The 114711-nt window shown below is 61.1% G+C and carries 108 protein-coding genes, 2 tRNA genes, 2 rRNA genes, 1 pseudogene and 1 riboswitch (2 of these 114 cut by a window edge); of the genes and pseudogenes, 59 read left to right on the top strand and 54 right to left on the bottom strand.

Annotated features, from left to right (window positions below; translation table 11 throughout):
- Nucleotides 1-1324, top strand: partial view of an amidase gene (locus HB780_RS27040; protein ID WP_183690725.1) — the 3' portion only. The gene continues 68 nt to the left of window position 1, outside the view; 1324 of the gene's 1392 nt are visible here — the last part of the coding sequence; its start codon lies off the left edge, out of view; the stop codon is at nucleotides 1322-1324.
- An 8-nt stretch (nucleotides 1325-1332) separates the two neighbouring features.
- On the opposite strand, the gene HB780_RS27035 is transcribed toward HB780_RS27040, so the two are convergent.
- The 4 genes from HB780_RS27035 to HB780_RS27020 form a co-directional block, all read right to left on the bottom strand.
- Nucleotides 1333-1572, bottom strand: coding sequence for a hypothetical protein (locus HB780_RS27035; protein ID WP_183690723.1), 240 nt, complete (start codon nucleotides 1570-1572; stop codon nucleotides 1333-1335).
- Nucleotides 1573-1649: 77 nt separating this feature from the next.
- Entirely contained in the window at nucleotides 1650-2504 is an 855-nt protein-coding gene (locus HB780_RS27030; RefSeq protein WP_183690721.1) for a C40 family peptidase, read from the bottom strand.
- Between the two features lie 11 nt (nucleotides 2505-2515).
- Nucleotides 2516-2866: a MarR family transcriptional regulator gene (locus tag HB780_RS27025; RefSeq protein ID WP_007701799.1), complete on the bottom strand. Its 351-nt coding sequence runs from the start codon at nucleotides 2864-2866 to the stop codon at nucleotides 2516-2518.
- 373 nt (nucleotides 2867-3239) lie between these two features.
- Complete coding sequence (locus HB780_RS27020; protein WP_183690719.1) at nucleotides 3240-4631, bottom strand: leucyl aminopeptidase family protein; 1392 nt, start codon at nucleotides 4629-4631, stop codon at nucleotides 3240-3242.
- A gap of 147 nt (nucleotides 4632-4778) precedes the next feature.
- Between HB780_RS27020 and HB780_RS27015 the strand changes: the two genes are divergently transcribed.
- Nucleotides 4779-5606, top strand: a complete 828-nt coding sequence (locus HB780_RS27015) for a tetratricopeptide repeat protein (RefSeq protein ID WP_183690717.1) — start codon at nucleotides 4779-4781, stop codon at nucleotides 5604-5606.
- Between the two features lie 4 nt (nucleotides 5607-5610).
- Here HB780_RS27015 and HB780_RS27010 read toward each other — a convergent pair whose 3' ends face one another.
- The 10 genes from HB780_RS27010 to HB780_RS26965 form a co-directional block, all read right to left on the bottom strand.
- Nucleotides 5611-6255 carry a LysE family translocator gene (locus HB780_RS27010; RefSeq protein ID WP_183690716.1) on the bottom strand — a complete coding sequence of 215 codons (645 nt, stop codon included), beginning with the start codon at nucleotides 6253-6255 and terminating at the stop codon, nucleotides 5611-5613.
- A gap of 20 nt (nucleotides 6256-6275) precedes the next feature.
- A riboswitch (ZMP/ZTP riboswitch) is annotated at nucleotides 6276-6358 on the bottom strand.
- A gap of 39 nt (nucleotides 6359-6397) precedes the next feature.
- Nucleotides 6398-7375, bottom strand: coding sequence for a type II secretion system F family protein (locus HB780_RS27005; protein WP_183690714.1), 978 nt, complete (start codon nucleotides 7373-7375; stop codon nucleotides 6398-6400).
- Between the two features lie 21 nt (nucleotides 7376-7396).
- Complete coding sequence (locus HB780_RS27000; protein WP_183690712.1) at nucleotides 7397-8404, bottom strand: type II secretion system F family protein; 1008 nt, start codon at nucleotides 8402-8404, stop codon at nucleotides 7397-7399.
- Between the two features lie 10 nt (nucleotides 8405-8414).
- Nucleotides 8415-9896, bottom strand: a complete 1482-nt coding sequence (locus tag HB780_RS26995) for a TadA family conjugal transfer-associated ATPase (protein WP_183690710.1) — start codon at nucleotides 9894-9896, stop codon at nucleotides 8415-8417.
- A gap of 82 nt (nucleotides 9897-9978) precedes the next feature.
- Nucleotides 9979-11250: a CpaE/TadZ family protein gene (locus HB780_RS26990; RefSeq protein ID WP_183690708.1), complete on the bottom strand. Its 1272-nt coding sequence runs from the start codon at nucleotides 11248-11250 to the stop codon at nucleotides 9979-9981.
- A 37-nt stretch (nucleotides 11251-11287) separates the two neighbouring features.
- Nucleotides 11288-11995 (bottom strand): CpaD family pilus assembly protein, encoded by a 708-nt coding sequence (locus HB780_RS26985; protein ID WP_183690706.1) that lies wholly within the window; start codon nucleotides 11993-11995, stop codon nucleotides 11288-11290.
- 53 nt (nucleotides 11996-12048) lie between these two features.
- Nucleotides 12049-13548, bottom strand: coding sequence for a type II and III secretion system protein family protein (locus HB780_RS26980; protein ID WP_183690704.1), 1500 nt, complete (start codon nucleotides 13546-13548; stop codon nucleotides 12049-12051).
- A gap of 14 nt (nucleotides 13549-13562) precedes the next feature.
- Complete coding sequence (cpaB, locus tag HB780_RS26975; RefSeq protein ID WP_183690702.1) at nucleotides 13563-14372, bottom strand: Flp pilus assembly protein CpaB; 810 nt, start codon at nucleotides 14370-14372, stop codon at nucleotides 13563-13565.
- Nucleotides 14373-14537: 165 nt separating this feature from the next.
- Entirely contained in the window at nucleotides 14538-15050 is a 513-nt protein-coding gene (locus HB780_RS26970) for an A24 family peptidase (protein WP_183690700.1), read from the bottom strand.
- Between the two features lie 125 nt (nucleotides 15051-15175).
- Nucleotides 15176-15367, bottom strand: coding sequence for a Flp family type IVb pilin (locus HB780_RS26965; protein ID WP_183690698.1), 192 nt, complete (start codon nucleotides 15365-15367; stop codon nucleotides 15176-15178).
- 404 nt (nucleotides 15368-15771) lie between these two features.
- Between HB780_RS26965 and HB780_RS26960 the strand changes: the two genes are divergently transcribed.
- From HB780_RS26960 to HB780_RS26930, 7 genes and pseudogenes are all read left to right on the top strand, one after another.
- Nucleotides 15772-16191 carry a pilus assembly protein N-terminal domain-containing protein gene (locus HB780_RS26960; RefSeq protein WP_183690696.1) on the top strand — a complete coding sequence of 140 codons (420 nt, stop codon included), beginning with the start codon at nucleotides 15772-15774 and terminating at the stop codon, nucleotides 16189-16191.
- Between the two features lie 158 nt (nucleotides 16192-16349).
- The gene (locus HB780_RS26955; protein ID WP_183690694.1) at nucleotides 16350-16967 is read left to right on the top strand and encodes a TadE/TadG family type IV pilus assembly protein; all 618 of its coding nucleotides are present in this window, start codon (nucleotides 16350-16352) and stop codon (nucleotides 16965-16967) included.
- A 14-nt stretch (nucleotides 16968-16981) separates the two neighbouring features.
- On the top strand, nucleotides 16982-17560 hold the full coding sequence (locus HB780_RS26950) for a TadE/TadG family type IV pilus assembly protein (protein WP_183690692.1): 579 nt from the start codon (nucleotides 16982-16984) through the stop codon (nucleotides 17558-17560).
- Between the two features lie 135 nt (nucleotides 17561-17695).
- Nucleotides 17696-18917, top strand: a pseudogene (locus HB780_RS26945) (phosphopentomutase).
- Entirely contained in the window at nucleotides 18914-19882 is a 969-nt protein-coding gene (locus tag HB780_RS26940; protein ID WP_183690690.1) for an adenosine deaminase, read from the top strand. The pseudogene HB780_RS26945 and the gene HB780_RS26940 overlap by 4 nt, the downstream one beginning before the upstream one ends.
- A 121-nt stretch (nucleotides 19883-20003) precedes the next feature.
- Nucleotides 20004-20633 carry a uracil phosphoribosyltransferase gene (gene upp / locus HB780_RS26935; RefSeq protein ID WP_183690689.1) on the top strand — a complete coding sequence of 210 codons (630 nt, stop codon included), beginning with the start codon at nucleotides 20004-20006 and terminating at the stop codon, nucleotides 20631-20633.
- A 148-nt stretch (nucleotides 20634-20781) separates the two neighbouring features.
- Nucleotides 20782-21303 carry a TIGR02281 family clan AA aspartic protease gene (locus tag HB780_RS26930; protein ID WP_183690687.1) on the top strand — a complete coding sequence of 174 codons (522 nt, stop codon included), beginning with the start codon at nucleotides 20782-20784 and terminating at the stop codon, nucleotides 21301-21303.
- Nucleotides 21304-21308: 5 nt separating this feature from the next.
- Here the strand turns inward: HB780_RS26930 and deoA are convergent, their stop codons facing one another.
- The 8 genes from deoA to HB780_RS26890 form a co-directional block, all read right to left on the bottom strand.
- Nucleotides 21309-22616 carry a thymidine phosphorylase gene (gene deoA / locus HB780_RS26925; protein WP_183690685.1) on the bottom strand — a complete coding sequence of 436 codons (1308 nt, stop codon included), beginning with the start codon at nucleotides 22614-22616 and terminating at the stop codon, nucleotides 21309-21311.
- Nucleotides 22617-22620: 4 nt separating this feature from the next.
- Nucleotides 22621-23394 (bottom strand): deoxyribose-phosphate aldolase, encoded by a 774-nt coding sequence (deoC, locus tag HB780_RS26920; RefSeq protein WP_183690683.1) that lies wholly within the window; start codon nucleotides 23392-23394, stop codon nucleotides 22621-22623.
- 2 nt (nucleotides 23395-23396) lie between these two features.
- Entirely contained in the window at nucleotides 23397-24194 is a 798-nt protein-coding gene (locus HB780_RS26915; RefSeq protein ID WP_183690681.1) for a purine-nucleoside phosphorylase, read from the bottom strand.
- The gene (locus tag HB780_RS26910) at nucleotides 24191-24583 is read right to left on the bottom strand and encodes a cytidine deaminase (protein WP_183690679.1); all 393 of its coding nucleotides are present in this window, start codon (nucleotides 24581-24583) and stop codon (nucleotides 24191-24193) included. The genes HB780_RS26915 and HB780_RS26910 overlap by 4 nt, the downstream gene beginning before the upstream one ends.
- Before the next feature lie 3 nt (nucleotides 24584-24586).
- Nucleotides 24587-25558 (bottom strand): ABC transporter permease, encoded by a 972-nt coding sequence (locus tag HB780_RS26905; RefSeq protein WP_183690677.1) that lies wholly within the window; start codon nucleotides 25556-25558, stop codon nucleotides 24587-24589.
- 9 nt (nucleotides 25559-25567) lie between these two features.
- Entirely contained in the window at nucleotides 25568-26671 is a 1104-nt protein-coding gene (locus tag HB780_RS26900; RefSeq protein WP_183690675.1) for an ABC transporter permease, read from the bottom strand.
- 7 nt (nucleotides 26672-26678) lie between these two features.
- A complete protein-coding gene (locus HB780_RS26895) occupies nucleotides 26679-28190 on the bottom strand; it encodes an ABC transporter ATP-binding protein (RefSeq protein ID WP_183690673.1) in 1512 nt (503 codons plus the stop codon).
- A gap of 80 nt (nucleotides 28191-28270) precedes the next feature.
- Nucleotides 28271-29266, bottom strand: coding sequence for a BMP family lipoprotein (locus HB780_RS26890; protein ID WP_183690671.1), 996 nt, complete (start codon nucleotides 29264-29266; stop codon nucleotides 28271-28273).
- A 59-nt stretch (nucleotides 29267-29325) separates the two neighbouring features.
- On the opposite strand from HB780_RS26890, the gene HB780_RS26885 reads away from it, so the two are divergent.
- Entirely contained in the window at nucleotides 29326-29625 is a 300-nt protein-coding gene (locus HB780_RS26885; RefSeq protein ID WP_183690669.1) for a hypothetical protein, read from the top strand.
- Here the strand turns inward: HB780_RS26885 and HB780_RS26880 are convergent.
- On the bottom strand, nucleotides 29615-29932 hold the full coding sequence (locus tag HB780_RS26880; RefSeq protein WP_183690667.1) for a hypothetical protein: 318 nt from the start codon (nucleotides 29930-29932) through the stop codon (nucleotides 29615-29617). The genes HB780_RS26885 and HB780_RS26880 overlap by 11 nt on opposite strands.
- A 232-nt stretch (nucleotides 29933-30164) precedes the next feature.
- Here HB780_RS26880 and HB780_RS26875 point away from each other — a divergent pair.
- Nucleotides 30165-30254: transfer RNA gene (locus HB780_RS26875), tRNA-Ser, on the top strand.
- A gap of 58 nt (nucleotides 30255-30312) precedes the next feature.
- Here the strand turns inward: HB780_RS26875 and HB780_RS26870 are convergent.
- The gene (locus tag HB780_RS26870; protein ID WP_183690665.1) at nucleotides 30313-31215 is read right to left on the bottom strand and encodes a LysR family transcriptional regulator; all 903 of its coding nucleotides are present in this window, start codon (nucleotides 31213-31215) and stop codon (nucleotides 30313-30315) included.
- Nucleotides 31216-31351: 136 nt separating this feature from the next.
- On the opposite strand from HB780_RS26870, the gene HB780_RS26865 reads away from it, so the two are divergent.
- Nucleotides 31352-32458, top strand: a complete 1107-nt coding sequence (locus HB780_RS26865; RefSeq protein ID WP_183690663.1) for an aldo/keto reductase — start codon at nucleotides 31352-31354, stop codon at nucleotides 32456-32458.
- Between the two features lie 84 nt (nucleotides 32459-32542).
- Here the strand turns inward: HB780_RS26865 and HB780_RS26860 are convergent, their stop codons facing one another.
- Nucleotides 32543-33001: a winged helix-turn-helix transcriptional regulator gene (locus HB780_RS26860; protein ID WP_183690661.1), complete on the bottom strand. Its 459-nt coding sequence runs from the start codon at nucleotides 32999-33001 to the stop codon at nucleotides 32543-32545.
- Nucleotides 33002-33096: 95 nt separating this feature from the next.
- On the opposite strand from HB780_RS26860, the gene HB780_RS26855 reads away from it, so the two are divergent.
- Nucleotides 33097-34371, top strand: a complete 1275-nt coding sequence (locus HB780_RS26855; RefSeq protein WP_183690659.1) for an MFS transporter — start codon at nucleotides 33097-33099, stop codon at nucleotides 34369-34371.
- Nucleotides 34372-34391: 20 nt separating this feature from the next.
- Here the strand turns inward: HB780_RS26855 and HB780_RS26850 are convergent, their stop codons facing one another.
- On the bottom strand, nucleotides 34392-35141 hold the full coding sequence (locus HB780_RS26850) for a sulfite exporter TauE/SafE family protein (RefSeq protein ID WP_183697517.1): 750 nt from the start codon (nucleotides 35139-35141) through the stop codon (nucleotides 34392-34394).
- Nucleotides 35142-35239: 98 nt separating this feature from the next.
- Here HB780_RS26850 and HB780_RS26845 point away from each other — a divergent pair, with 98 nt between their 5' ends.
- A complete protein-coding gene (locus HB780_RS26845; RefSeq protein WP_183697515.1) occupies nucleotides 35240-36130 on the top strand; it encodes a LysR family transcriptional regulator in 891 nt (296 codons plus the stop codon).
- Nucleotides 36131-36206: 76 nt separating this feature from the next.
- Here HB780_RS26845 and HB780_RS26840 read toward each other — a convergent pair whose 3' ends face one another.
- Nucleotides 36207-36548, bottom strand: coding sequence for an antibiotic biosynthesis monooxygenase (locus HB780_RS26840; protein WP_183690657.1), 342 nt, complete (start codon nucleotides 36546-36548; stop codon nucleotides 36207-36209).
- A gap of 96 nt (nucleotides 36549-36644) precedes the next feature.
- On the opposite strand from HB780_RS26840, the gene HB780_RS26835 reads away from it, so the two are divergent.
- From HB780_RS26835 to HB780_RS26810, 6 genes are all read left to right on the top strand, one after another.
- Nucleotides 36645-37076: a MarR family winged helix-turn-helix transcriptional regulator gene (locus tag HB780_RS26835; protein WP_183690655.1), complete on the top strand. Its 432-nt coding sequence runs from the start codon at nucleotides 36645-36647 to the stop codon at nucleotides 37074-37076.
- A 76-nt stretch (nucleotides 37077-37152) separates the two neighbouring features.
- Nucleotides 37153-38031, top strand: coding sequence for an AraC family transcriptional regulator (locus HB780_RS26830; RefSeq protein WP_183690653.1), 879 nt, complete (start codon nucleotides 37153-37155; stop codon nucleotides 38029-38031).
- Between the two features lie 97 nt (nucleotides 38032-38128).
- Nucleotides 38129-39001: an NmrA family NAD(P)-binding protein gene (locus tag HB780_RS26825; protein ID WP_183690652.1), complete on the top strand. Its 873-nt coding sequence runs from the start codon at nucleotides 38129-38131 to the stop codon at nucleotides 38999-39001.
- A 116-nt stretch (nucleotides 39002-39117) separates the two neighbouring features.
- Nucleotides 39118-39924, top strand: a complete 807-nt coding sequence (locus tag HB780_RS26820; RefSeq protein ID WP_183690650.1) for an alpha/beta fold hydrolase — start codon at nucleotides 39118-39120, stop codon at nucleotides 39922-39924.
- Nucleotides 39925-40129: 205 nt separating this feature from the next.
- A complete protein-coding gene (locus tag HB780_RS26815; RefSeq protein ID WP_183690648.1) occupies nucleotides 40130-41251 on the top strand; it encodes an alkene reductase in 1122 nt (373 codons plus the stop codon).
- Nucleotides 41248-41976 carry an SDR family NAD(P)-dependent oxidoreductase gene (locus HB780_RS26810; protein ID WP_183690646.1) on the top strand — a complete coding sequence of 243 codons (729 nt, stop codon included), beginning with the start codon at nucleotides 41248-41250 and terminating at the stop codon, nucleotides 41974-41976. Before HB780_RS26815 ends, HB780_RS26810 begins: the two co-directional genes overlap by 4 nt.
- Nucleotides 41977-41986: 10 nt before the next feature.
- Here HB780_RS26810 and HB780_RS26805 read toward each other — a convergent pair whose 3' ends face one another.
- The 8 genes from HB780_RS26805 to HB780_RS26770 form a co-directional block, all read right to left on the bottom strand.
- Nucleotides 41987-44161 carry a mechanosensitive ion channel family protein gene (locus HB780_RS26805; protein ID WP_183697512.1) on the bottom strand — a complete coding sequence of 725 codons (2175 nt, stop codon included), beginning with the start codon at nucleotides 44159-44161 and terminating at the stop codon, nucleotides 41987-41989.
- Nucleotides 44162-44330: 169 nt separating this feature from the next.
- Nucleotides 44331-45635 carry a nicotinate phosphoribosyltransferase gene (gene pncB / locus HB780_RS26800; protein ID WP_047460651.1) on the bottom strand — a complete coding sequence of 435 codons (1305 nt, stop codon included), beginning with the start codon at nucleotides 45633-45635 and terminating at the stop codon, nucleotides 44331-44333.
- 196 nt (nucleotides 45636-45831) lie between these two features.
- On the bottom strand, nucleotides 45832-46791 hold the full coding sequence (locus HB780_RS26795) for a 2-hydroxyacid dehydrogenase (protein ID WP_183690644.1): 960 nt from the start codon (nucleotides 46789-46791) through the stop codon (nucleotides 45832-45834).
- Between the two features lie 11 nt (nucleotides 46792-46802).
- Entirely contained in the window at nucleotides 46803-48440 is a 1638-nt protein-coding gene (locus HB780_RS26790) for an ABC transporter ATP-binding protein (RefSeq protein WP_183690642.1), read from the bottom strand.
- On the bottom strand, nucleotides 48437-49591 hold the full coding sequence (locus HB780_RS26785) for an ABC transporter permease (RefSeq protein ID WP_183690640.1): 1155 nt from the start codon (nucleotides 49589-49591) through the stop codon (nucleotides 48437-48439). Before HB780_RS26785 ends, HB780_RS26790 begins: the two co-directional genes overlap by 4 nt.
- Entirely contained in the window at nucleotides 49591-50682 is a 1092-nt protein-coding gene (locus HB780_RS26780) for a microcin C ABC transporter permease YejB (protein ID WP_183690638.1), read from the bottom strand. Before HB780_RS26780 ends, HB780_RS26785 begins: the two co-directional genes overlap by 1 nt.
- A gap of 175 nt (nucleotides 50683-50857) precedes the next feature.
- Nucleotides 50858-52696 carry an extracellular solute-binding protein gene (locus tag HB780_RS26775; RefSeq protein ID WP_183690636.1) on the bottom strand — a complete coding sequence of 613 codons (1839 nt, stop codon included), beginning with the start codon at nucleotides 52694-52696 and terminating at the stop codon, nucleotides 50858-50860.
- A gap of 110 nt (nucleotides 52697-52806) precedes the next feature.
- Nucleotides 52807-53445, bottom strand: a complete 639-nt coding sequence (locus HB780_RS26770; RefSeq protein ID WP_183690634.1) for a TetR/AcrR family transcriptional regulator — start codon at nucleotides 53443-53445, stop codon at nucleotides 52807-52809.
- A gap of 381 nt (nucleotides 53446-53826) precedes the next feature.
- On the opposite strand from HB780_RS26770, the gene mepA reads away from it, so the two are divergent.
- The 6 genes from mepA to HB780_RS26740 all read left to right on the top strand — a co-directional run bounded on the left by mepA (nucleotide 53827) and on the right by HB780_RS26740 (nucleotide 59926).
- Nucleotides 53827-54873, top strand: a complete 1047-nt coding sequence (mepA, locus tag HB780_RS26765) for a penicillin-insensitive murein endopeptidase (RefSeq protein WP_183697510.1) — start codon at nucleotides 53827-53829, stop codon at nucleotides 54871-54873.
- A gap of 105 nt (nucleotides 54874-54978) precedes the next feature.
- Nucleotides 54979-55359: a methylglyoxal synthase gene (locus tag HB780_RS26760; protein WP_183690632.1), complete on the top strand. Its 381-nt coding sequence runs from the start codon at nucleotides 54979-54981 to the stop codon at nucleotides 55357-55359.
- 32 nt (nucleotides 55360-55391) lie between these two features.
- Nucleotides 55392-56414 (top strand): glucokinase, encoded by a 1023-nt coding sequence (locus HB780_RS26755; RefSeq protein WP_183690630.1) that lies wholly within the window; start codon nucleotides 55392-55394, stop codon nucleotides 56412-56414.
- A 215-nt stretch (nucleotides 56415-56629) separates the two neighbouring features.
- The gene (locus HB780_RS26750) at nucleotides 56630-58423 is read left to right on the top strand and encodes an ABC transporter ATP-binding protein (RefSeq protein ID WP_183690628.1); all 1794 of its coding nucleotides are present in this window, start codon (nucleotides 56630-56632) and stop codon (nucleotides 58421-58423) included.
- Between the two features lie 15 nt (nucleotides 58424-58438).
- Nucleotides 58439-59263, top strand: a complete 825-nt coding sequence (dapB, locus tag HB780_RS26745) for a 4-hydroxy-tetrahydrodipicolinate reductase (RefSeq protein WP_183690627.1) — start codon at nucleotides 58439-58441, stop codon at nucleotides 59261-59263.
- Between the two features lie 27 nt (nucleotides 59264-59290).
- Nucleotides 59291-59926 (top strand): 2,3-bisphosphoglycerate-dependent phosphoglycerate mutase, encoded by a 636-nt coding sequence (locus HB780_RS26740; protein WP_183690625.1) that lies wholly within the window; start codon nucleotides 59291-59293, stop codon nucleotides 59924-59926.
- 196 nt (nucleotides 59927-60122) lie between these two features.
- Here the strand turns inward: HB780_RS26740 and phnF are convergent, their stop codons facing one another.
- A complete protein-coding gene (phnF, locus tag HB780_RS26735; protein WP_183690623.1) occupies nucleotides 60123-60857 on the bottom strand; it encodes a phosphonate metabolism transcriptional regulator PhnF in 735 nt (244 codons plus the stop codon).
- Between the two features lie 102 nt (nucleotides 60858-60959).
- Between phnF and phnG the strand changes: the two genes are divergently transcribed.
- From phnG to phnN, 15 genes are all read left to right on the top strand, one after another.
- On the top strand, nucleotides 60960-61436 hold the full coding sequence (phnG, locus tag HB780_RS26730; RefSeq protein WP_183690621.1) for a phosphonate C-P lyase system protein PhnG: 477 nt from the start codon (nucleotides 60960-60962) through the stop codon (nucleotides 61434-61436).
- Nucleotides 61436-62065 (top strand): phosphonate C-P lyase system protein PhnH, encoded by a 630-nt coding sequence (gene phnH / locus HB780_RS26725; RefSeq protein WP_183690619.1) that lies wholly within the window; start codon nucleotides 61436-61438, stop codon nucleotides 62063-62065. The genes phnG and phnH overlap by 1 nt, the downstream gene beginning before the upstream one ends.
- Nucleotides 62066-62068: 3 nt before the next feature.
- Nucleotides 62069-63178, top strand: a complete 1110-nt coding sequence (locus HB780_RS26720) for a carbon-phosphorus lyase complex subunit (protein ID WP_183690617.1) — start codon at nucleotides 62069-62071, stop codon at nucleotides 63176-63178.
- Nucleotides 63175-64071: an alpha-D-ribose 1-methylphosphonate 5-phosphate C-P-lyase PhnJ gene (locus HB780_RS26715; RefSeq protein ID WP_183690615.1), complete on the top strand. Its 897-nt coding sequence runs from the start codon at nucleotides 63175-63177 to the stop codon at nucleotides 64069-64071. The genes HB780_RS26720 and HB780_RS26715 overlap by 4 nt, the downstream gene beginning before the upstream one ends.
- Nucleotides 64068-64844, top strand: a complete 777-nt coding sequence (gene phnK / locus HB780_RS26710) for a phosphonate C-P lyase system protein PhnK (RefSeq protein WP_047460602.1) — start codon at nucleotides 64068-64070, stop codon at nucleotides 64842-64844. The genes HB780_RS26715 and phnK overlap by 4 nt, the downstream gene beginning before the upstream one ends.
- Before the next feature lie 9 nt (nucleotides 64845-64853).
- Nucleotides 64854-65561 carry a phosphonate C-P lyase system protein PhnL gene (phnL, locus tag HB780_RS26705; RefSeq protein WP_183690613.1) on the top strand — a complete coding sequence of 236 codons (708 nt, stop codon included), beginning with the start codon at nucleotides 64854-64856 and terminating at the stop codon, nucleotides 65559-65561.
- Nucleotides 65558-66175 carry a DapH/DapD/GlmU-related protein gene (locus HB780_RS26700; protein ID WP_183690611.1) on the top strand — a complete coding sequence of 206 codons (618 nt, stop codon included), beginning with the start codon at nucleotides 65558-65560 and terminating at the stop codon, nucleotides 66173-66175. The genes phnL and HB780_RS26700 overlap by 4 nt, the downstream gene beginning before the upstream one ends.
- Nucleotides 66176-66269: 94 nt before the next feature.
- Complete coding sequence (locus HB780_RS26695; protein WP_183690609.1) at nucleotides 66270-66833, top strand: pyridoxamine 5'-phosphate oxidase family protein; 564 nt, start codon at nucleotides 66270-66272, stop codon at nucleotides 66831-66833.
- Nucleotides 66834-67058: 225 nt separating this feature from the next.
- Nucleotides 67059-67913, top strand: coding sequence for a phosphonate ABC transporter ATP-binding protein (gene phnC / locus HB780_RS26690; protein ID WP_183690607.1), 855 nt, complete (start codon nucleotides 67059-67061; stop codon nucleotides 67911-67913).
- A gap of 96 nt (nucleotides 67914-68009) precedes the next feature.
- Nucleotides 68010-68915 carry a phosphonate ABC transporter substrate-binding protein gene (phnD, locus tag HB780_RS26685; RefSeq protein ID WP_047460589.1) on the top strand — a complete coding sequence of 302 codons (906 nt, stop codon included), beginning with the start codon at nucleotides 68010-68012 and terminating at the stop codon, nucleotides 68913-68915.
- 68 nt (nucleotides 68916-68983) lie between these two features.
- Nucleotides 68984-69964: a phosphonate ABC transporter, permease protein PhnE gene (gene phnE / locus HB780_RS26680; RefSeq protein WP_183690605.1), complete on the top strand. Its 981-nt coding sequence runs from the start codon at nucleotides 68984-68986 to the stop codon at nucleotides 69962-69964.
- A gap of 8 nt (nucleotides 69965-69972) precedes the next feature.
- Complete coding sequence (gene phnE, locus HB780_RS26675; protein WP_183690603.1) at nucleotides 69973-71319, top strand: phosphonate ABC transporter, permease protein PhnE; 1347 nt, start codon at nucleotides 69973-69975, stop codon at nucleotides 71317-71319.
- 190 nt (nucleotides 71320-71509) lie between these two features.
- Nucleotides 71510-72202, top strand: a complete 693-nt coding sequence (locus tag HB780_RS26670; protein WP_183690601.1) for a DUF1045 domain-containing protein — start codon at nucleotides 71510-71512, stop codon at nucleotides 72200-72202.
- 10 nt (nucleotides 72203-72212) lie between these two features.
- Nucleotides 72213-73352 (top strand): alpha-D-ribose 1-methylphosphonate 5-triphosphate diphosphatase, encoded by a 1140-nt coding sequence (locus tag HB780_RS26665; protein ID WP_183690599.1) that lies wholly within the window; start codon nucleotides 72213-72215, stop codon nucleotides 73350-73352.
- Nucleotides 73349-73951, top strand: coding sequence for a phosphonate metabolism protein/1,5-bisphosphokinase (PRPP-forming) PhnN (gene phnN, locus HB780_RS26660; protein ID WP_183690597.1), 603 nt, complete (start codon nucleotides 73349-73351; stop codon nucleotides 73949-73951). The genes HB780_RS26665 and phnN overlap by 4 nt, the downstream gene beginning before the upstream one ends.
- Nucleotides 73952-73973: 22 nt before the next feature.
- Here the strand turns inward: phnN and polA are convergent, their stop codons facing one another.
- On the bottom strand, nucleotides 73974-76976 hold the full coding sequence (polA, locus tag HB780_RS26655; RefSeq protein ID WP_183690595.1) for a DNA polymerase I: 3003 nt from the start codon (nucleotides 76974-76976) through the stop codon (nucleotides 73974-73976).
- A gap of 430 nt (nucleotides 76977-77406) precedes the next feature.
- Between polA and HB780_RS26650 the strand changes: the two genes are divergently transcribed.
- The 4 genes from HB780_RS26650 (at nucleotide 77407) to HB780_RS26635 (ending at nucleotide 82127) form a co-directional block, all read left to right on the top strand.
- Nucleotides 77407-77838, top strand: a complete 432-nt coding sequence (locus HB780_RS26650) for a MarR family winged helix-turn-helix transcriptional regulator (protein WP_183690593.1) — start codon at nucleotides 77407-77409, stop codon at nucleotides 77836-77838.
- Between the two features lie 109 nt (nucleotides 77839-77947).
- Nucleotides 77948-79333 carry a M20/M25/M40 family metallo-hydrolase gene (locus HB780_RS26645; protein ID WP_183690591.1) on the top strand — a complete coding sequence of 462 codons (1386 nt, stop codon included), beginning with the start codon at nucleotides 77948-77950 and terminating at the stop codon, nucleotides 79331-79333.
- Between the two features lie 89 nt (nucleotides 79334-79422).
- Nucleotides 79423-80346, top strand: coding sequence for a nucleoside hydrolase (locus HB780_RS26640; protein WP_183690589.1), 924 nt, complete (start codon nucleotides 79423-79425; stop codon nucleotides 80344-80346).
- On the top strand, nucleotides 80343-82127 hold the full coding sequence (locus HB780_RS26635) for an adenine deaminase (RefSeq protein WP_183690587.1): 1785 nt from the start codon (nucleotides 80343-80345) through the stop codon (nucleotides 82125-82127). The genes HB780_RS26640 and HB780_RS26635 overlap by 4 nt, the downstream gene beginning before the upstream one ends.
- Nucleotides 82128-82408: 281 nt before the next feature.
- Here the strand turns inward: HB780_RS26635 and HB780_RS26630 are convergent, their stop codons facing one another.
- The 5 genes from HB780_RS26630 to HB780_RS26610 form a co-directional block, all read right to left on the bottom strand.
- Nucleotides 82409-83575 carry a M20 aminoacylase family protein gene (locus HB780_RS26630; protein ID WP_183690585.1) on the bottom strand — a complete coding sequence of 389 codons (1167 nt, stop codon included), beginning with the start codon at nucleotides 83573-83575 and terminating at the stop codon, nucleotides 82409-82411.
- Between the two features lie 81 nt (nucleotides 83576-83656).
- On the bottom strand, nucleotides 83657-84718 hold the full coding sequence (locus tag HB780_RS26625) for an ABC transporter ATP-binding protein (protein ID WP_183690583.1): 1062 nt from the start codon (nucleotides 84716-84718) through the stop codon (nucleotides 83657-83659).
- Nucleotides 84715-86268, bottom strand: a complete 1554-nt coding sequence (locus HB780_RS26620) for an ABC transporter permease (protein ID WP_183697507.1) — start codon at nucleotides 86266-86268, stop codon at nucleotides 84715-84717. The genes HB780_RS26625 and HB780_RS26620 overlap by 4 nt, the downstream gene beginning before the upstream one ends.
- Before the next feature lie 173 nt (nucleotides 86269-86441).
- Nucleotides 86442-87458: an iron ABC transporter substrate-binding protein gene (locus tag HB780_RS26615; protein ID WP_183690581.1), complete on the bottom strand. Its 1017-nt coding sequence runs from the start codon at nucleotides 87456-87458 to the stop codon at nucleotides 86442-86444.
- A 233-nt stretch (nucleotides 87459-87691) separates the two neighbouring features.
- The gene (locus HB780_RS26610) at nucleotides 87692-89029 is read right to left on the bottom strand and encodes an MFS transporter (protein ID WP_183690579.1); all 1338 of its coding nucleotides are present in this window, start codon (nucleotides 89027-89029) and stop codon (nucleotides 87692-87694) included.
- Nucleotides 89030-89419: 390 nt separating this feature from the next.
- On the opposite strand from HB780_RS26610, the gene cyoA reads away from it, so the two are divergent.
- The 5 genes from cyoA (at nucleotide 89420) to HB780_RS26585 (ending at nucleotide 94496) form a co-directional block, all read left to right on the top strand.
- Nucleotides 89420-90547, top strand: a complete 1128-nt coding sequence (gene cyoA, locus HB780_RS26605; protein WP_183690577.1) for a ubiquinol oxidase subunit II — start codon at nucleotides 89420-89422, stop codon at nucleotides 90545-90547.
- Between the two features lie 47 nt (nucleotides 90548-90594).
- Nucleotides 90595-92598, top strand: a complete 2004-nt coding sequence (cyoB, locus tag HB780_RS26600) for a cytochrome o ubiquinol oxidase subunit I (protein WP_183690575.1) — start codon at nucleotides 90595-90597, stop codon at nucleotides 92596-92598.
- 5 nt (nucleotides 92599-92603) lie between these two features.
- A complete protein-coding gene (gene cyoC / locus HB780_RS26595; protein ID WP_183690573.1) occupies nucleotides 92604-93233 on the top strand; it encodes a cytochrome o ubiquinol oxidase subunit III in 630 nt (209 codons plus the stop codon).
- Nucleotides 93230-93637 carry a cytochrome o ubiquinol oxidase subunit IV gene (gene cyoD / locus HB780_RS26590; RefSeq protein WP_183690571.1) on the top strand — a complete coding sequence of 136 codons (408 nt, stop codon included), beginning with the start codon at nucleotides 93230-93232 and terminating at the stop codon, nucleotides 93635-93637. The genes cyoC and cyoD overlap by 4 nt, the downstream gene beginning before the upstream one ends.
- A gap of 79 nt (nucleotides 93638-93716) precedes the next feature.
- Complete coding sequence (locus tag HB780_RS26585) at nucleotides 93717-94496, top strand: SURF1 family protein (protein ID WP_183690569.1); 780 nt, start codon at nucleotides 93717-93719, stop codon at nucleotides 94494-94496.
- An 86-nt stretch (nucleotides 94497-94582) separates the two neighbouring features.
- Here HB780_RS26585 and HB780_RS26580 read toward each other — a convergent pair whose 3' ends face one another.
- Entirely contained in the window at nucleotides 94583-95149 is a 567-nt protein-coding gene (locus tag HB780_RS26580; RefSeq protein WP_183690566.1) for a histidine phosphatase family protein, read from the bottom strand.
- A gap of 239 nt (nucleotides 95150-95388) precedes the next feature.
- Here HB780_RS26580 and HB780_RS26575 point away from each other — a divergent pair, with 239 nt between their 5' ends.
- From HB780_RS26575 to HB780_RS26565, 3 genes are read left to right on the top strand one after another with little or no spacing between them, the layout of a single operon-like run.
- Complete coding sequence (locus tag HB780_RS26575; protein WP_042473599.1) at nucleotides 95389-95598, top strand: CbtB domain-containing protein; 210 nt, start codon at nucleotides 95389-95391, stop codon at nucleotides 95596-95598.
- A 12-nt stretch (nucleotides 95599-95610) separates the two neighbouring features.
- Nucleotides 95611-96351: a CbtA family protein gene (locus HB780_RS26570; protein ID WP_183690564.1), complete on the top strand. Its 741-nt coding sequence runs from the start codon at nucleotides 95611-95613 to the stop codon at nucleotides 96349-96351.
- 1 nt (nucleotide 96352) lies between these two features.
- The gene (locus HB780_RS26565; RefSeq protein ID WP_183690562.1) at nucleotides 96353-97018 is read left to right on the top strand and encodes a hypothetical protein; all 666 of its coding nucleotides are present in this window, start codon (nucleotides 96353-96355) and stop codon (nucleotides 97016-97018) included.
- A 41-nt stretch (nucleotides 97019-97059) separates the two neighbouring features.
- Here HB780_RS26565 and HB780_RS26560 read toward each other — a convergent pair whose 3' ends face one another.
- Nucleotides 97060-97383 (bottom strand): GCG_CRPN prefix-to-repeats domain-containing protein, encoded by a 324-nt coding sequence (locus tag HB780_RS26560; RefSeq protein ID WP_183690561.1) that lies wholly within the window; start codon nucleotides 97381-97383, stop codon nucleotides 97060-97062.
- 281 nt (nucleotides 97384-97664) lie between these two features.
- Between HB780_RS26560 and HB780_RS26555 the strand changes: the two genes are divergently transcribed.
- Nucleotides 97665-99272 (top strand): inorganic phosphate transporter, encoded by a 1608-nt coding sequence (locus tag HB780_RS26555; RefSeq protein ID WP_183690559.1) that lies wholly within the window; start codon nucleotides 97665-97667, stop codon nucleotides 99270-99272.
- A 159-nt stretch (nucleotides 99273-99431) separates the two neighbouring features.
- Here the strand turns inward: HB780_RS26555 and HB780_RS26550 are convergent, their stop codons facing one another.
- From HB780_RS26550 to HB780_RS26530, 6 genes are all read right to left on the bottom strand, one after another.
- Nucleotides 99432-99881 carry a Ros/MucR family transcriptional regulator gene (locus tag HB780_RS26550; protein WP_286203077.1) on the bottom strand — a complete coding sequence of 150 codons (450 nt, stop codon included), beginning with the start codon at nucleotides 99879-99881 and terminating at the stop codon, nucleotides 99432-99434.
- A 118-nt stretch (nucleotides 99882-99999) separates the two neighbouring features.
- Entirely contained in the window at nucleotides 100000-100599 is a 600-nt protein-coding gene (locus HB780_RS33540; RefSeq protein ID WP_286203076.1) for a helix-turn-helix domain-containing protein, read from the bottom strand.
- Nucleotides 100596-101015, bottom strand: a complete 420-nt coding sequence (locus tag HB780_RS33255; RefSeq protein WP_286203075.1) for an EAL domain-containing protein — start codon at nucleotides 101013-101015, stop codon at nucleotides 100596-100598. The genes HB780_RS33540 and HB780_RS33255 overlap by 4 nt, the downstream gene beginning before the upstream one ends.
- On the bottom strand, nucleotides 101012-101464 hold the full coding sequence (locus HB780_RS33250) for a hypothetical protein (RefSeq protein ID WP_286203074.1): 453 nt from the start codon (nucleotides 101462-101464) through the stop codon (nucleotides 101012-101014). The genes HB780_RS33255 and HB780_RS33250 overlap by 4 nt, the downstream gene beginning before the upstream one ends.
- Nucleotides 101465-101725: 261 nt before the next feature.
- Entirely contained in the window at nucleotides 101726-102592 is an 867-nt protein-coding gene (locus HB780_RS26535; protein WP_286203073.1) for a sugar phosphate isomerase/epimerase family protein, read from the bottom strand.
- Between the two features lie 230 nt (nucleotides 102593-102822).
- Complete coding sequence (locus HB780_RS26530; RefSeq protein WP_183697499.1) at nucleotides 102823-104700, bottom strand: adenine deaminase; 1878 nt, start codon at nucleotides 104698-104700, stop codon at nucleotides 102823-102825.
- Between the two features lie 273 nt (nucleotides 104701-104973).
- Between HB780_RS26530 and HB780_RS26525 the strand changes: the two genes are divergently transcribed.
- The 4 genes from HB780_RS26525 to HB780_RS26510 are packed head-to-tail and all read left to right on the top strand — an operon-like array spanning nucleotide 104974 to nucleotide 108720.
- On the top strand, nucleotides 104974-106014 hold the full coding sequence (locus HB780_RS26525; protein ID WP_183690555.1) for an ABC transporter substrate-binding protein: 1041 nt from the start codon (nucleotides 104974-104976) through the stop codon (nucleotides 106012-106014).
- A 25-nt stretch (nucleotides 106015-106039) separates the two neighbouring features.
- Entirely contained in the window at nucleotides 106040-106864 is an 825-nt protein-coding gene (locus HB780_RS26520; protein ID WP_183690553.1) for an ABC transporter permease, read from the top strand.
- Nucleotides 106864-107655 (top strand): ABC transporter permease, encoded by a 792-nt coding sequence (locus tag HB780_RS26515; RefSeq protein ID WP_183697497.1) that lies wholly within the window; start codon nucleotides 106864-106866, stop codon nucleotides 107653-107655. The genes HB780_RS26520 and HB780_RS26515 overlap by 1 nt, the downstream gene beginning before the upstream one ends.
- A 6-nt stretch (nucleotides 107656-107661) precedes the next feature.
- A complete protein-coding gene (locus HB780_RS26510) occupies nucleotides 107662-108720 on the top strand; it encodes an ABC transporter ATP-binding protein (protein WP_183690551.1) in 1059 nt (352 codons plus the stop codon).
- A gap of 170 nt (nucleotides 108721-108890) precedes the next feature.
- Here HB780_RS26510 and HB780_RS26505 read toward each other — a convergent pair whose 3' ends face one another.
- The gene (locus HB780_RS26505; protein ID WP_183690549.1) at nucleotides 108891-110834 is read right to left on the bottom strand and encodes a methyl-accepting chemotaxis protein; all 1944 of its coding nucleotides are present in this window, start codon (nucleotides 110832-110834) and stop codon (nucleotides 108891-108893) included.
- Between the two features lie 232 nt (nucleotides 110835-111066).
- Here HB780_RS26505 and HB780_RS26500 point away from each other — a divergent pair, with 232 nt between their 5' ends.
- Nucleotides 111067-111321 carry a hypothetical protein gene (locus HB780_RS26500; protein WP_183690547.1) on the top strand — a complete coding sequence of 85 codons (255 nt, stop codon included), beginning with the start codon at nucleotides 111067-111069 and terminating at the stop codon, nucleotides 111319-111321.
- A 107-nt stretch (nucleotides 111322-111428) separates the two neighbouring features.
- Here the strand turns inward: HB780_RS26500 and HB780_RS26495 are convergent.
- The 3 genes from HB780_RS26495 to HB780_RS26485 all read right to left on the bottom strand — a co-directional run.
- Nucleotides 111429-111505: transfer RNA gene (locus HB780_RS26495), tRNA-Met, on the bottom strand.
- Between the two features lie 241 nt (nucleotides 111506-111746).
- Nucleotides 111747-111861, bottom strand: a 5S ribosomal RNA gene (rrf, locus tag HB780_RS26490).
- Between the two features lie 124 nt (nucleotides 111862-111985).
- Nucleotides 111986-114711: ribosomal RNA gene (locus tag HB780_RS26485) — 23S ribosomal RNA — on the bottom strand; it runs 212 nt beyond the window's last position.

The following is a 114711-nucleotide window of genomic DNA, read 5'->3' as shown; positions in this document are numbered from 1 at the left end:
GAGCGAATACTGGCTGGCGCTGGAAACGCATATCGCGGCCTGGGAGCCGACCATAGCAGCCCTCTACGCCTATGATCCGGAAGACGCGCGCAAGCAGGCCTCCGCCTCTACCGAGCGCTGGGCAAAAGGCGCACCGCTCGGGCCGCTGGATGGCATTCCCGTCACACTCAAGGAATTGATCGCGACCAAGGGCCAGCCGGTGCCACTCGGCACGGCCGCCGTAGAGCTCGTTCCCGCTGCTGAAGACGCGCCGATCGCTGCCCGCATGCGCGAGGATGGCGCAGTGATCTTTGCCAAGACCACTTGCCCGGACTACGGCATGCTGTCTTCCGGCCTTTCCAGCTTCCACAAGCTCAGCCGCAATCCGTGGGACCCCTCGCAGAACCCCGGCGGCTCCAGCGCCGGTGCTTCGGCAGCAGCGGCTGCCGGCTACGGCCCGCTGCATATCGGTACGGATATTGGCGGCTCGGTGCGTCTGCCCGCCGGCTGGACCGGCATTTTCGGCTTCAAGCCGAGCCATGGCCGCATTCCGGTCGACCCCTATTATGTCGGCCGCTGCGCCGGGCCGATGACCCGCACGGTCGAGGACGCCGCCTTTTCCATGGCGACGCTCTCGCGTCCCGACTGGCGCGACGGCACCAGCCTGCCACCCACTGACGTCGACTGGATGGATCTCGATATCGACGTGCGTGGGCTGAAGATCGGCCTGATGCTTGATGCCGGCTGCGGCCTGCCTGTCGATGAAGAAGTGCGCGATGCAGTCGTTGCCGCCGCCAAGCGTTTCGAAGAGGCCGGCGCCATCATCGTCGATGTCGCGCCGGTGCTAACCCGGCAGATGCTGGATGGGTTGGATGTCTTCTGGCGGGCGCGTTTCTGGGGCGATATCGTCAATCTGAGCGAAGAGCGCCGCGAGATGATCCTGCCCTATATCCACAGCTGGGCAAAGAGCGGTGCCGATATCAGCGGCGTCGATGCCGTGCGCGGCTTCAACCAGACGATCGAGATGTGCAAGAGTTGCGGCAGGCTCTTCACGCAGGTCGACGCGGTGCTGTCGCCGACCAATCCGATCGTCTCTTATCCGGCCGAATGGGCCTCACCCACCAACGATCCGGCCCTGCCCTTCGAACACATCGGCTTCACCGTTCCCTGGAACATGTCGGAGCAGCCGGCCTCCTCGATCAATTGCGGCTTCTCCCGCTCCGGCATGCCGATCGGCCTGCAGATCGTCGGTCCGCGTTTTGGTGACATGCTGGTTCTGAAACTTTCGAAAGCCTTCGAGACATGGACCGGTGGCGTGACAAACTGGCCGAAAGCGCCGGCCTAGTATCCCCGCTACAACGTCGCCGCACCCTTTTCCTCGACATCGGCGCCAAGCTCCTGCAACGCCTTTTCGATCACGCGCAGATCATCCTGAAGGCCGTCGTCAGCACTCATCGCACTTTCGCTGCCGGCGCGCTGGATGCCGCGCGCTTCGCTCTGCAGCTCGAGCAACCGGTCGATCTTGCGGTTGCGCCTGAGATGGCTGTCGCCGAGAATATCCCTGATCGCCTGTTCCATCGCGGTAATCGGCATGATGCTTCTCCTCTCGAACAAAACGATGTTCAATCGAGAGAGTAACGGCCCAGATCAGCGACGGTTCCGATCAGGGTTCAATCGCTGAGGCGGCGGTAACCGGTCGGATACTCATAAAGCCAGCCGATGCGCTCCACGGCGGCCGCGAAATTCTCGCGTGCGACCGTCATGGTATGGCCGTTGGCATGGATGATGGTTTCAAGATCTTCCATCACCGCCGCGTGGCCCTTCCAGAAAACAAAGTCTCCGCGCTTCAGTTCTTCGCGGGCGATCGGCTCGCCAAGCCCGGCCGCCTGCATGTCGGAATCGCGCGGCGCGGCGCGGCCTGTCATCAGGAGCGCAAGCTGGATCAGGCTGGAGCAGTCGATACCGAGACCGGAGCGGCCGCCCCAGAGATAGGGCGTTTCCATGAATTTCGCGGCGACATCGACATAATCGCCACCGTCATTATAGCCGATAGGCTGCACATGCTTGGCGAAGACAGCGGTGCCGTCTTCCAGCACGACATAATGATTGCCTCGCGCCTCTGCCGTGCCTGCGACCCTCAGACGACTGCCCATGGAGAGCACGTCGGTATAGGGCTTGCGTAGTTCCGGCTCCGAATAAAGGAAAGTCCGCTGCGGCACGACGATATGGGTCGGTGCGGTCAGCCCCTCCTTGATCGCATCTTCGGGAAGATAGCCGACATAACCGTCCGAAACGGCCTTCACCCAAGCCCAACCATCCTTGCGCTCGAAGACCATGACATCCTCACCGAGCAACAGCTCCGTATCGATGCCGCGTGCCAGATCCGGCTGAGGACGAAGCGCGATGACGGGGACGACCACCTGCGCGCTCACACCCTCGACGAAACGCTCGGCCTCGACCTTGCCCCGAAGAGAGGCTTCGGCGAGATCGGGCCGGTAGGCATGAAGGCGGCGGTCGAGCGTCATGACGATTGTCCCTAGACTGATAGTTTGCGGCCTTGCGCGATGACGAGATCACCTAGCTTTTCGAGATAGAGCGCGCCGGTTACCGTGCGCTTGATAATGACATTGCGACGATCGCGGTCGTCGCGCACGCGGTCGACCAGCCCCATCTCGCCCATGGTGTCAAGCGCGCGGGTGATAACCGGCTTGGTGACGCCAAGCGTCGCGGCAAGCCCGCGCACCGTATGCGGCGGCGGCACGAGATAGATCTGCAGGAGGATTGTTGTCTGCCGCAGGGTCAAATCATGATCCTCGCGGCGCACTTGTTCGAGCGCCACGCCATGCCAGAGGCCAAGAGCCTGCGAGGCAGAGAGTTCAAGCGGCAAAGGCAACCCCGAAGATCGTTACGCTACCGTTTCAGTTTCGGCCAAGATCGTGGCGGATTCAAGGGGTCTTTCAGCACTACCTCTACGAAGAAGTGTGAGTGACGATATGGGCTACAGCGTAGGCTGAGAGTGCACACCCCCCCTCTGTCACTAACGTGACATCTCCCCCACAAGGGGGAGATTGGTAACTCGCGACACGCTCTTGCCCTAAACAAACATCGAACCTGCTGAAACGGCACTTTGCTGCTTTACGGAGGGCACGCGGCAAACTCCCAACAATCTCCCCCCTTGTGGGGGAGATGTCACGGAGTGACAGAGGGGGGTATCACAGGCTCGGCATATCAAAGAGCCGACCCGTCGTACCGATCAGCCCCTACCGCACACTCTCACGGATGTGATGATACAGCGCCCGGATCGCCTGCGCCTCGCCGCCGCCCGGCGAATGCGGACGTTCGTTCTGGGCCCAGCCGTAGATATCGAAATGCACCCAGCTCGGGGTCTTCGTCACGAAGCGTCGCAGGAACAGTGCTGCGGTGATCGAGCCGGCCATGCCGCCGGAAGGGGCGTTGGTGATATCGGCGAATTTGGCGCGGATATCCTTGTCGTAGCCATTATAGAGCGGCAGGCGCCAGAGTGGATCGTCGGTCTCCAGGCTCGCCTCGGTGAGATCGCGGGCGAGATCGTTGTCGTCGGTGAAGAAGGGTGGCAGGTCCGGGCCCAGGGCAACACGGGCAGCACCCGTCAATGTCGCCATGTCGATCATCAGGTCCGGCGCGTCTTCATCGGCATAGGCGAGTGCATCGGCGAGGATCAACCGGCCCTCTGCATCGGTGTTGTCGATCTGCACGGTCAGGCCCTTGCGGCTCCGATAGATGTCGCCTGGGCGGAAGGCATTGGCGGAAATCGAGTTTTCGACGACAGGCACAATGACGCGCAGATCGACCTTCAGCTTGGCGTCCATGATCATCAATGCGAGGCCCATGACATTGGCCGCACCACCCATGTCCTTCTTCATCAGCAGCATCGAGGAGGCCGGCTTGATGTCGAGGCCGCCGGTATCGAAGCAGACGCCCTTGCCGACCAGTGTGATACGGCGATGGCCCTTCTTGCCCCAGCGCAGTTCCAGGAGGCGCGGCGCATCGGCGCTGGCGCGGCCGACGGTGTGCACCAGCGGGAAATTCTCCTTCAGGAGATCATCGCCGATGATGACGGACATCTCCGCCTTGTAGTGCTCGGCAAGCGCCCGGAAAGCAGCTTCGAGCTGTTCCGGCCCCATGTCGTTGGTCGGCGTATTGATGAGGTCGCGGGCGAGGAAGACGCCGGCAAGCTGCCGCTTGATATCGGCGGCGTCGGCGTCGCGCGGGATCATCAGCGTGGGTCCGGCCGCCTTTTCCGACTTATAGCGGTCGAAGCGGTAGCTGCCGAGGCCGAAGCCGAGCGAGAGACGGTTCGCCGTCAGCGGCGCGGTCTCGATATGCCACTCGCCGGCCGGCAGGCTGCGCGCCAGCTTGCCGGTCAGGAAAGGCTGTTCCGAGGGGTTGGAGCCGAGGCCGAACAGCGCGCCACCGAGCTGGCCATCGGCTGTCGGGATCAGCAACAGCGAGCCGCTTTCCGCCCTGTAGCCGGCCTTATGTGCCCAATCGAGCGCGATGGGATCGATGGTGCCGGTCTCGATATGCGCCGGGGTGACGGCGAAGATAGGCAGCGTCGCGCCACCCTTCGAATTGAACGGCGTCGCGCGCTCGATGTACTGATAGGGGGCCATGACTATCCTTTGGCGGTCATTTCAGGGAATCATCAGTTAACTGTCTGTTAGGGTTAACAGATTATTGCTGGAGCGAACATTGCGTCAAACCTTTCCCTGTTCCGATTTGAGGCCAGACGCAGGACTCTGACATTCAGGGATAGGGACATGTCCGCCGCCTCAACCACGTCTTCACTCAAGACTTTCCTTTTCCGTGGCGCATCGGCTGCCCTTCTGGCGCTTGCGCTGGCAGGCTGCTCGACGACGGGCAAGGACAAGATGACGACCGGTTCGATCCCGACGGTGTCGAAGCCGGTCGACCAGATGGACAGCGCCGACCTTGCCCGAGCAACCCTCACCCTCGGCAAAGCCTACGACACCAATCCGAAGGACCGCGACACCGGCGTCAACTACGCCAACGTGCTGCGCATGACCGGCCGCAACGAACAGGCTCTCGCCGTCATGCAGCAGGTGGCGATCACCCATCCGAGCGACCGCGGCGTTCTCGCGGCCTACGGCAAGGCGCAGGCGGCGGCAGGCCAACTGCAAGAGGCGCTGGCAACCATCGACCGCGCGCAGATGCCGGACCGCCCGGACTGGCGGCTGGTTTCGGCCGAAGGCGCTATCCTCGACCAACTCGGCCGCTCGAACGAGGCCCGCGGCAAATATCGCGACGCGCTGGTGCTGGCCCCGAATGAACCGTCCATCCTTTCCAATCTCGGCATGTCCTATGTGCTGACCGGCGACCTCAAGTCCGCCGAAAGCTATCTTCGCTCCGCCGCCGGCCAGCCGACAGCTGACAGCCGCGTGCGCCAGAACCTGGCCCTCGTCGTCGGCCTGGAGGGCCGCTTTCCCGAGGCAGAGCAGATCGCCCGGCAGGAACTGACGCAGCAGCAGGCCGATGCCAATGTGGCCTATCTGCGCGGCATGCTGGCGCAACAGAATTCCTGGCAGAAACTCGCCGCCAGCGACAATACCAAGAAAGCGGTCAATTAGGCCTTCAGCGCCAGATATGCCGTGGTAGGCTTTCAGTCACCAGCCGGGCGCCGAGCGCACCCATAACGGCGCCCGCGGTCCTATCGATCCAGAGCTTGGATTTCAGATGGAACGCGCGCGGACGGTCTGACGAAAAGGCGAGCGCCACAACCGTATACCAGCCCGCCTCGATCACGAAGATCGCCGGCGGCATTGCGAGTATCAACCAGCAAGCGGGATCGGCCGGGAGAAGCGCCGCAAAGATGCTGCCATAGAAAATAGCGGTCTTCGGATTGCTGAGCTGCGTTCCAAGCCCGAACCAGAAATTGCGACCGACGCTCATGCTGGACGGGGCAGCGGGAGCGTCGACGACGAGATCCTCAGCCGCGCCGCGCCAGATTCCAATCCCGAGATAAATCAGATAGAGGCCACCGGCGATCTTCAGGGCGAGATACAGCCATTCGACCTGCATCAGCAGGGCATTCAACCCGGCCAACGCCAATGTCGCAAAAATAACCGCGCCCACACCCATGCCGAGGGCTGCAGCAAGACCGGCCTTGCGCGAGCGGGAAACGGCGATACGGGAAACGAGAACGAAACTCGGACCAGGACTGGCCGCCCCGATGGAGATGGCAGCTAAAATGCTGAAAAAGACAGCGATGGACGACATATAGCAACTCCCGTTCGATTGGAATTTGCCCAGGTGAGCGGCACTATCTTGCCCGCGCTCCCCGATGGTCGCCCATCTCATATCGCCAGTTGCGCAGGGGGGCAGACTAGCTGCCTCCAAGCCCTGCGGCAAGATCCGCGTATCAGAACTTATCCATCACCTGGATGATGGCCGGGCCGAGGATGACGGCCATCAGGACAGGCAGGAAGAAGACGATCATCGGCACGGTCAGTTTCGGCGGAAGGGCGGACGCTTTCTTTTCCGCCTCGTTCATGCGCTCGTCGCGGCCTTCCTGCGCCAGCACGCGCAGCGCCTGCGAGACAGGCGTGCCGTAGCGTTCCGCCTGGATCAGGGCCTGCGTCACCGACTTGACGATTTCGATCTGGGTGCGGGCGGCGAGATTGTCGAAGGCGGTGCGACGCTCCTGCAGGAACGAGAGCTCGGCCGTGGTCAACACCATTTCCTCGGCAAGTGCCGGCGATTGCTCCGCCATCTCTTCGGAGACGCGGCGCATGCCGGCCTCGATGGAGATGCCCGATTCCACGCAGATCAGCATCAGGTCGAGTGCATCCGGCCAGGCGCGCTTGATGGATTTCTGCCGCTTGGCGACCCGGTTGGAGATATAGATATTCGGTGAGTAGAAACCGACATAGCTGTGTCCGATGACACCGAGAAGACGGAGGGGAAACGGCTTGGCGGCGAAATAGCCGAGGCCGAAAACCAAGAAGACGGCCACGGCCAGGAACAGAAAGGGTAGCAGGAAGCGCGCCACCAGGAACATGTTCAGCGCGTTTTCCGAGCGCAGGCCGGCGGCGCGCAGGCGATTGACGGTGTTGGTATCGACCAGCGCGTTGCGGAGATTGAAGCGCTCGACGATCTGGCGGACGTTTTTGTTGTTCTGGCTGCGCAGGGACGCCTTGCCGCCGTCCGTGTTCATCCGGGCGCGTTCACGGGCGCGGATCTGCTCGCGCTCGGTGGAGACCGCCTTCATGCGCTTGTTGAGATCGCCGCGCTCGAGGAAGGGCACGGCTATCGTGTAGAATGTGGCAAAGACAGCAATCGCCACGAAAACGGCGAGGATCATACTCGGATCGGTCAACTTGGCGGCAATATCGGCCATGGGCTGTGTCTTTCCTTCCGATCAGATGTCGAAATTGACCATTTGGCGCATGATGATGATGCCGAATGCCATCCAGATGCCGGCAAGCAACATGATCAGATGACCGCGCGGATCGGTGAAAAGGATCATCATGTATTGCGGCGAGGTCAGGTAGACGAGCAGCATGACGATGAAGGGCAGCGCACCGATGATGACGGCCGAGGCCTTGGCTTCCATCGACAGCGCGATCACCTTCGCCTTCATTTTCTTGCGCTCGCGCAGCACCTTCGCAAGATTGCCCAGCGCTTCGGAGAGATTGCCGCCCGCCTGCGCCTGGATAGCGATGACGATCGAGAAGAAATTCACCTCCTGTAGCGGCATGTGATTGTTCATGCGCGCACAGGCATCGGTCATGCTGAGGCCGACTTGCTGTGTTTCGACCACCCTGCGGAACTCGGACTTGACCGGCTCGCGCGCTTCGCTCGCCACAAGGCGCACGGCGTCGTTGAGCGGCAGGCCAGAGCGGATCGAGCGGGTGATGAGATCGAGCGCGTTCGGAAACTCCTCCAGAAACTTGTTCTGCCGGCGCTTGATGAGGAAGCCGACGACCCAGCGCGGCAGTCCGAAGGCGGCGGCGAAGGGCAGGCCGGCGATGACGGGGAGCGGCGCGCCGAAAAGGAAGGCGACGACCATGACGAAAAGGCCAAACAGGACGCTGAAGAGATAGAAGCGCGCCGGCGTCAGCGACAGACCGGCCTGCACGAGGCGCGCCTTCAGCGACTGCTTCTTCTTGGTGTTCTCGACCTGGCGCTTCTCCAGATCCTTGAGCGTGTCCTGCACCGATTTGCGGCGCTTCGACATTTCCTGCACGCGGTCGCGCGCCGCCTTGACCTTGTTGCGATCACTCTCGGCCGCCTTGACCCGGCTAACGCGGCTGTCCGTCTTCTTCTGCGCCTCGATCCGGGAATAAAGAACGCCATAGCAGACCGCCGCCGCCGAAACGGCTGCGAGCAGGACAATCAAAAGCACCACTGGATCGACACCGAACATCGGGAAAGTCCTATTTCGAATTGTTTTCCATCTCGTCGAGGGCCGCCGCCAGGCGCTTTTCCTCGTTGTAGTAGCGGGCACGATCCCAGAAATGCGGCTTGCCGACGCCGGTCGACATGTGCCGGCCGATGATGCGGCCGTTGGCGTCCTCGCCTTCCATTTCGTAGCGCATCAGGTCCTGGGTAATGATCACGTCGCCTTCCATGCCGATCACCTCGGTGATCTGGGTGATACGGCGCGAACCATCACGCAGGCGGGCAGCCTGGATGATCACGTCGACGGAGGTGGAGATGATCTCGCGGACCGTCTTTGCCGGCAGGCTGTAGCCGCCCATCGCGATCATCGATTCGATACGGCTGAGGCATTCGCGCGGCGTGTTGGCGTGGAGCGTACCCATGGAGCCGTCATGACCGGTGTTCATCGCCTGCAACAGGTCGAAGACCTCCGGTCCGCGCACTTCGCCGACGATGATGCGCTCAGGACGCATGCGCAGGCAGTTCTTGACGAGGTCGCGCATGGTGATCTCGCCCTCGCCTTCGATGTTCGGAGGGCGGGTTTCAAGACGGACGACATGCGGCTGCTGCAGCTGCAGTTCGGCCGTATCTTCGCAAGTGATGACGCGCTCATGGCGGTCGATATAGTTGGTGAGGCAATTCAGCAACGTCGTCTTGCCCGAGCCGGTACCGCCGGAAATGACGATATTGCAGCGAACGCGGCCGATGATCTGCAGAAGCGTCGCGCCCTCGGGCGTGATGGCGCCGAAGCGGACGAGCTGATCGAGCGTCAGCTTGTCCTTCTTGAATTTACGAATGGTGAGCACCGGGCCATCGATCGACAGCGGCGGCGCGATGACGTTGACGCGCGATCCGTCCGGCAGGCGGGCGTCGCAAATGGGGCTGGATTCATCGACGCGGCGGCCGACCTGGCTGACGATGCGCTGGCAGATGGAAAGAAGCTGGGCATTGTCGCGGAAACGGATCTCCGATTCGATGGTCTTGCCGCCAACTTCGATGAAGGTCTGGCCGGCGCCATTGACCATGATGTCGGCGATATCGTCGCGCGCCAGCAATGGCTCCAGCGGGCCGTAGCCGAGCACGTCGTTGCAGATATCCTCGAGCAGTTCCTCCTGCTCGGAGATCGACATCGCGAAATTCTTGATGGTGATGATGTCGTTGACGATGTCGCGGATTTCCTCGCGCGCGGCCTCGGCATCGAGCTTGGAAAGCTGGGACAGGTCGATCGTGTCGATCAGTGCGGCAAAGACCTGCGACTTGGTGTCGTAATATTCCTCGGTGCGGGCTGGCCGGCGGCGTGTCGGCGTCTGCATCGACGGCGGAGGCACCTGCTGGCGCTGCGGCGATGCCTCCCGCGCCGGCTCGACCAATATGGTCGATGTTGCGGGTGGCGCGGCGGACGGAGCGCGCGTCGGCGCTGGCGGAGGGGCTATGCCGCCGCTCTTTGCAGGACCTTCATTTCCGCGTCTGCCAAACATGCCGTCGATCCAATTCTACGCTGGAGCATGACCCCGAAAAATGCGAACCGCCTTTCCAATCCGATCATGCGAAATCAAACAATTACTTCCGTTTCAGGAGACCGAGCAGGCCACCTTTCTTTGCTTTCTTCAGCGCCACGCGCCCGGTAACGATGTGCGATATCTGCGAGAAGGTTTCCGCGATCGGCGACTTCGGATCGGTTTCCGAAATCATGCGGCCGCTATTGGCTGCATTGCCGAACAGGTTGATGTCGAAGGGAATGATGGCGATCGGGTCGGTTTCCAACGGCTCGCAGAATTCCGAGGGGCCGATTTCGGGGCGCTTCGGCATGCCGACCTGATTGAGGATGAGATGCGGCGTCTTGTCGTTGGGACGCAGCTTGCGCAGAGCGTCCAGCATGTTCTTGGCGTTGCGCAGATTGGCAAGATCGGGCGCGGCACAGATCACGACCTCATCGACCGCCGAAAGCACGGAGCGGGTCCATTCGGTCCACATATGCGGCATGTCGAGGACGGTCACCGGCGCGCTGCGCTGCAGGACGTCGAGTACGGGCTGAAAGGCTTGGCCTTCGAAATCATAAGCGCGATCGAGCATGGAGGGCGCGGCGAGCAGCGACAGGTGCTGCGAGCACTTGGTCAGCAGGCGGTCGAGGAAAACCTCGTCGAGACGCTCCGGCGCATAGACAGCCTCGGCGATGCCCTGGGCCGGATCCTGGTCGAAATCGATATTGGCGGTGCCGTAGGGCAGGTCGAGATCGGCGAGAATGGTCTCGACCGAGAACAGGTTGGAAATGCCGAAGGCGCAGTTGTGCGCGATGGTGGACGCCCCTACCCCGCCCTTGGCACCGATGAAGGCGACGCTGCGGCCAATCGGCTCGGCATCGGGATCGACAAAAATCGTCGCCATCGCCGCCATGATGTCGGTCATGGTCACCGGCTGGACGATATATTCGGAAATGCCGTTGCGGATGAGCTCGCGATAGAGACTGATATCATTGTGATGACCGACGATCACCACCTTGGTGGTCGGATCGCAGACGGCAGCCAGCGGCGCGAGCTCGGCCAGGAGATTCTGCGGACTGGCGCGGGTTTCCAGAATGATCAGATTGGGCGTCGGCGCCGAGGCGAACATGTTTGCCGCCGCCGCCGTGCCGCCGCCGGTAATCCTGAAATTGACCTTGGCCATGCGCCGATCGTTGGCGCATCGGTCCATGACTTGGTGCAACTGCTCGCTTTCGCAGAAGGCATGCACGGAAATGCGTGGCAACGGCCGCATGTTCTCGATATCGCCCGTACGCGGCGCATCCTCGGCGTCCGCCGCAGTTGGCCTGATATCGTAATCGATGGCGCTCATGACTTTATCCTGTTCCGGCGACGGCTGGCTCTCATGGTCAGAAACTGCTGACTGACGCGGTGCTGGTTGCGGTCGAGCCGCTGCGATAATTGTCGATCACCTTGCTGCGCTGGTCGGCATCGATCGGCGTCATGGCGCGCGGCGCGATGAGATCGGTCGGATTGGCGACCTGTGCGGCGAGGTTGTTCTGGGTGGCACAGCCGAAATTGTAATAATTCTGATTGTCGAAGGCATTGTCGGCGAGATCCGCCGGCCATTGTCCGCAGGCATTGGTGACCGCCGTCGTCGCAATGAAGCGCAGGCGGATCGGGGCGGCGTCACTGGGACCGCCGGCCGGATAATAATTATCGGCGATGCGCGCCGACGGGATGCCGCTCGCCACCAGTTCCTGGCGGATCTGCCGGCGCAGGGCGGAAGCGGCCGGCGAATTCGCCGATTCCCGCGGGGTCATGATTTCCACCGTGCCGGTAGCATGCGCGCGATAATCCTGAACGAAGCCTCGCACGGTATCGCGCATGCCGGAGGTCAAACGGCGATCGCTGACGGAAACGGGAATGTCGACGCGGTGTTCCTTGTCGGTCAGCACGATCGGATGGCGCTGACGATAGTCGTCAGTGATGGCGCTGGTGGCCATACCGTCCTTGGAGCCGGCGCAACCGCTGACGGCGGTGGCCATCACGATCATAGCGAGCGCGGCAAACCGCTGCCTGCCGGTGCGGGGCGCATTACGATCGAGGCTGGCCATCGTTTGGTCTCTCGTTGATCCGGTTGAAAAGGGGTGCATCACGATCGTTCCCCTCATTTGTAGATGAAGCCGACCGTGCCGTGGAAATCGGCATCGGCGACCGGCGGCGCATCCTTGCGGCCGTAGATCTTGTTGACACGGTTCATGAAAAAGACACCGGCATCGCCCGGCGGCGAGAAATTGTCGTCCGGACGGGCTATCTGGTTGCGGGCCACCGGCCGCACGAGATAGGGCGTCGCAATGATCACCAGTTCGCTCTCGTCGCGCTGAAAGGTCTTCTGGCGGAACAGCGCGCCGAGAATCGGGATCTTCGAAGCGCCGGGTGTTCCGGTGGTGGATTGCTGCACATTGTCGCTCAGAAGGCCAGCAAGAGCGATCGAGCCGCCCGACGGCAGTTCGACCGAGGTATCGGCCGCACGCCGATTGTAGGTCGCGGCACCCGTGGTGCCGGTCGGTTCAGAGACCTGGGTCTGGACATGCAGGCTGATGCGGCCGGCGGAGAGAACGACAGGCGTGAAGGCAAGGCTGATGCCATAAGTATATGGCGTGATCGTCACGTTACCGTCCTTGTCAATGACGGAATAGAGCGTCTGGCCACCGGAGTTGAAGGTCGCCGCCTGGCCCGAGATCGCCGTCAGCGTCGGTTCCGCGAGCGTGCGGACGGCACCGGCCTGTTCCATGGCGTTGAGATAGCTGCTGACATTGTATTTGCCTAGCGCGGTCTTGAACAAGGCGCTGAGACCGCCATTGCCTGTGGCGGAGGTTGAATCGCCACTGATATTGCCGAGCTGCGCGACGGAGAGGCCGGAGGAATTGCTGACGAGATTGTCGAAGCCGATCTGTTTCAGCACGCTGCGCTTGACCTCGGCGACGGTGACCTTGAGTGTCACCTGATCCTCGCCCTCAATCTGCAGAAGATTGACGATCTGCGAGGTCTGTCGTCCTTCGGCGAAGAGTGCGACCGAACTGTCGCCACCCGTGCCGCTGGCGGTTTCGGTGCGGGTGGTCGCTTCGCCACCCTTCAGGAAGGCGCCTGCCAATTGCGCGGCGCGGGACGAATCCTGCGGTGTACGCACCGAGCCGGTCAGGACGATATTGTCGGAGACGATCTCGACATTAATGTCAGAGTCCGGGATGAAGCGCTTGAGATTGGCCTGCAGCCCGGAAATATCGCGCTCGATCTGCAGGTCGAGGCTGACGATTTCCTGACCATTGGCGCCGAAGACGAAGATATTCGTCTGGCCGACCGTCTTGCCGAACAGATAAATGCGGCGCGACGTGCGCGTGACGGCGTCCGCCATCTTCGGATCCGACACTAGGATATCATGGGCATCGGCCGGCAGGTCGACCACGAGCGCCTTGTTGAGCCCGAGCTTCAACGTGCGCTTAGTGTTCAGGCCGGCAATGGTGACGATACTGTCGGCACCATCAGCCCTGGCGACCGCGGCCTGTAGGAAAACAGGTGCTTCGGCAAACGGAAGGCCGGCAAACGCAACCGAGAAGGAGAGCGCCGCCAGGAGGGGAAGGCCGGTTATCTGACTGATTTTGAACATGGTCTCGCCCCTTCTCATTGTGTCTTGGCCGCGGCCGTGCCGTTGGCAATGATCGCGCCCGACTTGATGACCTGGACGACGGCGCCATTGTCGCCGGAGAGCAGATAATCGGCGGCCGTCGTATCCGACTGCTGCGCGTCGGCGACCGAGCGCAGCGCCAGCGTCAGCCGGTCAGCCATCTGCTGGGCAACCGCGAGCACCTTCGTCTGGTCCGGCGTCAGCTCCAGCGTTGCGGTGGTACCGACCACGGCCTTGGTGCCGTCCTGTTTTTCCTCGATCTGCTGATCGACGGCCAGGATGCGAACGTTGCTGAGCACGGTCTCGGTCACGAATTTCTGGGTATCGCCCTTGCGCACCATGATCACGTCGACGCGGTCATTGGGGAGAATGAAACCGCCCGCACCCGTGGCGACCGAGATTTCGGTGGCAACGGCGCGCTTGCCGGAGGGCAATAGCGAGGACAGAATGCGGCTGCTGGCGTCGGCGACCTTTTCCTCTCGGATCGGCTCGCCCTCGAAGATCGGCAGGCGGACGACCGCGCCGTTCAGGTCCTTCAGCGCATCGGGACGCTCGGCTTGGGTGATCAGCCCCTTGACGACGCCGCTTTGCGGCCAGGCCATCCAGTGGATCGATTTCTCGTCGAGGCGCGATCCCACAGGAAGATTGGCGTCGGCAACCAGCACATTGACCGTCGCTTCCTTCTCCACCACCGTCGCGACCTGCTGCACAATATTGCGCGAGCCGGCCAGACGCATCGCCAGCAGTCCGGCAAGCCCTGCCGCGACGACTGCCACTGCGAGTATCATTATGCGAGCGGGTTTCATTGATCATTCCTTGGGGAATACGATTCTTCGCCCCGCAGAATGCTCTGTAATTGGTATAATTATGGTTAATGCTCTATTACGTCTACTACACTTTAACCATTATTATTTAAGCAATACAATATACAATGGTGCATAACACCAATCCAATACTTAGTATTTGCTAATTTAGATAACGTGTGACGTTATGGTAGTGACCAGCGGTGACGACGGAAAGGCCAGAAAGCCACCAATGGCGATGGCAATGCCATAAGGGATTTTCTTGGCGATCAACAGCGAGTCCGGCACCGGCAGGCCCATGGCCATAATGGTATTCGACTGCGAACGTATCATCAGGATAACGATCGTCACCACGCCGCCGAGGAAGGCGACATAGACGAGAAAGGTGAGAAGCGACGGATCGAAGCCGAACCAGAGCGCCGACGACGCCAGCAGCTTGGCATCGCCGCCGCCCATGACATTCAGCGCAAAAAACGCGAAGCAGGCGCAGAAAACGATGGCCGCACCAGCGGCATGCATGCCGATCTCGGGCAGCGTCAAGCCGACGAGCGGCGCAAGGACGATAAAGGCGCCGAGCAAGATGAGCGACACCCGGTTCGGAATCGTCATGGTCAAAAGGTCGGAGATAGCCGCGACCGACAAGCAGAGCGGAAAGATCAGCAATGTTGCCGTTTCAAGCATTAAAGATAAACTGCCTTTGCGGTATAGGTAAAAAAATCGAAAACCGCTCGCCAAATAGAGCGGTTTTCGTTAGTAGCGACCAACGCTGCAGAAACAGGGTTGGTTTCAGGTGCTATTATTGCGCCTTAGTACCCGCTGGACTGAGTGGAAGCCGAAGTCATCTTCGTCGCAATACCTCGGAAGGTGGTATTCAACGTACCGCCCAACGTCGTAGCGCCGGTGATGATGGCGACGGAGATCAGGGCGGCGATCAGGCCGTATTCAATGGCGGTCGCGCCGGATTCGTCTTTCAGGAAACGCGAAAAAAGCTTGGTCATAATTTAACTCCACTAAGTTTGTTGACAGCACGTCCGCCAACTGTGCCGTTGATCGGATGAGTTGAACCGTAGTGGGTCGCCGTTTCCATCGCTTTAAGGAAGTGGGTTAACAGATCGCCAATTCCGAAGCAAAAATAGACTAGTTAATACAAGCTCATGTCTTTCCTGGAATTTTTAAAGAAAATCTTCAGATTCAACGCTAAATTTAGAAGACAATATATTAGAAAAATATGTTGTTCGTGCCAAAATATTACGCTATCAACGCGAGAGTCCCAATATGGGCGCTAAAACGCTCATGCTTGCCCCGTAATAGCAGCAATGACTGCACTCTTAATTGTTCATTCACCCTTCTTTCTCATTCTATTCAGGAATTGCTTCCATCACCGATTTCATGAGGCCAGACCATGCCAATCCGCGGCAGAATCGCATTTCTTGCCGGCATCGCCGCCATGGCAGGCCTGATGCCGCAGCTTTCGCGCGCCGACGATAACGGTATGCTGCGTGTCTATATGGATCACGCGCGCGTGCTGAAGCTCGATCGTCCCGTCAGCAAGGTCATCGTCGGCAATGCGCAGGTCGCCGACGCGACCGTGGCAGATCCGAAGACAATCGTGCTCACCGGCCGCAGTTTCGGCACCACGAACATCGTCCTGCTCGATGCCGACGGTAACGCCATCGTCGACGAGCGCATCCTGGTCTCGATCGACGAGGGCAATACGGTCCGCGTCTTCCGCCAGACCGATCGTTCCGTGCTGTCCTGCACGCCCAATTGCGAACAGCATGCCCAGCAAAACAGCAGCGCTGCGGCCGCCACCAGCCAGTAAGGCCGGTATCACGTCCCCATTTCCGTTTAATTATACTGTATAAGACAAGACTTTTGTGAGTAATCTGCGCTTCCTCTAAATATGAAGAGAGAAGAGAAACGGATTGTCAAGGAAGCCGCCCTAGTCTCGCCACGATTCAAATCGCCGCGGGTTCCGTTATGACGCCAGACGACGTTCTTCTTGGAGGCAAGCCCTTTGTACGGCGGCGTGCGAAGGCAGGCTTGCGCGCGTTCGGTCGCGCCCGCGACGGCGCCGCCGCCATTGAATTCGCGCTGCTGGCCATCCCCTATTTCATGATCATCTTCGCAATCCTGGAAACCTTCGTCGCCTTCATCGCCGAACAGGTGGTTTCCAACGCCGTCGATACGTTGTCGCGTCAGATCAGGACCGGGCAGATCACCGCAACCAATACGACCGGGCCGCAGTTCCGCCAGGCTTTTTGCAACGAGATCTCGGTGCTGATCGCCTGCTCGGCCGCCGAACTGGCGACCCCGACGAACCTCTATCTCGACGTCAAAAGCTATTCGACCTTCGCCGACATGCCGACGACGATCCCGCGTGCCTCGTCCGATCCCTATTCAGACCTCAATACGACGGGCTTTTCATTTGCTCCCGGCGGCACCGGGACCATCAACATGGTGCGCGCCTATTACCGCTGGCAGGTCATTGTCGATCTGCTGCGGCCCTATCTTGCCAACATCCATCCATCCGACGGCTCGATGCCGAGCACCTATCTCATCGTCGCGACGGGTGCCTTCCAGAACGAGAACTATTGATGAGGCGGCGGGAGATGGCGGGACTGACGCTGGCGGCGAGACTTCGCGCACGCCTGCGGCATTTTACCCGCGACGAGCGCGGCGTCGGCGCCATCGAATTCGCCATTCTCTTTCCGGTGCTGCTGATGCTCTATCTCGGCGCCTTCGAAATCACCGTTGGCCTCAGCGTCGAAAAACGCACAAGTCGGGCGGCTGGGTCCATTGCCGATATCCTGACCCAGCAAACCAACGTCACCAAGACGCAGCTCGCCACCATGCCCTCCGTCGCCGGCGCCATTTTCACGCCCTATGCCACCACCGGCCTGACGCTGAAGGTTACGGGAATCCAGATCGATGCTGGCAGCAGCGCCACCGTGGCGTGGTCCTGGGCGCAGGACGGAAGCAAGCCCTATACGAACGGCAGCGCCGTCACCGTGCCCAGCGACCTCAAACTGCCAAGCTCGTTTCTGGTCCGCACCGAACTTGCCATTCCCTATCAGATGCTCAGCTTCGGCTCGGATTTCCTGCCCGCCGGCAGCAACCAGATCACCATTGGCCGTTCCTATTTTTATCGCCCGCGCTCTGGAAGTGCGATCACCTGCAGCGACTGCTGAGCAGAACGGCTTTCGATCGGCGCAATAGTCTTCGTCCAGCGAGAAAATTGCCAAGTTCACGCCTGCGTTATATGGGTGACGTCCAATGCGCCTGACATGAAATGTCTCGCGCTGAGCAATCTTATCGGGTGACCCATGGCGCGCGCATTTCTCTTCGTTCTGGACTCCTTTGGCGTCGGCGGCAGCCCGGATGCTGCGACCTATGGTGACGAGGGTGCCGATACGTTCGGTCACATCGCCGAATTCTGTGCGGCGGGTGCGGCCGACCGCGAGGGCCTGCGCTCCGGCCCGCTGTCGCTGCCGATCATGTCGGGCCTCGGACTGCTGGAAATCGCCAAGGCGGCGACGGGTCGCTATCCCCCCGGCATGCCGCTGCCGCAGAAGCTTTACGGACTTTACGGCTGCGCCAACGAGGATCTCGCGCGGCAAGGACACACCATCGGGCCATTGGGAAATCGCCGGCACGCCTGTCACGTTCGACTGGGGCTATTTCCCCACTGAGGGCGACGCCTTCCCGCCGGAACTGGTGGAGGCGATCTGCAAGGCGGCCGATCTCCCCGGCATTCTCGGCAATTGCCACGCCTCGGGAACCGATATCATCGCCAGATATGGCGAAGAGCATATCCGCAGCGGCAAGCCGATCTGCTATACTTCGTCGGATTCAGTCTTCCAGATTGCCGCGCATGAGCAGCATTTCGGCCTGGAACGGCTGATCTCCCTTTGTCAGATCGTCCGCACCCTGCTTGATCCCTATAATATCGGCCGCGTCATCGCCCGCCCCTTCATCGGCGAGACGCCGTCAACCTTCGAGCGCACCGGCAATCGCCGCGATTTCTCCGTGCTGCCGCCCGAGCCGACCCTGCTCGACCGGTTGATTGCGGCCGAACGCAAGGTGCATGCGGTCGGCAAGATCGGCGACATCTTCGCCCATCAGGGCATCTCCAGGATCGTCAAGGGCAACGGCAACATGAAGCTGATGGATGCAACGCTAAAGACGATGGACGAAGCGGCCGACGGCGATCTCGTCTTCACCAATTTCGTCGATTTCGACATGGTCTACGGCCATCGCCGCGACGTCGCCGGCTATGCGGCGGCGCTCGAGGCCTTCGATGCGCGGCTGCCCGAAGTGCACGGGAAGCTGAAGCCCGGCGACCTTCTTATCCTGACGGCCGATCACGGCTGCGACCCGACATGGCGCGGCACCGATCATACCCGCGAGAGGGTACCCATCATTGCTTACGAAATCGGCATCCGCTCGCGTTCGATCGGCATCCGCCAGACCTATGCCGATATCGGCGAAACCGTTGCGCGCCATTTGGGAATTGCAGCAGGGCCGCATGGAAGGAGTTTTCTGTGACATCGCATTTGAAGAAGGTCGAGCTGCATTGCCATCTGGAGGGTGCGGCTCCCCCGGCGCTGACGCTCGCGCAGGCGCGGAAGTATAATGTCGACACCAGCGCTTTCCTGCGCGACGGCATCTACCTCTGGAAGGATTTTGCCGAATTCATCCTGTGCTACGACAAGGTTGCGGGGGTCTACCGGACCCAGGAAGACTACGCGCTGCTGACCGAGACCTATCTGGAAGAGCTAGCCGGCATCGGCACGATCTATAGCGAGTTGATCGTCTCACCCGACCATGGCGACCGCATCGGGCTGGGCGCCGACGCCTATATGGAAGGTGTCTCGGCCGGCATCCGCGCCGCCAAGGAAAAGAGCGGCATCGAGGCCCGGCTGATCGTCACCGGCGAGCGCCATTTCGGGCCGGAGCGCGTCATCAAGGCCGCCGAGTACGCCGCCAGAAGCAACAATCCGCTGATCACCGGTTTCAATATGGCCGGCGAGGAACGCATGGGCCGTGTCGCCGATTATGCGCGCGCGTTCGATATCGCCCGCGAGGCCGGCCTCGGCCTTACCATCCACGCCGGTGAAGTCTGCGGCGCCTTCAGCGTCGCCGACGCGGTCGAGCTTGTCCGTCCGGCGCGGATCGGCCATGGCGTCCGCGCCATCGAGGATGCCGACCTGGTCAAGCGCCTTGCAGATCTCGGCACGGTGCTGGAGGTCTGCCCCGGCTCCAACATCGCCCTCAACGTCTTCCCGGATTTCCCCTCACACCCTCTGCGCAAGCTGCGCGATGCCGGCGTACGCGTCACCATTAGTTCCGACGACCCGCCCTTCTTCCACACCTCGCTGAAGCGCGAATACGAACTGGCCTCCACCGCCTTCGGTTTCAGTGACGACGAGATCAACACAATGACCCGGACGGCGATCGAAGCGGCTTTCGTGGACGAGGCGACACGGGCAGCACTCTTGGTAAGGTTGTGACCACATCATTTAGGCCGCGGACTGGGGATGAAATATCCGAAAATGCCCTATTTCCTTGCACCAAAGACAATTTCCGTGAAAGAAACATCGGATATCGCGGAATTACTGGAAGGCTGAAACCATGGACGGCGTCACTGTCATCGATCACCCGCTTGTGCAGCACAAGCTCACAATCATGCGCAAGAAGGAGACGTCGACGGGGAGCTTTCGCCGGCTGCTGCGCGAGATTTCGACGCTGCTCTGTTACGAGGTGACGCGCGATCTGGAAATGACGATGCAGACCATCGAAACGCCGCTGCAGCCCATGGAATCGCCGATCCTCGAAGGCAAGAAGCTGGTCTTCGCCTCGATCCTGCGCGCCGGCAACGGCCTGCTCGAAGGCATGCTGGATCTGGTTCCCTCCGCCCGCGTCTCGCATATCGGTGTCTACCGCGATCACGAGACGCTGCAGCCGGTCGAATACTACTTCAAGGCGCCGGAGGATATTTCCGAACGCCTGATCATCGTCGTCGACCCAATGCTGGCGACCGGCAACTCCTCGATCGCGGCGATCGACAAGCTGAAGGAGCGCGGCGCTCATAATATCCGCTTCCTCTGCCTGCTCGCCGCCCCCGAAGGCATTGCCAATTTCCGTGCAGCGCATCCAGACGTACCGGTCTTCACTGCGGCGATCGACAGCCACCTGAATGAACTGGGCTATATCGTCCCCGGCCTCGGCGATGCCGGCGACCGCATGTACGGCACGAAGTAAATCCTGCCTCTCTCTTTGTTTTTCGCCCGGCAGCGTCCAACTGCCGGGCTTTTTATTGATCTGTTTAGCGGCCTGTCAGCAAAGCTGATTTAAACGATGGAAGATCGATGGGCTCGGCATGGCGAACCCATGGGAAGGATCTCCGCCGATGCTCATTCGCGTGCTTGTCTTTGCCGGTATCATCGCCGCAGCAGCTACACAGGTGCCAGCACTGCTGGATATGCAGACGGCAACAACCGAAGAAAGCCCGACGCCGGCCGTCAGCGCCCCTCAACAGGTCTCGGCGGCGAGCCTGCCGCATGGCAGCGTGCTGCTGCCCGCAGGCGCTGGCGGTCATTATCAGGGCGACTTCAAGATCAACGGCCGGCCGGTGGAAGGCATGATCGATACGGGCGCGACCTATGTGGCGATCAACGAGAGCACGGCACGCCGCCTCGGCATCAGCGGCAACGACCTCGACTATCGCTATACCACCCAGACCGCCAACGGCCCGTCCAAGGTGGCGCTCGTCAAGCTCGATCGTCTCGAGATCGGCACGATCAGGGTCCGCGATGTGGACGCCGTGGTTGCAAAGGATAGCGCCTTGAACACGACGCTGATCGGCATGAGCTTTCTCAAAAAACTCAATTCCTATGGCGTCGAAAGCGGCTCGCTGCGCCTGACGCAGTAGCCCCGTCAGATCCGCGAGACAATCACCGGCGGCAAAACAGGAGCGGTATCCGCGATACGATAGTTTGCGGCCAGATCAGTTGCGGCCTTTTCGGCGCTCGCATCATCAGCCACGTGAACGGTGGCGATACGGTCGCCTTTGCTCACCTTCACTCCAAGCGGCAGGATATCGCTGAAACCGACGCGATGGTCGATCTTGTCCTGCGGTCGACGGCGGCCACCGCCGAGGTCGATGACACCAATGCCGATGGCACGGGCATTGCAGACTGCAAGCCAGCCGTCCGAAGAGGCAAGAACCGGTTTTTGTACCGGCGCCGCGACCAAATATTTAGCCGGATTCTCCAGAAGATCCGCAGGACCACCAAGGCTATGAACCATGCGGCCGAACAGCTCGGCGGCCTTGCCGGAGACGAGCGCATTGCGGGCGCTGACCTCTGCTTCGGCGAGTGTCTTTGCGATCCCCGCCTGCGTCAGCATCTCCGCAGCGAAGGCTAATACGACCGTCTCCAGTCGCGTGCCTGCCTTGCCGCCCTTCAGAAAATCCAGACAATTGTAGAGCTCGACGACATTGCCGGCGGCATCTGCCAGCGGCTGGTTCATGTCGGTGATCAGGGCCGAGGTCTTCACTCCCGCGCCGTTCGCCACCTCGACCAGTGAGCGTGCCAGCGTCTCGGCCTCTTCCGCCGAAGTCATGAAGGCGCCGCTGCCGATCTTGACGTCGAGCACCAGCGTCTCAAGCCCGGCAGCCAGCTTCTTCGACAGGATCGAGGCGGTGATCAGCGGCACGGAATCGACGGTCGCGGTGACATCACGCACTGCGTAGAGCTTGCCGTCGGCGGGCGCCAGGGCTCCGGTCTGGCCGATGATGGCGCAGCCCACTTCGTCCACCACCTTGCGGAAACGCGCCGCATCGGGAGTGATACCGTAGCCGGGTATGGATTCCAGTTTGTCGAGCGTACCGCCGGTATGACCGAGTCCGCGGCCGGAGATCATCGGCACGGCAAGGCCGCAGGCAGCGGCGATCGGGGCGAGCATCAGCGAGACATTGTCGCCGACGCCACCGGTCGAATGCTTGTCGGCGATCGGCCTGCCGATGCCAGACCAGGAAAGCGTGTCGCCGGAGCGGGCCATGGCCAGCGTCAACGCCACGGTCTCCTCGCGCGTCATGCCGCGAAACCAGACGGCCATGGCAAAGGCGCCGATCTGGCTTTCTGCCAGTTCGCCGCGCGCCAAGGCTCCGATGAAGCTATCAATATCGGCGGCTGAAAGAACGCCGCCGTTGCGCTTCAGCCGGATGATTTCCTGCGGGATCATGGCTTCAGTAGCCTGAAGACGCTGTCTTGGACTGTCCGCCGGCCAGCACGCCGAGGATATCGTCGAGCAGGCTCGACGCGCCGAAACGGAAGGTCGAGGGCATGGCCCAGTCTGGCGCCATGATGGTCTCGGCAAGGCTCAGATAGAGGGCCGCATCGGCAACGGAACCGATGCCGCCGGCCGGCTTGAAGCCAACCTTGCGGCCGCTGTCTCGGATCGCCCGCAGCATGATGTCGGCCGCTTCGAGCGTCGCATTGACGGCGACCTTGCCGGTGGAGGTCTTGATGAAATCGGAGCCGGCGGCGATCGCCAGTTCGGAGGCGCGCTGGATCAGCGCCACGTCCTTGAGTTCGCCAGTTTCGAGGATGGTCTTCAGGATCACCGGCCCGGTGCATTCGGCCTTGACGGCCGCGACCATGTCGGTGACGGCCTGCTCGTTGCCGGCAAGCAGCGCGTGATAGGGAATGACGAGATCGATCTCGTCCGCACCATCGGCGATCGCCTCGCGCGCTTCGGCGGCAACGTCAGCCACTTCCAAGTCGCCAGCCGGGAAATTCACCACGGTCGCGATCTTCACCGCATGATCGGTGCCGAGGATGCCGCGTGCCTGGGCGACGAAGCGCGGCCAGATACAGATGGCGGCGGTGTTGCCAAAGGGCGACTGGGCGCGGGCGCAGAGCGTCTCGATCTGGGCCGGCGTGCAATCATCCTTGAGATTGGTGAGATCGAGAAGGGAAAGCGCAACGGCCGCCGTTTCTCTCAGGGAATGGCTCGTCATTGTCAGTTTCCTCCGTCCGCAATCATTTCTGTCAGGATAGCCGCGAGACGGGCGCCGCCGACCGGAGCCATGTCCTTGGTCTCCTCATGCGTCAGCTCGGCGCCGGTCATGCCAGCCCCATAGTTAGTGATGACGGAGGCTGCGGCAACCCTTAGACCGAAAAGACGCGCCAGAATGACCTCCGGCACCGTCGACATGCCCACGGCATCGGCGCCCAAGATGCGCGCCATCCGGATTTCCGCCGGCGTTTCGAAGCTCGGGCCGGAGAACCACATATAGACGCCGTGTGACAGCTTGATCTCGGCCTTTTCCGCCGCCTTGCGCATGCGCATGATGAGATCACTGTCATAGGCGCTGGTCATGCCGACGAAACGCTTGTCGCTTTCCTCGCCGATCAGCGGGTTCATGCCGGAATAATTGATGTGGTCGGTGATCTGCATCACCGATCCCGGCGGCATTTCCTCGCGCAGCGACCCGGCCGAGTTGGTCAGGATCAACGTATCGACGCCGAGAGCTTTCAGCGTCTCGATCGGCACGCGCATGGCGTTTGCGTCGCCCTTTTCATAGTAATGCACGCGGCCGGACAGCATGATGACCGGTACGCTGCCGAGACGACCGGCAACCAGCGTGCCGGCATGGCCGGAAACGGCGCTGACGGGAAAGCCCGGAATCTCCGCATAGGGGATGCGCACAGCGTCCTGCACTTGATCGACAAGCGAACCCAGGCCGGAGCCGAGGACGATGCCATAGCGCGGCTGGAGATCGCCGAGCTTTGCGGCCAGGATATCGACGGCGGTCATCCGAGTAACTCGGTTTCGAAGCTGAAGGGCAGCAATTCATCCATGGTCATCGTCTTCCTCACGCCGGTTTCGTCGCAAAGATAGATGCGCGTTTCCCTGCTGGCAAATTCGGCGATCTTCTGCCGGCAGCCGCCGCAGGGCGGGCAGAGCGGCAGCTTCTCGGCGATGACGGCCATTTCGACGATCTTCTTGGCGCCGCCCATGATCATATGGCTGATCGCGGTCGGCTCGGCGCACCAGCCCTGCGGGAAAGACAGGTTCTCGATATTGGCGCCGGCGTAGATCTTGCCGTCTTCGGCGCGGATGGCCGCGCCGACGGGGAATTTCGAATAGGGGGCATGCGCAAAGGCCATCGCCCCACGGGCGGCCTCGAACAGATCATGCGACATGGACTAGCGCTCCTTGGTATAGGGTACGCCACCAGCCTTTGGCGGTTTGGCGACACCGATAAAGCCTGCGAGCAGGATGCAGGTGAGGATATAGGGCAAGGCCTGGAAAATCTGTACCGGCACCTCGCCAATACCAGGCACCGACTTGCCCTGCATGAAATTGGAGAAGGCGTCGAGGAAGCCGAAGAGCAGACAGGACAGCATCACCGGCACCGGCTTCCACTTGGCGAAGATCAACGCGGCCAGCGCGATATAACCCTTACCGGCCGACATGTTGGCGATGAAGCCGGCCGACTGGGCAATGGCGAGATAGGTGCCGGAGAAGCCGCAGAGAATGCCGGCGCAGATCAATGCGCGATAACGCAGCCAGGTCACCGAAATGCCGGCCGTGTCGACAGCGCCGGGATTTTCGCCGACGGCGCGCAGGCGCAGGCCAAATCGCGTCCGGTACAGAATCCACCAGGAAATCGGCACGGCGAGGAAGGCAAGATAGGTGAGAATGTTATTGCCGGAAATGACGTTGGCATAGAGCGGTCCAACGATCGGCACGCCGCGCATCGCATCGGCGCCCGGCAGGATGATCGGCACGAACCGCGCATCTGCGCCAAGCTGTGGCGTACGTCCGCCCTGGCCAAACCAGGCCTGGCCGAGCACGACGGTCAATCCGGCGATCAGAAAGTTGATCGCAACACCGGAGACAATCTGATTGCCGCGATTGGTGATCGAGGCGAAGCCATGAAGCAGGCCGAATATGACGGAGACCACGATGCCCGCGCCCAGCCCCGCCCAGGCGGATCCGGTGAACGTCGCCATACATGCGGCGGCAAATGCGGCGGCCAGCATCTTGCCTTCAAGGCCGATATCGAAAACGCCGGCACGCTCGGAAAACAAACCTGCAAGTGCCGTAAAGATCAAGGGAATCGACAGGCGGATGGTCGAGCCGAGCACACTGATGAGGATGTCATAATAATCCATGGTCGATCCTCACGCCCTGCCGAACAGTTGATAGAGACGCACGAATGTCGGGCGCAGCATGTATTCGAGTGCACCGACGAACAGGATCACCAGTCCCTGGATCATCGCGATCATGTCGCGATTGATCTCCGGCATATCGAAGGAAACGCTGTCGCCTCCCTGGTAGAGAATGCCGAACAGAATAGCAGCCAGGATGATGCCGAACGGGTGATTGCGGCCCATCAGCGATACGGCGATGCCGACAAAGCCGGCGCCGGCGACGAACTCGACGCCAAGGCGAGCCTGCGCCCCCATGACGGGGTTCAGCGCCATCATCCCGGCAAGACCGCCCGATATCAGCATGGCGATAATGACGGTGCGCGCATAGGGAATGCCGGCATAGATGGCGGCGGTCGGGCTGAGGCCGAGCGTGCGCATCTCATAGCCGAGTTTGGTGCGCCAGATGAGCAACCAGACGAGGAAGCACATCACCAGCGCGATCAGGAACGAGACGTTGAGCGGCGCGGCGCCAATCGACGAGCCGAAGATATTGATCAGCCAATCGAGCTTCGGCAATTGGCCACCCTCGAGAAAGGTGCGCGATTCCGCCGCCTGTTTTCCCGGCACGATCAGGACGTGCGACAGCAGAAAAACCATCAGCGGCGCGCCGATGAAATTGAACATGATGGTCGTGATGACAATATGACTGCCGCGCTTGGCTTGCATCCAGGCCGGAATAAACGCCCAGGCAGCACCGAAAAGCGCAGCGCCGATCATCGCAAACGGCATGGTCACATACCACGGCACATACCGGTCCAGCGACAATGCCACCAGCGCCGCGCCCAGACCGCCAATGTAGGCCTGGCCTTCAGAGCCGATATTGAACAGGCCAGCATGAATGGCGACCGCGACCGACAGGCCGGTGAAGATAAAGCTGGTCGCATAAAACAGCGTGAAGCTGATGGACTCGCCGTTGCCGAGCGCCCCTTGCACCAGAGATACAAAAGCATCGAACGGATTCTGACCGATGAACCAGATGACGAGGCCGGAGACCAGGAAAGCCAACAGCAGATTGATCAGCGGGATCAGGCCGTAATTGATCCAATTGGGGAGCGGAACGGATGCGGTACTCATCAAGGCCTCACGCGGCAATTCCGGCCATCATCAGGCCGAGTGTCTGTTCACCGGCGTCAGCCGTTTTTTCGCCGACGACATGGCCGGCGAACATGACGAGGATGCGGTCCGAAAGCGCGCGGATTTCATCCAGCTCCACCGAAACCAGCAGGATCGCCTTGCCGGCGTCGCGCATCTCGATGATGCGGCGATGGATGAACTCGATGGCGCCGATGTCGACGCCGCGCGTCGGCTGGCCAATCAGCAGGGCCTTCGGATCACGCTCGATCTCACGGGCGACGACGATCTTCTGCTGGTTGCCACCGGAGAAATTGGCGGTCTTCAGCCGGGCGTTCGGCGGGCGGATGTCGTATTTCTCGATCTTCTCGATCGCATCCTTGCGCATGGCATCGAGGTCGAGCAGGCCGGCCCTGCCATATTTGGGGTCACGGTGATAGCCGAGCATCGAATTCTCATATTCCTCGAATTTGAGGACGAGGCCCATATGGTGGCGATCTTCGGGGATATGGGCAAGGCCGAGGGCACGCAGGGCGGCAGGATCGGCGGCGCCGATCGGCTTGCCGTGCAGACAGATCTCGCCCGAGGCCGGCTTGCGGATACCGGCAATCGCCTCCAGCAGCTCAGACTGGCCGTTGCCGGCAACGCCGGCGATGCCGACGATCTCGCCGGCGCGCACGTCGAAGGAGACATTGTCGACCATGGTGACACCGCGACCGTCCTTGACGGTGAGGTTACGGACAGAGAGCAGGATATCGCCGGGATGGGCGGTGCCTTTTTCGACACGCAGCAGCACGCGGCGGCCGACCATCAGCTCGGCCAGCTCTTCGACGGTGGTCTCGGCGGTCTTGCGCGTCGCCACCATTTCGCCGCGGCGCATGACCGATACCGTATCGGTGATCGCCATGATCTCGCGCAGCTTATGGGTAATGAGAAGGATGGTCTTGCCCTGGTCGCGCAGCACGCGCAGGATCCGGAACAGGTTGTCGGCTTCGGCGGGCGTCAACACGCCGGTGGGCTCATCGAGGATAAGGATCTCGGCGCCACGATACATGGCCTTCAGGATCTCGACGCGCTGCTGCTGGCCGACGGGGAGTTCTTCGATCAGGGCGTCAGGATCGACGTCCAGCCCGTAATCCGCCTCCAGCCTGCCAAGCTCGGCGCGGGCCGCAGCAACGCCCTTGGCCAGAAGGGCTCCGCCTTCGGCACCGAGCATGATGTTTTCCAGCACGGAGAAATTATCGACCAGCATGAAATGCTGGTGCACCATGCCGATGCCGGCGGCGATGGCCGTCTGGCTGTCACGGATGGCGATAGGATTGCCATTGATGCGGATCTCGCCGCTATCGGCCTGATAGAAGCCGTAGATGATCGACATCAGAGTCGACTTCCCGGCACCGTTTTCTCCGATAATCCCGTGGATCGAACCCTTGGAAACGGTCAGGTTGATGTCTTTATTGGCGTGGACGGCACCGAACTTCTTGTCGATGCCCACAAGTTCGATGGCAGGCAATTGGCTCACTACACGGCTCCAGAAATCAGAATTCCGGATAAGAAAAGGGCGTATGACGTTTTGATGCCGTCATACGCCCTAATTTCATATCAGCTCTTCGGGCAGGCGTTATCGGTCGTGTAGTCGTGTACCTTGATCGTGCCGGCAATGATATCGGCGGTCGCCTTATCGATGGCGGACTTGATTTCCGGGGTGATGAGCGGCTTGTTGTTGTCGTCCAGAGCTACGCCGACGCCTTCTTCCTTGAGGCCGAGTTCCTGCGTGCCGGGCGTAAACTTGCCAGCCTTGGAATCGCTGAAGGCATTGTAGACTGCGAGGTCAACGCGCTTGACGACGGAGGTCAGAACCGAACCCGGATGCAGGTAGTTCTGGTTACTATCGACACCGACGGAAAGCTTCTTGTTGTCGGCAGCCGTCTGCAGCACGCCAAGGCCGGTCGCGCCGGCAGCCGCGTAGACCACGTCTGCGCCCTGGTCGATCTGGTTCTTGGTGAGCTCGCCGCCGCGAACCGGGTCGTTCCAGGCAGCACCGGTCGTGCCGGCCATGTTCTGGAAGACTTCGATCTTCGGATTGGCGGCGCGGGCACCCAGTTCGTAGCCGCATTCGAACTTGCGGATCAGCGGAATGTCCATGCCGCCGACGAAACCGATCTTGCCGGTCTTCGAAGACAGAGCGGCCATGACGCCGGCGAGATACGAGCCTTCATTTTCCTTGAACTTGACGGAACGGACGTTCGGCAGATCAAGACTGTCGTCGATCAGAACGAATTCGGTCTTCGGATATTCGGCTGCAACCTTCTGGAGAGCGGAGGTCCAGGCGAAGGAAACGGCAATCACCGGGTTAAAACCCTTGCTGGCGAAGTTGCGCAGCGCCTGTTCGCCCTGGGTGTCGCCGGTCGGTTCGAAGTCGCGATAGGCGATGCCGGTTTCCTTCTTGAACTTTTCGGCGCCGTTATAGGCCGCTTCGTTGAAGGACTTGTCGAACTTGCCGCCGGTGCCGTAGACGATCGCCGGCTTGATGTCGGCCGCAAGCGCCGTTGCCGACATGGCAGCCAAGGCGAAAAGCGTCAAAAGGGATTTTTTCATGAGTTGCAGCCCTGTTGTTTCTATCTTGTTGGGTCCTCCCGCAAGCCCGTTGACCGGACATGTCTGCGGAACCGCCGGCCTCCCCCGAGGCCAAGCTGGCGCGCATCCTTGCATGGCTGTACGAAAAATTCACCAGAAATTTTTCAGTTGGTAAAGATTTGTGGGAATTGCCAAAAACCCGCTCAAAGGGACTGTTTTTTGGACAATTCCGCTCTCGAACTGCGTTTTTATTAGCCAACCAAGCGGCCAAGCAAGGCAAAAACAGCCCCGCCGATGCGCCTCCGGACGTCGCCGAACTGCATAGCCGGAACAGCTTTCGAAACATATATCGAGGAACAGCAGCCGGCCTTAGACGCTGAAACGGCCTGCAACCGGCGGCTTCTTGTAGGCCACCATCCACAACAACAGCGAGAGCACCAGGAAGACCGCGAAAGCCGGCTGGAACAGCAGCCATTGCATCGCCAGATCATAGAGGCGGGGATGAATATAATAGGAGATCAAGGACTGGACATTGGCGAGCGAGGACGGGCTCACATCCTTCCAGGCATCCCCCATCGGCGTCATCACCACGGCAGACGCCGCGACCGACTGGATAGAATCGATAGTTCCCGCAACCACGGCAACCACCAGCGCGACTAGGCTGGCAAAACGCAACAGGAAACGCACGAACTCCTCCCGATACTCATAACTCTCGGCCATACACGACTGGCCAACAGCACTAAACTCCGTCCTTTTCCTTAAATAAGTTGCATGAGAAACAAGTGCAATGGTGCCGAAGCCCAGAGTTTTTTGTCCAGAAGTCAAAAAACTGTCAGATTTGGGTTGATCCCTGAAAAATCATCGGTATATATCGCGCCGTTCCCACAATAGCTCCTTCGTCGGATGCGAAAGTGCAGATGGACAGGTGGCCGAGTGGTTTAAGGCGCACGCCTGGAACGCGTGTGTGCGTGAAAGCGTACCGTGGGTTCGAATCCCACCTTGTCCGCCATCTCTACGGCTACTTATTTCCTGACATCAACATCAGACTGCCTATGCCCGCGCCATATCTAAGATTCGCGGCCGACGCTCCGGGCGGTGTCGATGAAGGCCCTGAGCTTCGGCGCCAGTTCAGCGCGTCGGGGGAAATAGAGGAAGAGGCCGTCCTCGGTGACGGCGTAAGGATCCAGCACCTGAATGAGCCGGCCTGCGGCAATATCGGCCTTCACCAGCGGCTCGAACACATAGGCAAGGCCAACGCCGGCAAGCGCCAGCTCGACGGCCGAGTGTGATTCCGTGACGATCGCCGAACCCCGCACCGCCACGGCCACATCACGGCCATCCTGTACCAAGTCCCACTGATAGAGTCCGCCGGAGCGAATGAGCCGGTAGCCGATGCAATTGTGCTGCGAAAGATCCGTGAGATTCATCGGGCGACCGTAGCTGCCGATGTAACCGGGCGAGGCAACGATGATGGAGCGGAACGGCGGCGTCAGCCGCACCGCCACCATGTCTTGCGCGATCATCTCGCCGATGCGAATTCCGGCGTCGAAACCCTCGGAGACGATATCGGTCAGGCGCTCATCGGAGAATATCTCGACCTCGACATCGGGATAACGCTCCGCCATCGCGGCAATGATCGGGGTTACGGCGAGCGGCAGGCTAATTCGCGCGGCATTAATCCGGAGTAGGCCGCTCGGCCGGCCCTTGACCGAGCGGATACGCTCCATCCGCTCATGAATATCCTGCAAGGCCGGCGTTAGTGTGCCGACGAGACTCTTGCCCGCATCCGTCAGCGCCACGCTGCGGGTCGTACGGGCAAATAGCGGCTGGCCCAGCCGCTCCTCCACCAACCGCACGGCATGGCTAACCGCCGACGGGCTCATGCCGAGTTCGGCGGCAGCGGCGGCAAAGCCACCGCGACGGGCCACGGCAACGATAACCGGGAGATGGGCAAGCAGATCGCGATCCATTCATGAATGATATCGTATACTGCATGAAGAATAAACGATCTTATCGAATAGAGGCTTTTTGCGCATCCTACCCTGGCGAACCGCGATGCGGGAGAACCTGCCGCGCAAACGAGATCAACAAGCGAGGATCAAACCCATGGGCATGACCTATTACACACTCGGCAATAGCGGCCTGAAGGTGCCGCAGCTTGCGCTTGGCGCCATGACCTTCGGCACGGAATGGGGCTGGGGCGCAGACAAGGACACCGCGCGCGCCATGTTCGACGCCTATGTCGAGGCCGGCGGTAATTTCTTCGACACGGCCGACGCCTATACGGGCGGGACATCGGAAGCGTGGCTGGGCGAATTCATCACTGAGCGCGGCCTGCGTGACGAGGCCGTGATCGCGACCAAGTTCAGCATGAATATCGCCGGCAACAATCCGAACACCGCCGGCAATGGTCGCAAGAACATCCTGCGCGCGGTCGAGGGCTCGCTGAAGCGGCTGAACACCGACCATATCGACCTCTATTTGCTGCATTGCTGGGATCGGCTGACGCCGCCCGAAGAGGTCATGCGTACACTCGACGATCTCGTCCGCTCCGGAAAAGTGCGCCATGTCGGCCTTTCGGACGTACCGGCCTGGTATGCCAGCCGTGCGCAGGCCGTGGCCGAACACCGGGGTTACGAGCCGGTTTCGGCGCTGCAGATGGAATACTCCCTGGCGGAGCGCAATATCGAGCAGGAATTCATCCCCTTTGGCACCCGCTACGGCGCGGGGATCATGGTCTGGAGCCCGCTGGCAAGCGGTTTCTTGAGCGGAAAATACCGGTCCGATTCGAAGGAGCAGGTCAGTGGGCGGCTTGAGACGGTACGCGGCACGAGCAATCCCGGCTTCCAGAAATTCACCGAGCGGAACTGGGCAATCGTCGCCGAGCTTGAAAAAGTATCGGCCGCGCTTGGCCGCAGCATGGCGCAGGTGGCCGTAAACTGGGTGATGACGCAGCCGGGCGTGGCCTCGGTCATCCTCGGCGCCACCAGGCTGGACCAGCTCAAGGACAATCTCGCAGCCGTGGAATTCGAGATCCCGCCCGAACTGCGCCGCCGCCTGGACGAGGTCAGCGCCGTATCGCCGACATTCCCCTATTCATTCTTCGGTTCGGAAATCCAGGGAGGCCTCACCGGTGGGAAGACTGTCGGAAACAAGGCGGAGGGCTATTTTCCCGACCTGACACTGTCGGGAAGCTTTGCGGGCGTAAGCTGACAGGCTTTTGTGGACTTCATAAGCGCACGGAAGCCGACGAACAAGAATATGCGAGAGCCAAAGGTCGGCTGGCGGCGCGACCTGTCAGTCCTCGTCCGTGACGGGCACCTTGAGAATGAGTGCCCTGTCGGCGGTAATCGCGTTGCCGTCATCCGTTCGGACATCAAGGCGGATGGGCCGGCCGGTGTCGCGTTCGACGAGCGTTGAATGCGGCTCGCCCGGTTCGAACAGATAGCGCTCCCCCCATTGCCGCAGCGCCACCATGACCGGGAAGAGATCGCGGCCCATGTCGGTCAGGTGATATTCCTGATGCGCGCCGCCATTGGCCGCTGGAACCGACATGAGAATGCCACGCTCGACCAGCGTGCGTAGCCGCTGGGCCAGAATGTTCTTGGCGATGCCGAGGCTCTTCTGGAATTCGCCGAAGCGCGTCAGCCCGTCAAAGGCGTCGCGGACGATGAGCAGCGACCACCAGTCGCCGATCACATCCAGTGATCGCGCGCTCGGGCAGTAATTTCCGCTAAGACTCTTCCGGGCGACCATGCCTCTTCCTTCGACAGATAGGAGTTGCATTATAAAACCGATCCGCTATTGATCAAATGGTTTCATAATAAAACCTAATCAATGGAGGAGCCGGGATGCGATCCGATGATGATGTGGTGCTGGACGCCGATTTTGCCAAGACGGAGCAGAGGGCGTCCAGTCACGGCGAGCCGCGCCAAACACCGCCTCTGTCGCGCGCGCTGATGCTGCTTTTCGCGGTGGCGAGCGGGCTGGCCGTCGCCAATGCCTATTTCGCGCATCCGATGCTCGATGTGATGGCCGACGATCTCGGCCTGTCGCGCGCTCATGCGGGACTGATCGTCGGGGCAACCCAGCTCGGTTATGGATTGGGGCTGATCCTCCTGGTTCCGATCGGCGACCTTATCGACCGGCGTCGGCTGGTGATCGCGCAATCGCTGCTTTCCGTCGCGGCACTGGTCGCCATCGGCTTCGCGTCCAGCGGAAACATGCTGCTCTTGGCGATGACGGTGATGGGGCTGATGGCGGTGGTGACGCAAGCCTTTGTCGCCTATGCCGCAAGCCTTGCGCCACCGGCCGAGCGCGGCCATATCGTCGGGGTCGTCACCAGCGGGATCGTGCTCGGCATTCTGCTTGCCCGCACCATTGCCGGCACGCTCACCGATCTCTCTGGCTGGCGGACGGTCTATCTCGCTTCGGCGGCTGCGACGCTCGTCATCGTCGCACTGCTCTGGAAAGCCCTGCCCCGGCAGGAAGCACGCCCGACAACAATGTCCTATCCACGCCTGATCGGCTCGCTCTTCGGGCTTCTCGTCACCGAGCCGCCCCTGCTGATCCGCGGCATCATCTGCATGTTGATCTTTGCCAACATCACGACGCTGCTGACACCGCTCGTCCTGCCGCTGAGCGCGCCGCCCTTCTCGCTGTCGCACACGGCAATCGGCCTGTTCGGGCTTGCCGGCGTGGCCGGAGCGCTCGGCGCGACCAGAGCCGGTCGGTGGACGGATCGGGGATTGGGTCAGCGCACCACGGGTATCTCTCTCGCACTGATGCTGCTGGCCTGGGGGCCGATCTCCCTGCTGCCGCATTCGATCCTCTGGCTGGTCATTGGCGTTGTCGTCATCGATTTCGGCCTGCAGGCCGTGCATGTCACCAACCAGGCGATGATCTACCGCGTGCGGCCCGACGCGCAGAGCCGGCTGACGGCGGGCTATATGGTCTTCTATTCCATCGGCAGCGCGTTCGGCTCCTCCATGTCGACGCTTGCCTATGCTCATGCCGGCTGGCCCGGAGTCTGCCTGCTCGGCGCCGGCATCAGCGCCTTCGCCCTCGCCTTCTGGGGGCTGACGCTACGCGTCATACCGGCAAACGCCACCCGGGCTCTTTCCTGATGTTGGGCCAGTTTCAACGTTTAGAAAAATGGCCTTGCCAACATCTCGGCGCCGAGGAGGAGCAGGCAGATCAGGAACCATAGCCGAAAGGTGGCTGGGCTGACGCGGTTGCGAATAAGTTGCCCGGTCCACATGCCAGCAAGCGCTGGCAGGATCGCCAGCCCCGACATGGCGAGATTGTCGAGCTGGAAAGCGCCGCGCCAGGTAAGCCCGGCCGCAAGCGCAATGGTGGAGATGGTGAAGGACAGGCCGAGCGCCTGCACCAGATCGTCCTTTTCCAGACCAAGTGCCTGCAGATAGGGCACGGCCGGGATGACGAAGACGCCTGTACCGCCGGTGACGGCACCGGTGACAAGACCGATGGCCGGCGACAGCCACGGCTCCAGCCCCGCCGGCACGCGAAGCTGGCGGGCGAGGAGCGTATAGGCGGCATAGATCACCAGCGCCGCACCAAGCGCTGCCGTCGTCAGCGCGGTGCTGCCGCTGGTCAGCAGCGACGAGCCCGCGACAGTACCGGCGACAATCGCCACCATCATCGGCCAGAACCTGCGCAGGAGCGGGCCGAATTTCGGGCCGGCGAAGAGCTGCCAGACATTGGTCACGAAGGACGGGGCGATCAGCAGGCTGGCGGCGGCGAGCGGCGAGATCAGCCCGCCGAGCACGCCCATGGCGACCGTCGGTAGCCCCATGCCGGTGACGCCCTTGACGATGCCGGCGGCAAAGAAGGTCGCGGCGATGGCGACAACAAGCAATATCGAATGATCCATCATGCCGCTGACATAGGGGATCTGGCGACCGGCGCAATGCGGATGATCCACAGCCAGACTTCGGCTGTTCCGAAGGCTGGGTATCGGCTATGCTTGTCCGCATGCGCTTCGACCTGACCGATCTTCGCCTTTTCCTCGCCGTGGTGGATGCCGGCAGCATCACCCACGGGGCGGCCGATGTCGGGCTTTCCCTGCCCGCCGCCAGCGAGCGCCTGCGTGACATGGAGGCGACGGGCGAAGTCAAACTGCTCGAGCGCGGTCGTCGCGGCGTCTTGCCGACGCCGGCTGGCGAGGCACTGGCGCATCATGCCCGCCTGATCCAGCGGCAGATGGCGCAGATGCATGGCGAGCTTGGCGAGCATGCCAGCGGGCTGCGCGCGACCATCCGACTGGCGGCCAACACAGCCACGATCACCGAATTCCTGCCCGAACGGCTCGCGCCCTGGATGAAGGCTCATCCACAGATCGACATCGCACTCAAGGAACGGCAGAGCATCGAGACCGCCAAGGCCGTCGCGGCCGGGCTGGCGGAGATCGGCATTCTCTCGGATGCGGTCGACACCAGCGGCCTGGAGCTACGCCCCTTCGCCATCGACCGGCTGGTGGTGGTCGTGCCCCGCGATCACGCGCTGGTGGAGAAGAAGCGCGTCGCCTTCGCGGACATCCTTAATCAGCATTTCGTCGGGCTCTCGGGCGGCGCGTTGCAGGATCACATCGACGCTCAGGCGACGAGGATCGGCGTCAAGCTGAAGACACGGGTGCGCCTGCGCACCTTCGAGGGCATCTGCCAGATGGCGGCTGACGGCGTCGGCCTCGGCATCGTGCCCGAGACGGCGGCGCGACGCTGCGGAAGATCCGCGAAGATCGCCGCCATCCACCTTGCTGATGACTGGGCGACGCGCCGGCTGTCGGTCTGCGTCCGCTCAGGAGAAGAATTGACGGCGCCTGCGCGCGATCTTTTCGAGCACCTGGCGTCGTTTGGCACGCAGTAAAGCACCGCCCTCCTCATTCACGGACTGCTGTCGAAGCAAAATCACTGGCCCATTCGACGGCCCTTGTTGGAGGGGTTTAGAGGATCGAGGAAACCCCTTCCGGCATCGGCATGTAGTTCCCAAGATCGGCCTTGATGCCCAATTCGCGGAAGTAGCTCTGCGGATCGAAGCCGTTCTCCCTCTGCCTCTGCTGCGCGGCCTGCCTGGCATTTCCATAGGCGGCAGTGTCGCGCCACTCGACGATGGTGACGACATTGAATTCCCCGGCTCCGGACACCTGTTCAAGAACCAGGTTCTGCACGCACCCATCGGCGGCACCCAGCGTCTTATGCGTAACCTGTAGCCGGGCCATGAAAGCATCGCGCGATTGCGTCGGCACCGCGAACTTATCCACGCGAAAAATAGACTCCGTCTTCATGCCTCTCACTCCAAGGTTCGATTTCACATTGATCTCATCATCGATAAATGACAACATATTGTCAATATTGATTTCCACAGTTAGAGAACACGACACATGCCCGCAGATGCAGACGAACTTGGCCGCCTGATCCTCGAAGTCTTCCGCCTGAATGGGCGGCTTCTCGCGAGGGGCGACGAGATCGTCGGGCCGATCGGCCTGACGAGCGCGCGCTGGCAGGTGCTTGGCGCCATTGCTCGACCAAGGACAGGACGCACGGTCGCGCAGATCGCCAAGGAGGCTGGCGTTGCCCGTCAAGGCGTGCAGCGCATCGTCAACGAGCTCGTCCGCGACGGCCTGGTGGAGTTTCGAGACAATCCGCATCACAAGAAAGCACAGCTCGCCGTCCTGACCGGCAAGGGCGACGATGCTTATGGCGCTGCCGACCAGCTTCGTCGCAACTGGATCGGAGCGCTTGCCGTCGATTTTCAATCGGCGGATATTGCCAAGGCAGTCGACGTGCTTGCGGCGCTTCGGCAAAGGCTGTGACGTTGATCTCCTAGCCAATCAATAAAGATGTATGATCGAAGCACATCAACAGCGTCCTCTATGAAAGGGCGAATTCATGGATCAATTCGGCAACACCAATCTCGGAAAGAACGGCGCGGCAAACATCCTCCTTTCGAGCAGACATCTTGGCTGGGCTGGCTTGGATGCGGAATTGCTCCATATCCGCGCCGGGCGCACCTATGTTCCCGGTTTGACATCGCACCGGCTCGGCATTCATTTCGGACGCGCCGTGAACGCGCATTGCCAGTGCGACGGCCGGCACTCTCGCCGCATTCAGAAGCATGGCGACATCGACGTCGTGCCTGCCGGGTTGGATGGCTGGTGGGAGGATGATGCCGATTGCACTATTTTGCGATTGAGCATCGGACCCGAGCTCCTCAGCACTGCGGCCACGGCAATGGGACGCGACCCCGAGACCATTTCCCTCGTTCCCAAGTTTCAGCTTCGCGACACCGGGATCGAGTCGATCGCCTGGGCCATCAAGACGGAACTCGAGACAAGCGTGCCATCCGACAGGCTCTATGCCGAGACACTCGCCTTGGCGCTTGCGATCCGTCTGGTGGACAGCGGGAACCCATCGGGAGGGGAGAAACCCGCAATGGCGAGGTCGCTCAGCGCGCTGCAAAGACGGCGTCTTGTGGACTTCATCGAAGCCCATATCGATCAATCCCTGTCGCTTGCCGATTTGGCCGTAGTCGTCGGGCTCAGCCTGTCTCATCTGAAGCCGCTGTTTCGCGCCAGTTTCGGCATGCCCATGCACCAGTATGTGCTGACCCGCCGGGTTGAGCGCGCCAAATTGATGCTCCTATCGGAAGACATGCCGTTGAGCCAGGTTGCGCTGGAGGCGGGTTTTGCCCATCAGAGCCATATGGCGCACTGGATGCGGCGTATCCTCGGCATCACCCCCGGCATGATAGCCCGCACGCGTCAGTGATTGCGATTTTCATCCGATCTCGCAATTCGTCATCCGAATAGGCGCGAAGGGAACCAAACGGACGGATAAGCCTTCTGGAAAGACAGGAGGAATTATCATGTTCGCAATTCTGGGCGCTACCGGGAAAGTTGGCCGCGCGACAATCGCCGCCTTGCGAGAGAGAGACGCGCCGGTCCGCGCGATCCTGCGCGATCGCTCAAGGTCTCAGGAATTTGTCGATTTGGGCTGCGAGGTCGCAGTGGCTGATATAGACGATGTCGGCGCATTGACCGAGGCAATCGACGGCGCACGCGCTGTTCAGGTCATCTGCCCTATCGATATCAGAGCGATCGATGCGCGGGCAGAGATGCTGCGGCTGATCGAGACGATGGGCGAGGCACTGGACAGGGCAAATCCGGAATTGGTGCTTGCCATCTCCGATTATGGTGCGGAAGTGACGTCGGGCACCGGCATCACGCTGCTCTTCAACGCCTTGGAAGCGCGCCTACGCGAACTGCGCTCGCGCACTATCTTCCTGCGATCGGCGGAGCATATGGAAAATTGGTCGCGGGTGACGCGAGTAGCGGTCGAGACCGGCCAGCTGCATAGCTTTCATCATCCGCTGACAAAGCTGTTCCCGACCGTCTCCGCCTTCGATGTCGGCGCCATAGCCGCCGATCTGCTTCTTGAGGACGAGGGAACGCACCTACGGATTGTCCATGCCGAGGGTCCGCGGCGATATACGCCAAACGACGTCGCAACCGTCATCGCCTCGCTTGTTGCCCATCCCGTCATTGCCCGGGAACTGCCACGGTCGCAATGGGAAGGGGTCCTGACCCGTGGCGGTCTTTCCGAGAGCTATGCCCGGCTCGTCACGGAACTCTACGAGGCACATAATGCCGGCCGAATAGATGCCGAGCGCGATGTCGGCGAGATTCGCCACGGGACGAGTGAATTGGCGGATGCGCTGCGGCGGTTTGTGACGGCGTGATGGGAGCGGGCGGAGTGATGATGATCTGCCTGGGGCGGCTTGCCCGGATAGATCGCCTGACCTAGATTTCGGCTATGCTAATGCCGAGAGGCACTCATCACGGGGGAGAGATGAGCATGGAATTCCAGGACGACGATCTCGAGATATTTGCGGCTGAAGGTGCCGCCCCCCTGCCCGCCACGAATGCCCAAGGCCATGTCGAGCATGACAGTGCCCGCATCTGGTATGCGGCCTACGGGAAAGGCCAGCCGGTCATCCTACTGCATGGCGGCCTCGGAAACAGCGGCAATTGGGGCCATCAGGTGCCGGCGCTGATCGAGGCCGGCTACCAGGCGGTGATCATCGACAGCCGAGGCCATGGCCGCAGCACGCGCGATGAGCGGCCTTACACGTATGAACTGATGGCGGCCGATGTGCTGGCGGTGATGGACAGGCTCAACATCGACAAAGCCGCCATCGTCGGGTGGAGCGACGGCGCGTGCACCGGCCTGATCCTCGCCAGGGCCTATCCGGCCCGCATCGCCGGCGTCTTGTTTTTTGCCTGCAACATGGATCCCAGCGGCGCCAAGGAGTTCGTGCCCACGCCGATCGTCGACCGCTGCTTTTCCCGGCACGTCAAGGATTACGCCGCCCTGTCTGCAACGCCGGATCAGTTCGACGCCTTCGTCGAGGCGGTCGGCCTGATGCAGCGGACCCAGCCGAACTATTCCGTCGCCGATCTTGCCGGGATCGACGTGCCGGTCACGATCGTGCACAGCGAGCATGACGAGTTCATCAAACGAGAGCATGCCGACCATCTCGCCCGCAGCATCCCCGGCGCGGAGCTGATCCTGCTACCGGGCGTCAGCCATTTCGCGCCGTTGCAGCGCCCGGCGCAATTCAATGGCGCGATTCTGGTTTTTCTCCGCAAGATTGCGGCGTAGTGGCCGAGAATCTCGAAATTTCCGCGCTTGGAAACTTCCGGAAATGCAATTTTGCGCATTAGACTTGAACGAGATTTGGTTGCGCACGTCCGATTGTTGGAATAAATGATGGCCATCATCTTATTCCAACTCTCCCGAGACCGATTCGCCGGTGACCGGCCCTTCCGCCCCGGCGAGCAAAATTCGCTCCAGGCAGGTGATTTGCATGACAGCTACTTTATTTTCGCCGTTGTCCGTCGGTCCTTACGAACTGGCGCATCGTGTCGTCATGGCGCCGTTGACGCGCATGCGGGCGAGCCAGCCGGGCAACGTCCCCTCCCCGATGAACGTCGAATATTACGCGCAACGCGCATCCGAGGGCGGGCTGATCATTTCGGAGGGCTCGCAGATTTCTCCGAGCGGACAGGGCATGCCGGCAACGCCGGGCATCCATACGCTGGAGCAGATCATCGGCTGGAAGGCCGTGACCGACGCGGTTCACGCCAAGGGCGGGCAGATCTTCCTGCAGCTCTGGCATGTCGGCCGCATCTCCCATTCGTCGCACCAGCCCGGCGGCGCAGCGCCGATCGCGCCCTCGGCGGTTGCCGCATCCGGTCAAGCCTTCACCGCCTCGTTCGAGCGCGTGCCCTTCGAGACCCCACAGGCGATCGATATCGATCTGATGCCGCTGTTGATCGACGTCTACGCCCAGGCCGCGGCCAATGCGAAGCAGGCCGGCTTTGACGGCGTCGAAATCCACGGCGCCAACGGTTATCTGATCGAACAATTCCTGCAGGCCCGCTCGAACCAGCGCACCGACCAATATGGCGGCTCGATCGAGAACCGCACGCGACTGCTGCTCGACGTGGTCGAGGCGGTTTCCAAGGTCTGGGGCTCGAATCGCGTCGGCGTCCGCCTCTCCCCCTTCGGCATTGCCAATGATAGCGGCGAGGACGATCCGCTGCGGCTCTACGGTCATGTCATCCGCGAACTCGATCGGCTGCATCTTGCCTATCTGCACCTGATCGAGCCACGCGCGAGCGGTGCCGGCCAGGCCGAAGTCGACCACAAGAACGTGCCCTCGGCCATAGAGCTTTTCCGCCCCGCCTGGTCGGGAACGCTGATCGCGGCGGGCAATTTCAAGCCGGAGACCGCTGAGGCAGCGCTTGCCGCCGGTCATGCCGACGCCATCGCCTTCGGTCGCCTGTTCATCGCCAACCCGGATCTGCCGGAGCGCATTCGCCAAGGCGCGTCCCTCACCCCCTATCATCGCCCGACCTTCTACGGTGGCGGCACCGAGGGCTACACGGATTATCCGACACTCGAGACCAGGGAGGCAGCGGAATGAGCACGCCAAGCGCCGTCATCGTGGGTGTGGGAGCCGAACAAGGGCTTGGCGCGGCGCTTTGCCGGCTACTGGCCGACAAGGGCTATCATGTCATCATCGCCGGCCGGACCCTGGACAAGATCACCAAGGTCGCCGACGGTATCAATGTCTCCGGCGGCAGCGCCGAAGCGATCGAGACGGATGCTACCGACGAGGCAGCAGTGACGCGGCTATTCGACCATGCGTTTGCGCCGCGAAATGAGATCGACCCGCCCGACTTCATCGTCTTCAACGCCGGCATCAACCGCCCCATCGGCTTTCGCGACGTCACCGCCGCCGAGTTCGAGGAATTCTGGCGCATCTGCTGCTTCGGCGGCTTTCTCGTCGGGCGTGAGGCCGCCCGGCATCTCGCTCCTCTCGGGCGCGGCACGGTGATCTTCACCGGCGCTTCGGCCAGCTTGCGCGGCAAGGCCGGTTACGCGCAATTCGCCGCCGCCAAGGCGGGCTTGCGAATGATCAGCCAGAGCATGGCGCGGGAATTCGGGCCGCTCGGCCTGCATGTCGCCCACACCATCATCGATGGCGGCATCGACGGCGACAGATTGCGGTTGAGGCGACCAGAGGTACAGACAGACAGCCTGCTCAACATCGACGCCATCGCCGAGACCTACTGGCATATCCACCGCCAGCACCCCTCCGCCTGGACCCAGGAAATCGACCTGCGCCCCTACAAGGAAACGTTCTGAACAGCCGGCGCTAGCCAGCCTGCTGTTCGACGTTCGCCGTCCGCATCTCGATGAGCTGCCGTGCCGCCACGGCAGCGGCATCCCTGTCGCCTGACACCTGTACGGTCGGGAATGCGAACTGGATGCCGTTTTCGTCAAAGGCCTGCTTGATCATCGCCAGCGCATTGCGGCGGATGGCTGAGAGTTCACCGGGCTTGGTGGTGATCGCCAGCCGGATCTCGATCGCGAAATCGCCGAACTGCTCGACCCCTTTCATCTTCAATGTCTGAATGATGTTGGGAGCGAGCTCCGGGTCATCCATCAGGCGCTGGCCGATATCCTTGATGATCCGCTTCATCTTCACCAGGTCGGTATCGTAGGTGACCTTGACGATGATCTTGTCGATCGCCCAGTCGCGGTTCATGTTGTTGACCGCGCCAAGCGAGCCGAAGGGAACGGTTGCCAGCGGCCCACGCTGGTGGCGGAGTTTCACCGAGCGCAGGCTGAAGGATTCCACCACGCCCTTGTGGTTGCCGCTTTCGATATATTCGCCGACGCGAAAGGCATCGTCCCAGAGATAGAACATGCCGCTGATGACATCCTTGACGACGGTTTGCGCGCCGAAACCGACGGCAACCCCGACAACGCCGGCGCCGGCGATCAGCGGCCCGATCTGAATGCCGAGCCCCGACAGTACCATCATGATGGCGATGATGACGATGACGACCGCGAGGATGTTGCGGAAGATCGGTAGCAGCGTCTGCAGCCGCGCGCGGCTGGCCCTCAGCTCTTCGGAATCGCTGACGAGCGGCAATGCCTGCATCAGCTTGCCGTCGATATAGGTCTTGGCCAGATGCCAGATCAGATCGGCGGCGAGCAGGACGACGATGCCGCCGAGAAGACCGCGCGCGATGCGATCGATGCCGGATTCAGGCGTCCTCATCACCATATCCGCTTCGACGCCCAGCATCCGGCCGAGCCAGAAAGCGGCAAACGTGATGATCACGGCACGAACGCCGCGGTCGAGAAACACGGCCGCAACACTGCCGGCGCCAAAGACGCCGCCGGCCGCATCATGCAATGCCTCCACAGCCCGCGACGACACCGAAAGCGCGCGCGGCAGCAGAATGACATAGATGCCAACCCAGAGCAGGCCTTCGAAGCCGGTCACCCATAGGCACCAAAGTGCCGCGAAGTAAATCGTCAACAGCCAGGAGATCGCCGTTCTGCCAGGTTTCCCTGGCTGCGACGGACGTGACCAGACAGCTTCCACGGCAATCAGAAACAGGCCGATACCGAGCGTGTAGCCGACGAGATAGCGGGCGCCATTGGAAAAACCGAGGGGCACTATCACCTGCATCACCGCCCAACCGCAGGCGAAATAGATGGCGAACAATGTGCAGCGCCGATACCAATAAGTCGCCACCCGCCGCCGTTCCGCGATGCGCGCGACACCGGCATCCTCATCCAGAACATCGCTCGCCCGGCGCATCGCGATCAGCTCCATCAGTAGTTTGCCGATCGAGATCGCCAGCCTCATGGAAACGAATGCGATGACGCAGGCAATCGCAAAACTTTCGATGATCGGCGGCCAGTCGAAGATAAGAAGCGGGATCAGTGTCGCGAGACCGTGAACGATGGCCGGTATCACGCCACCCATGAACTGGAAGCGGGCGGCCTGCAGCTCGGTTTCGACACCAGCCGCCTCTTTCGTCCGCTGCGTATGCTTGGCGTTGATCAAGCGCCCAACCACCCATTCGGCGACAAGACCGAGGAAAAACAGCACCAGCGCCTGGATGCCAATGCGCAGCCGGCCAGCCGCCTCGCCCTCGTCTTCCAACTTCTGTGATGCCGCCATCACCTCCGAAGGCAATGTCATCACCGCACCTGACACTATTTCCAAATGCCGGCGGGTATGGCCGAGCGTATTCGACAGTTCCGACATCTGGTCACCGCCCATGCCGGGGTCGCTGGCGGCAGCGGTGGTGGTTGACGACGTGGGGTTCACCTGCGCCGCAAGCCATTGCTTGACGTCAGGCTCATTCATCAACTGAATGAGTTCGCGGACCTTCTCCGGTGGTGGCGCGGCGGTGGCGGCCGGCGTCGTGGCAGCACTTTGCGCAAAGACCACGTTGGGCAAGGCAAGCCCAAACAGACATAGAAGCAATACCGCGATCGACCGACCGCGCGCGCCAACAATACCCATACGCACTGCCTTTCCCCACTCAGCCCGACCGGACCGTACTTACAGACTATACGCCTTTTTAGCACGAGCAAGCAGGCACTTAACACCAGCGCTGTAATCAGCCGGCATTGGCATTGCTCACGCGCAGACGGCGCTTTGGGTTTTGCTGGAAAAAAGGCGGATACCGCCGCTACACCACCACCTCGTGATCGACGCGATCCTCGGCGCCGAAGAATTTCAGGTAGCGTTCGACCTCGGCCGGTTCGCCGGTCGCCTTCTGCGGATTGTCGGAGAGCTTGACGGCCGGGCGGCCGTTGGCTTCGATGACCTTGCAGACGATCGAGATCGGGTTGAGGCCGTGGATCTCGGTGGGCGCGCAGCCGGCGAAATCATTGGTCAAATTGGTGCCCCAACCGAAGCCCATACGCACGCGGCCCTCGAAATGCTTGTAGGTGGCGATGATCGCATCGACGTCGAGACCGTCGGAGAAAATCAGCAGCTTCTGGCGCGGGTCGCGACCCATCTTCTTCCACCAGTCGATGATCTTCTCGCCGCCTTCGATCGGGGGCGCGCTGTCCGGACGGAAGCCGGTCCAGTCGGCCACCCATTCCGGGGCGTTGCGCAGGAAGGAGGCCGTGCCGAAGGCATCGGGCAGGACCACCAGCAAGTTGCCGCCGTAAAGGCGGTTCCAGTCGCGCAGCACCTTGTAAGGCGCCTTGCCAAGTTCCTCGTCGGTCTTCGCAAGGGCCGCTGCCACCATGGGCAGCTCGTGCGCATTGGTGCCGACGGCTTCGAGATCGGAATCCATGGCAAGAAGAACATTGCTCGTGCCGGTGAATGCGTGGGGCACACCTTCCTTCAGCGCCTCAACACACCAGCGCTGCCAGAGGAAGCTATGACGGCGACGCGTGCCAAAATCGGAAATGTGCAGGTCGGGCAATTCCCTCAGCCGCTCGACCTTCTCCCACATCTTCGCCTTGGCGCGTGCATAGAGGACATCGAGCGTGAAAGGACCGAGCGCCTTCAGCGCCGTGCGCGAACGAAGCTCGTTGATGATGGCGAGTGCGGGAATTTCCCACATGCTCGTTTCTTTCCACGAGCCGTGGAAATCGAGAACATACTGGCCGTCACGCTTCGACAGTTCATACTCCGGAAGCTGGAAATTCGACAGCCAGGTCAGGAATTCCGGCTCGAAGATCTGGGCGCGGCCGTAGAAGCTGTTACCCGCCAGCCAGATCATCTCCTTCTTCGAAAGCCGGAGCGTGCGGGCGTGATCGAGCTGCTCGCGCAATTCCTTCTCGTCGATCACCTCGGCGAGCCGGACGCTCTTGGTGCGGTTGATCAGGGAGAAGGTGGCATCGACATCCGGATAGAGCTTCCAGATCATCTGCAGCATCAGGAGCTTATAGAAATCCGTATCGATCAGACTGCGGACGATCGGGTCGAGCTTCCAGGTATGGTTATAGACACGGGCGGCAATATCGGTCTTCGTCATGTCGTTCCTGCCCGTCTCCCTGCGCCCACCTCACGCCGCGGCCACACAGGCCGGCGGGCGGATACAGTTCTAGTCTTATCAAAAAAGTTGAGGGAAAGTCCAGTCACTGAAGCAAAATTGATAATCATTTGGACACGCGGCTGCGCTTTACCGGCAATGCATGCCTAAGTTTTCAGCTCTTGCGACGAGGCCTCGATCAATAGCCGAGGCTGCGGTCCACCTGATATTGCAGCGGCTCGCCGCTTTCGAAACGGGCGATCTGCTCCTCGACATGCCGCATCAGCGAGTATTCTTCCGAGACCGCCGCATCGTGAGGGGTGATGACGACGTTCTCCAGGCCCCAGAGCGGGTCGTCGGCCGGCAGCGGCTCAACCTCGAAGACATCGAGCGACGCGCCGCCGAGGATGCCGGTCTCGATTGCCGAGACGATATCCGCCTGAACCTGGCTCTTGCCGCGCCCGGCATTGATGAACACCGGCTTGCCCAGCGCACCATCGCGACGGAGCTTCGAAAATAGCGAGGCATTGTAGAGCGCCGTCGTCTCCGGCGTCAGCGGCAGCAGGCCAACGAGAATATCCGTTTTTGCGAGAAAGGCATCGATCTCGCCGGCGTCGAAGGTTTCCATGCCGTCGATATGCTTCTTCTGCCGCGACCAGCCGATGACGTCGAAGCCCATGACCTTGAGCTTGGCGGCGGCATCGAGGCCGAGAACGCCGAGCCCCATGACGCCGACGGTGACATCGCGCGCCTCAAGCCCCGCCGGCCGACCCCAGACGTGTTTACGCTGGTGCCTGAAATGACCGCAGACATTGCGCAGATGCATCAGGCATTGCAGCACGACCCATTCCGACATGCGCACCGTCAGGCTGCGATCGACGAAGCGAACGATAGGAATATCTCGCGGAGTGGCGGCAGTGATCAGGGAATCGACCCCGGCGCCGCCGGAAAAGATGGCCTTGAGATTGGGCGCGCGCTGATAGAGATCAGCATCCGGCTTCCACAGAAGCGCATAGTCGACATGGCTCAGATCCAGATCCTTCGTGGCAGGATCAGCAAGATTGATGCTGCCGCGATCGCTGAACGCGGTCTTGAGGACCTTGGCGACGCTCTCCGGATTGAACTTGAGATCGACGAGAACGGGACTTTTGCTGGACATGGCGCTGGTCTCTACTGCTGGATGGCGGCGGTCGGCACCGCCTCGATGTTGAACGCGGCGGCGAGAAGCGCCTTGGTGTAATCCTCTTGCGGCGCGCGGAAAATATCCGCCGACGGACCCTGCTCCACCACCTTACCGAAGCGCATGACGATCAGGTCGTTGGCAAGCGCCTTCACCACCTTCAAGTCGTGGCTGATAAAGAGATAGGCAAGGTCATGACGCTGCTGCAGGTCACGTAGCAGATCAACGACCTGGGCCTGCACGCTCATGTCGAGCGCTGACGTCGGTTCGTCCAGCATGACGAAGCGCGGCTTCAGCACCATGGCGCGGGCAATGGCGATGCGCTGGCGCTGGCCGCCGGAAAATTCATGCGGGAAACGCCACCGGGTCAAAGGATCAAGGCCGACCTCCTCCAGTGCCCAGCAGACACGCCGGTCGCGCTCTTCCGCCGACAGGGATGCTTCATGCACCTTCAGCCCCTCGGCGATGATGTCACCGACCGACATGCGCGGGCTGAGCGAGCCGTAAGGGTCCTGGAAGACGACCTGTAGCTGGCTGCGCAGCGGCCGCATCTCCTTGAAGGAATAATTGGCAATATCCTTGCCGACGAAGGCGATGCGGCCCTTGGAGGAGATCAGCCGGGCAAGCGCCAGGCCGAGCGTCGTCTTGCCGGAGCCGCTCTCGCCGACGACGCCGAGCGTCTGGCCGGCGCGAAGTTTCAGATCGATGCCATCGACGGCCTTCACATGATCGACCACCTTGCGCATCAGCCCGGCCTTGATCGGAAACCAGACCTTGATGTCGGAGCCTTCCATGACCACCGGCTTGCTGGTGTCGCTGACCGGCGGCTCGCCGCGCGGCTCGGCGGCGAGCAGATGGCGGGTATATTCGTGCTGCGGGTTGGTGAAGACCTCTTCGACCGTCCCGGTTTCGACGATATGGCCCTTGGTCATGACGCAGACACGGTCGGCGAATTTGCGGACGATGCCGAGATCATGGGTGATGAACAGCATCGACATGCCGTGCACGCCCTTGAGGTCCCGCAGCAGTTCGAGGATCTGCGCCTGCACCGTCACGTCGAGCGCCGTGGTCGGCTCGTCGGCGATCAGGAGCTCCGGCCGGTTGGCAAGCGCCATGGCGATCATCACGCGCTGGCGCTGGCCGCCGGATAGCTCATGCGGATAGGCCTTCAGACGCTTTTCCGGCTCGCGAATGCCGACCTGGTTCAAAAGCTCCAGCGTGCGGCGACGGGCCTGCTGGCCGACCACGCCCTGATGCAGCGCCAGGATTTCCGTGATCTGCTTTTCGATCGAGTGGAGCGGATTGAGCGAGGTCATCGGCTCCTGGAAGATCATCGTGATGTCGTTGCCGCGCACGGCACGCAGCTCATTGTCCGATGCCTTCAACAGGTCCTTGCCCTTGAACAGGATTTCGCCGGAGGGGTGGCTGGCGGACGGATAGGGCAGCAGCTTCAGGATCGAATTGGCCGAGACCGACTTGCCGGAGCCGGATTCGCCGACCAGCGCCAGCACTTCGCCCTTATGGATATCAAACGAGATGCCGTCGACGGCGGTCGAGGTTCGGCCGCCCTGATGAAAGGCAACGGACAGATTGCGGACAGACAGCAAGGGGGTCGAATTGTCGCTCATCGGAACGTCTTCCTCGGATCGAACGCATCACGCACGGCTTCGCCGACGAAGATCAAAAGCGACAGCATGATCGACATGGTGAAGAAGGCGGAGAGGCCGAGCCACGGCGCCTGCAGGTTGGATTTCCCTTGCGCGATCATTTCGCCGAGCGACGGCGAGCCGGGGGGCATGCCGAAGCCTAAAAAGTCCAGCGAGGTCAGCGTCGTGATCGAGCCGGAGAGAATGAACGGCACGAAGGTCAAGGTCGCGACCATGGCGTTGGGCAGCAGGTGGCGATACATGATGGTGATGTTGTTGACGCCGAGCGCGCGGGCGGCGCGCACATATTCGAAATTGCGCGCCCGCAGGAACTCGGCGCGCACGACGCCGACGAGACCCACCCAGGAAAACAGCAGCAATATGCCGAGCAGAATGAAGAAGCCGGGCGGCAGCACCGAGGCAATGATCAGCAGGATGTAAAGCACCGGCATCGACGACCAGATCTCGATGAAACGCTGCATCAGAAGATCGGTCCAGCCGCCGAAATAGCCCTGGGTCGCGCCGGCAGCCACGCCGACGACCGCCGAGCAGATGGTCAGCACCAGGCCGAACAGCACCGAGATGCGGAAGCCGTAGATCATGCGCGCAAAGACATCGCGCGCCTGGTCGTCCGTGCCAAGCCAGTTGAGATTGCTCCAGTTGCAGTTCGGATCGGCAACTCCCTGGGCATAGCCGGAGCAGCGCTGCTCCTTGCTCATCAGCCAGAAGGGCGGCGTCGGGGCCGATTTTCCCTGCGGCAGGTTGGAATTGGCGGTCTGATAGGAATAATGGATCGGCGGCCAGATCATCCAGCCGTGGGCATTGATCTCATCCTCGATATCCGGGGCGCGGTAATCCGTCTGTGCCAGGAAGCCCCCGAATGTCTCCTCCTCGGGGTAATCGATCAGGACCGGTATCAGGATCTGGCCCTTGTAGGAGACAAGGATCGGCCGGTCGTTGGCGATGAATTCCGCCCCAAGGCTGAGAAAGAACAGGACCAGGAACAGCCACAGGGACCAGTAGCCACGGCGGTTCGCCTTGAAATTCTGCCAGCGGCGAAGATTGGTCGGAGAGAAGAGACCCTTGCGCGGCGGCTTGACCGTTGCCGCCGGCGAATTGCTCGCTGCATCCATCAGACGTCCCTCCGCTCGAAATCGATGCGCGGGTCGATCCAGGTATAGATCAGGTCCGAGATCAGGCCGACGAACAGGCCGAGCAGCGAGAAGATGAAGAGCGTCGCGAAGACGATCGGATAGTCACGCTGGACGACGGAGAGGTAGCTGAGGCGGCCGAGGCCATCGAGCGAGAAGATGTTCTCGATCAGCAGCGAGCCGGTGAAGAAAGCGGAGATGAAGGCGCCGGGAAAGCCGGCGATGACGATGAGCATGGCGTTGCGGAAAACATGGCCGTAGAGCACCCGCCGCTCGCTCAACCCCTTGGCGCGGGCGGTGATGACATATTGCTTTTTGATTTCCTCGATGAAGGAATTCTTGGTGAGCAGCGTTGTGGTGGCGAAGGCGGCGAGCGACAGCGAGATCAACGGCAGGACGAGATGCCAGAGGTAATCGAGGATCTTCTGCCACCAGTTGAGATCGGCGAAATTGTCCGAGACGAGGCCGCGCAGCGGAAACCAGTCGAAGAAGGATCCGCCGGCGAAGAGCACGATCAGCATGATGCCGAAGAGGAAGCTCGGGACGGCATAGCCGACGATAATGATGCCCGAGGTCCAGACATCGAAGGTCGAGCCGTCCTGGATGGCCTTGCGGATGCCGAGCGGGATCGAAATGGCGTAGGAGAAGATCAGGATCCAGATGCCGAGCGAGATCGACACCGGCAACTTCTGCCCGATGAGATCGAGTACCGAGGTATTGCGGAAGAAGCTCTCGCCGAAATCGAAACGGATATAGTTCCACATCATCTGCCCGAAGCGCTCGAGCGGCGGCTTATCGAAGCCGAACTGCTTGTTGAGCTTGGCGATCAGCTCCGGATCAAGCCCTTGCGCGCCGCGATATTTCGAGCCGCCATCGTCGGTCGCCTGCTGGGCCAGCATATCCCCGCCGCCGGAGAGGCGGCCGCTGGCATTGTCGGCCTGGCCGGTCAATTGCGCGATCATCTGCTCGACCGGGCCGCCGGGCGCGAACTGCACGATGGTAAAGGAGATCGCCATGATACCGACAATGGTCGGGATCATCAGCAGCAGACGCCTGAGGATATAGGCACCCATCAGCCCGTCACTCCCTCAGCGAGGAACATGCCTGCCCTGGCCCTAATCCATCCGTCGATCAATTCACTTTCCCTTCCGCCGCGTAAAGCCCGGCGTCGTCATTCATTTCAGGTCTAAACCGCCGAATCGGCATTGGGCATTTGGAGCCCAGCCTGCCCGCCAATGCAAGAGCCGCTCATTTTGCCGCGCTTTTCGACCACCAGAGATCGGGGAAGCCGAGCGAATATTCCGGCAGTTGCGGTGGTCGCTCGAACTTGTCCCAATAGGCGATGTTGACACTCATGCGGTAAAACAGCGGCACGACGTAGTGGTGGGCAAGCAGGACACGGTCGAGCGCCTTGGTCGACGCGTCCTTCTCAGTCACATCTTTTGCCAGAATGACCTTGGTGATCAGCGCGTCGATGCCAGGATCGGCAATGCCCGCATAGTTTCGAGAGCCCTGGCGATTCACCGAAGCTGAGCCCCAGAAATCGAGCTGCTCGTTACCGGGATTGAGGGTTTGCCCCAGCGCGACCCAAATCATGTCATAGTCGAAGCTACGTAACCTATTGATATATTGCGACGGATCGACGATGCGCACGCTCGCATTGATGCCGATCTTCTTCAGGTTCTGGGTATAGGGCACCACCCATTTTTGCACGAAGGGACTGTTCAGCAGGATTTCGAAGGTGAAAGGCTGTCCCGTCTGGGCGTTGACCATCTGGTTGCCCCTGAGCACATAGCCAGCGTCCTTGAACAGCGCTACGGCCTGGCGCAGATTATCACGGAATTTCTGCGGATCGCCGCCGACCGGGTTCGTATAGGGCGTGGTGAAGACCTCTGGCGGGACCTTGTCCTTCACCTCGTTAAGCAGGTTCAGTTCCTCGCCTTGCGGCAAGCCGGATGAAGCAAGCTTGGTGCCAAAGAAATAGCTGTTCACACGGGTATACTGGTTAAAGGCGATGGAGCGATTCAGTTCTTCGAAATCGAAGGCGTAGTTCAACGCCTCACGGACGCGCGGATCCTTGAACTGGTCGCGGCGCATATTCGGCATCAATGCCTGCATCACCCCGCTGGCACGCAGCGGATTCGCCACTTCCTCACGCTTGACGCGGCCGTCCTTGGCGGCCGGGAAATCGTAACCGGTAGCCCAGCGGCTTGCGGACGTCTCCTGCCAGAAGTCGAAATTGCCAGCCCGGAAACCTTCGAACTGCACGTCATTGTCAGCGTAATAGGTGTAGTAGATCGCGCCGAAATTGTTTCCACCGACGTTGACGGGGAGATTCTTACCCCAGTAGTCGCCGCGCAGCTCGTAACGGATCGTCGAACCCGGAGAGACGGAAACGATCTTGTACGGACCTGAGCCCATCACCGGCTCCAGCGTCGTACGCGTAATGTCGCGCGGCTTGCCATCAGGCCCCGTGCCTTCCCACCAATGTTTCGAAACGACCGGAAAGTCGCCAAGAATGAAAGGCAGCTCACGATTGTTCTTCACATCAAAAGAGAAGGTGACGTCCCGATCACCGGTCTTTTCGGCACGCGTCACATGCGAATAATAACTCGCCAGGAACGGATTGAGCTCCTTGGATTTCTCGAAGCTGAAAATGACGTCGTCAGGGGTAACCGGCGTGCCATCCGCCCATTTGGCTTCCGTCCGCAAACGGAACGTCGCACTGGAAACATCATCCGGATAAGAAACGCCCTCGGCCAACAGGCCATAAGAGGAGGAAATCTCGTCATCCGCATGCTTCAGCAAAGTGTCAAAGGCCAGGCCGACGCCCGAGACCGGATTGCCTTTCAGCAGAACAGGATTGAGCGTGTCGAAAGTACCGTCGTCGGAAAGCTTCAGCTCCCCGCCCTTCGGTGCATCCGGATTGACGTAATCGAAATGCTTGAAGCCGGGTTGGTATTTCAGATCGCCGAGAATGGCCGTGCCGATGCGGAATTGTGGCTCGTCGGCGTTGGATGGTGCCGGCAAGGCCAGCAGGCAGAAAAGAGAAACAACCAAGCCTGCTTTCAACCGCGACAACGCCATTCATGATCCCCCGATGATTTGAATGGAATCAAGCATAAGGCAAATGAGGGCAAAAAACAGGACGGAATTGCTCACCTCTTCGCGAGCCCGTCGATAGATGCCTGATGAGATCAGGCTTTTACCGTGGCCTCCTCCAGACGCTTGCGCAGCATCAGGCGCAATTCGCGAATAAGGCGCCGGTCTTCGACCGCCTCCGGCTCGTTGGCGGCGATGACGGCAATGCGGATCAATTCGAGAATGATCGCCGACATCAGGGCGACATCGTCGGTGACAGGCGGCTCGGCGCGTCGCAGGATGGAGGAAATCAGCTCCTTCACCTCCGCCCGCGAGCGCAGCTTGCGATCCCTCGGAATATCCCGGCGCGCGGCAAGCACCGGATATTCGGGAAACGTCTCGATGAAGGCGGCGAGCCGGTCGAAGATCGCTTCGCCGCTATCGGCCGCCGACAGGCCGCGGCTCTTTTCCGCGATATCCTGAAACACCGCCTTCAGCCGCTCCAGCCGATCGATATGCAGCGCTTCGGCGAGCAACGACTTGGTCGGAAAGAATTGATAGAGCGAACCGATCGACGAATGCGCTTTCGCGGCGATCTCCGTCATCGTCGCGGCGTCATACCCCTTCTCGACGAAGATCGCCGCGGCCGCCTCCAAAAGTACGGCCACGCGATCATGACCTCGCCGGCGTTTGGGTGTCCGCGTTTGCGGCTCGCCGGTCGATTTCTCAGCGGGTTCTCCGCTATGCGTTCCCACCCCAGCTTCCCCTTTACAATCCCCAGGCTACCACCATGCTCATCGCAATCGACCCCGGGGCTCAGACCCCAGCTCCCGCCCGCTCGTTCCCCAACTCGCGCAGCAGATAATCAAGACATGTTCGCCGTCGCTTGGAAACGAAAACGGGCGGCAGATCATGGTCATTGTGACTGCCGGACTTTCCACAGACTATGCCGATGCTGTCAACCGGCTCATCGCGTAAACCCTACAATTCTCAAGGGGAATCGCCATCGCTCGTCTCGACAACAGAATTTAAGAGAGAACGCATAACCTCGAAAATCCATTCCGATTTTCCGGCTTATGCGGTAGATTTCCATGCAAATCACTTCGGCCAACATCGGCAGCCTCTCAAGGAACCACATGATTTCCCTTCTGGTTCGAACCATCAGCACCGTCAGCAAACTTGCCCTCGCCACCACGATCGGCGCGGGTCTCGTCACCGGCGACGCGCTGGCCCAGCAAGCGGGCCCAACGCCCGGCAGCGCCAAGGCGATCTTCGGTGGGGTGACGCTGCCGACGGGAGGACCGCCGCAATCGATCGGTTTTTACGCCAAGGGTTGCCTTACCGGCGCCGTGGCGCTGCCGACCGATGGGCCGACATGGCAGGCGATGCGCCCGTCGCGCAACCGGCGCTGGGGCAGGCCGGAAATGGTCGGGCTGCTGGAACGCCTGTCGCGCGACGCGGCGAAAAATGATGGCTGGCCGGGCTTGCTGGTGGGCGATATGGCGCAGCCGCGCGGCGGGCCGATGTTCAACGGCCATGCCTCCCATCAGATCGGCCTCGATGCCGACGTCTGGCTGACGCCGATGCCGGCGCGGACGCTGACGGCGGCCGAGCGCGAGACCCTGCCTTTCACCTCAATGCTGGCGAAAGACAAATTCCTGACCATCAACGACAGGGTCTGGACGCCGGCGCATGCCCGCCTGCTGATGCGCGCCGCCAGCTATCCCGAAGTGCAGCGCATCTTCGTCAATCCGGCCATCAAGAAGAAGATGTGCGACAGCTGGACCGGCGACCGCACCAATCTTGGCAAGCTGCGCCCGGAATATGGCCACGATTCGCATTTCCATATCCGCTTGAGCTGCCCGGCCGGCTCGGTCGGCTGCACGCCGCAAGCACCGGTTGCCGCCGGCGACGGTTGCGACAAGACGCTTGCCTGGTGGCTCGGGCCGGAGCCCTGGGCCAAGCCGAAGCCCAGCACCAAGCCGCCGGTAAAGCCCCGCGAAGTCATGGTGTCCGATCTGCCAAAGGCCTGCCAGGCCGTACTGGACGCGCCTTCGGTTGCCTCGGCCCGAGCCGCCACCTATGGCGTCAAGGCGGCTGCACCAACGACCGCAACCGGCACACTGCCGGTTTCGAGCAGCGGCACGGGCAACACGCCGCCCGGCAGCATTCCGCAGCAGTAAATTGCACCAAAGTTCGATGCGACTGGGCCGGTCTTTCAAAGGCCGGCCTCTTGGTATAGAAGGCGGATAAATCGATTGAAAAATCCGAGACGGAGTGGGAGTTTCATGGCCGGCGGCAAATGCATCGCACTGATCGCGCATGATCAGAAGAAGGATGCAATGGCGGAATTTGCACGCCGCAACCAGAATGCCCTTGCCGATTGGCATATCGTCGCCACTGGCACGACCGGCGCCCGCGTGCTCGATGCCTGCCCCGACCTCAAGGTCACCCGCCTGAAAAGCGGTCCGCTCGGCGGCGACCAGCAGATCGGCGCGATGATCGCCACAGGCGATATCGACATGGTCATCTTCTTCATCGACCCGCTCACCCCGATGCCGCACGATGTCGACGTCAAGGCATTGACTCGGCTTGCCGTTCTCTACGACATTCCGATGGCCCTCAATGAGGCCACCGCCGACCGCCTGATCAAAACACTGAACCATTAATCCGCCTTGCGGCGGCCGACACGGACCTGTTCATGCCCGAGCTCAATCACAGCGATGCCCCCCTGCCCTTTCCCATCCTGATCGGCGATATCGGGGGAACCAACGCCCGCTTCTCCATCGTCGTCGATGCTGATGCCGAGCAGATTCATTTCCCGATTGTGCAAACCGCCAATTTCAAGACGATCGACGATGCGATCGAGGAGGCCCTCGCCAAATCGCCGGTGCGGCCACGCTCGGCGATCCTTGCCATGGCCGGCCCGGTGCGCGGCGACGAAATTCCGTTGACCAATTGCGACTGGGTGATCCGCCCGAAGACGATGATCGCCAATCTCGGCATGGAAGATGTGCTGATTATCAATGATTTCGAGGCGCAGGCGCTGGCGATCGCCGGTATTTCCGAAGAGCATCGCGCGACCATCGGCGAGATATCGGAAGGCATGGTCGCCTCGCGCGCCGTGCTCGGGCCGGGCACCGGCCTCGGCGTCGCCGGTCTCGTTCATGCCCAGCATACCTGGATCCCCGTGCCGGGCGAAGGCGGCCATATCGATCTCGGCCCGCGCAGCGCGCGCGATCTGCAGATCTGGCCGCATCTGGAAACGATCGAGGGTCGCATTTCCGCCGAGCAGGTCCTCTGCGGCCGCGGCCTGCAGAACCTATACCATGCAATCTGCAAGACCGACGGCATCGAGTCCACCCTCAAGGAACCGGCCGACATCACGGCGCATGCGCTCGCCGAAACCAACGTTCAGGCCGAAGAGACCCTGACGCTGTTCGTCACCTATCTCGGTCGCGTCGCCGGCGATATCGCGCTGGTCTTCATGGCACGCGGCGGCGTCTATATCACCGGCGGCATCTCGCAAAAGATCCTGCCAGCGCTGCAAAAGCCGGAATTCCGCGCCGCCTTCGAAGACAAGGCGCCGCATACAGAACTGCTGAAATCGATCCCGACGCATGTGGTTACCCATCCGCTCGCGGCACTCTCGGGCCTCACGGCCTATGCCCGCGCGCCGGCCAGCTTTGGTCTTGCGACGGACGGACGGCGCTGGCGGCGTTGATCCTGCGGGGGCCACGGGCAGCCGCTTAGAAGAAAGGGAAGAGCCTGACAGCTTCTTGAACGAGCTTTCTTCCCTTATAGTGATCTTGGCTACATGGCTTGCCCTTTAACCAGCACGGCAAGCCATCTCTAGCCAAAGCCGTCCTAACTCTTTAATAGAGCCGCGAAAGCATGTGCCATATGCGGCTCGCTTGGTTTGAGACAGGAAGCCGATTTTTGAAGTCGCCCGATACCAAAAACAATAGCGTAGACAGCGAGACCATCAGCGGTATCCTGAAGCGCATCATTGCCGAGAATGGCCGTGAGCACATCTGGGGTTATTCCGTTGCCATCGCCTGCCTGATTCTGGTGGCGCTTTCGACGGCATTCATCGCCTACATCATGAAGACGATCATCAACCAGGCGTTCGTCGAGCGCCGGGCCGAGATTGTCTGGATCGTCTGCTCCGCGATCTTCGCGGCTTTCGTGGTGCGCGGTTTCGCAGGCTATTTCCAGTCGGTCCTCCTCAGCAAGATCGGCAACAACATCATCGCGCGCTACCAGCGCCGGCTTTACGCACATCTGATGACCTTGTCTGTTGGCTTCTTCAACGAGGCGCGGTCGGCACAGATTGCCGCGCGGGTCAGCCAGAACGTTTCGGGCATTCGTGACGTCATGAACCTGACGATCACCTCGACAGCACGCGACCTTCTGACCTTCATCGCCCTGCTTGGTGTCATGGTGGTGCAGGATCCGCTGCTGAGCCTTGCGGTCTTTATCGCGGCGCCGCCACTGCTCTATGCACTACGCTATGTTTCCAAGCGCCTTCGCTCGGCGACACGCGAAGCGGTGAACCTGAACAGCCACGTTCTGGGCGCAATGCAGGAGACGATCCAGGGTATCTCCATCGTCAAGGCATTCACGATGGAAGAGCAGCTGGATCGCAAGATCAATAAGCTCATCACCGCAGCCGAACACCGGCAAAACCGCATTGCCCGCCTGTCGGAGCGAAATGGACCACTGACGGAAAGTTTTGCCGGCTTCGCGGTCGCCAGCGTGTTGGGCTATGCCGCCTATCGCTCGATCTATCATGACGTTCCGCCCGGCGCTTTCTTCTCCTTCGTCACCTCGCTTCTCCTCGCCTACGATCCGGCCCGCCGCCTCGCGAAGCTGCAGGTGCAACTGGAGCGCGCCGTCGTCAACGCGCGGATGATCTATGAGTTGCTCGACATGGAGCCGCGCCAGCGCGATCTGCCGGACGCCCAGCCGCTGGTCGTTACCGAAGCCCGCATCGAATTCCGCGACGTGGATTTCGCCTATGGCGACGAAAGCGTCCTAAGCGGCGTGAGCTTCGTTGCCGAAGGTGGACAGACAACGGCACTCGTCGGCCCTTCCGGTGCCGGCAAGTCCACGGTCATCAACCTCATTCCGCGCTTCTACGACCCGAAGGCCGGCAGCATCTTCATCGACGGGCAGGACATCAGCCACGTCACCAAGCAATCGCTGCGCCAACATCTCGCCTATGTCTCGCAGCAGCCCTACCTCTTCGAAGGCACGATCCGCGATAATATCCGTTATGGACGCCCGGATGCGACAAATGTCGAAATCGAGGAAGCAGCGCGGCATGCCTACGCCCATGATTTCATCATGGCGCAGCCACAAGGCTACGACACCGCGGTCGGTGAGAACGGCGTGACGCTGTCCGGCGGCCAGCGGCAGCGCCTGTCGATCGCCCGCGCTCTGGTGCGCAACGCGCCGATCCTGCTGCTCGACGAAGCGACGTCGGCGCTCGATACCGAGTCGGAAGCAGCTGTGCAGAAGGCGCTGGACGAAGCCATGAGCGGACGCACGGTCGTCGTCATCGCCCACCGGCTGTCGACGGTTGTTCGGGCTGAGAAGATCATTGTCATGCAGAATGGGCGCGTCATCGAAGAGGGCAACCACGAGACGCTTGCGGAGGCCGACAATGGTCTTTACGCTCGCCTCAACAACCTTCAGCGGCCGGCCGTTTCCGGCAATTCCCGCAAATAAGACGATAGAGACGACATGAGCGACAATGCGATGAAGCTGGTGGTGGTTGGCGCGGCGGGCCGCATGGGGCAGACGCTGATCCGCCTCATCCACGCTACCGAGGGCCTGAGCCTGCATGCCGCCGTCGCACGTCCAGGTTCCGCCTTCATCGGCAAGGATGCCGGAGAGATCGCCGGGCTGGGGCCAATCGGTATTCCTGTCACCGACGATCCGCTTGCAGCCTTCCTGCATGCCGATGGCGTTATCGACTTTACCACGCCGGCGACCAGCATCACCTTCGCAGACCTCGCCGCCCAGGCGCGTATCGTCCACATCATCGGCACGACCGGCTGCTCGGCCGAAGACGAAACCAGGTTCAAGGCCGCCGCCCGCCATGCCCGCATCGTCAAGTCGGGCAATATGGGTCTCGGCATCAATCTCCTGAGTGTCCTTGTTGAACAGGCGGCACGCGCGCTTCCGTCGGCCGATTGGGACATCGAAGTTCTGGAAATGCACCACAAGCACAAGGTCGACGCGCCCTCGGGCACCGCTCTGCTGCTCGGCGAAGCCGCAGCCAAGGGGCGTGGCATCGATCTTGACGATCATTCCGTGCGCGTGCGTGACGGATATACCGGTCCGCGTCCGGCGGGTTCGATCGGCTTTGCCACGCTTCGCGGCGGCGCCGTCATCGGCGATCACTCGGTGATCTTTGCCGGCGAAGGCGAGCGTCTGACGTTGTCCCACAGCGCCGGCGACCGGTCGCTATTTGCCCGCGGCGCGCTTCAGGCGGCTCTCTGGGCACGCGACAAGAAGCCCGGCCTTTATTCCATGCTCGATGTCCTCGGGCTTTCCAAACGTTGATACGATCCTTTCAAGGAGGAATATTTCATGAGCGGTACCCTCGTCCTCGTTCGCCACGGGCAGAGCGACTGGAATTTGAAGAATCTCTTCACCGGCTGGAAGGACCCAGACCTGACAGCGCTGGGCGTTGAAGAAGCCAAGACCGGCGGCAAGGCGCTCGCCGATTACGGCATCAAATACGACATCGCCTTCACGTCGGATCTCATCCGCGCCCAGCACACGCTGAAGATCATCCTCGATGAAGTCGGTCAGCCCGGCCTTGAAACCATAAAGGATCAGGCGCTGAACGAGCGCGACTATGGCGATCTCTCCGGCCTGAACAAGGACGATGCACGCGCCAAGTGGGGCGAGGAACAGGTGCATATCTGGCGCCGTTCCTACGACATCCCACCGCCCGGCGGCGAAAGCCTGCGCGACACCGGCGCCCGCGTCTGGCCCTATTACCTCACCGAAATCCTGCCGCGCGTGCTCGCCGGCCAGAAGGTGCTCGTCGCCGCTCACGGCAACTCGCTGCGCTCGCTGGTCATGGTGCTCGACCGCCTGACCAAGGAACAGATCCTGGCGCTTAACCTCGCGACCGGCGTGCCGATGGTCTACAAGCTCAACGCCGACTCCACCGTCGCTTCCAAGGAAGTGCTCGGCGATATGTCCGGCGCGCATTGAGCGGCTGAATAGATCTTCCGAAAAAGCCCCTCACCCTAGCCCTCTCCCCGCAAGCGGGGCGAGGGAACGACTTTTTTTGTGGCAAGTCATCGACCTCCATTAGGTTGAGGAGCGACGGATGGTGCGCCCATCTCCTTCTCCCCGTCAAAACGGGGAGAAGGTGGCCGACAGGCCGGATGAGGGGCTTCTCTTGTCCTCAATTCTCGATCGTGAACCGCACCCGATCCGCAGCGAAGCGTGAAATCGAATATTGTACCAGCACGCCGTCGAGATCGGCATTGAGTGCGCGGGTGGTCATGATGATGGCGCCGGGGGAGAGTTCGAGGTCGGCGAGATCGCCTTCTTCCGCATGGGCCGCAGTGATTTCCGTGACGACACGAACATAGTCCGCCACGCCGAGTTCGCGGAAGGCCTTGGTGATCGAACCGGTGGCCCGATAGATCTCGGCAATGTTGGCAAAACGATCGGCAGGGAACCAGCTCGTGGCGCGTGACACCGGGCGATGGTCGGCCCGACCGAGCGTTTCCAGTCGGACGACACTTGTACCGGGTTCCAGCTTCAGCCAGCGGGCCACCTCGGTATTGGCGATTTCATTGCTGCTCGCCACCAGCATGCTGCTGGACTCCCGGACCTGATCACCGATCCCCTGAGAAAACCGCGTCCGTTTCGAGATCGGGAAATTCAGCCGTTCCTTGCGCTCGATCAGTGTGCCCCGCCCCTGCACGGCGCGAACGATGCCTTCCTGCCCCAAAGCGGCCAGCGCGCTTCGCACCGTATGCCGGTTGACGCCGAATTGCAGCGCCAACGCCGTTTCCGGCGGCACCATGCCGGTCTCGTCGAAATCGCCCTGATTGATCGACGCGCGAATCCGGTCGGCAATCTGCCGCCAGAGCGCTACGCCCGTCTGCCTCTGTACCTTCTGCCCCGCCATATTTCTCGTTTGCCCTGTCATACGCTTGTCACGTCACCCCAATAGATATAAAACATACCTTGTATAGTTGTCTATATCAATAGACATTTTGAGGATGACGGGATGAATTCAGCACAGAGACAAGAGGCGGCCGCGCAGGAGCGTCAGGAACGCAAGCGCACCGCCGATCTTTTGGCGCGGGCCGAACGCGACGAGCTTGACGCTGCCTGGGAAGCGCTCTCCGACAAGCCGGTGGTCCAGCCCGTGCGCGGGCCGGAGACGGGGCTCGTCATGGTGCGCGGTCGCATCGGCGGCGGCGGCTCGCCCTTCAATCTCGGCGAAGTCACGGTAACCCGCGCCACCATCAGGCTCGCCTCCGGCGCGGTCGGCCACGCGCATGCGCTCGGCACCGACCGTGAAAAGGTGCGGCTGGCGGCGATCTTCGACGCGCTCTGGCATCAGCCGGCCACCAAGGATTTCGTCGAGAAGGCGATCCTTTTGCCGATCACCGAGCGGATCGCCGGACGGGATCACCGACGAGCCGAAGAGACGGCAGCCACCCGCGTCGATTTCTTCACCATGGTCCGCGGAGAAGACTGATGACCCTTTCCCATGTCTCTACCATACCCGACAACGACGCCCTGACCGGCGGCTTCGCCAACCCGGTGTTCGACGCGCAGAGCGTCTTCAAGATGATGATGGACGCGATGGCGCGGCCAGGAACCCTGCAGACGATCACCTCCGACATCGCGCCTCCCGCGCCCCTCGGCATCGCCGCCGGCGCCATTGGGCTCACCCTTTGCGATCATGATACGCAGGTTTGGCTGTCAGGCGGCCTTGCACGCTCGACCATGCCGGAATGGCTCGGCTTCCATACCGGCGCACCTGTGACAACGGAAAAGCTCGAGGCCCGCTTTGCCTTCGTCGAGACCGGAGTGCTGCTCGCCTCGCTCAATCAATTCGACGTCGGCACGCAGGAATATCCCGACCGCTCGACGACGCTCGTACTGGAAATCGCAAGCCTCGAGGGCGGCAAGGAACTGGCGCTCTCCGGACCTGGTATCGCCGACATCAACATGATTGCGCCCATCGGCCTGCCGGACACGTTCCTGCGCTCATGGAACGACAATCGCGCGCTCTTCCCGCGTGGTGTCGACCTCGTTCTGACGGCGGGACGGCAATTCCTTTGCCTGCCGCGCACCACCAAGATCATCGCGACGGAGATCTGACGCATGTATGTTGCCGTAAAAGGCGGCGAAGCCGCCATCGCCAATGCTCACCGGCTGCTCGCCGACCGTCGCCGTGGCGACCGCTCGCTGCCGGCCCTCGGCATCGACCAGATCGTCGCGCAACTGGCGCTTGCCGTTGACCGCGTCATGGCTGAGGCATCGCTTTATGACCGCACGCTGGCGGCACTTGCCGTGCGCCAGTCGCGCGGCGACATGATCGAGGCGATCTTCCTGCTGCGCGCCTACCGCACGACGCTGCCGCGCTTCGGCTATTCCCAGCCGCTGGACACGGCGGCGATGAAGATCGAGCGCCGCATCTCCGCCACCTACAAAGACCTGCCGGGCGGCCAGCTTCTCGGCCCCACCTTTGATTATACCCACCGCCTGCTCGACCCGAGCCTCTTGACCGACGAACCGGTGGACGAACCGATGCAGCGGTCGGCGGAAGAGGGCCGCGTGATGCGGGTCTCCGAGATTCTCGCCGAGGAAGGACTGATCGAGGGCGACGGCGACATGCCGATCGACCACGAAACCGGCGACCTGACGCGAGAGCCGATGGAATTCCCGATGACCCGCGACCTGCGCCTGCAGGCGCTCGCCCGTGGCGACGAGGGTTTCCTTCTGGCGCTCGGCTATTCGACCCAACGCGGCTATGGCCGCAACCATCCCTTCACCGGCGAAATCCGCATTGGCGAAGTGGAGGTCGAGCTCGACGTACCGGAACTCGGTTTCGCCGTTTCGCTCGGCAGCATCCAGGTGACCGAGTGCCAGATGGTCAACCAGTTCAAGGGTTCGGCCAAGGCGCCGCCGCAGTTTACCCGCGGCTACGGCCTTGTCTTTGGCCAGAGCGAGCGCAAGGCCATGGCCATGTCGCTGGTCGACCGGGCGCTGCGCGCCGACGAGCTCGGCGAGGATATTGTCGCCCCCGCCCAGGATGAGGAATTCGTCATTTCCCATTCCGACAACGTGCAGTCGACCGGCTTCGTCGAACATCTGAAGCTGCCGCACTATGTCGACTTCCAGGCCGAGCTCGACCTGGTGCGCCGCATGCGCCGTGACTTCGAGGCCGCCCGCGACGGCGGCAAGGATCCCCTGACGGAGGCAGCCGAATGACCGATCTCGCCACCTACAACTTCGCCTATCTCGACGAACAGACCAAGCGGATGATCCGCCGCGCCATCCTGAAGGCGATCGCCATTCCCGGCTATCAGGTGCCCTTCGCCTCGCGCGAAATGCCGATGCCCTATGGCTGGGGCACCGGCGGCGTGCAGCTCACCGCGGCGATCATCGGGCCGGACGATGTCCTGAAAGTCATCGACCAGGGCGCCGACGACACGACCAACGCCGTCTCCATCCGCGCCTTCTTCCAGAAGGTGGCCAATGTTGCTGTCACCACCCGCACAGAAGAGGCGACGATCATCCAGACGCGCCATCGCATCCCGGAAACCAAGCTTGGGCCTAACCAGGTGCTTGTCTACCAGGTGCCGATCCCGGAACCACTGCGCTTCCTGGAACCGCGCGAGACCGAGACCCGCAAGATGCATGCGCTCGAGGAATACGGCCTCATGCATGTGAAGCTCTATGAAGACATCGCCCGCAACGGCCGTATCGCCACCACCTATGCCTACCCGGTCAAGGTCGCCGGTCGCTATGTGATGGACCCGTCGCCGACGCCGAAGTTCGACAATCCAAAAATGCATATGTCGGATGCGTTGCAGCTTTTCGGCGCCGGCCGCGAGAAGCGTATCTATGCGGTGCCGCCCTATACCGACGTGGTCAGCCTCGATTTCGAGGATCACCCCTTCGAAGTACAGCGCTTCGACAAGCCCTGCGCGCTCTGCGGCGCCGAGCAGGTCTATCTCGATGAGGTGATCCTAGACGACAAGGGCGGACGGATGTTCGTCTGCTCCGACACCGATTTCTGCGAAGACCGCCGCGCCCAAGGCCACGTCGGCATCATGCTGGCACCAAATGGGCTGGCACCCAATCAGGAGGCCGCCGAATGAGCGACACACCACTCCTCAAGGTCAAGAACATCTCGAAATTCTACGGCAGCCGTATCGGGTGCCGCGACGTATCCTTCGATCTCTGGCCCGGCGAAGTGCTGGCCATCGTCGGCGAGAGCGGCTCGGGCAAGACCACCCTGCTCAACTGCATCTCGACACGGCTGCTGCCGACCACCGGCAGCGTCGAATATCATATGCGCGACCAGACCTATCGCGACCTCTTCCGCATGAACGAGGCGGAACGGCGCTTCCTAATGCGGACCGACTGGGGCTTCGTGCACCAGAACCCCGCCGACGGGTTGCGCATGACGGTCTCGGCCGGCGCCAATGTCGGCGAGCGGCTGATGGCCATCGGCAACCGTCACTATGGCAATATCCGCGCCACCGCCGTCGACTGGCTGGAACGCGTCGAAATCGACGCCGACCGCATCGACGACCAGCCGCGCGCCTTCTCCGGCGGCATGCGCCAGCGCCTGCAGATCGCCCGCAATCTGGTGACCGGGCCACGCCTGGTATTCATGGACGAGCCGACCGGCGGCCTCGACGTCTCCGTGCAGGCACGCCTGCTCGATCTGGTGCGCGGCCTCGTCAACGATCTCGGCCTGTCGGCGATCATCGTCACCCACGACCTCGCCGTTGCCCGCCTGCTGTCGCACCGCATGATGGTGATGAAGGACGGATACGTCATCGAACATGGTCTGACCGACCGCGTACTCGACGATCCGCGCGAACCCTACACGCAGCTGCTCGTCTCTTCGATCCTGCAGGTCTGAGGAAAAACCATGGCAACCCCCCTCGTCGTTTCCGAAGTCTTCAAGAGCTTCACCATGCATCTGCGCGACGGCATTCGCCTGCCTGTTGTCGCCGATGTATCCTTCTCGGTCGCAGCCGGCGAATGCGTCGTGCTCGGCGGTCCCTCCGGCATCGGCAAGAGCTCGCTCTTGAAGATGATCTACGGCAACTATGCCGTCGATAGCGGCCAGATCCTGGTAACGCAAAAAGACAAGATCATCGATCTTGCCACCGCCGATCCACGCACCGTTCTCGAGGTTCGCCGCCATACGCTCGGCTATGTCAGCCAATTCCTGCGCACCGTGCCGCGCGTGGCCGCCATCGACGTTGTTGCCGAGCCGCTTCTGGCGCGCGGCGTGGCGCTGGCGGATGCCCGGCAAAGGGCTGGCGCCCTGCTCGCCCAGCTCAATCTGCCGCAGGAGCTTTGGCAGTTGCCGCCCGCCACCTTCTCCGGCGGCGAGCAGCAACGCGTCAATATCGCCCGTGGCTTCATTACCGATCACGCCATTCTCCTGCTCGACGAGCCGACCGCCTCTCTCGACGCGAGGAACCGCGCCGTCGTGGTCTCGATGATCGAGGAAAAGAAAAAGGCTGGCGTCGCCCTGCTCGGCATCTTCCATGACGAGGAAGTGCGTGAAGCGGTCGGTAGCCGGATTCTCGATGTCTCCCGCTTCTCGCCCAGAAAGTCCGCCGCATGAGCCGTCAACTGGGCGAAACGCCGCTCATCAGCCCGAGCGCGACCGTCAAGAACTCGACGTTTGGCCGCTATACCGAGGTCTCCGAGCGTTGCCGCCTCGACGAGGTCGAGATCGGCGACTATTCCTACATCATGCAGGACGGCGCCGTCTGGTGCGCGACAATCGGCAAGTTCGTCAACATCGCCGCCAGCGTCCGCATCAATGCCACCAATCATCCGACATGGCGGGCGACGCTGCACCATTTCACCTATCGCGCCGCCGATTATTGGCCGGATGCCGATATGGAAACGGATTTCTTTACCTGGCGGCGCGAGAACCGCGTCGTGATCGGTCATGACGTCTGGATCGGCCACGGCGCCACTATCCTGCCGGGCGTCATGGTCGGCAATGGTGCCGTCATCGGCGCCGGCGCCGTCGTGTCCAAGGATGTCGCCCCCTATACGATCGTCGGCGGTGTGCCCGCCAAGCTCATCCGCGAGCGCTTCACCGCCGAGGTCGGCGCGCGCATGGACAAGCTTTCCTGGTGGGACTGGGATCACGCCACCCTGCGCACGGCGCTTGCCGACTTCCGCGCCCTTTCCGCCGAGGATTTTTTGATCCGATACGGCGCGTGAGGACGTTTTTCGCCGAAACGGGGCTTGCGCCAGCCGATTAAGGATCTAGCGTCTGGCGACCCTTTGAGACCGGATATTCGAGGGAGGCGTCTTCATGGCAAAGCAGTTCGAAAGCATCGATGACCGGCTGCGCGATTTCATTGCGCGGCAGCATATCTTCTTCACGGCCTCGGCGACGGCGGAATCCCGCGTCAACGTTTCGCCCCGCGAGACCCTGTGCCTGCGCGTCATCTCACCCAATACCGCCATCTATCTCGACCGGACCGGCAGCGGCAACGAGACCTCGGCGCATATGAAGGCCGATGGGCGGCTGACCATCATGTTCTGCGCCGTCGAGGGGCCGCCGATGATCCTGCGGCTCTATGGGCACGGCCGGATCCTTCACAGGGCATCGGCTGAATACCAGGAATTACTGCATACCCACTATGCCGGCGACGAACCGCTCGGCGCGCGCCAGATCGTCTGGCTGGATATCGACCTCGTCCAGACCTCCTGCGGCTTCGGCGTGCCGCTCTTCGCCTATGAAGGCGAAAGGCCTAGCCTCGATCAGTGGGCGAAGGCCAAGGGGCCTGATGGCATCGAGGAATACCGGCGGGAAAAGAACGTCCGTAGCATGGACGGCCTGCCGACGGGTTTATTTGACGCTGAAAGCAACTAAGCGTTTCGACTGAACCATCTCACCGCACCAATAGCGGGGGATTGTAACAGCACTTACACAAATCTGACATTGGAGCTTCATGAAGCAGCGGTAATGCGTTGCCTATACTTGGCGCACGGCCGCTCGAAATTCGGTTTCGAGGCGAGGCACCTGCGCCTGTTCATAGTTAGTAGTGCGACGTCAGTGCTTGCTACAGACCAAGGTAGCGGCGAAAGGGAAAGCTTCATGTTCGAGCTCAAGAATGTCTCGCGCCGGTTCGGAAACAAGCTCGCTGTCGATTCCGTGACGCTGGACATTCCGCAAGGACAGATGGTCGGCGTCATCGGCCGCTCGGGCGCCGGCAAATCCACGCTGCTGCGCATGATCAACCGCCTCGCCGACCCGACCTCCGGCTCGATCCATTTCGCCGGAACCGAAGTTTCCAAGCTGAGCGGGAGGGCGCTGCGCAGCTGGCAGCGCGATTGCGCCATGATCTTCCAGCAGTTCAATCTCGTCCCGCGCCTCGACGTTTTGACCAACGTCATGCTCGGTCGCCTGAACCAGCGCTCGACCGTCATGAGCCTCCTTTCCGTCTTCACCCGCGAGGAGCGCATCGAGGCGATCGCCGCGCTGGAACGCCTCGGCATCGAGCGGACCGCCTTGCAGATGGCCGGCACGCTGTCCGGCGGTCAGCAGCAGCGCGTCGCCATCTGCCGCGCCCTGATGCAGCAGCCGAAGATGATGCTCGCCGACGAGCCGATCGCCTCGCTCGATCCGCTGAACGCCAAGATCGTCATGGACGCTTTGCGCGACATCAACGAGCGTGAAGGCATCACCGTCATCACTAACCTGCACACGCTGGATACGGCGCGTAACTATTGCGAACGCATCGTCGGCATGGCCGCCGGCCGTGTGGTCTTCGACGGCAAGCCGTCCGATCTGACGGCCGCCGCCGTCAAGGAAATCTACGGCACCGACAGGGATGGCGCCGGTGTCGACGAAACGATGACGTCGACCGCCATCAACATTCCCGATCCGGCCGCGCAGGCCGCGGCACATGCATCCGCCGGCCCGCAACCGCTGGCAATGGCCGGTCTCTGAGAGGGAGCCGGCCGCGATCGAGAGCCCGCGTCAAGGGCGCATTTCTTTCAGACCGAAGACATCCGGGGACACACCGGTTAACCAGGAGACGAACCCATGTTGAAGAAGACCCTTCTCGCGGCCACGGCGCTTCTTGCGCTTGCTGGCGGCGCTGCAGCTCAGGACCTCAAGGAATTCCGTATCGGTATCATGGGTGGCGAAAACGAAGCCGACCGCCTGCGCAACTATGCCTGCCTCTCCGACCACCTGAAAAAGGAATTCGGCTTCGAGAAGGTATCGTTGTTCCCGGCCGCCGACTATGACGGCGTTATCCAGGGCCTCCTCGGCGGCACGCTCGACTTCGCCGAACTCGGCGCTTCCGGCTATGCCGCGACCTACATCAAGGATCCGAAGGCCGTCACCCCGATCCTGACCACGCAGCAGACCGATGGTTCGACCGGTTATTACTCGATCGGCCTCGCGCTCAAGTCCTCCGGCATCAAGACCATCAAGGACGCCAAGGGCAAGAAGCTCGGCTATGCCGACCCGGACTCCACCTCGGGCTATCTCGTTCCGCTGACGCAGATCCCGAAGGACACGGGCATGCCGAACGACAAGTTCTTTGCCTCGACCCAGTTCAACGGCGGCCATGAGAACAACCTGCTCGCCGCCTATGACGGCAAGGTCGATGTTGCCGTGGACGATTCTTCGGGCCTCGGCAATTTCAAGGACGGCTACACCTCCGGTACCTTCCGCAAGGAAGTCGACAAGGGCGCCGTCGACCCGAACAAGCTGGTCGAAGTCTGGCGTTCGCCGCTGATCCCGAACGGCCCGCTCGTCGTTCGCAACGCTCTCGGCGCCGAATGGCAGGCCAAGCTGACCGACTTCTTCTTGAAGCTCCCGACCGCCGACGCCAAGTGCTTCAACGCAGTCGAAGGCGGCGACTTCAAGGGCTACGTCAAGGTCAAGCCGGACTTCTACAACGCTGTTATCGAAGTTCGCAAAGCTGCCATCGGCGGCTGATCTTCATCCTGACTGCGGGGCGGCCGGCAACGGCCGCCTCTTTGCTATTTTTCAAGGCGGTATTTTTCATGACGATTGCCGATACCCAGCCACAGATGCAGACCGCGCCCCAGACCGCCAGGGAGATCGGCGACGCCTGGAGCCGCATGGTGGCCCGACGCCGTCTCTATACCGGGCTTGGCCTCGCGATCCTGTTCATCGCCTTCGTCAGCTCCGTCCGCTTCGCCGACGAGAGCAATGCCGGCCATTTCTTCGACCGCCTGCCACATCTCTTCGACTTCCTGAGCTGGCTCATCCCGAAGGATTGGAGCGACGTCTATCGCGCGCTCTTCGATCTTCCAAGCCCGAACGGCGCAAACGGCGTCGGCGGCGAGGAGTTCAATTTCCCGCTCGGCCGCGTCTATGTCTGGGGCAATTTCTACATTCCCGAATATTTCGAGCTGATGATCATCACGATCAACGTCGCGCTGGTCTCGACCATCATCGGCTTCGTCGTCGCTCTGCCCCTCAGCTTCTTTGCCGCCCGCAACATGTCGCCATCCAATCCGGTGCGGCTGGTGACGAAGCGCATCATGGAATTCCTGCGCGCCTTCCCAGAGATCGTCATTGCCGGGCTGTTTTCGGCGATCCTGTCGATCGGCCCGATCGCCGCCATCATCGCCGTCGGCCTGCATACGATCGGCGCGCTCGGCAAACTTTTCTATGAAGTCGTCGAAAATATCGACATGAAGCCGGACGAGGGCATGAAAGCGGTCGGCGCCAGCTGGACGGAGCGCGTCCGCTTCGGTGCCCTGCCGCAAGTGATGCCGAATTTCATGTCCTATGCGCTGCTGCGCCTGGAAATCAACGTCCGCGCCTCGACCATCATCGGCGCCGTCGGTGGCGGCGGCATCGGCGAAGAGCTGAAGCTTTCGATCTCGCGCGGCTTTGGCGCCAAGACGGTGGCGCTCGTGCTGCTGCTCTTCATCACCATCGTCGCCGTCGATCAATTTTCCGCATGGCTCCGTCGCCGTCTCGTCGGCGAGCATGCCTTCTTTCTGCAGCATTGAGGTCGCCCATGTCCGTTATCGACGCCAGCCGCATGCAGGATATCGAAGCACGCTATCCGGAGATCCTGCATCGATCCTTCCGCCAGCGCTTCGGAGCACTGATGATCTTCATCGGCGTGATCCTCTATGGCTTCTACGCCGTCTGGTTCTTCGACCTGCCGAAAGTCATCACCGAGGCTCATTGGGAACGCGTCGGCATCTATCTGAGCGAATGGGTCAGCTACGACGTGCAGCCGGAATTCCGCATCTCCGGCGACACGATCAGTATCAAATATCCGCGCTTTTCGCCGCTGGGCGATAATCCGCACCCGGATTGGGTGACAAACAACCCCGATGGCAGCCTGACCGTATCGGTCAGCGGCACCAGCCGGGCCGTGACGATCACCAAGACACAGGCGATCCTGACAGCACATGGCGTCACCATCCCGATCGACATCACGGGCGACGTGCCAAAGGTGATCGGCTCAGAGCCGGTTCCCGCCTGGATGACCGTTTATGATGACAACATCCTCGCCGATATGGGCTTTGCCGGCAATGTCAGCATTTCCACCGACCGCGTGAAAATCCGCAAGCGCTTCATCGGCTGGGCGAATTTCGTCTTCGACACGCACTCGCCCTTCTTCGACAAGCCGGCAAGCGAGGTCGTCAGCCTGATCGTCTCCGGACCCCGGCTCAATCCCGAAGAATCAAACCTGTCGCTGGCCTTCGATAATGTCTGGAACAACGGCGCCTGGCAGCACGGCGATGTCTGGACCAAGCTGTTCCAGACCATCGTCATGGCCTTTCTCGGCACGCTGCTGGGTTCTGTCGTCGGCTTTCCCCTGGCGTTCCTGGCGGCGCGCAACATCACCCCGAACCGGCTGCTCAATCAGGTGCTGAAACGCTTCTTCGACTTCCTGCGCTCGGTCGACATGCTGATCTGGGCATTGTTCCTGACCCGCGCCTTCGGGCCTGGCCCGCTTGCCGGCAGCGGCGCGATCTTCCTGACGGAGACCGGGACGCTCGGTAAGCTCTATTCCGAGGGCCTCGAGAATATCGACAACAAGCCGCGCGAGGGCGTGAAGTCCACGGGCTCATCGACCATCCTCGTGCATCGCTACGGCATCATTCCGCAGATCGTCCCCGTCATCGTCAGCCAGACACTCTATCAGTGGGAATCCAACGTGCGCGGCGCTACCATCATCGGCGCGGTCGGCGCCGGCGGCATCGGCCTGAAGCTATGGGAAGCGATGCGCACCAACGCCAACTGGGAAAACGTCGCCTATATGGTGCTGCTGATCCTGATCGTCGTCTTCCTGTTCGACGCCGCGTCCAATGCACTGCGGACGCGCTTGATGGGCACGCAAAACAGATAAAAAAGGCAAGAAAAGACCGCACTTCATCATCATTTTGTCACGGGAATCCTTTAGCGGAGGCCCTGGCAGGATAAGATCGGGCGCACCGGGTTTAGCCGGATTCGATTCGATACCGTCTTGCCTCTCTTGCGGTTTGGCGCAAATCACCCAACAGTGTCTCGCGCAGCCGATTTTTCCAAGGACTATAGCCTTGCGCTACGCTCTCTATTTTACGCCACCGAAAACCGATCCCCTGACGGCGCTTGCCGCCCGCTGGCTCGGCCGCGATGCTTTTTCGAATGAAATCTTTTCGGACAAGGCGATCGGCGTCGTGCCCGAGAACCATGCCGAGGTCACCGCCGATCCGCGCCGCTACGGCTTTCACGCCACTCTGAAGGCGCCCTTCGAGCTGGCAAGCTCGGTCACGGAACGCGACCTTCTCGACGTAGCCGCCGATTTTGCCGCTCGCACGCCGGCCTTTGCCATTCCCGAGCTCGTGCTCGGACAGCTTGGCCAGTTCTTCGCGCTCGTTCCGGGGGCCGTCTATCCGACGCTCCAGGATTTCGCCGCCCGCGTCGTCAAGACCTTTGAGCCACTACGCGCCGCCCTTTCCGAAGCCGATATCGCGCGGCGCAAGCCGGAAGGATTGAGCGAGGCGGAGCGTGCAAACCTGCTGCGCTGGGGCTATCCCTACGTGAACGATGAATTCCGGTTCCATATGACATTGACCGGCAAGGTCGCGGCGGAGCAACAGGCCGGCATTCATGACCTGCTGCGGGATCGTTTCGCCGACCATATCGGCAAGCCGCTCGACATTTCCGGCCTCGCCGTCTTCGTCGAAGAAGAACGCGGCGCACCCTTTACCGTCCGTTCCTGGCTGCCGCTTGCCGACGCCCAAAAGTGAAAGACATGACATGACCAAAGAAACCGTCCTCTCCAACGCCCGCATCGTCCTCGAAGACAAGATCCTTGAGGGTTCTGTGCTGATCCGCGACGGGCGGATTGCCGATATTTCCGAAGGCAAGTCCGATATCGGTGAGGATTTCGAGGGCGATTACCTGATCCCCGGTCTGGTCGAGCTGCATACGGACCATCTGGAATCCCACTATTCGCCCCGCCCCGGCGTGCGCTGGAACAAGACGGCGGCCATCCAGGCGCATGACGCCCAGATCGTCACCTCCGGCATTACCACCGTATTCGACTGCCTCCGCATGGGCTCCGACGAGGATGGCGGCTTCGAACATGGCGAGATGCGCGACATGGCCGACGCCATCCAGGCGGCGCAACGCGAAGACCGACTGCGCGCGGACCATCTGATCCACCTGCGCTGCGAAGTCTCCTCGGACAACGTTCTCGAGCATTTCCATGACTTCGAGAGGGATCCCTATGTCCGCCTGGTCTCGCTGATGGACCACGCGCCGGGCCAGCGCCAGTTCCAGACCATGGATCAGTATATCTTCTACTATCAGAAGAAGCGCGGCCTGAGCGACGAGGCCTTTGCCGTTTTTGTCGCCAAGCGCCAGGGCGAATCGGCCAAATACGCCAAGCCGCACCGCGATGCCATTTCGAAGGTCTGCAATGAGCGCGGCATCACCATCGCCAGCCATGACGACGCAACGCTTGCCCATGTCGACGAGGCGATCAATTATGGCGTGCGGCTGGCGGAATTCCCGACCAGCATCGACGCCGCCAAGGCTTCGCATGGCGCCGGCATGAGCGTGCTGATGGGTGCGCCGAACATCGTGCGCGGCAAGTCGCATTCGGGCAACATCGCCGCCCGCGATCTCGCAGAGCTCGGCGTGCTCGACGTGCTGTCCTCAGATTACGTGCCGCTCAGCCTGCTACATGCGCCCTTCATCCTCGCCGACGAGGTCGAGGGTATCTCGCTGCCGAAGGCCATTGCCATGGTGACGGCGACGCCGGCCAAGACCGTCAGCCTCGACGATCGCGGCCGCATCGCCCTGGGCCTGCGCGCCGATCTCGTGCGCGTCCGCCGCGATCATGGCGTGCCGGTGACGCGCTCGGTCTGGCGGGAAGGACGGCGTGTGGCATGACGCTCGACGCCAAGACAGAGCCGACTAAGGATCTGACGGCAAATACGGCCGGCGTTATGGTCGTCGTCGTTGGCCCGAGCGGCGCCGGCAAGGATACGCTGATGAATCTCGCCGCCCGGCATTTTGCCGGCCGGCCTGACATTCATTTCGTCCGCCGCGTCATCACCCGCGACGGCGACGCCGGCAACGAGGATCACAAAAGCGTCTCCGACGCCGATTTCGACGCCATGGAACGAGCCGACGACTTTGCCGTCTCCTGGCACGCGCATGGCCTGAAATACGGCATTCCTGCCGATGTCGAGGATGAACTCGTTCGTGGCCACCTCGTCGTCGCCAACGGTTCTCGCTCGGTGCTCGACCGTTTCCAGGCCGCCTTTCCGAGGCTGAAGGTCATCAATGTCACTGCGCGGCGCGACGTGCTGGCCGAACGGCTGATGGCGCGCGGCCGCGAAAGCCGCGAAGATGTGCTGAAACGGCTGGACCGTGGCTCCCTCACCGTCCGGGGCAGCTGCGATGTCACCGACATCGACAATAGCGGCACGCTGGAAGAGGCAGGCGGTGTGATCATCGCGGAGCTGGAAGCGCTTATAAGACGATAGGAATCAGCTTGAGATAAGGCGCTCAGTGCGCCTCATCCCAATTGTTCGCCGCCCGCGCGTCGACCTTCAGCGGCACGGACATGTTGACCGCCGGCATGGCGGCGTTTTCCATGACCGAGACGATGACCGGCGTTGAGCGCTCGACATCGGCGTCCTCGACTTCGAAGATCAATTCGTCGTGCACCTGCAGCAGCATGCGGACGCGATCGCCGAGGCCGGCCTCCGACAGCGCCGGCTCCATCTTGATCATGGCACGACGGATGACGTCGGCGGCCGAGCCCTGGATCGGCGCATTGATCGAGGCGCGTTCGTTAAAGGCGCGCACGGAGGGATTGGACGACTTAATTTCCGGAAAATGGACGCGGCGGCCGAAGATGGTTTCGACATAGCCTTTGTCGCGGGCAGTCGCCTTGGTGCTTTCCATGTAGTCGCGAATGCCGGGGAAGCGCTCGAAATATTTCTTGATGTAGTCGCCGGCTTCCGAGCGCTCGATCGACAGCTGGTTGGCAAGGCCGAAGGCGGAAATGCCGTAGATGATGCCGAAGTTGATCGCCTTGGCGCGGCGACGCACTTCGCTCGGCATGCCCTCGATCGGCACGCCGAACATTTCCGAGGCCGTCATGGCGTGAATATCGACGCCATCGGCGAAGGCCTGCTCGAGTTGCGGAATATTGGCGACATGCGCCAGCACGCGCAGTTCGATCTGGCTGTAGTCGGCCGAGATCAGCTTGTGGCCTGCTGTCGAGATGAAGGCAGTGCGGATCTTGCGGCCTTCGGTCGTGCGAACCGGAATATTCTGCAGGTTCGGCTCAGAGGAGGACAGCCGTCCGGTCGTGGTCGAGGCCATCGAATAGGAGGTGTGGACGCGCTTGGTCTGAGGGTGGACATAACCCGGAAGCGCGTCGGTATAGGTGGATTTCAGCTTGGTGAGCTGGCGCCAGTCGACGATCTTGCGCGGCAATTCCAAGCCGGCCGCCGCCAGGTCTTCCAGCACCTGCGCCGAGGTCGACCATTGCCCGGTCTTGGTCTTGCTGCCTCCGGCAAGGCCCATCTTGCCAAAGAGAATATCGCCGAGCTGCTTGGGCGAGCCGATGTTGAAGCGCTCGCCGGCCAGCGTATAGATCTCGTCTTCCAGCCGTGCGGCGCCCTGCGCCAGTTCGCCGGAAAGGCGCGACAGGATCTGCCGGTCGATGGTGATCCCTCGCTCTTCCATATGGGCGAGGACCGGCACCAGCGGCCGCTCCAGACGCTCATAGACGGTCGCAAGCTTTTCGGCCGCCAGCCGTGGCTTCAGCACCTGCCAGAGGCGCAGCGTCACGTCGGCGTCTTCGGCGGCATAGGCCGTGGCGCGGTCGATATCGACGAGATCGAAGGTGATGTTGGACTTGCCGCTGCCGGCGACGTCCTTGTAGGCGATCGGCTTGTGGCCGAGCCAGCGCTCCGATAGGCTGTCCATGCCATGCGTGGCGTTGGCGCCGCCATCGAGCACGTAGGAAAGCAGCATCGTGTCGTCGAAGGCCTTGGTCTCGATGCCGTAGCGCTTCATCAGCAGATAGTCGTATTTCAGGTTCTGCGCGATCTTGAGGACGGAAGTGTCCTCCAGCAGCGCCTTCAATCGAGGCAGGGCATCGCGCAGCGGGATCTGATTGTCGGCAAGCCCACCACCGAGCAGGTCGCCGACGCCGTTCTTGTGGTTGAGCGGGACGTAGGCGGCGCGGATGGAAGCGCCCGTGGGATCATTCTTGTTGTCGGCAATCGCCAGCGAAAAGCCGACGATTTCGGCCTGCATGACATCAAGCGACGTCGTCTCGGTATCGAAGGCGACGATGCCGGTTTCACGCGCATCCGCGATCCACCGGTCGAGGGTGGCGACATCGCGGATGGTGACATATTTCGAATGGTCGATCGGTGCGGTGGCAAAGCCTGCCGCGCGTGCCTTGGCGAGGTCGGACGGTTCGGTCAGCCCCTCGACACCTACGCGCGGCTTGACGGCCGGCGCAGGAACGGAAACACCCTCGGCCGCGACAGTTTCACCGGCAACGAGCTCGGCATTGTCTCCGGCATCGAGATCAGGGCCATGGGCAGTGTCGCCCCACTCGACCTTGACGTCGGACGGCTCGATCGCTGCCGGATCGCAATCACAGGCGTCCGCAACGCGGCGCGTCAGCGAGGTGAATTCCATCGCCTTCAGGAAGCCGACCAGTTTCGGGCCGTCCTGCGGCTCGAGCACCAGCGCGTCGAGCGGCAGGTCCAGCGGCACATCGGTTCTGAGCGTCACCAGCTGCCGGGAAACCCGGGCCAGATCGGCGTTGGCGATGATGTTTTCGCGGCGCTTCTCCTGCTTGATCTCGCCGGCGCAGGCGAGCAGCGTATCGAGATCGCCAAACTCCTCCAGAAGCAGCGCTGCCGTCTTCGGGCCGATGCCCGGGATGCCCGGCACGTTGTCGACCGAATCGCCGGTCAGGGCCTGCAGATCGATCATCTTTTCCGGCGGCACGCCCCATTTCTCGATGACGTCGGAAATGCCGATCTGCTTGTCTTTCATGCTGTCATACATGTGGACCATGGAGGTGACGAGCTGCATCAGATCCTTGTCGGAGGAGATGATGGTGACATCGGCACCGGTCGCCTCGGCCTGGCGGGCATAGGTGGCGATGATATCGTCGGCCTCGAAGCCGTCAGTCTCGATGCAGGGCAGGTTGAAGGCGCGGGTCGCCTGGCGAATGAGCCCGAATTGCGGGATCAGCTCTTCCGGCGGCGCCGAGCGGTTTGCCTTGTAGGCGTCGTAGATTTCCTTGCGGAAGGTCTTCGACGAATAGTCGAAGATGACGGCGAAATGCGTCGGCGTCACGCCGACCGAAGTATCGCGCGCCGAGGTCAAAAGCTTCCACAACATGTTGCAGAAACCGGAGACGGCGCCGACCGGCACTCCATCGGACTTGCGCGTCAGCGGCGGTAGGGCATGGAAGGCCCGGAAAATGAATCCGGAGCCGTCGACGAGGAAGAGATGATCACCTTTTTTCATGGAAGCATGGATAGCGTGGAGCACTTCCAACGTCCATATAAAGTTCCGTCAGGCGACGCGCGGACAGGCCAAATCTCTCACTGAAACGTTACCAAGTTTTAATCAATCCAATCTGCATATTCCCTTGAAAAACCATATTTGGAACCTCATTTCATATTCACCGGCGATTGATTACGCCGAGGGTCTGACACCTGGCCTGTCCCCCGCCATGTCAGACTTGGACAAAGGCCTATCCCCCTCTCCGGGCCTTTGTCCTCCTTTTCAGAGCCGCCATGGCGCCCCTCCAGGCCATGGCGGCTTTTCTGTTTGATCCGCTCGCATAGCCTACCGAGGCCAACTCGAAACAGCCTTGTAACCCGGCCGATTCCGGGTGAACCTCACCCGCGAATTGTCGATTGTTTTGGCACGGAATACTGGCATAATTACAATCATGGGATTTAACCGGACGGACTCCGCGACCTACCTTGCCAATCAGATGGCAAAGGGATTTTCCCGCTCGTTACAACAACGTGCGGCACGGCTCGGCTTTTCCCCCGGTCAGTTCCCAATCCTTCTCGAATTGTGGACCGAAGACGGGCTGACGCAGAAGCAATTGCTGGAACGCGTCGACATAGAACAGGCGACGATGGCCAATACGCTGTCGCGCATGGAGCGCGACGGGCTGGTGGAGCGCCGGCCGCATCCATCGGACAAGCGCGCGCAGCTGATCTTCCTGACGGGCAAGGCCACCGCCATGCAGACCGAGGCCGTCGAGGCGGCGATCGCGGCGGACAGGGACATGTTCCGAGGCTTCCGCACCTTCGAGCGCGAACTGCTGCTCGAATATTTCAGGCGTATCCTCGAAAACGCCAAGCATCTCTAGCGGTCCTCCGGGGTAGCGACGAAACGCCTGAAATTTTCGAGGCTTTCCGCCTCGAAACCAGCTCGGCTTTGGTCTATCGTCCCAGCAATTTCCATGTAAGGAGTCGGATATGACCGATGTATCGCCCGTTCTCGACCGCGCGGATCAGAACCTCACCTCCAGCCTCGACAATCTGTTCGAGCTGCTGCGCATCCAGTCCATTTCGACCGATCCGGCCTTCAAGCCGGAGTGCCGCAAGGCAGCGGAATGGCTCACGGCCTATCTGACTTCGCTCGGCTTCACCGCTTCCGTGCGCGACACGCCAGGCCATCCGATGGTCGTCGCCCATCATGACGCTGCCAGCGCCGATGCGCCGCATGTACTGTTCTATGGTCATTACGACGTGCAGCCGGTCGATCCGATCGAGCTTTGGGAGAGCGATCCCTTCGCGCCCGCCATCAAGGACATGGGCGACGGCCGCAAGATCCTGGTCGGGCGCGGCACTTCGGACGACAAGGGCCAGTTGATGACCTTCGTCGAGGCCGTGCGCGCCTACAAGGAGATCAAGGGTGGGCTGCCGGTCCGCATCACCATCCTGTTCGAGGGTGAAGAGGAGTCCGGCTCTCCGTCGCTGAAGCCCTTCCTCGAAGCCAATGCCGCCGAGCTGAAGGCGGATTATGCGCTGGTCTGCGATACCGGCATGTGGGATGGCGATACCCCGGCAATCGCGGCCGCCCTGCGCGGCCTTGTCGGCGAGGAAATCACCATCAATGCCGCCGACCGCGACCTGCATTCCGGCCTCTATGGCGGCGCGGCCGCCAATCCGATCCATATCCTCTCCGATATCCTTGCCGGCCTGCACGACGAGACCGGGCGCATCACGCTTCCCGGCTTCTATGACGGCGTGGAGGAGACACCCGCCAATATCAAAGCCTCCTGGGAAACACTCGGCCGCTCGGCGGAGAATTTCCTCGGAGATATCGGTCTGTCGATCCCGGCGGGAGAAAAGGGCCGCTCGGTGCTGGAGCTGACCTGGGCGCGGCCGACGGCCGAAGTCAACGGCATCTGGGGCGGCTATACCGGCGCCGGCTTCAAGACGGTAATTGCCGCCAAGGCCTCGGCGAAGGTTTCCTTCCGCCTCGTCGGACAGCAGAACCCGGCAGCGATCCGTGATAGTTTCCGCGCCTATGTCCGCTCGAAGGTGCCGGCCGATTGCTCGGTGGAATTCCATGAGCATGGCGGCTCGCCGGCCATCCACCTGTCCTACGATTCGCCGGTACTAACCAAGGCGAAAAATGCCCTTTCCAACGAGTGGCCGAAGCCGGCAATCGTCATCGGCATGGGCGGCTCGATCCCGATCGTCGGCGACTTCCAGAAGATGCTCGGCATGGAATCCCTGATGGTCGGCTTTGGCCTTGCGGACGACCGCATCCATTCGCCGAACGAGAAATACGAGCTCAGATCCTATCACAAGGGTATCCGCTCCTGGATCCGCATCCTCGATGCGCTCGCTTGAGCTAGTGAACGGAGACGCGCGGTCCCGGTCGCGCGTCCCTTCGACAGCGTCCCTCCCCCTCATTTTCAATTTAACAGACAGGCACGGCGATGGGGATCTGGATCGATACCGACATGGGGTTCGACGATATCGCCGCCATTCTGGTGGTGGCGCATTCGAGCCTTACGATCGACGGTGTTTCGCTGGTGAGCGGCAATGCGCCGCTGGCACAGGTGCGCGCCAATGCCGCCAGCGCCGCCGCCGCATTTGGCTGGACATTCCCCATCCACACCGGCCGGGAACTTCCGGTGCTCTGCAAGCTGGAAACGGCGCAGCGCATTCTCGGGGCAAGCGGCATACCAACCACGGGCAAGAGCCTGCCTCAGGCGGATGAGCTGCCGGCCAGCGATGCCTTTACCGCCCTCTGTACCTGGCTGACTGACGGCACCGGGCCGAAGCGCATTCTGGCGCTCGGTCCGCTCACCAATATCGCCGCGTTGGCGCTCGCCCGGCCCGACCTTGCCGCGCGTATCGACGAGCTCACATGGATGGGCGGCGGTGTAACCTCAGGCAATCACACGGCCTCGGCCGAATTCAACGCCTATGCCGACCCGGAAGCGCTCGCCATCGTTCTCGCCCATGGCCTGCCGCTTAGGATGATCGATCTCGACATTTGCCGGAAGGTGCTGGCGCGACCCGACGATGTCGAGCGGGTGCGCCAGGCTGGTGGCAGGAACGCCGAACTGCTCGCCGATCTTCTCGGCGGCTACGTCAATATCGCCGTCAGCCGCGGCCGGCCGGCCATGGCGATCTACGACCCGACTGCCGCCGCCATCTTCGTTGCCCCCGACATCGCCCGCCTCCAGCATGCCCGGATCGATGTCGAGCTGTGGGGGCAGCACACACGCGGGCGCACCGTCGTCGAGACACGCGCTTCGCATGCGGAATTCAATGCCTACTTCGCCGCCGAGATCGACGCCGACAGGGCGCGCGCGATCGTCTTCGACGCCATGATCAACGAGGCACGCCGATGATCCAGCATTCCCATGAGCCCGGCGACCTGAACGCACCCGATCTGCGCGCCCGCGCGATTGCGGCGGCGCGCGGCGATGCGCCCTTCGACCTGCTGATTGTGGGTGGTCGCCTGATCGACATGGTGACTGGCCAGATCCGCGCCGCCGATATCGGTATCGTCGGGCCGCTGATCGCAAGCGTGCATGTGCCGGGTAGCCGCACCGATACGGCCGAGACGATCGATGCCTCGGGCTGCTTCCTCTCGCCCGGCCTGATCGACACGCATATGCACATCGAAAGCTCGATGGTGACGCCGGCCCTCTATACCGAGGCCGTGTTGCCGCGTGGGGTCACGACCATCGTCTGGGATCCGCATGAGTTCGGCAATGTGCATGGCCTTGATGGTGTGCGCTGGGCGGTCGAGGCGACCCGGCCGCTGCCGCTGCGGGTGATCCCGCTGGCGCCATCCTGCGTGCCCTCCGCTCCCGGCCTGGAACTGGCGGGCGCGGATTTCGACGCTTCCGCCATGGCCGAGATGCTCGCCTGGCCGGAGATCGGCGGCGTTGCCGAGGTCATGACCATGCGCGGCGTCATCGACGGCGATTCGCGCGCCAGCGCCATCGTCAATGCCGGGCTGCAATCCGGCAAGCTTGTCTGCGGCCATGCCCGTGGGCTGGAAGGCGCCGACCTCAGCGCCTTCATGGCGGCCGGCATCTCCTCCGACCACGAGCTGACCTCCGGTGCCGATTTCCTCGCCAAACTCTCCGCTGGCCTGACTATCGAGCTGCGCGGCTCGCATGACCATCTGCTGAAGCAATTCGTCAAGGTGATCAACGACCTCGGTTTCCTGCCGCAGACGGTGACGCTCTGCACCGACGACGTCTTCCCCGACGAGCTGCATGTCAACGGCGGCCTCGACGATGTCGTCCGCCGGCTGGTGCGCGACGGGCTCAAGCCGGAATGGGCTCTGCGGGCGGCGACGCTGAATGCCGCCATCCGGCTCGGCCGCAACGACCTCGGCTTGATCGCCGCCGGCCGCCGCGCCGACATCGTGCTGTTCGAAGACCTCCGGGCTTTCAAGGCGAAGCAAGTGATCGCCAACGGCGAGATCGTCGCTAAGGCTCGCAAGATCGCAGGCACGGTCGCACACCTCGATACAGCGCCCCTACAGGATTCGATCAAACTCCCGCCGCTCGGCGAAGATGATTTCCATGTACCGGCCAGCGGCAAGCGCGTCCGGCTTGCAACGATCGACCAGCCGCGCTTCACGCAATGGGGCGAGATCGAAGCTGATGTTGCGGACGGATATGTCGTGCCGCCGGCTGGAACCACCATGATCGCCGTCGCCCATCGCCATGGCAGGGCGGATGGACGCCCACGCGTCGGCTTCCTCACCGGCTGGGGCGAATGGCGCGGCGCCTTCTGCACCACCGTCTCGCATGACAGCCACAATCTGACGGTCTTCGGCGGCAATGTCACGGACATGACGCTCGCCGCCAACGCCGTCATCGCGGCCGGCGGCGGTCTGGCTGTGGCCAGCGACGGCAAGGTCCAGATCGTGCTGCCGCTGCCGCTTTCCGGCCTGGTGAGCGACGCGCCGCTTGAAGAGACAGCCCTGACCTTCAGCGCCCTTCGCGAGGCGATGGACAGGATCGTCGACTGGCAACCACCCTACCTCGTCTTCAAGGCTTGCTTCGGCGCGACGCTTGCTTGTAACGTCGGCCCGCATCAGACAGATCGTGGGATTGCCGATGTGGTGACGGGGCGGGTGTTGGAGACGGCGGTGCTTGGGGAGATTTAGGTTCTTTGCCTGATCTCGACTACGCGTTCGCGGAGGGTGCACACCCCCCTCTGTCACTTCGTGACATCTCCCCCACAAGGGTGGAGATTGGTAATCCGTGGCACGCTCTCGCCTCAAGCAAACAATGTGTCCACTTGAGACCAAGGTCTTCACTCCAATAAGAGGCAGCGACAAACTCCCAACGATCTCCACCCTTGTGGGGGAGATGTCACGTCAGTGACAGAGGGGGGGTATCAGAGGTGCGGCACCCTCAAGTTCTCCGATAGATCAAAGACCCTCGCCTACTCCAACTCCTGCTCCACCAACGTCGTCCAGAACGCCACGCCCGATGCAATCGCATCGTCGTTGAAATCATACGCCGTGTTGTGATGCAGCGCGCCATCGATGGCCGGGCCGTTGCCCAGCCAGACGTAGCAGCCCGGAGCATTCTGGCCGAAGAAGGCGAAATCGTCGCCGGCGGTCGAAGGCGGGAAACGCGTCAGCACCTTCTCGCCGAAAACGGCAGTCGCGGCTTTCAGTGCCCGCGCGGTCGCATCCGGATTGTTGACGACCGGCGGGATGCGGCGCTCGAACTGGTAGTCGACCGCGATGCCGTACATCGCCGCCGTGCCCTGCGCCAGCCGGCCAATCTCCTGTTCGAGCTGATCGCGGACTTCCGGCGTATAGGCGCGCGCGGTGCCGCCGATCTCGACCGTGTCGGGGATGACGTTCAGTGCCTTGGGGTCGCCCGCCTGCAACGAACAAGCGCTGACGACGGCCGGCTGCAGCGGGTCGACGACGCGGCCGATAATGGTCTGCAACGAGGAGAGGAACGTCGCTGCCGCCGTGATCGGGTCCTTGCCGAGATGCGGCTTGGCGCCGTGGGTGCCGGTACCGCGAAAGGTGATGCGCCAGCTATCCGAGGAGGCAAGCTGCGGTCCCTCGACCACCGCCATCTCGTCGACATCCAAACCCGGCATATTGTGCAGGCCGTAGACGGCATCGCAGGGGAAGAGATCGAAGAGCCCTTCCTCGACCATGCGTTTCGCACCGCCACGCCCTTCCTCGGCCGGCTGGAAGATGAAATGCACGATGCCGGAAAAGCCGCGCGTCGCCGCCAGTTGCCGGGCTGCCCCCAAAAGCATCGTCGTGTGGCCGTCATGGCCGCAGGCATGCATCTTGCCGGGGATGGTGGATTTGTAAGGCCTTTTGCCCTTTTCCGGCATGGCAAGCGCATCCATGTCGGCGCGAAGGCCGATGCGGCGGGTGCCGTTGCCGACCTGCAGCGTGCCGACGACGCCGGTCTTGCCGAGGCCGCGATGCACGGTGATGCCGGCTTCCTCCAGCAATGTCGCGACGATGCCGCTGGTGCGCTCCTCCTCGAAGCCCAACTCCGGATGGGCATGCAGGTTATGGCGAAGGGATGTCAGGAAAGGGAGATCCTGGGAGATCTTCTCGGGATGAGACATGGGGGTTCCTTTGGCGTCGGCCATGGAAGCGGCCTCACCCTATCTTCCCTAAAGCGCTGGTAGCTTCAACCCAAAAGAAATTCAGGCGCCAGGCTTGTCGAAGACGTGTGCTTTGCCAAGGACGGTGACGGAGACCATGCTGCCGATCTCGGGCAAGCCGACACCGGAGCTTTTGATGTTCAACGTCTCGGCGCCATTGGCCTGGGAAAGCACGACCGTCACCGTGCAGACGGCACCGCCGAATTCGACATCGGTAACCTTGCCGACGCATGCGGCGCTTGTGCCGGCATCATCGAGGACGCTCAGTTGCAGTTGTTCGGGCCGCAGCATGATGTCGGCACGCCCCTGCCGGCCGTTGGTGTCGGTCGGAATGCGCCCCAGCGCGCAATTGGTAAAGCCGTCGCCAAGGTCTGCCGGCAGCAGGATGGCATCGCCGAGAAAGGTCGCGGTCTCGCGATCTCTGGGATGGAGATAGAGCGATTGCGGGGTTCCGGCCTGCACCAGCTTGCCGTCGCGCAGAACGGCGACCTGATCGGCGAAGGATAGCGCTTCCGCCTGATCGTGCGTCACCAGGATCGTGGTGATGCCGGCGATTTGCAGGACGCGTGCAACGGCCTTGCGCATGTTTTCGCGCAGACCCGTGTCGAGTGCGGAAAAGGGTTCGTCGAGCAGCATCAGCCTTGGCTTGCGGCCAAGCGCGCGGGCAAGCGCCACGCGCTGCTGCTGGCCGCCGGAGAGCTGATGCGGGCGGCGATCGAGCATGTTGCGATCGAGCTCCACCATGTCGATCAGCGCATTGATCTGCTGGGTGCGATCCGGCCGTCCGCGCTCCATGCCGAAGCTGATATTGTCCGCCACGCTCAGATGCGGAAACAAGGCGCCATCCTGCGACACGATGCCGATGCCACGGCGATGGGCTGGCACGACGGACGGACCATCCGCCAGCGTCTCACCCTCCAGCATCACCTGGCCAGCATCGGGGGTCTCGAAGCCGGCGATGATGCGCAGCAGCGTCGTCTTGCCGGAGCCGGACGGGCCGACGATGGCTGTGCGGCTGCCGGGGGCGACCGTGAGGTCGATGTTATCAAGCGCGTGCACCGGGCCATAATGCTTGCTGATGGTCTTGATCGCCAGAAAGGTCATTGTCCGGCCGTCCGCTTGGATTGTACGTAAAGGAGAAGGGTGAGCGGCAGCGAAAGTACCACCATCATGAAGGCGTAGGGCGCGGCGGAGACATAATCGATCTCGCTGGTCAGCGACCAGAATTTCGTCGCCAGCGTCACCGTGCCGTTTGGCGACAGCATCAGCGTTGCCGTCAATTCATTGGTGATCCCCAGGGCGACGAGCGCGACACTAGCGGCAAAGCCGGGAGCGGCAAGGCGCATGGTGATCTGCCGCACGGCCTGGGCCGGCGTGCGGCCGAGCGCCATGGCGGCGCGTTCGAGCTCGACCGGGGCCTGGGCGATGCTGGCGCGCAAGCCCACCATGGCGCGCGGCAGGAACAACAGGACATAGGCAAGCAGCAGCGTTGCGAAGGTCTGGTAGAGCGGCAGGATCAGCCGCACCGTGATCGACACCAGCGCCAGCGCAACGACAACGCCCGGCAGCGAGCCGACATAATAGTGGCAGGCCTCGAGGACGCGCTGCAACCGACCCGGCGCGCGCACCGAGAGCCAGGCCATCGGAATGGCGGCGACGGTGGCAAGCAGTCCGCCGGCAATCGCCAGGCCGATGGTCTGCAACAGCGCATTACCAACCGTCTCCATCCGCCAGATGCCGGTGCCGCCGAGGTAAAGCCAGCGCGCCAGCGTCACGAAGGGCACGCCGAGCGTCAGCACGGCCACCACCACTGGAAGAGCGACGGCCGGGACGACGAACCAGCCGAGACGCCGGCGGTCCACCGGGCGGGCGGCACCGGAGCCGACGCGGGCATAACGCTCATTGCCGCGCACCAGCACTTCGATGCCGAGCAGCAGAAGGCAGCAGAAGACCAGGACGCCGCCGAGCATGTTGGCAGCCGGGCTGTTATAGGCGGACTGGAACTGATCGACGATCGCGGTCGAAAACGTATCGAAGCGGATCATCACGTAGAGACCGTATTCCGCCAGCAGATGCAGGCCGATCAGCAGCGAGCCGCCGCAGATGGCGAGGCGAAGCTGCGGCAGGATCGCCCGGAAGAAGACGCGCCAGGGATTGAGGCCAAGCGAAGCGGCGGCATCCTCGATCGCCGGATCGAGGCGGCGGAGCGCCGCGGCGACCGGCAGATAGAGGAAGGGATAGTAGGCCAGCACCGATACGAGTACGCCGCTCGACAGCCCACGCATGCCGGGCACCAGACTGACCCAGGCGTAGCTGTGCACGAAAGCCGGAACGGCAAGCGGCGCGACCGCCAGCCAGGACCATAACCGGGCGCCGGGAATATCCGTTCGCTCGGTCAGCCAGGCGAGCGTGACGGCAAGCAGGATGCAAAGCGGGATGGTGCAGACTTCAAGAAGAACGGTATTGACCAGCAATTCGCCGACGCGATTGCGGAAGATAAGCGCGACGACTTGGGCCCAGCCGGTATCAACCGTGATCCAGATGATGAAGCCGAGCGGCACCAGGCTCAGAAGGGCTACGACGGATGCAAGGGCAATAACGGAAGCGTGCGGAACACGGCCGCGAGACGCAGCCGTCAGCGGAGGCGCTCGCATGACAGCGGCCCGACCGGCCGGCGCGGCATATGTGTTCTTCTGCAGCAAGTCTCAGCTGCCTTTCACGCCCTGAAACAGGAAGGCAACCGCCGTTTAAGGCGATTGCCGGGATCGGATTGGCCAAAAGACCATCCACATGCCCGTAGCAGGGCATGTGGATCAGATGCAAGAGCTTAGATCAGTCCGGCTTCCGTCATCAGATCGGTAACCTTCTTGCTGTTCAGCTTGGAAGGCTCGACCTTCGGGGCCTGCAGATCATTGAGCGGCACCAGCTTCGGGTTCGACTGAGCGCCGTTGCCGACGGCATATTCATAGGAATCGCCGTCACGCAGAACGGCCTGGCCGCCCTTACCGGTGATCCACTTCAGGAATGCCTGGGCTTCCTTCTGGTGCTGGCTGGAGGCGAGAACACCGCCGCCGGAAATGCTGACGAACGCGCCCGGATCCTGGTTCTTGAAGTAATGCAGGAGGACGTTCTTGCTGTTTTCGCCCGTCTTCGCCTGATCGCCGAACCAGTAATAGTGATAGATGACCGCACCCTCGATTTCACCGGCATTGACGGCCTTCATGGCAACGCTGTTGCCCTTGTACGGGGTGGCGTTTTCCTTCATGGCCTTCAGCCAGGCCTTGGTGGCGTCCTCGCCCTTCAGCTCGAGAAGCGCGCTGACGATCGCCTGGAAATCGGCGCCGGCCGGCGAAGCGCCCCAACGGCCCTTCCACTTGGGATCGGCGAGGTCGAGCATCGACTTCGGCAGATCGGCTTCCTTCAGCTTGGTCTTGTCATAGGCGAAAACCGTGGAACGGGCGGCGACGCCGACCCAGTTGCCATCGACCGCCTTAAAGTTTTCCGGCACCTGCGCCAGCGTAGCGGTATCAACCGGGGCAAAGAGCTTGTTGGCATCGACCAGCGTCATGCCCGGAGAATTTTCCGTCAGATAGACGTCGGCGGGCGATGCGGCGCCTTCTTCGACGATCTGGTTGGCGAACTGCATGTCGCTGCCGTTGCGGATCGTCACCTTGATGCCGGTTTCCTTGGTGAAGCCATCCGCCCAGGCCTGGGTCAGCGTCTCATGCTGGGCATTATAGACGACGATACCTTCGGATTCGGCGGCATTTGCCATCAGCGGAGCAACCGCGAGGCCAGCGGCCAGCGCCAGCGCGCTGGTGAGATGGGTGAAGGAAAAAGTCATAGGCGTCCTCTCGCTTGAAAACCCCGTCTTTAACGGTGGTGCGATAGCCTATATTTTTCCTGACTATTGTTTTCAAGTTTCCGCACGCGTCTTCCTATCACAAAAGCTTGAAACGCGAGCCATGATTTTGCCGGATTTTCGGGAGTGAGCGCGGTCATGCTATCGGGGTGGCCTGCACAAAAAAACCGCGACGCTTTTACGCCGCGGTTTTCTCGATGTCCCGGAGAACCTGTTCAGGTGTCTTTCGTTTCCAGCGTCTTGCTGAAGAAGATCGCGACAAGCGTACAGACGACGCCGGAGAGCAGGTAGAGGCTGGTATAGACCAGGCCAAACTGGCTGGAGAGGCTGAGCGCCACGAAGGGTGCAAAACCAGCGCCGATCAGCCAGGAGAGATCCGAGGTCAGAGCCGAACCGCTATAGCGATAGTTTCGGCTGAAGCGCGAGGCGCTGGCACCGGCGGCCTGGCCGAAAGAAAGGCCGAGCAGCGTGAAGCCGAGAACCACGTAAATGTGGCGGCCGGTGCTGCCACCATCAAGCAGCCAGGGCGCGACGAAGGCAAAACAGGCGATCAGCACCGCACCGACGGCCAACTGGTTGCGCCGACCGATGCGATCGGCCAGCAGGCCGGAACAGATGATCGCAATGATACCGCAGATCGCGCCAACGAATTCCACCAGCAGGAACGAACCGGGGGATTGGTCACTGTAAAGCGTCATCCAGCTCAGCGGGAAGACCGTGACCAGATGGAAGGTGGCGAAGCTTGCAAGCGGCACGAAGGCACCGATCAGCACGTCACGGCCATGCACGCGCAGAAGCTCCGTCATCTTGACCGGCTCCAGCTCGTGGCGCTCCAGAAGCGCACCGAATTCCGGTGTGGCGACCAGACGAAGGCGGGCAAAAAGCGCCACGACGTTGACCATGAAGGCGCAGAAGAACGGATAGCGCCAGCCCCAATCGACGAAATCGGCGGTCGTGAGACTCATGACGAAGTAAGCAAAGAGCGCGCTTGCCAGCATGAAGCCGATCGGCGCGCCGAGCTGCGGGATCATCGCATACCAGCCACGATGGTTGCTGGGCGCATTCAGCGCCAGCAGCGAGGCAAGGCCGTCCCAGGCACCGCCGAGCGCAAGACCCTGGCCGATACGGAAGATGGCGAGCAGAAGGATCGCGTAGCCGCCGATCTCGGTATAGCCGGGTAGGAAGCTCATCGACGCCGTCGAACCGCCGAGCAGGAAAAGCGCAATCGTCAGCTTGACGCCGCGGCCATAGGCCCGGTCGATCGCCATGAAGATGAAAGAGCCGATCGGGCGGGCGATGAAGGCGAGTGAGAAAACCAGGAAGGAAAACAATGTGCCATGCAGGGGATCCACGAAGGGGAAGATCAGCTTCGGGAAAACCAGGACCGATGCGATGGCATAAACGAAGAAATCGAAAAACTCGGACGTGCGACCGATGATCACGCCGATGGCAATATTACCGGGTGCGACCGTTTCGCCAGCATGCATGCTGCGGGCGTCGCGTTCAAAACCTGCGGATGTTGGGTTTAATGCTTCATGCGTAACGCTGACCATGTGTGAGAGCCTCCCTCTCGAAACGCGAGCTCCTCCACGAGTTCGCGTACAAGTAAAAGGTTGATCAAACTTGCGAACTTATCAAGTGTCTGGCATGAAATAATTCGCAAATTAGCCTTTTAATCGGGCCAATTCGACTTTCTCGGCCGCGATGCCGGGTTGACGCGCCGTCATCGGTAGCCATTTCCTCCGATCCGGCTATATTAGCCCGCAGTAAAAGCAGCCGGCAGTTGGAAAACCTTCTGGATTTCTCAGGATTTTCCCGTTAGGGGAGTCCCGCTTGATACCGCATTGCACCCGAACTTGCTGCGGTGCGACGAAACACCTCATATCGTTCATGACCTCCGTCCTTTAGCTGCGGTGGGGTCGAAACAAAAAGAGCTTTAAGACGTGGTAAGACTATCGAAGATTTTCAGCCGCTTAATTGTCCTCCCGCTATTCTTGCTGCTTTCGGGCTGCAACCTGGTGGTGATGGCTCCCTCCGGCGACATCGCCGTGCAGCAACGCGACCTTATCGTCGTCTCGACCGTCCTGATGCTGATCATCATCATACCGGTGATCTTCCTCACGCTGTTCTTCGCCTGGAAATATCGCCAGTCGAACACGGCGGCGACCTATGATCCCGAATGGCATCATTCGACCCGTCTCGAGCTGGTGATCTGGTCGGCGCCGCTGGCCATCATCATCGCGCTCGGCGCGGTGACCTGGATCAGCACGCACCAGCTGGACCCTTACCGACCACTCGACCGCATCGCGGCCGACAAGCCGATCGCCGAGAACGTCAAGCCGCTGACCGTCGAAGTGGTCGCGCTCGACTGGAAATGGCTGTTCTTCTACCCCGATCTCGGCATTGCCACGGTCAACGAACTGGCCGCCCCGGTCGATACGCCGATCAACTTCAAGATCACGGCGTCTGCGGTGATGAACTCCTTCTTTGTCCCGGCGCTTGCCGGCCAGATCTATGCCATGCCGGGCATGGAGACGAAGCTGCACGCCGTCATCAATCATCCGGGCGAATATCAGGGCCTGTCCGCCAACTATAGCGGCGCCGGCTTCTCGCACATGCGCTTCAAGTTCCATGGTCTCTCCCAGGCCGATTTCGACCAGTGGGTCGAGAAGGCCAAGAGCCAGGGCTCGGCGCTCGGCCGTCCGGAGTACCTCGCGCTCGCCAAGCCGAGCGAACGGGAGCCTGTTCGCTACTACAACGCCGTCGACAAGGATCTCTACGAGGCCATCCTCAACATGTGCGCCGATCCGAGCAAGATGTGCATGAGCGAAATGATGCATATCGACGCCAAGGGCGGTGCTGGCAAGGACAGCCAGGAAAACCGCGAGCGCCTGATCCATGACAACCGCGATGCAGGTCACGAGGACGTCACACCGGTGAGAGCCGATGCTCCCGCGGCTCACACGATGCAGCATGGCGACAATTCCATGCCGGGCATGGACATGAGCGACAGTTCATCTTCGGATTCGTCGAACGGTTCCTCGCAGCCGGCGCCGCACCAGGGTCATTGATCCTCGTGCGCTCAGTAACAAGTTATCTATAAGGACAGAGGCAATCCATGTTTTCCAACCCGGACCTCTATAAATTCATCTTCGGTCGGCTGACCCTCGACGCTATCCCCTATCACGAGCCGATCCTCGTCGTGACCTTCATCGGCGTCGCGATCGGCGGCATCGCCCTTCTGGGCGCGCTTACCTATTTCCGCCTCTGGGGTTATCTCTGGAAGGAATGGTTCACCAGTATCGATCACAAGAAGATCGGTATCATGTACATCATCCTGGCGCTGATCATGCTGCTGCGCGGCTTTTCCGATGCACTGTTGATGCGCGCGCAGCAGGCGCTCGCCTTCAACGGCTCCGAAGGCTACCTGCCGCCGCACCATTACGACCAGGTGTTCACCGCCCATGGCGTCATCATGATCTTCTTCGTGGCGATGCCGATGGTGACGGGTCTGATGAACTTCGTCGTCCCGCTGCAAATCGGCGCGCGCGACGTGTCCTTCCCCTTCCTCAACAACTTCTCCTTCTGGATGACGACGGCCGGCGCGATCATCATCATGATCTCGCTGTTCATCGGCGAATTCGCCCGTACCGGCTGGCTCGCCTATCCGCCGCTGTCGGGTAGCTCCTATAGTCCCGGCGTCGGCGTCGACTATTATATCTGGGGCCTGCAGGTCGCCGGTATCGGCACACTTCTATCGGGCATCAACCTGGTGGCCACCATCGTCAAGATGCGCGCGCCGGGCATGACCATGATGAAGATGCCCATCTTCACCTGGACCTCACTCTGCACCAACGTGCTGATTGTCGCCGCCTTCCCGGTCCTGACGGCCGTTCTTGCCCTGCTGTCTCTCGACCGCTACGCCGGCACGAACTTCTTCACCAACGACCTCGGCGGCAATCCGATGATGTATGTCAACCTCATCTGGATCTGGGGCCACCCGGAAGTCTACATCCTGATCCTGCCGGCATTCGGCGTGTTCTCGGAAGTCGTCGCCACTTTCTCCAGCAAGCGCCTGTTCGGTTACGCCTCGATGGTTTACGCCACCGTGGTCATCACCATCCTGTCGTACCTGGTCTGGCTGCACCACTTCTTCACCATGGGTTCGGGCGCCAGCGTCAACTCTTTCTTCGGCATCACGACGATGATCATCTCGATCCCGACGGGTGCCAAGCTGTTCAACTGGCTCTTCACCATGTATCGCGGGCGTATTCGCTTTGAGGTGCCGATGCTGTGGACCGTGGCCTTCATGGTCACCTTCACGATCGGCGGCATGACCGGCGTCATGCTCGCGGTTCCGCCGGCCGACTTCGTGCTGCACAACTCGCTGTTCCTGATCGCCCACTTCCACAACGTCATCATCGGCGGCGTGCTGTTCGGCATGTTCGCGGGCATCGCCTACTGGTTCCCGAAGGCTTTCGGCTTCAAACTCGATCCTTTCTGGGGCAAGATGTCCTTCTGGTTCTGGGTCGTCGGCTTCTACTTCGCGTTCATGCCGCTCTACGTGCTTGGCCTGATGGGCGTTACCCGCCGCGTCTCGCAGTTCGACGATCCGTCGCTGCAGATCTACTTCATCATCGCAGCACTCGGCGCCGTGATGATCGCCATCGGCATCGCTTCCTTCCTGATCCAGCTCGTCGTCAGCTTCATCAAGCGCGAAGAGCTTCGCGATCACACCGGCGACCCCTGGAATGGCCGCACGCTGGAATGGTCGACCTCGTCGCCGCCGCCGGAATATAATTTCGCGCTGACGCCGATCGTTTACGACCACGATGCGTGGTGGGACATGAAGAACCGCGGCCACAAGCGTCCGACCGAAGGCTTCATCCCGATCCACATGCCGAAAAGCACCGGCACAGGTATCATCCTCGGCGTTCTCTCCATCGCCTTCGCATTCGGCATGATCTGGTACATCTGGTGGCTCGCCGCCATCACTTTCGCCGCCATGATCGTCGTGACGATTGGCCATACCTTCAACTATAAGCGCGACTTCTACATTCCCGCCGACGAGGTCGTGAAGACCGAGAACGAGCGTACGAAGCTGCTCGCAGGACAGGTATAAGATCTATGACGACCCAAACCTCACACGCTCTCAAGGACGGCGAGACCCCCGCATTTTATTTGACGGAGGAGCATCATCCCGAAGGCAGCACCATGCTGGGCTTCTGGATCTACATCATGAGCGACTGCCTGATCTTCGCAGTCCTCTTCGCCACCTATGCCGTCCTCGGCCATAACTACGCGGCCGGCCCGTCGCCGGCCGACCTGTTCGAGCTGCCGCTCGTCGCCCTCAACACCGCGATGCTGCTGTTCTCCTCCATCACCTATGGTTTCGCCATGCTGGCGATGGAGAAGGGCAACAAGTCGGGAACGCTGACGTGGCTGGCGATCACCGGCCTGTTCGGCGCGGCCTTCATCTATTTCGAACTCTACGAGTTCTATCACCTGATCCTCGAAGGCGCCGGCCCGCAGCGCAGCGCCTTCCTGTCGGCCTTCTTCGCGCTGGTCGGCACCCACGGCCTGCACGTCACCGTCGGCATCGTCTGGCTGATCACGCTGATGGTGCAGACCGCCAAGCACGGCCTGATCCCCGAGAACAAGCGTCGCCTGATGTGCCTGTCGATGTTCTGGCACTTCCTTGACGTCGTTTGGATCGGCGTATTTTCCTTCGTCTATCTCATGGGAGTTCTCGGATGAGCTCGAACGCCAATCATTCGCATCATTCTGCTGACGGTCACGACCATGGCCATGGGCATGGCGGCCACGAGGCCAGCCACGGCACGTTCAAGAGCTACATGACGGGGTTTGTCCTCTCGGTCATCCTGACTGCCATTCCCTTCTGGCTAGTCATGGGCAAGGTCTTTGCCGATCCGGTCATCACCGCGGTGCTGATCATGGTCTTCGGCGCCATCCAGATCGTCGTGCACATGATCTACTTCCTGCACATGAACACCAAGTCGGAAGGTGGCTGGAACATGATGGCGCTGATCTTCACCATCGTTCTGGTGATCATCGCCCTCTCCGGCTCGCTCTGGGTCATGCACCATCTCAATGCCAACATGATGGTCATGTCGCCCGAGATGATGCGCAACATGCCGTAGTGACAAAGCGGCGGGCGTCCCCGAGGGATGCCCGCCGCTCTCCGGCGTGATGTTTCCGCCGGCTTTTTTCGCGCCTCCGATGGAGTTTTGCGCCTTGACCGATATCCCGACCGACTCTCTTTCTGAAAAACCGCGCTCGACGCTGAAGCTCGCCATCTGGGTGATCCTGCTTCTGCTGTTGACCGCCCTGCTTATCGGGCTCGGCACCTGGCAGGTGCAGCGGCTGTCCTGGAAGCTCGACCTGATCGCCCGCGTCGACGCCCGCGTGCATGCGCCGCCCGTCGCCGCCCCCGGTCCGGCGGAATGGTCCGCCATCGATGCTAGCGGCTATGAATACAAGCGTGTCCAGGCGACCGGCACCTTCCTCAACGACAAGGAAACGCAGGTCTATGCCTCGACCGTACTCGGCCCCGGCTACTGGGTACTGACGCCGATGCGAGAGGCGGACGGCACCGTCATCGTCATCAATCGCGGCTTCGTGCCGACCGCAAAGCGCAATCCAGACACCCGCCCCACCGGCCAGCTGAGCGGCGAGACTACCGTCACCGGGCTGCTGCGGATTAACGAGCCGAAAGGCACACTGCTACGCTCCAACGTGCCGGCGGAAGAACGCTGGTATTCGCGCGACGTGACCGCGATCGCCGAGGTGCGCAGCCTCGAGAACGTCGCACCCTATTTCATCGATGCGGACGACACGAAAAAACCTGGTGACTTGCCGGTCGGCGGTCTGACGCAGATCGTCTTCCACAACAGCCACCTCGTCTATGCCATCACCTGGTACGGGCTTGCCCTGATGACGCTCGGCCTTGCCGGCTATCTCATCCGCTTCGAACGGCAGCGGGCCAAAGCTCACCGCTGATCGTTAGAGCGCTTCAGCGCTCTAACTGATTATTTCCCAGCAATTCCGGACCGAAAACCGCTTACGCACTTTTTCCTGGAGTTGCTCTATCGTGTGACGTTCGGGAAACGAAGCTGCCAGCGGCGGCCATCGCTGGTCATCTCCACGATGCCGAGCGGCTCGACATCGATCGACCAGAATGCCGAAGGCGGTGCTTGCAGCACATGCAGGATCGCGGCGCGGATGACGGTCGCGTGCGTGACCGCGACGGTGTGGCCACTATCGCCGATATGGTCCTTCATCCAGCCGCCGACACGCGCAAAGACTGCGGATAATGCCTCACCGCCATGCGGCGCCGCATCCAGATCCAGCATCCAGAACGCCAGGGCTTCCGGATCGCTGTTATTGAGGTCGGCAATGCTCTTGCCCTGCCAGCGACCGTAGTCGCACTCGCGGAAGGCAGGCTCGGTCACGCCGTCAAGCCCAAGGGCCGCGGCAGTCTGGCGCGCCCTGAGAGCCGGGCTTGACCAGGCCCGGTCCACCGTTTCGAGCTGTTCGGCAAGGATCCGGGCCTGCTGCGCGGCCTTGGCCTCCAGCGGTTCGTCGGCCGGAAAACGGCCGTTGCGGTTGGCCTCGGTCGGCCCGTGGCAAACCCAGCTGAGATGCGCTTTCATGATATAGGATTTCCTCGGAGCGGATACGCCGAGACCACCCTGGCGGGCAGCGGGCGTGTTGATTGACAATCGTCTTTGCAGCCAGATATAAACTTAGACTTACGGGTGTGGAAGCCGGTGAAATCCCGGCGCGGTCGCGCCACTGTAATCGACGGGCGGATACCGCCCCGAGAGAGCCAGACCCTTCCCGTAAAAAACCCTTCCGCAAATGGAACGCGCTTTTCTGAAGAGGGAATGAAATGTCTGACACCGTATTCGCACCATCCGCGATCCCGACGCCGATCCCACTCGGCCAAATCCTGCCCTGGGCGATCTTCGCCGGTCTTTTGATGCTGTTGGCGATCTACTTCGTCGGCGCCGAGGAAGGCGCGACGTCGCTGATCTCGGGCATGTATGTGCACGAATTCGTGCATGACGCCCGTCATCTGCTCGGTTTCCCCTGCCACTAAGGGATCAAAAACATGGTTGGACGTCTTTTGCTCCGCGGCATGCTGGTCGGAGCGCTCGCTGGTATTCTCATTTTTATCTACGCCCGCATCTTCGGCGAACCACTCGTCGATTGGGCGATCGGCTTTGAGGAAAAGGCGGCGCTTGCCGCCGGGGAAGCATCTGAGCCGGAAATCGTCAGTCGCGCCACGCAGGCCGGCGTCGGTCTCCTCACCGGCAGCCTGATCTACGCAACGGCGGTCGGCGGATTGTTCGCGCTGGTGTTTGCCTTTGTCTATGGCCGCATCAGCTCGCTCGGCGCACGCGGTACGGCCGCGTTGCTCGCAATCGCGGCTTTCGTGGCAATCTCCCTCGTTCCCGACCTCAAATATCCGGCAAACCCGCCAGCGGTCGGCAATCCGGACACGATCGGCGCCAGGACTGAACTGTTCTTCATCATGATCGTGGCTTCCATCGTCGGCATGATCGTCGCAGTCGGGTTCGGACGCCGGCTTGTAGCGCGTTACGGTTCGTGGAACGGCGTGATCCTAGCCGGCATCGGCTATTTCGTCTTCATCGGGCTGATCCAGTATCTGCTGCCGCCGATCAACGAGGTGCCGGAGCAGTTCTCGGCTATCGTTCTCTGGCAGTTCCGGATCACGTCGCTCGGGATGCACGCCATCCTGTGGGCGACACTCGGCCTTGCCTTCGGGGCATGGGCCGAGCGCGATCTGCCGCAGGTTCGCTATGGTCGCACGGCACTGCGCCGGGCCTGAGATGATACGCTCAACGCATCCCGCGCATGGTTTTGTGCGCGGGAAACGCCTGACGGGCGGTGGCGCACTGCTTTGGCTCATCTGCTTGATGGCGCTGGCCTTGCCGATACCGGTTGCAGCCCATGGCGGTGGGTCGTCCGGGAGTCATGCCGGCATTCCAATACCAAGCCTGACGCATGGCGAAATGGCGGTGATCGATCCCTATTATGGACGTATCGTCGCGCTTGCCGTGACGGCAACGGATACAGACGAGACCTTCCGCCGTATGCTGAATTTTGCGCAGATCCAGCGCAGCTATTGCCTCTGGGGCGTGATGCCGGGAGGTATCAGCGACGAGGAAAGTCCCTTCAACGAATGTTCACATGCCTATCTCGCCGCCGCCAAGGCGGTGCTGCTGCAGATGCGGACCATGAAGGACGAAATGGTCGCCGCCGGCGATCTCGTCTCCGAAATCGACGCTGCTCTCGTGCGGAACAATCTGTCGCTCATTCTTTGCCGGTTCAGCGGCGAAAGCTTCAACACAGCCGATCTGATCCGGCCAAAGCTCTTAGACATTGTCTTGCATGCCAAAAGCCTGACGACGATCCTGCTGGCGCTACTGGCACTCGCGGTCAGCATGTGGTGGACCGCACGTGGTCTGCGGACAAAACCGCTTGCGATAGAATAAACGACACCCCGCCGTGACCTGACGGCGGGGTGTCTTGTTTTTTACCAATCCCGGCGGCGCTCGCGCCAGCCGTCACGTTCCCATCGATCGCGATGAGGGCGATGGCCATACCAGCCGCGCGGCGGTGGCGGCCGATCATATCCCCAACCGTAGCCGCGCGGCGGACCCATGCGTCTCGGTCGGCATTCACCCCAACGTGTCAGACGCCAGCCGCGGCCGCAGGCATAATCGACCTTGACGACCGGCGCCGCAGCTACGGTCCCGACAGCGGGTGTGGACCCGACGGCGGGAACGGGCATTGCTTCTGCCGAAGATATGGCTAGTCCACCGAGCACGGCAGCGATGGCAAATACAGATAATCTCATTTTGATAGACCTCTATCCAAGTCCCTTACACGCTAATTTAAGGCCCGGGGAGCTGAACGCCGGCTGAACCGAACAAGGCGTTTTCGCGGCGAAATCAGGATGTTGAACGGGAAGTTGTGGTATCTTCCGCAAATATTAGCGCTTAACGAGCAACACGCTTTCGATGAGCCGCGCGAGCGCGCGACCAGCCAATGCGTGCGGGAAGATCTCCGTATGCGTCACGAGAGGTTCATCAACCGCGCTTAAAGGGGAAATGTTATTCGCCATAGGGAGTGCGTGAGATGGTCGATGTCGCTTCAAGCAATGCGGAGGGTGGCAATGCCAATCATCCAATTCACGGCGCGGGCGGTTCCGCCAAGTGGTTTCTGCCGCTCTTCGGCGTGGTCGTGCTCGGAGGTCTTGGCTATGTCGGCTATGCCCTCGGCAATGATCTGGCCGAAGCCGCGACTGTCCCGTGGATTCTGCTCGGCCTGGCCCTGCTGATCGCGCTGGGCTTCGAATTCGTCAACGGCTTCCACGATACGGCCAACGCGGTCGCCACCGTCATCTACACCCGCTCGATGCCGGCCGAATTTGCGGTCATCTGGTCGGGCTTCTTCAATTTTCTCGGCGTGCTGACCTCTTCCGGCGCCGTCGCCTTTGGCATTCTGGCGCTGTTGCCCGTCGAATTGATTCTCCAGGTCGGCTCCGGTTCCGGTCTCGCCATGGTCTTCGCGCTGTTGATCGCAGCCATCGTCTGGAACCTCGGCACCTGGTATCTCGGCCTGCCGGCATCGAGCTCGCACACGCTCGTGGGCTCGATCATCGGCGTCGGTCTTGCCAACCAGTTCCTTGCGCCCGCGGGTTCCGCCACCAGCGGTGTCGACTGGTCGCAGGCGAGCAGTGTCGGGCTGTCCCTGCTTCTATCGCCGCTGATCGGCTTTGGTCTGGCGGCCTTGCTGCTGCTGGTCTCCAAGGCGCTGATCCACAACAAGGCGCTCTACGAGGCTCCGAAGGGCAATGCGCCGCCACCGCTGTGGATTCGCACATTGCTGATCTTCACCTGCACCGGTGTCAGCTTCGCCCATGGCTCCAATGACGGCCAGAAGGGCATGGGCCTGATCATGCTCATCCTGATCGGCCTGGTACCGACCGCCTTTGCGCTCAACCGCACGCCTGACATCAACTATCTCGAAGCCTACAAGGCCGCCTCCACACAGGTCGAGGCCGTCCTCGGCAAATATGTGAAGCCAGGCGTCGCTGCTCCCACCGATCCGAAGGCTGCCGTCAGCGACGCGGTGAAGAACAAGACCTGGACCGACGCCACGACGCCCGCACTGCAGGCCTATATCCATGCCACCGGCATCGAAATCGCCTCCTATCCTTCGGTCGAGAAGCTGCCGAACGGTCTCGTCGGCAACGTGCGCAACGACATCTACCTGATCGGCGAAGCCTTGAAGCTGATCGACAAGCGCAAGCTGCTGGCTATGGGCGCAGATGACCTGAAGGCGGTGACGCAGTATCACGCCGCCGTCGACAACGCGACGAAGTTCATCCCGCTCTGGGTCAAGGTCGCCGTGGCGCTGGCGCTCGGTCTCGGCACGATGGTGGGCTGGAAGCGCATCGTCGTCACCGTCGGCGAGAAGATCGGCAAGACGCATCTGACCTACGGGCAGGGTGCGGCCGCCGAAGTCGTCGCCATGCTGACGATCGGTGCCGCCGACCATCTTGGCCTGCCGGTGTCCACCACGCATGTCCTGTCTTCGGGCGTCGCCGGCACCATGGCCGCCAACGGCTCCGGACTGCAATGGTCGACTGTCCGCAACATGCTGATGGCCTGGATCCTGACGCTGCCCGTCTCCATCGCGCTGGCCTTCACGCTCTTCATCGTGCTTCGCCAGGTGTTCTGATCGGCCGCCGCCCGATCACGGTGATTTTGACAGTGCAATAACGCAAAAATAATGGCGCCCCCTCGCAGGGCGCCATTATCCTTGTTGCTTTCCGTCATCGTTGGCATCGCCGCCGTGTCGCTTGCTACGGAAAACCGCAGTACACTGTCCTGGAATTCTCTAGCGGACACTATCCTTCTTGTTTCCATTGGCGCCAAGGCCGGAGAGTTTGGCGAGCTCCGAGCGACGGTTGGCATAATTCTGCGCCACCATCGGATAGGTCGGAGCGAGACCCCATTTCTGCCGATACTCTTCAGGCGTCATGCCGTAGTGGACGCGCAGATGGCGCTTCAGCGTCTTGAAGCGTTTGCCGTCCTCGAGGCAGATGATGTAGTCGTTCGTCACCGATTTCTTGAGATCGACGGCCGGAACCGGCTTCGTCCGTTCCACCGAAGGCGCCGTCCCGTCCAGGGCCTGCAGCGCTTCGTGAACATCCGTGATCAGCTTGGAAAGATTGCCGATAGGGACGGTGTTGTGGCTGACATAGGCCGACACAATCTTGACGCAGCCATCGGACAGGCTACCCGTCTGAAGTTGGGCCAGGTCTTTTTTGCTGCTGAAAGCGTCCATGATCGTTTCCCGAATCTCATTTGGTCCGGCGTGCTTCGCCTCGCGTGATTGCGTCATGTCATCACCCATGCCTTCGTCTGCGTGCTGGGATCGCCCGCTATATTGAGAATGGCCACACTCATCTCCGGTCTCCTTCCGCCGTACGCGCAACACCGGTTGCACCTTTGGAAAGATCCTTTGCGGTGTCTGGAAAATAGACGGCCAGCTTACCGCAGAGCGCCGTGAGGGAGATGCCGAGCATGAAGGCGGTGTGGGTGAGATTGCCGCTGCAGTGACGGAGCGTCTGCAGGATGAGCTTGCGCTCGACATCTTCCATGGTCTGGCCGACAAGAATGCCGACGGCGCTGTCGATCGTGCGCGGCACAAGGTCGTCATCCCCGGCCGAAAGGTGCGCGACGATCTCATCGATCAGCCGCTCCTCGCTCGCCGTCGCTAACACAATGCCGGCGGCGCGGTCGAGCTCGCAAAAGACATAGAGGCCGTTTTCGGCGTCGATCGTCACCCGTGCCGAGATATTGCGCGATCCAGCGCGAATGGCGATATGCGGATCGCTCCCGCCCACAAGCACAACCGGCGGCGTGTTGCCGGCATCGGAAAACAGGTCCCGCAATTCCTCGAACAAGACGTCGAGCCGCGCCTGCGCCTGCGCCTGGATGTCACCCACCGCCATGACGGCGGCGAAACCATAATCCCGCGCGAAGGAAGGGCGCTTCATCATTCAACACCCCGCAAGCTAAATTTGCTCTGCTCCTGCCGAGGCCGCGGCAACCAGGCCGGTCTTGACAGCAGGAAGCCCTGCACATGCGTCGCGCCCGCCGCGCGCGCCGCCTCGAACTGTGCTTCTGTCTCGATGCCCTCGACCACCACCGTCGGCGCGATGCAGGACGCAAAACCGACCATGTGATACAGGCTGTCGCGCCCATCGCGGCCTGGCCTGTTGTCGCGAACGAAAGATGCATCGATCTTGACGATATCGGCCGAGACCTGGAGCAGGGTTGCCGGGGTCGCGAAGCCGACGCCGAAATCATCGATCGCGATGCGGCAGCCGAGCGCACGGATCATCTTCAGCCGTTCGATGGCCGCGCCGACAAGCGGATGCGTTTCGGTGATTTCGATGACGAGCCGCGATGTCAACTCCGGGTGACGGGTGATTCGGCTGAAGATATCGGCGAATCGATCCTGGGCGGAGAGATTGGCGCGGTCAGGTTGCAGCCAAGTATAAGCGTCGTGTCCGCCGCCAGCGCGGACAGAACCATGTCCAGGATTCTCAGGTCGAGATCGAAACAGTCGTCCAATTGCGGAACGAAGCTGCCCGCCGTGTGAACGACGCCCTCGGCATCCGTCACGCGCGCCAGGCTCTCGGCGTAGAGGATTTCCTCGATAGTCGCGATTTTGTGGATCTTCTGCACGGCAAAGTTCAGGCCGCCATCAGCAATCGCCTTTAAAATCAGGGTGTTGTGGGCGCTGTCCGCCTGCTTTCTCCTAGCGGACATCAAGCCTCCGATGGCTGAAGGATCGGCAGAAAGCGGAAATTCCATAGGAAAGCGCCAGGCCTGAAAACGGCCAAAACGACTGCGATGCATGGGATTCGTGGCACCCAAAATTCGTCTTTTTCATCTCCCAGACACCCTCCAACCCCAATGGGGTCCCCCTGCAACGAGCCGGAAATATTGCACTGAAAACGATAATCAACCCAAGACTGATAGCGCTTTTAATATTTAGCGTTACTTTATGCTAATACACTAATAAAGCAACTCTTGCAAACATTCAATTATAGCGAGTTTTCCTTGTTATTGATTCAATTGCCGCGAAAATGCGCCATGGGCAGACAAGGCGCGACGAATCTAGCGCGCAGAACCACTTGAGAGCGGTTCGTCTAGATTGAACCGGGGCCACCAGTCTGTCTTGCGGGCCTCGTGAAGCGCCAGATCCAGTGGCGGAAGCTGCGTGTGCCACAGGCGTTCCCATTCCAGGCTCATGACACCGTCGTAGCGATCGGCAGCAAGCACGGAGAGCAATCCCGCCATCGGAAATTCACCAGTGCCCGGAAGCGCATAGCTATAGGGCAGTTTTTCGCTCGGCTTCGAGATGCTGTCCTTCACATGGAGATGACGCGTGTTGTGACGGACCTGTCTCCAGGTTTCGACCGGATCCTGTCCGCCCTTGCGCCATGTGTGGTGGGTATCCCAAATCAGGGCGCAGTCGGGCGCCGCCTCCAGAAAACGGCCGATAGTCTCTGTCCGCACCAGGACATCATGCGTCTCCACCACCATATCCGCCGCAAAACCCTCGCGGCGCGCCGTCTCGCGCCACCAGTCCAGCATCGACAGGGCTTCGGCGAGCTCCCCAGCATCGCCGGTGGTACCGCCGTCGAAAACGCGCAGCGATTTGATGCCCGCCGCTTCCGCCCAGGGAAGATAGCGCAGGAACGCCTCCTTCGCCTCCGGCGTGGCGCCGACAAGACGCAGCGACGTATTGAGAGCACACACGGCGACAGGCGAACGATCGAGAACCCGGGCCAGACCTGCGGGCGTACCGAACCGTTCGGTGAAATAGGCCGACAGATCGATCGTGCCGCCAAGCGCGCGGATTTCGATCGCATCGAGGCCATGGAGCGCCGCCAAGGCAAGCGCCTCGTCCAGCTCCAGCTCCGCGCATCCCAGTGTGGAGAATGCGAGTGTCATCCTCGGCGTTTTGAGATCGTCGGTCACCGAAGCCTCCTCCGCTTGGTTCCTCGATGTGAGTATACGTCACGGACCGAGACGCACCTGACCTTCAGGCATGTCGACTCAGCTACGACATTAGTAACCAAACGGATAATTACGGGATAGACCCTGAGCGTCAAGCCATCAGCCACAATGACAACGGAATCGAACCTGAAGCACACGTCTACGCCCGATCGCCCGCATGGGATATTTCATTTCAATGGGCCGGATATTCCTTACCAGACGATCGGATGCGTCTCTCCGGTCGCGACATTGACGAAGCCCTCGGGCGCCCTTTCGGACGGCGCGACCAGTACCCAGCGCCAGGGTGCACAGGTGAGCGTCGCGAAGGAAAGGCGTTCCGGAAAGCCCGGCCACCAGCGCGGCGAGAAGGTCGGCTCGTACATCCAGTCGATCTTCGCACCGGCCGCGTAAAGCATCTGCATTTCCGCATCCAGCTCCTCGGCCGAGCGTGCCGTCATCAGGCCGCCAACCTCATAGTGAACGCGGGCAACAACCTTGCCGCCGGAGACCAGCACCCAGCCGCCCTGCTGTTCATTGAGCGCATTGGCGACCATTGCCATCGCCTCGTCGGAAGAACCGACGACCCAGATATTATGCTTGTCATGCCCGAGCGTGGCGCCGAGCGCCGTATCAGGCGTGCGCGGCCCGGTGCCGAGCCAGAACATGCGGGCGACCTTGGCCTCGCCGGAGAAGCGGTCAACGATCGCAAATTTGGTAACGTTGCGGTCATGGTCTCGTTGGACCGCGCCGTCCGCAACCGGCAAGTCCATGGTGATGAAATCATCGGCCCAATGGAAGGGGCGCAGGAGTGCTGCCTTTGCTGTCGGCGCATCCGAGGGTGCTGCGATCCGGAAATCTTCCGGCAGAACGATCCTGTCGATCTTCACCGTCTTCGTCGCCCAATCCGGCCAAGCGATCTCGGGGCGGACGCCGACAAAGCTCTTGCCGACCGAAGCCGGACGGCCATCCGCCCAGACCTTGGCGATCGACAGCGTCTCGACATCGTCCAAAAGCACGATATCGGCAAAACGGCCAGGCGCGATCGAGCCGACCCAGGGCGTCAGCCGCATATGCCGCGCCGGATTGATCGTCACGCATTGAATGGCGATTTCCGGCGCCAGCCCGTTTTCGATGGCAAGCCGGACATTATAATCCGTCGCCCCCATCTTCAGCGTATCCGAAGCGCTGCGGTCATCCGTCACGAAGGCGATCTGCGACCAGTCGGAAAGGCCCTTCTCGATCAGCCCCTTGATCACCTCAGGCAGCGAATGCGGCCGAAGCTCGATGAAAAGGCCGTGGGTCAGCTTTTCCCATATTTCATCCAGGAACCAGCCTTCATGATCCGAGGCGAGACCCGCGCCGGCAAAGGCGTTGATCGAGGCAAGATCGCGCAGCCCGGCGCCATGCCCTTCGACAACACCGCGCTGCTCGAAAGTGGCGCGGATCATGCCCCAGAGACGATCGTAAGCCGGATTCTCCGGATTGCTGACCGAGGGCCAGTCCATCACCTCGTCGAGACCGGCAACCATCAGGCTTTCGGAAAGAAACGCCTTCTGCTCGTCATAGCCGAAATGGCCTCCGCCCCATTCGTAAGCCGTCGGCGGCACGGCGGAACCGGGCAGAGGGAAAATCTTCATCGGCGATCCGCGCCGGCGTGCCTCCAGCCAGAATTCCAGATTGCGCGGGCCGTTGACGTTGGAAAACTCGTGGCTTGCCTCGCAGGTCCAGGTGACGCCATGCGGCATGACCAGCGCCGCCTCCCATTCCGGCGTCAGATGCGAGCTCTCAATATGCTTGTGCGCCTCACCGAAGCCCGGAACGGCTGCAAGATGCGGCTCGGATAGGCGCTCGGTAACCTCTCCCGTGTAGCTGCCGGCGGGACCAACATAGGCGACACGTCGTCCCTTGATCACGATCTCCTGGTCTTCCAGCCAGGTACGACTATGGACATCCAGAAGCCGGCCTACCCTGAGCAGCCTGTCTGCGGGCCGACGGCCAAGCGCGGTGAGCGTCAGGTCCTGACGGATAAGCACCTCGTCGGCCGCATTGATGAGCAGATCGTCGGGAAGATTTGTGGGCAAGGACGCCATCGGGAGAATGCCTGCGAGAAATTCGGTGGCGCGACCGTAGAACCGACGACAGAATGTGTAAAGCGCATGGTCAAAATTGCGGGAAAGCTGAATCATCTCAGCGATTTGCAAATAGGTATGGCTGATATCTCGCCGCTCATTCAGCACGCGACGAAGATTTGTCGAAAGCGACGCTTTGCTCAATTCTTAGGCTTGTAAACCCCATGCTCGAAAAATAGTATCCCAGCATCCAGACACCCAGTTCCGATTTCACTGACCATAAGGATTTCGATCATGAAAGGCCTCACCCTGTCCCGCGTCGCGCGTCTTGCCGTTCTCGCGGCAATAGCCGTCGCGCCGCCGGCTTATGCCCAGGCGACGACGCTGACCATCTCCTGGTGGGGCTATAATGGCGAGAAGATGAAGGCCAACATCATCGAGCCTTTCAAGAAGATCTGCGGCTGCGATGTCGTCTTCGAAACCGGCAACAATGCTGACCGCCTCAATAAGCTGAAGCTTCGCGGCGGCAAGGGCGTCGATGTGATTTATCTCACCGACAGCTACTCGCAGATCGGCATCCAGCAAGGGCTCTTTCAAGAGCTCGATCGCGCCAAGCTTCCGAACATCGCCGATCTCTACGATCTGGCCAAGGCGCCGCAGGGCAATTACGGCCCGGCCTATACGATCGGCCGCGTTGGCATCGTCTACGACAAGGCGAAGGTCAATCCGCCGATCACCTCCTGGAGCGATCTCTGGCGCGACGATCTGAAATCGGCCGTCACGCTACCGGGCATCACCACCACCGCCGGCCCACTGACGGTTCTGGAAGCCGGCAAGCATGCGGGCGCCGATGCCTTTGAGGATACCGACAAGGCTTTCGAAGCAATCACCGCACTGAAGCCGAACGTCGTCAAGAACTATAATACCGGCTCTGAACTGGTGAACCTGATTTCCACCGGCGAGGCCAAGGTGGCGCTGGCGCAAGACTTCACGCTGGCTTCGATGCAGGCTGCCGTTCCGACGATGACCTGGGCCAGCCTCAAGGAAGGCGACATGGCCACCCTCAACACCGTCAATATTCCCAAGGGTTCGGAAAATGTTGAACTGGCCCATCAGTTCATCAACTTTATCCTCTCGAAGGATGTCCAGCAGGCCGAAGCCGCGCAGGGCGTCGATGCGCCGGTCTCCACCAAGGTCGTGTTGACGCCGGAGCAGGCGAAACTCTGGACCTATGGCGCCGACATGATCGCCAAGCTCGGCCGCATCGACTATGCCAAGCTGAACGCTGCCCAGTCGGACTGGATCGATCGCTGGAATGAAATCTTCGGCATGTGATGGTCTGCCTAGCGGAATTTGACCAATGAAGCATCTTGCAAAATGGGGTTTGGCGGCGCCGGCGATGGTCGCCGTCGTGCTCTTTCTGGTCGTCCCGGTGGTCATCACGATCGCCGCGACCTTCATGGAGCCGAAGGGGATTTTCTCGCCCTATGTCGCCTTCTTCAACAGCGGCTTTCGCCGCACCGTTCTCTATCGGACGATCGAGATCGCTCTCATTACCACGGTGATCTCGCTGTTCGTCGGCTTCATCGCCGCCTATGTCATCGCCCAGATGCCGGGCCGGGCAAAGAGCGTGATGATCATCGCCGCCGTCTTTCCGCTCCTGACCGGCGTTGTCGTGCGCTCCTTCGCCTGGCTGATCATCCTCGGCAAGAACGGCATCCTCAACACCATGCTGCTGTCGGTCGGCGTTATCAGCGAGCCGCTTTCGATGCTCTATAGCGAGGGTTCGGTCATCGTCGCCATGGTCTATCTCTTCGTGCCGCTGATGATCCTCACCCTCGTCGGCGTGCTCGAAGGCATCCCGCAGGACTTGATCCAGGCGTCAACGTCGCTTGGCGCAACGCCGGCGGCGACCTTCCGCCAGGTCATCCTGCCGCTTGCCACCCCCGGCCTTATCGTCGGCGCCGTGCTGGTCTTCACCGGAAGCTTCACCTCCTATGCCACCCCGCAGCTTCTCGGCGGCGAGAAGCAGATGACGATGGGGACCTTCCTCTACCAGCGCGCCATGGTGACCTTCGACTGGGTCGGCGCCTCGACTATCGCCGCAATCATGGTCGTCGTGACCATCGGTATCGTCCTGATCATGAGCCGCATTGCCCGGCGCCTCAACCCGATGGCGGTGTGATCATGATACAGCGCGTCCATCCCCTGCTGATCGCCTTTACCGTCTGCGTGTTCTTCTTCCTGCTGGCGCCGCTCGTCATCATCATCGGCTCGGCCTTCAGCGACACCAGCTATCTGACCTTCCCGCCGCAGGGCCTGACGTTGCGCTGGTTCTGGAATATCTTCGAGATCGAGGCATTCCGCACGACAGCGGTCACCAGTTTCGAACTGGCCTTTCTGGGCACAGGTCTCTCGCTCTTGATGGGCATTCCCGCCGCCTATGCGATCAGCCGCTACCGGCTGGAGCTGCCGAGCTGGCTTTCGACGCTGTTTATCCTGCCGATCCTGGTGCCCGAGATCGTCTTCGGCTTTTCGCTGATGAAGTCGATCACCATCGGCCTCGATCTGCCGATCTTCGCCAGCCTTCTGATCGGCCATGCGCTGCTGGTCCTGCCCTATTCCGTGCGGGTGGTGAGCGCCAGCCTCGCCAGCTTCGATTTCTCCATCGAGGAAGCGGCCATCAGCCTCGGCTGCCCGCCGGTAAAGACATTCATGACGGTCGTGCTGCCGAATATCCGCGCGGGCGTCATCGCCGCCTTCATCCTTGCCTTCATCACGTCGATCAATGATGTCTCCGTCTCGGTCTTCCTGACCGGGCCGGGCATTTCCACGCTTCCCATCCAGATCCTTGCCCATATGGAACAGTTCTTCGATCCGACGATCGCCTCGGTGTCCGTGCTTCTCATGCTGGTCACCGTCGGCGTCATGGCGATCGTCGAGGCGACGCTGGGCCTCACCTTCCTGACAAAGTAGCCGCTCGTGACCGTATCGCTTTCCATCGAAAACATTACCGCCCATTACGGCAACACCGCCGTGCTGCAGGACCTATCGCTATCCATTGCCGCCGGCGAACTCGTCTCGCTACTCGGCTCCAGCGGCTGCGGCAAAACGACAACACTGCGCCTGGTCGCCGGCTTCCTGCAGCCGACAAGCGGCACGATCCGTCTCGGCGATCAGGACCTGACGCGGCTTCCGGCTCATGCGCGCAATATCGGCCTGGTGTTTCAGAACTACGCCCTCTTCCCGCATCTGACCGTCCTTGAAAACGTCGCTTTCGGCCTGAAGCAGAGGGGTATCGCTTCAGCGGCACGTTCGAAAAAGGCGGGGGAGATGCTGGAACGCGTCGGGCTCTCGGGCTTTGGCGATCGCCTACCCTCGGCACTGTCCGGTGGCCAGAAGCAGCGCGTGGCGCTTGCCCGCGCCCTCGTCATCGAACCGCCACTGCTGATGTTTGACGAGCCGCTTTCCAATCTCGACGCCAAGCTCAGGATCGACATGCGCGTCGAGATCCGCCAGCTGCAACGCGCCAACGGCACGACATCGCTTTACGTCACCCACGATCAGGAAGAGGCCTTTTCGATTTCGGACCGCGTCGCCATCATGAATGCCGGCCGCATCATGCAGCTCGATACGCCGGAAGTCCTCTATCAGAAGCCAGCCAACGCCTTCGTCGCCCGCTTTGTCGGCTTTGAGAACCTGCTGGCGATGCGGGTTGTCGATCGCAACGGCGCATCGGTGACGGCAGAAGCCAAGGGCGGTGCCAGAATGACGCTCTCGCAGGACGATTACGGAGAGATCCCCGACACCTTCATTCTCGCCTGCCGCGCGGACGGACTTGCGGTTCGGCGCGAGGGCGCGGGCCTTCCCGCGGTTCTGGGAACAAGAACTTATCTCGGTCGTGCCTATCAGTATCAATGCACGACACGATCAGGCGATATCGTCGCCAACGGGGCTTTGTCGGAGCCTATGGCTGCGGGAAGTACGGCGATGCTCGTACCGATGCCGGAGCAATGCTGCGTTCTGGCTCCAGAGCGATAGACGGCTCAGACTTGTGCGCCGGATTGCCGGAATACAAAGGACGATAGTCAAGGACGGGTAGCAGGCTGACGATCAGAGCCTAGGCGGCAGCCTCATGACAAGGCGACGTCTCCTTTGCTCGCGAGGCGGCGGAGGCTGGGATTATCGCCTGCTACTTTGACCCGTCCTTCTCAAAATTCTTCCCATTCGTTTTGGGCATTGGCGACGGCCGATGCGCCGTTCCCTGTCACGGCAGCCCGCCTTGGTCGAGGCGCGGAGATACCGCTGCCCTGCCAGGCAGGTGCTGCCATGGCGCGTGCCGTCTGCCGAAGTGCTGTGGATTGTGCGGAGGCCATCGCCTGCAGTTTGAACTGAGACACCAGATCGCGAAGCTTGACGGCTTCCATGGCGAGGCTGGCTGATGCTGCGGTCGATTGCTCAACCATGGCCGCGTTCTGCTGCGTCGTTTGGTCCATCGAATTGACAGCTGTATTGACTTCGGCAAGCCCGGTGGACTGTTCCTTTGCGGATGTCGCGATCGCGTTCATATGCTGGTTGATCTCTGCGATCTGTTCGCCGATCGTCTTCAGCGACATGCCGGTATCCAGCACGAGCTTGACGCCGCTTTCAACTTCCGAAGATGACTTCTTAATCAGCCCCTTGATCTCCTTGGCCGCCTGCGCCGAGCGCTGCGCCAACTCTCGCACTTCCTGGGCGACGACTGCGAAACCCTTGCCCGCTTCCCCAGCACGCGCGGCCTCGACCCCGGCATTCAGCGCCAGAAGGTTGGTCTGGAAAGCAATCTCGTCGATCACCCCGATGATGCTGGAAATCTGCTGCGAAGACGCTTCAATGCGACGCATCGCTTCCTCGGCATGCGATACGACTTCGGCGGACTTTGCGGCGCTGCGATTGGCTTGCGTCGCCGCAGTGCGGGCTTCCTCGGTGCGGCTGCTCGAGTTCGACACATTGGCGGTGATCTGGTCAAGGGCCGCCGCTGTTTCCTCAAGCGAAGCCGCCTGCTGTTCGGTGCGCTTGGAAAGATCGTTGGCCGCTGAGGAAATCTCCCGCGTGCCATCATCGATCGCCGCGATGCCGGTCGAGATTGCACCAAGCGCGTCTCCAAGCTGCTTGACCGAACTGTTAAAGTCCTGCCGAAGCGCTTCGAAGTCCGGTGAGAACGGTTCTGTGAGCTGGAATGCTAGGTCGCCATCAGCAAGCCGCTTCAACCCGGCTGCGAGACCAGACGTCGCGGCGCGAAGTCGCTCCCCCGCCTCCTCATCTGCCTGCCTTCTGGCGGCGATCCGGTCGGCTTCGGCTTGCGTTCTAGCTGCCTCTGCGTCCTGCTCGAGTTTCCTGTTGGCGATTGCCGCCTGCCGGAAGACTTCGACGGCCGAACCCATAGTGCCGATCTCATCCGAGCGGCCGATAGCGGTAGAGGCGATATCGGTGTTGCCATCAGCCAGTGCCTGCATGTCATTGGACAGCATAAGGATCGGTTTGGTGACGGTCTTGCGCGTAAGCCAATAGAGGCTGAAAGAAAATAACGCGGCCAGCGCCAGAAGAGCCTTCATGAGCGTATCGACGAGCGCCTGCGTATCAGCACTGTGTTTGGCGGTCGCTTCCGATACCGAGCTTATCTGTTCTCCGGCCTGTTCCATGGCCGTTTCAAGGGCGGAAAACTGGTTCATGAAGTCTGGCAACGACTTCAGAGCCGCCGCTTGATCCTTCGCCGCAAGATCGACCATCTTCGTGGCGCTATCGATATAGGTAAGAAGCGGCGCTTCGATCTTTGCCAGGACATCCTGCGTGGTCTTATCGGTTGCCAGTTTTTTGTTCGCGGCGATCATGTCACGGAACGACGTCTCATGTTCCGTCAAATCCGCTTTCACCGCATCGGCGCCTATTCCCGCCGCCGGATTGGCCGCCAGCAGCGATGCCAGCACGTCTGCGCGCAGCGCGTCGTGCATCATGTCCGCCTGCATGTGGTTGCGGAGCACCTGTGATGAACGGGCGACCTCGGTATTGTTCTGCGCCAAGGTTGTCGCCGACCACAGCCCGACGCCCGTGGCGCCCCCGGCCAAAGCGAAAATCGCCACACTTGCAACGATAATCTTATGCTGAATCAATGCCATGCCCGGATCCTCCGCCAATACTCAATGCTAAAAGTAACCAAACAATGTTAATTAATCATCAAACATAAATTTCGGAGATTTGGTCATTGTCAGTACGGAATCTGCATGTCTTGGTTTTCAATATCGTTGATGAGTAGTCAAAATAAAGTATCTTAATTGCGCTGCGCTCATATATCTTAATTAAGACTTCAATCAGATACTCCGGTACCTCGTCTACACCTTAAAAACGGCAATGCTTTCTAACGCATTCCTTATTTCCCCGGCGCAATACGGCTACCCAGAATGCAAGAAAGCTCGCGGAGCGGGCTATTGTTTATCGCAGCTTTTCTTTTTGGAAGATTTGGTTTTGTTGTCCGGCTTTGCCGCTGTGGCAGTAGCGTGTGACGCATTGGTTTTGCTGCGAGTAGCTGCATCTCGGACGGGCATTTCCGATTGCATCAAACATCAAAAAGCCCGCTGGTTTTACCAGGCGGCTTTGTTCGGATGATTATGTGATCTTTTTGGGAGCGATAACATTCCTGAGAATGACCGCATTATCATAACCGGCGACATCCGCCTTATCGGGGAGTCTCTTTGTCTTGATTTTGGAAGGTTTGGTTGCGGGGGCAGGATTTGAACCTGCGGCCTTCAGGTTATGAGCCTGACGAGCTACCGGGCTGCTCCACCCCGCGTCACCAAAGCGAACCCGAAGGGTTCGTCGAAGCTTGAGCAAGTTGGTTTACCAACTTGCGTCATCCGAGCAAATCCAAAGGATTTGTCTCGTGTTAGGCGGGCACCTTTTCAGGGTCAACCCACCTGATATTTCAGAACCGTGACGGTCCTTTGGAAAGCACAAAGGCCGCTTTGTAGCGGCCTATTGTAACACGGCTTTTGCCGCTTGGTGATGAGAAGATTTGAAGTTGCGTTTTGCAGACCTGGCAGCGACCTACTCTCCCGCGTCTTAAGACGAAGTACCATGGGCGCAGGGGCGTTTCACGGCCGTGTTCGGAAAGGGAACGGGTGCGGCCACCCCGCCATAACCACCAGGTCGGCAAAGCGCAACTTTAATTGAGAAGCTGGCAGGCTTTCGCCTGTATTTTTAAACACGTCTTTGGCGTTCATTGCGGACGAATGCGTTGCATTCGTCCGTGAGATGAACAGCGGCAATGAGAACAATCAAGCCAATCGAGCTATTAGTACCGGTAAGCTTCATGCGTTGCCGCACTTCCACACCCGGCCTATCAACGTGGTAGTCTACCACGGCTCTGATAGGGAACACTCGTTTTCAGGTTGGTTTCCCGCTTAGATGCCTTCAGCGGTTATCCATTCCATATGTAGCTACCCTGCTATGCCCTTGGCAGGACAACAGGTCCACCAGAGATATGTCCATCCCGGTCCTCTCGTACTAGGGACAGATCCTGTCAATATTCCTACACCCACGGCAGATAGGGACCGAACTGTCTCACGACGTTCTGAACCCAGCTCACGTACCGCTTTAATTGGCGAACAGCCAAACCCTTGGGACCTGCTCCAGCCCCAGGATGCGATGAGCCGACATCGAGGTGCCAAACAACCCCGTCGATATGGACTCTTGGGGGTCATCAGCCTGTTATCCCCGGCGTACCTTTTATCCGTTGAGCGATGGCCCTTCCACGCGGGACCACCGGATCACTATGACCGACTTTCGTCTCTGCTCGACTTGTCAGTCTCGCAGTCAGGCGGGCTTATGCCATTGCACTCGACGACCGATTTCCGACCGGTCTGAGCCCACCATCGCGCGCCTCCGTTACTCTTTCGGAGGCGACCGCCCCAGTCAAACTACCCACCATACACTGTCCCGGATCCGGATAACGGACCGCGGTTAGACATCCATGACGATAAGGGTGGTATTTCAAGGATGGCTCCACAAGAACTGGCGTCCCTGCTTCAAAGCCTACCACCTATCCTACACATGCCGACACGAATGCCAGTGTAAAGCTATAGTAAAGGTGCACGGGGTCTTTCCGTCTGACCGCAGGAACCCCGCATCTTCACGGGGAATTCAATTTCACTGAGTCTATGTTGGAGACAGCGGGGAAGTCGTTACGCCATTCGTGCAGGTCGGAACTTACCCGACAAGGAATTTCGCTACCTTAGGACCGTTATAGTTACGGCCGCCGTTTACTGGGGCTTCAATTCAGAGCTTGCACCCCTCCTTTTAACCTTCCAGCACCGGGCAGGCGTCAGACCCTATACGTCGTCTTGCGACTTCGCAGAGCCCTGTGTTTTTGGTAAACAGTCGCTACCCCCTGGTCTGTGCCACCCTCACATACTTGCGTATATAAGGGTCACGCTTCTTCCGAAGTTACGCGTGCAATTTGCCGAGTTCCTTCAACATAGTTCTCTCAAGCGCCTTGGTATACTCTACCTGACCACCTGTGTCGGTTTCGGGTACGGTCTATACGGTGGAGCTATTTCCTGGAACCGCGTCCCCGCACACACAATCCAATAAGTGTGTACAAGTTAAGCAATCCGTCACTACCACCAGGCCCACGAATATTAACGTGGTTCCCATCGACTACGCGTGTCCGCCTCGTCTTAGGGGCCGGCTAACCCTGCTCAGATTAACTTTAAGCAGGAACCCTTGGTCTTTCGGCGAGAGGGTCTCTCACCCTCTTTATCGTTACTCATGTCAACATTCGCACTTCCGATACCTCCAGGGCCCCTCACAGGTACCCCTTCACAGGCTTACGGAACGCTCCGCTACCACTTGCGATTGCTCGCAAATCCTCAGCTTCGGTGCATGGCTTTAGCCCCGTTACATTTTCGGCGCAAAGACCCTTGACTAGACCAGTGAGCTGTTACGCTTTCTTTAAATGATGGCTGCTTCTAAGCCAACATCCTGGTTGTTTTGGGATCCTCACATCCTTTCCCACTTAGCCATGACTTGGGGACCTTAGCTGGAGGTTAGGGTTGTTGCCCTTTTCACGACGGACGTTAGCACCCGCCGTGTGTCTGCCTGATAGTACTCCCCGGTATTCGGAGTTTGGTTAGGATCAGTAAGACGGTGAGTCCCCATAGCCCATCCAGTGCTCTACCCCCGGGGGTATTCGTCAGACGCTCTACCTAAATAGATTTCGCGGAGAACCAGCTATTTCCGAGTTTGATTGGCCTTTCACCCCTAGCCACAAGTCATCCCAATCTATTGCAACAGATGCGGGTTCGGTCCTCCAGTTGGTGTTACCCAACCTTCAACCTGCTCATGGCTAGATCACTCGGTTTCGGGTCTAATGCAACAAACTAAATCGCCCTATTCAGACTCGCTTTCGCTTCGCCTACACCTACCGGCTTAAGCTTGCTTGTTACACTAAGTCGTTGACCCATTATACAAAAGGTACGCCGTCACCCTTGCGGGCTCCGACTGTTTGTAGGCATCCAGTTTCAGGTTCTATTTCACTCCCCTTGTCGGGGTGCTTTTCACCTTTCCCTCACGGTACTGGTTCGCTATCGGTCATGCACGAGTACTTAGGCTTGGAGCGTGGTCGCCCCATGTTCAGACAGGATTTCACGTGTCCCGCCCTACTCTAGGACAATAAGTGTATTTACGCGTACGGGGCTATCACCCTCTACGGCAAACCTTTCCAGGTTCTTCCACTTTAACACTTATTGCCACTGGCCTGGTCCGCGTTCGCTCGCCACTACTTGCGGAGTCTCGGTTGATGTCCTTTCCTGCAGGTACTTAGATGTTTCAGTTCCCTGCGTTCGCTTCTTACACCCTATTTTATTCAGGTGTAGATACCTTATGATAATACCTAGAAACCTGAAGTGTTTCACCAGCCACCAAAGCGTTGAACCTACACCGCATAAGCGGTGACGGCCCTTGGCCTTGCGAAGCCCAACGGGCTTCGATCCTTTTCCC

Origin of the sequence: Rhizobium lusitanum, assembly GCF_014189535.1 — a bacterium.
GTDB classification, from domain to species: domain Bacteria; phylum Pseudomonadota; class Alphaproteobacteria; order Rhizobiales; family Rhizobiaceae; genus Rhizobium; species Rhizobium lusitanum_C.
This window is presented reverse-complemented; position numbering and strand designations above follow the sequence as displayed.

Bases quoted from the DNA above. Each gene is read 5' to 3' on its own strand.
- HB780_RS26790 (WP_183690642.1), bottom strand. From the start codon at position 48,440: ATGAGCGACAATTCGACCCCCTTGCTGTCTGTCCGCAATCTGTCCGTT.
- HB780_RS26775 (WP_183690636.1), bottom strand. From the start codon at position 52,696: ATGGCGTTGTCGCGGTTGAAAGCAGGCTTGGTTGTTTCTCTTTTCTGC.
- HB780_RS26720 (WP_183690617.1), top strand. From the start codon at position 62,069: ATGTATGTTGCCGTAAAAGGCGGCGAAGCCGCCATCGCCAATGCTCAC.
- HB780_RS26760 (WP_183690632.1), top strand. From the start codon at position 54,979: ATGGCCGGCGGCAAATGCATCGCACTGATCGCGCATGATCAGAAGAAG.
- HB780_RS27005 (WP_183690714.1), bottom strand. From the start codon at position 7,375: ATGGCCGATATTGCCGCCAAGTTGACCGATCCGAGTATGATCCTCGCC.
- polA (WP_183690595.1), bottom strand. From the start codon at position 76,976: ATGAAAAAAGGTGATCATCTCTTCCTCGTCGACGGCTCCGGATTCATT.
- HB780_RS26810 (WP_183690646.1), top strand. From the start codon at position 41,248: ATGAGCACGCCAAGCGCCGTCATCGTGGGTGTGGGAGCCGAACAAGGG.
- HB780_RS26550 (WP_286203077.1), bottom strand. From the start codon at position 99,881: ATGGACGCTTTCAGCAGCAAAAAAGACCTGGCCCAACTTCAGACGGGT.
- cyoB (WP_183690575.1), top strand. From the start codon at position 90,595: ATGTTTTCCAACCCGGACCTCTATAAATTCATCTTCGGTCGGCTGACC.
- HB780_RS26740 (WP_183690625.1), top strand. From the start codon at position 59,291: ATGAGCGGTACCCTCGTCCTCGTTCGCCACGGGCAGAGCGACTGGAAT.
- phnK (WP_047460602.1), top strand. From the start codon at position 64,068: ATGAGCGACACACCACTCCTCAAGGTCAAGAACATCTCGAAATTCTAC.
- HB780_RS26980 (WP_183690704.1), bottom strand. From the start codon at position 13,548: ATGTTCAAAATCAGTCAGATAACCGGCCTTCCCCTCCTGGCGGCGCTC.
- HB780_RS26695 (WP_183690609.1), top strand. From the start codon at position 66,270: ATGGCAAAGCAGTTCGAAAGCATCGATGACCGGCTGCGCGATTTCATT.
- HB780_RS26795 (WP_183690644.1), bottom strand. From the start codon at position 46,791: ATGTCCAGCAAAAGTCCCGTTCTCGTCGATCTCAAGTTCAATCCGGAG.
- HB780_RS26915 (WP_183690681.1), bottom strand. From the start codon at position 24,194: ATGACCGCCGTCGATATCCTGGCCGCAAAGCTCGGCGATCTCCAGCCG.
- HB780_RS26525 (WP_183690555.1), top strand. From the start codon at position 104,974: ATGAAAGGCCTCACCCTGTCCCGCGTCGCGCGTCTTGCCGTTCTCGCG.
- HB780_RS27035 (WP_183690723.1), bottom strand. From the start codon at position 1,572: ATGCCGATTACCGCGATGGAACAGGCGATCAGGGATATTCTCGGCGAC.
- HB780_RS26845 (WP_183697515.1), top strand. From the start codon at position 35,240: ATGCGCTTCGACCTGACCGATCTTCGCCTTTTCCTCGCCGTGGTGGAT.
- HB780_RS26715 (WP_183690615.1), top strand. From the start codon at position 63,175: ATGACCGATCTCGCCACCTACAACTTCGCCTATCTCGACGAACAGACC.
- phnG (WP_183690621.1), top strand. From the start codon at position 60,960: ATGAATTCAGCACAGAGACAAGAGGCGGCCGCGCAGGAGCGTCAGGAA.
- phnD (WP_047460589.1), top strand. From the start codon at position 68,010: ATGTTGAAGAAGACCCTTCTCGCGGCCACGGCGCTTCTTGCGCTTGCT.
- cyoC (WP_183690573.1), top strand. From the start codon at position 92,604: ATGACGACCCAAACCTCACACGCTCTCAAGGACGGCGAGACCCCCGCA.
- HB780_RS26650 (WP_183690593.1), top strand. From the start codon at position 77,407: ATGGGATTTAACCGGACGGACTCCGCGACCTACCTTGCCAATCAGATG.
- deoA (WP_183690685.1), bottom strand. From the start codon at position 22,616: ATGATCCCGCAGGAAATCATCCGGCTGAAGCGCAACGGCGGCGTTCTT.
- HB780_RS26885 (WP_183690669.1), top strand. From the start codon at position 29,326: ATGTCTGCGGAACCGCCGGCCTCCCCCGAGGCCAAGCTGGCGCGCATC.
- phnH (WP_183690619.1), top strand. From the start codon at position 61,436: ATGACCCTTTCCCATGTCTCTACCATACCCGACAACGACGCCCTGACC.
- HB780_RS26565 (WP_183690562.1), top strand. From the start codon at position 96,353: ATGATACGCTCAACGCATCCCGCGCATGGTTTTGTGCGCGGGAAACGC.
- HB780_RS26985 (WP_183690706.1), bottom strand. From the start codon at position 11,995: ATGGCCAGCCTCGATCGTAATGCGCCCCGCACCGGCAGGCAGCGGTTT.
- HB780_RS26560 (WP_183690561.1), bottom strand. From the start codon at position 97,383: ATGAGATTATCTGTATTTGCCATCGCTGCCGTGCTCGGTGGACTAGCC.
- HB780_RS26500 (WP_183690547.1), top strand. From the start codon at position 111,067: ATGCTTTCTAACGCATTCCTTATTTCCCCGGCGCAATACGGCTACCCA.
- HB780_RS27015 (WP_183690717.1), top strand. From the start codon at position 4,779: ATGTCCGCCGCCTCAACCACGTCTTCACTCAAGACTTTCCTTTTCCGT.
- HB780_RS26905 (WP_183690677.1), bottom strand. From the start codon at position 25,558: ATGGATTATTATGACATCCTCATCAGTGTGCTCGGCTCGACCATCCGC.
- dapB (WP_183690627.1), top strand. From the start codon at position 58,439: ATGAGCGACAATGCGATGAAGCTGGTGGTGGTTGGCGCGGCGGGCCGC.
- HB780_RS26955 (WP_183690694.1), top strand. From the start codon at position 16,350: ATGACGCCAGACGACGTTCTTCTTGGAGGCAAGCCCTTTGTACGGCGG.
- phnF (WP_183690623.1), bottom strand. From the start codon at position 60,857: ATGGCGGGGCAGAAGGTACAGAGGCAGACGGGCGTAGCGCTCTGGCGG.
- cpaB (WP_183690702.1), bottom strand. From the start codon at position 14,372: ATGAAACCCGCTCGCATAATGATACTCGCAGTGGCAGTCGTCGCGGCA.
- HB780_RS26665 (WP_183690599.1), top strand. From the start codon at position 72,213: ATGACCAAAGAAACCGTCCTCTCCAACGCCCGCATCGTCCTCGAAGAC.
- HB780_RS26960 (WP_183690696.1), top strand. From the start codon at position 15,772: ATGCCAATCCGCGGCAGAATCGCATTTCTTGCCGGCATCGCCGCCATG.
- HB780_RS26700 (WP_183690611.1), top strand. From the start codon at position 65,558: ATGAGCCGTCAACTGGGCGAAACGCCGCTCATCAGCCCGAGCGCGACC.
- phnN (WP_183690597.1), top strand. From the start codon at position 73,349: ATGACGCTCGACGCCAAGACAGAGCCGACTAAGGATCTGACGGCAAAT.
- HB780_RS26640 (WP_183690589.1), top strand. From the start codon at position 79,423: ATGGGGATCTGGATCGATACCGACATGGGGTTCGACGATATCGCCGCC.
- HB780_RS26835 (WP_183690655.1), top strand. From the start codon at position 36,645: ATGCCCGCAGATGCAGACGAACTTGGCCGCCTGATCCTCGAAGTCTTC.
- deoC (WP_183690683.1), bottom strand. From the start codon at position 23,394: ATGACGAGCCATTCCCTGAGAGAAACGGCGGCCGTTGCGCTTTCCCTT.
- HB780_RS26635 (WP_183690587.1), top strand. From the start codon at position 80,343: ATGATCCAGCATTCCCATGAGCCCGGCGACCTGAACGCACCCGATCTG.
- HB780_RS26785 (WP_183690640.1), bottom strand. From the start codon at position 49,591: ATGGATGCAGCGAGCAATTCGCCGGCGGCAACGGTCAAGCCGCCGCGC.
- HB780_RS26910 (WP_183690679.1), bottom strand. From the start codon at position 24,583: ATGTCGCATGATCTGTTCGAGGCCGCCCGTGGGGCGATGGCCTTTGCG.
- HB780_RS26855 (WP_183690659.1), top strand. From the start codon at position 33,097: ATGCGATCCGATGATGATGTGGTGCTGGACGCCGATTTTGCCAAGACG.
- HB780_RS26900 (WP_183690675.1), bottom strand. From the start codon at position 26,671: ATGAGTACCGCATCCGTTCCGCTCCCCAATTGGATCAATTACGGCCTG.
- HB780_RS26555 (WP_183690559.1), top strand. From the start codon at position 97,665: ATGGTCGATGTCGCTTCAAGCAATGCGGAGGGTGGCAATGCCAATCAT.
- HB780_RS26625 (WP_183690583.1), bottom strand. From the start codon at position 84,718: ATGACCTTTCTGGCGATCAAGACCATCAGCAAGCATTATGGCCCGGTG.
- HB780_RS33250 (WP_286203074.1), bottom strand. From the start codon at position 101,464: ATGCATCGCAGTCGTTTTGGCCGTTTTCAGGCCTGGCGCTTTCCTATG.
- HB780_RS26570 (WP_183690564.1), top strand. From the start codon at position 95,611: ATGGTTGGACGTCTTTTGCTCCGCGGCATGCTGGTCGGAGCGCTCGCT.
- HB780_RS26645 (WP_183690591.1), top strand. From the start codon at position 77,948: ATGACCGATGTATCGCCCGTTCTCGACCGCGCGGATCAGAACCTCACC.
- HB780_RS26950 (WP_183690692.1), top strand. From the start codon at position 16,982: ATGGCGGGACTGACGCTGGCGGCGAGACTTCGCGCACGCCTGCGGCAT.
- mepA (WP_183697510.1), top strand. From the start codon at position 53,827: ATGATTTCCCTTCTGGTTCGAACCATCAGCACCGTCAGCAAACTTGCC.
- phnE (WP_183690605.1), top strand. From the start codon at position 68,984: ATGACGATTGCCGATACCCAGCCACAGATGCAGACCGCGCCCCAGACC.
- HB780_RS26575 (WP_042473599.1), top strand. From the start codon at position 95,389: ATGTCTGACACCGTATTCGCACCATCCGCGATCCCGACGCCGATCCCA.
- HB780_RS26755 (WP_183690630.1), top strand. From the start codon at position 55,392: ATGCCCGAGCTCAATCACAGCGATGCCCCCCTGCCCTTTCCCATCCTG.
- HB780_RS27000 (WP_183690712.1), bottom strand. From the start codon at position 8,404: ATGTTCGGTGTCGATCCAGTGGTGCTTTTGATTGTCCTGCTCGCAGCC.
- HB780_RS26820 (WP_183690650.1), top strand. From the start codon at position 39,118: ATGGAATTCCAGGACGACGATCTCGAGATATTTGCGGCTGAAGGTGCC.
- HB780_RS26505 (WP_183690549.1), bottom strand. From the start codon at position 110,834: ATGGCATTGATTCAGCATAAGATTATCGTTGCAAGTGTGGCGATTTTC.
- HB780_RS27010 (WP_183690716.1), bottom strand. From the start codon at position 6,255: ATGTCGTCCATCGCTGTCTTTTTCAGCATTTTAGCTGCCATCTCCATC.
- HB780_RS26865 (WP_183690663.1), top strand. From the start codon at position 31,352: ATGGGCATGACCTATTACACACTCGGCAATAGCGGCCTGAAGGTGCCG.
- HB780_RS26580 (WP_183690566.1), bottom strand. From the start codon at position 95,149: ATGAAAGCGCATCTCAGCTGGGTTTGCCACGGGCCGACCGAGGCCAAC.
- phnC (WP_183690607.1), top strand. From the start codon at position 67,059: ATGTTCGAGCTCAAGAATGTCTCGCGCCGGTTCGGAAACAAGCTCGCT.
- HB780_RS26840 (WP_183690657.1), bottom strand. From the start codon at position 36,548: ATGAAGACGGAGTCTATTTTTCGCGTGGATAAGTTCGCGGTGCCGACG.
- HB780_RS26610 (WP_183690579.1), bottom strand. From the start codon at position 89,029: ATGGTCAGCGTTACGCATGAAGCATTAAACCCAACATCCGCAGGTTTT.
- HB780_RS27020 (WP_183690719.1), bottom strand. From the start codon at position 4,631: ATGGCCCCCTATCAGTACATCGAGCGCGCGACGCCGTTCAATTCGAAG.
- HB780_RS26620 (WP_183697507.1), bottom strand. From the start codon at position 86,268: ATGCGAGCGCCTCCGCTGACGGCTGCGTCTCGCGGCCGTGTTCCGCAC.
- cyoD (WP_183690571.1), top strand. From the start codon at position 93,230: ATGAGCTCGAACGCCAATCATTCGCATCATTCTGCTGACGGTCACGAC.
- HB780_RS33540 (WP_286203076.1), bottom strand. From the start codon at position 100,599: ATGATGAAGCGCCCTTCCTTCGCGCGGGATTATGGTTTCGCCGCCGTC.
- phnL (WP_183690613.1), top strand. From the start codon at position 64,854: ATGGCAACCCCCCTCGTCGTTTCCGAAGTCTTCAAGAGCTTCACCATG.
- upp (WP_183690689.1), top strand. From the start codon at position 20,004: ATGGACGGCGTCACTGTCATCGATCACCCGCTTGTGCAGCACAAGCTC.
- HB780_RS26860 (WP_183690661.1), bottom strand. From the start codon at position 33,001: ATGGTCGCCCGGAAGAGTCTTAGCGGAAATTACTGCCCGAGCGCGCGA.
- HB780_RS26530 (WP_183697499.1), bottom strand. From the start codon at position 104,700: ATGGCGTCCTTGCCCACAAATCTTCCCGACGATCTGCTCATCAATGCG.
- pncB (WP_047460651.1), bottom strand. From the start codon at position 45,635: ATGACGAAGACCGATATTGCCGCCCGTGTCTATAACCATACCTGGAAG.
- HB780_RS26965 (WP_183690698.1), bottom strand. From the start codon at position 15,367: ATGACCAAGCTTTTTTCGCGTTTCCTGAAAGACGAATCCGGCGCGACC.
- HB780_RS26870 (WP_183690665.1), bottom strand. From the start codon at position 31,215: ATGGATCGCGATCTGCTTGCCCATCTCCCGGTTATCGTTGCCGTGGCC.
- HB780_RS26630 (WP_183690585.1), bottom strand. From the start codon at position 83,575: ATGTCTCATCCCGAGAAGATCTCCCAGGATCTCCCTTTCCTGACATCC.
- HB780_RS26970 (WP_183690700.1), bottom strand. From the start codon at position 15,050: ATGCTTGAAACGGCAACATTGCTGATCTTTCCGCTCTGCTTGTCGGTC.
- phnE (WP_183690603.1), top strand. From the start codon at position 69,973: ATGTCCGTTATCGACGCCAGCCGCATGCAGGATATCGAAGCACGCTAT.
- HB780_RS26990 (WP_183690708.1), bottom strand. From the start codon at position 11,250: ATGAGCGCCATCGATTACGATATCAGGCCAACTGCGGCGGACGCCGAG.
- HB780_RS26520 (WP_183690553.1), top strand. From the start codon at position 106,040: ATGAAGCATCTTGCAAAATGGGGTTTGGCGGCGCCGGCGATGGTCGCC.
- HB780_RS26850 (WP_183697517.1), bottom strand. From the start codon at position 35,141: ATGATGGATCATTCGATATTGCTTGTTGTCGCCATCGCCGCGACCTTC.
- HB780_RS26825 (WP_183690652.1), top strand. From the start codon at position 38,129: ATGTTCGCAATTCTGGGCGCTACCGGGAAAGTTGGCCGCGCGACAATC.
- HB780_RS26830 (WP_183690653.1), top strand. From the start codon at position 37,153: ATGGATCAATTCGGCAACACCAATCTCGGAAAGAACGGCGCGGCAAAC.
- HB780_RS27030 (WP_183690721.1), bottom strand. From the start codon at position 2,504: ATGACGCTCGACCGCCGCCTTCATGCCTACCGGCCCGATCTCGCCGAA.
- HB780_RS26585 (WP_183690569.1), top strand. From the start codon at position 93,717: ATGGAGTTTTGCGCCTTGACCGATATCCCGACCGACTCTCTTTCTGAA.
- HB780_RS26930 (WP_183690687.1), top strand. From the start codon at position 20,782: ATGCTCATTCGCGTGCTTGTCTTTGCCGGTATCATCGCCGCAGCAGCT.
- HB780_RS26780 (WP_183690638.1), bottom strand. From the start codon at position 50,682: ATGGGTGCCTATATCCTCAGGCGTCTGCTGCTGATGATCCCGACCATT.
- HB780_RS26995 (WP_183690710.1), bottom strand. From the start codon at position 9,896: ATGTTTGGCAGACGCGGAAATGAAGGTCCTGCAAAGAGCGGCGGCATA.
- HB780_RS26615 (WP_183690581.1), bottom strand. From the start codon at position 87,458: ATGACTTTTTCCTTCACCCATCTCACCAGCGCGCTGGCGCTGGCCGCT.
- HB780_RS26890 (WP_183690671.1), bottom strand. From the start codon at position 29,266: ATGAAAAAATCCCTTTTGACGCTTTTCGCCTTGGCTGCCATGTCGGCA.
- HB780_RS26815 (WP_183690648.1), top strand. From the start codon at position 40,130: ATGACAGCTACTTTATTTTCGCCGTTGTCCGTCGGTCCTTACGAACTG.
- HB780_RS26805 (WP_183697512.1), bottom strand. From the start codon at position 44,161: ATGGGTATTGTTGGCGCGCGCGGTCGGTCGATCGCGGTATTGCTTCTA.